Source organism: Pseudomonas paraversuta, from assembly GCF_904063065.1.
Lineage (GTDB): Bacteria > Pseudomonadota > Gammaproteobacteria > Pseudomonadales > Pseudomonadaceae > Aquipseudomonas > Aquipseudomonas paraversuta.
This window is the reverse complement of record NZ_CAJFCL010000003.1, coordinates 344,521-458,659: the sequence shown is the minus strand read 5'-3', so window position 1 is coordinate 458,659 and position 114,139 is coordinate 344,521. Positions and strand designations below refer to the sequence as shown.

Sequence of the window (114,139 nt, the reverse complement as noted above, 5' to 3'; positions counted from 1 at the left end):
TTCCCCGAGTTCTCCAGGGCTTTGACGGCCCGGGCTCCAGCCTGCTCCTGACCCGAGCGGGACAGGTCATTGGCCGCTTTCAACCAGCGCGCCTTGTCGACATTGGCCGGCAGTTGCTCGGGCGACAGAATCAGCACCGCCCAGCCTCCGGCATCTTTCCAGGCCGACTCAAACTTGTTGAAGTCCATCAGCCGTCGCCGCTCCATACCGGCACGCAACAGCACGGTGTGCTTGGTGCGGTTATAACCCACCAGCATTGCGTAGCGCGGTTCAGACCAGACTGTACCGTCGCTGAAGCGCAGCATCACCGGATAACCCGCAGCCACCTGGGCCAATAGCGCCGAAAGGGAGGTGTCCAATGGATACACCAGCAACCCGTACCCCGCCGCCAGTTGCTGCATGTTGTCTTGCAGGGATGCTTCGGCACCCGGCAGCTTCAATGGTTTGAGCAGCAGGCCCGGGGTAATTCTGATGCGCTGCTGGCCAAACATGCTGGCCAGCACCTGCGGACCACTTTGATTGGCATTGCCGCGAAAAAAAGGCACACCATTGAGTTCGACCCGTTCCGGCAGGCGACGAAGCTCAGGCGGCTCGACACTGGCACACCCCACCACCGCCAGCGCAAGTACCGCCAGCAACCACAGCCGCACCGATCTTGATCCCGTCACTGCCTGCATATTCCCTCGCCTTGAATGAGCACCGGCCCCGAGGCCCGACATGGCCGTCGATCATAGGATGCCATCAAGCGCAGGTATAGCCTTAAGCTCCAGCGAGATCACCGGGATAGAACAAATCAGTTGGTCCAGCACGACCTTTGGTCAATAGACTGCAACACTACCCGCGCTAGACTGTCAGTTGCTTAGTGTGTGTTTGTGCCCATTGTGGGCAAAGGAGGCACTGATGAGCCCGACATTGACCATTATCCTGCTAATCACCGGCTGGCTGGCCGTTGCCGCCGCAATGCTCTGGGGACTGATGCGCATCAGCCGTCATCATCACCCGCAGGTACAGCCCAAGCTGCAAGTCCCGCCTGAAAAACCCGTGACTGGCACTGCAAACGCCCACTAGGGCGGTTGACGCCTGGTTGTGATCGCGACAAAAGCCCTGCCACAAAAAAGGCCGTCCCCCTGCACAGGGTGGACGGCCTTTGAGTTACAGCTGCAGATTACTTCAGCAGAGCAGCCTGGCGTTTTTCCCGAACCCGCCGCGCCACAATGTTGAGGGTTTCCACCGTGGCGGAGAATGCCATCGCGGCATATACATAGCCCTTGGGTACATGAGCACCAAAGCCTTCAGCGATCAGGGTCATGCCGATCATGATCAGGAAGGCCAGCGCCAGCATCACCACGGTCGGGTTCTCATTGATGAACTTGGCCAGAGGCTCCGAAGCCAGCAACATCACCAGCACCGCCACCACTACGGCAATCACCATGATCGGCAAGTGCTCGGTCATGCCCACCGCAGTAATGATGCTGTCGATGGAGAACACCAGGTCCAGCATCAAGATTTGCCCGATAGCAGCCGCAAAGCCCAGCGCCACCTTGGACGAGACGCCGGTGGTTTTATCCTCGACCTCAGGACTCATGCTGTGGTGGATTTCACTGGTCGCCTTCCACACCAGGAACAGACCACCGGCAATCAGGATCATGTCTTTCCATGAGAAAGCCTGGCCCAGCACTTCAAACACGGGCGTCGTCAGCTGCACGATGTAAGCGATAGTGCCCAGCAGGCCCAGACGCAGGATCAACGCCATGCCAATCCCGATACGGCGCGCCTTGGTGCGATACGCCTCAGGCAGCTTGTTGGTCAAAATCGAGATAAAGATCAGGTTATCGATGCCCAGCACGATTTCCATCACGATCAACGTGGCCAGCGCGACCCAGGCTGCGGGGCTGGCAGCCAGTTGTAAAAGATATTCCATAGGTGTGTTCTGACTCTGGTTTAAGACAAGTTAAATCGCTTGGGACGACTCTTTGCGTTCTTGCTCAGGCTGTTCTTTTTCCACCTGAGAGCCGGTGGCTTCGCTGAGTGCCTGTTCTGCCGCCTTGTGGGTGTCATCAATCGCCTGCTTGGCCGTTTCAGCGGTTTTGCTCAACATTTGTTGCGCCGCTTTTTCCGCCTGATCACAACCGCCCAGCAGTAGCAGGCCTGCTGCTACCAATGCCAATGCACCTGCTTTCTTCATGTTCATCTCGCTTTCCTCTCTAAAACGGCGGCCCACTGCATGGCTCGCGAATAACGCGGGATTCTAGAGAGATAAATACTTCAGGAAAATTCGTATTTTTAAGGGCTATACTTCGATTTTTACGAAGTATTCAGCATGCTTAACTATCGCCAGCTCCATTACTTCTGGGTGGTCGCCAAAACCGGCAGCATTGTTCGAGCCTGCGAGCAATTGAACCTCACCCCGCAAACCATCAGCGGGCAAATAAGCCTGTTGGAAGACACCTACGGCTTGCCGTTATTTCGCCGGGTCGGCCGCCAGCTGGAACTGACAGAGACCGGGCGTCAGGTCCTGCCTTATGCCGAGCAGATTTTTCAGCTCGGCAACGACCTGCAAAGCATGCTGCGCATGGCCCCCAAGGAGCAGCAGATTCTGTTCCGGGTGGGTGTGGCCGATGTGGTGCCCAAGTCGATTGTTTATCGCCTGATCGCTCCCACCATGGAGCTGGACAAGCCGATCCGCATTACCTGCCGCGAAGACAAGCTCGACCGGCTACTGGCAGATCTGGCCATTCAACGTCTGGACCTGGTGATTTCCGACAGCCCGATGCCCTCCCACCTCGATATCAAAGGCTTGAGCCAAAAGCTGGGTGAATGCGGCATCAGTTTTTTTGCCACTGCCACCCTGGCCCGCAACTATGGGGAAAACTTCCCCCATTGCCTGAACGGCGCCCCACTGCTGATCCCCGGCCCTGAAACCGTGATCCGCAGCCGCTTGCTGCGCTGGCTGGCAGAACAGAAAATCCAGCCGCGAATCGTCGGTGAGTTCGATGACAGTGCCTTGATGCAGGCGTTTGGCCAGTCCGGCATCGGGGTATTTATCGCCCCCAGCGTGATCGCCCAGGAAGTGATGCGCCAATTCGATGTGGAGCTGATCGGCCAGACCGAGGCGGTCACCGAATCGTTTTACGCCATCACTGTCGAGCGCAAGAGCCGGCACCCTGGCATCGTTGCAATTACCGAGGGCGCTCGACGCGAGTTGTTCACCCCGGCCAGCGATTAAGCGCAGGCCGCGGCCCGTGGTTTTGCAGACATCAGCACCAGCGCGAGCACGATCGACAGCAGGATAAAACCGGCGGCAGCCAGGCCAAGGCTGCCCAGGCCGTAGCTGTCAATCACCCGGCCGCCGACCATCGCCCCCAAACCTATACCCAGGTTGCCCCCGGCAATATTCAACGACGCGGCAAACGCAGGGGCCTGGGGCGCAATCTTCATCAGCCGGACATGGCTGACCAAAAACAGCGCCGACTGGGTAATCCCCCAAATCGCCAGCGCCGCTGCCAGAGCCAGCGAAGAGTGAATACTCGGCACCAACGCCAGCAGCGCGCCGATCATAAAGGCGCTAAACACCATCGATGCGATGAGCGGATGGCGATCCACCATGCGCCCGCCCAACGAGTTGCCGATCAAGCCCACCGCGCCAAAGCCCATCAGGCACCAGCCAACCAGGGTGCCATCAAAGCCCGCCAGACGCTCCAGGATGTCGGCCAGATAGGTGTAGGCCGTAAACATGCCACTGAACACCAGCACCGACAGCACGATATGGCCAATCACCAGCGGGCTGCGCAACATGCCCAGCTGCGAGCGCAGGCTGGCGTTGGCCCTCACCACGTGGGTCGCCGGCAGGTACAGCCACAGCAGCAAGGCCTTGGCCAGTGCAACCACCGCGAGGATGGAGAACGCACTGCGCCAGCCCCATGCATCGGAGATCAGGGTGCCGACCGGGATCCCGAATACGGTTGCGCAGACAATCCCGAAACCGATTTTGGCAATCGCCCGCCCGGCGTACTCCGGCCCTACTATGTCTACCGCAGTTTCGCTGGCCAGGGCCCAAAACACCGGCAAGCCCAAAGCCGGCAATAACCGTGCAAAGCCCATCACCCAAATATTGGGGGCCAGCGCCGCGAGGGTATTGGCGAAGGCGAACATCAACAGGATCGTAATAAACAGCGGCTTGCGCTTGAAACGCGCAAAGAAAGCGGTCAAAAACGGCCCCAGGGCCGCGACCGTAAAGGCGAACAGGGTCACCAGCAAACCGGCCTGGGGCACGCTGACCTCAAGATCGCGGGCAATTGCGGGCAGCAGGCCGACAATGATGAACTCGGTGGTGAGCACGGTAAAACCGGCCGCAGACAGCAGCAGGATGGGCAACAGCATGGAGGGCTCCAGAAACGGCAACGCCAGCGAAAGCCGATTCAGGCCCGCCGGTTTGAAGAAAAGTGAGGATGGGCAATAGTAACAGAATGAGTAAACCCAAGAACACGGCGCTCCCCTGCAGAGAAGAGCAGGCGCGGGTGTGGCAGATTGCCTCTGAAGCGCGAAGCGCCTCCGGCACTATGCTAAAGTCCGCCCCCGCCAGGATTCTGCCGGACAGACCACTCGGCACGGGTGATTAACCTCAGCTGCCGACCCTGCTTTACTCAACAGGTTTTAACCCGCCGACCGACATCGATCTGCCTGCCCGTTTGTTGCAGATCGCTCCAACGTTGTTCAGTGCACGGCCCAAAACAACTAGAGATACCCTTATGACTGACGCTCCACCTACCCTGCTGCAAAAGCTCACACGCACCAGCCTGGTCACCCAGATCATGATTGGCCTGATTGCCGGTATTTTGCTGGCCTGGCTTGCGCCTGCTGCTGCACTTTCGGTGGCCTTTATCGGCAAGGTGTTCGTCAGCGCCTTGAAAGCCGTGGCGCCGATCCTGGTGTTTGTGCTGGTCATGGCATCCATTGCCAACCACAAGCACGGGCAAGAAACCCATATTCGCCCGATCCTGGTGCTTTACCTGTTCGGTACCTTTGCCGCCGCCGTCGTGGCCGTCATCGCCAGCATGCTGTTCCCCTCGAACCTGGTACTGGCGACGGAAAATGTCGCCATTGCCGCCCCGGGCGGGATCAGCGAAGTCATGCAAAGCCTGTTGCTGAGCGTGGTCGACAACCCGGTCAGCGCGCTGATGAACGCCAATTTCATCGGCATTCTGGCCTGGGCCATCGGCATGGGCGTTGCCATTCGCCATGCCGGTGACACCACCCGCACCGTACTCAGCGACCTGTCCAATGGCGTCACCCTGATCGTGCGCGTGGTCATCCGCTTTGCACCACTGGGGATTTTCGGCCTGGTGGCCTCGACGCTCGCCAGTTCAGGTTTCGGCGCCCTGCTGGGTTACCTGCACCTGCTGGCCGTGCTGATTGGCTGCATGCTGTTCGTGGCTCTGGTGATGAACCCGTTGATCGTGTTCTGGAAACTGCGCCGCAACCCGTACCCGCTGGTGTTCCTGTGCTTGCGCGAAAGCGGGATTACCGCGTTCTTCACCCGCAGTTCGGCGGCCAACATTCCCGTGAACATGGCACTGAGCGAGCGTCTGGGTCTGCATGAAGACACCTACTCGGTATCGATCCCCCTGGGCGCGACCATCAACATGGCAGGTGCCGCGATCACCATCACGGTCTTGAGCCTGGCCGCAGTTCACACCCTGGGCATTGCAGTCGACATTCCGACCGCGATTTTGCTGAGCCTGGTGGCAGCCATTTGTGCCTGTGGCGCATCGGGTGTGGCGGGAGGTTCGCTGTTGCTGATCCCTCTGGCATGCAGCCTGTTCGGCATCCCGAGCGAGATTGCCATGCAAGTGGTGGCCGTGGGCTTCATTATCGGCATCCTGCAGGACTCCGCCGAAACCGCGCTGAACTCGTCCACCGACGTACTCTTTACTGCGGCGGCCTGCATGGCCGAGGAAAAACCGGCGTCCTGATGACGCCGGCGATGTAAGCGCTGACGAGGTATCGCGGTTCGGGGGTTGCCCGATCGCAGCCTCGCTCCTCGTCAGCGACTACTGTATTGCGATCAGAACGCGCCCATGTAGTCGCGCTTGCCGACTTCAACGCCATTGTGGCGCAGGATCGCGTAAGCAGTGGTCACGTGGAAGAAGAACTGCGGCAGGCCGTAGGTCAGCAGGTAAGCCTGGCCGGTGAAGCGTTTTTCTTTCGGCGTGCCCTGACGGGTGATGATTTCGATGCCTTCCTTGCCGTCGATCTGCTCAGGCTTGATCCCGTCGACAAACGCCAGAACCTTGCTGATCAGCGCTTGCAGGTCAGCAAAGGTCACTTCGCTGTCGTCGTACTTCGGCAGTTCGATTTCAGCCAGACGGGCCGAAACACCCTTGGCGAAATCAACCGCGATTTGCACCTGACGCACCAGCGGGAACATGTCCGGCGCCAGACGCGCTTGCAGGAAAACACTTGGATCGATGTTCTTGGCCGTGGCGTGCGCCTCAGCCTTGGTCAGCACACCGCTGAGGGCGTTGAGCATTTGTTTGAACACGGGAATGGAAGCAGCGTACAGAGAGATAGTCATGAAAGTCTCGACAGTCTGTGGGCGGGAACGGGATGTGGGGCGATTATAGACACGCCTGTAGTCTTCGGGTGTATCAAGATCAACCATCACCCATTCACTGCACGTCTCTAGCGCAATGACTTGCTCGCGATACTGGCGTAAAAGCGGGCGGGCACCTTCATCACCGCCACACTCTCTTAGCTGCGGCAGACACTCGCTGGCCCACAGGACCGGGTTGCCGCGCTTGCCCTGGTAACTGGCCTGACACCCCATGACCCCGGGATTCCCGTGCAGGGCATCGACCAGTTGATCAATGACCCCGGCCGTGACGCCGGGCATGTCTGCCAGACAAAAAATCACCGCCTGCCGGTCACTGACCGCACTGGCACCGGCGCGCACCGAAGAGCCGATGCCTTCCCGGTAATCCTTATTAAGCACAAACTCGACCGGCAGACCGGACAAGGCCTGACGAACATTCCCGGCTTCATGCCCGATGACCACCAGCACTTTCCCACAGCGCGATGCCAGCGCGGCCTGCACCACATGCCTGACCATCGCCTGGCCGGCAACCGGCAGCAGTAACTTGTTGCTGGCCCCCATGCGTCGACTCAGCCCCGCTGCCAGTACCACCGCCACGACCCCGGCCGGCTCACTGGCGACGGGCATCTCTTGCCTCCGGCGAGCGCACCGACAGCGCTGCGTGTTGTGCATCTGCCGGGTCATGGATCCTGGCCTTGCGCAGCCTCAACATCCCGCCTTCGCGCTGATTAAGGCAGGCCGTGATTTCACTGACGATGGCCAGGGCGACGCTTTGCGGGGTATCGCCGCCCAGATCCAGCCCCATGGGATAGTGCAGCTCAGCACGGGCTGCAGTTGCACCGCCGCCCATTTCGTCAAGCAGGCGCTCGGTGCGCTCTTTGGGCCCCAGTTGCCCGATATAGGCCGGGGCGCAGGCCAGAACACTCTGGAGCCAAAAACGGTCCTGACGGTAACTGTGGGTCATGATCACCACCGCCGCCCCATCAACCAGGGTGCGCAACGCGAACGGCTGGTCAATCGACGCCACCAGCACCTCCCTGGCCCCCGCAAAGCGTTCGGCCCGGGCAAAATTCGCCCGCCCGTCCACCACATGCACCTGCCAGTTCAGTTGCACGGCAAACCGCACCAGAGGCTGGGCGTCGTTACCTGCGCCGAACACCACCAGCCGCCGCTGCGCAGGGATGTATTCCAGCAGCACTTCAACGGCCTGCGCCCCGCTTGCATAAATCATCCGCGACGATTTCTTGCGCTCGAGGGTGGCGAGTAAATCGGCCTGGACCCGGCTTTCAAGCACGTCACAGCAAAACCCCTGGCTGCTTCGCGACAACGCCGTCAGCCCCAGCCGCGCCCCCATTCTCGCCCCGCTGCCGGCCCCTGCCGCCAGCACGGTTGCCAGCGCGGCCGGCTCACCGGTGGCTCGCACGCCTTGCAGGACATCGGTCAGCAGCGACGGGGCGCCTGCTTCAAGCCGCTCCAGCAGCACATGCACCGTGCCGTTGCAGCCAAGACCAAAGGTCAGCGCGGCCCCCTCTTCATCGCTGTCATCCTCGTCGTGGGCCGCGGTGCTGTAGCGACGAATCACCGGCAGCCCGGACTCGGTCAGCCACCAGGCCTTGCGCACCAGCTCCTGCTCCAGGCAGCCGCCACTGACCGTACCCACCGCCTGCCCGTCCCGCGGTATCAGCATCCTGGCGCCCGGGCGCCGATAAGCCGAGCCTTCAACCTTGACCACGGTGGCCAGTACCACGGCGACATTGTTACTGTCGGCCTGGTCCAGAGCATCGAGCAAACCATACAAGTCAGACATGAGCGCCGCTCCCAACCTTATCCAGTTAATTGCCGTACCATCGACTGCAGTTTTTCGTCAGTTTTTTCTTCAGCCGCCGCGCAACACGTCATCGTGGAGGACAACAGCGTGAACAAAAAAACCGGTGTCCGGGCTCATCAGGCCGACCAGACAAAGGCGCGCATTCTCAAGGCCGCCGTGACCGTATTCGCCCGCGACGGCTATGCCGGCGGGCGCATCGAACAGATATCCAAAGAAGCCGAGTCCAACGACCGGATGATTTATTACTACTTTTCCAGCAAGGAAAATCTGTTCGTCCAGGTTCTGGAACACACCTACGAAGCCTTCAACCTGGCCGAAAGTACCTGCCGCCCGGACCTGTCCAGCCCCGTGGCAGCATTGCGCGAACAAGTGGCGTTTTTCTGGAACTACTACGTGAAACACCCGGAATTCGTCGCCATCCTCACCATTGAAAACCTGCATAAAGGCAAGCACGCCCGCCAGTCGCGCGAGCTCGGGCGCCTGTCGGCCACCACCGTGGGCGTGATCAGGCCAATCATCGAAGCCGGTCAGCGCATGGGCATTTTTCGCCTCGATGTGGAGATCAACCATGTCTATTTGATGATCGCTTCGCTGTGCTACTTCTATAACTCCAACCAACACACCCTCACCTCGTTCCTGGGTCAGGACCTCGCCGATAAAGGCCAGCAACAGGACTGGCTGGCCTTTATCAGCGATCTGGTCATACGCGGGGTCATGACCCTGCCCGGCGCCGCGAACGGTCAATGAGACCCGGGATTGGCCCGTATCTGCGCCACCTTCTGTTCCAGTGACTGCCATGCAGGCTCGGACGGGGCGAAACGCTGGCGCAGATAGGCCGTCAACTCGCTGATCTGGCGGTTCGACAGACTGTCCTTGAAGCCGGGCATATAGCCGAGGTCCGCCGTCGCCGGGACGGGAATGCCTTGCAGGATCACTTTCAACAGGTTGTCGGGCAAGGCGCTGTGCAGGTTGCTGTTGCTCGCCAATGACGGGCTGACGCCAAACAGTTTCGGGCCCAGGCCATCGGCGTGGCAGCCCTGGCACGCACCCTCGAACACCCGCTGACCGTTACTCAAGGCCAGCGTACTGACCTGGGGGGCCGCCGGGCCGGGTTCGGGTTGCGCCAGGGCATCGCCACTGAGTGAGGCCAGGTACACCGCCATGGCGCGCCGGTCGCTGTCGGGCAGCTTCGCCAGCTCGGTGACCACTGGCCCCATGGGCCCGGCCGCCACGCCATGGGCGTCGGTGTAGCCGGTGCTCAGGTAGCTGAACAGCTGATCTTCGGTCCAGGGAGTCGGGGCTTTGGACAGGCCATTGAGCGCCGGGGCTTCCCAGCCATCGACCATGCCGCCTGCCAGAAAGGCGCTGCCGCCCTTCTGCGCGCCCATCAGGTTGCGCGGCGAATGACAGGCCGCGCAGTGGCCCAGCCCGTTGACCAGATAAGAACCGCGGTTCCATTGTGCACTGCGTTGCGGCTGCGCCTTGACCTCCCCTGAACGCAGAAAGATCGCGTTCCAGCCCGCCATCAGCGGGCGCAGGTTGAAAGGGAACTGCATGGCATTGCTTGTGGCCGGCTGGCTGACCGGCGCCTGCGACATCAGATAGGCATACAGAGCCTGCATGTCGGCATCATCGATATTGCGAAAAGAGGTATAGGGAAAGGCCGGATACAGATGCTTGCCGTCCCGGCTGATGCCTTCGCGCATGGCCCGCTCGAACGCTGTGTAAGACCACTTGCCGATGCCCGTCTCGGGGTCGGGGGTGATATTGGTGCTGTGCAGGGTGCCGAACGGCGTTTGCATCGCCAGCCCCCCGGCGTTGGTCACGCCACCCGGTGCGGTATGGCACACCGCACAATCCCCCACCGCCGCCAGCAGGCGTCCCCGCTCCAACGTGGCCGCCGACCAGGTGCCCGCCACGGGCGGTGTAATGGGAGCGATTTCTGCACGCCAGGGCAATGCAGTGGCGGCCATGCCGGCCAGGGCGCCGATACCGGCAATCAGGGGGGCAAACCACCACTTGGAGCGCTTGCCTTTGACTGGCTGCGGATCGGCGCCGGCAGCGGCTTCGTCCTGGGAAAGCTTGAGTGCAGCCAATACCCGTTCGGGGGTAATCGGCAGCTCGCGAAAGCGGATCCCGGTGGCGTCATAAATGGCATTGGCGATCGCCGCCGCACTCGGCACCCCCGCTGATTCCCCGGCGCCCATGGGCGGTTCGTGCTGACGGGGCATCATCAGCACGTCGATTTTCGGCACCTGCTTGAAGGTCAAAATCGGATAGGCGCCCCACTCCTTGCTGCTGACGGTCGACTCTTCGAACGTGACCCGCTCTTTGAGCACACGGCTGGTGGCCTGGATCACATTGCCGTGGATCTGATGCCGGACACCCGCCGGGTTGACCATCATCCCGGCGTCATGCCCGATGACGACCCGCGTCACCGAGACTTCACCGCTGAGCCTGTCGACCGCCACATCGGCGACCCATGCCGCCCACGCCGCTCCGAACCCGGGGAACTTGCTGTGGATATACCGCGCATAGGCGAAACCGCGGCCACGCAAAATATTGTCCTGTTCAGGGGTTTGCATGGGCTCGGTGCGGGCCACCCACCCGGCTCTCGCGGCCGTGGCCCTGACCAGTTCGGCAGCGCGCTCATCGTGCAGATAGCGCAGGCGGTATTCGACCGGATCGACCTTGGCGGCAAACGCCAGTTCATCGATATAGGACTCGTGGGCAAACGTGTTGGGCAGTGCGGAAACCCCGCGCATCCACGACGCCCGCACGATGGGCGCCATGTCGTTGATGGTCACCCGCAGGTGCTCGAAATCGTACGGCGGGATGGAGGTGCGGTCGCCCATCTCGAACATTGCCGCCACCGGCTCGACGCGGCCCGTCAGCAGCAAGGCCAGAGTGGGCGCACCATTGGAGGGGTAGCTGGTCTGAAAGTCATAACCGGCGACCCCGCCATCGGCATTGATGCCGCCATCCACTTCCATCAATTGCGCCGAGCCCTTGGGCTCCCACACATGTTCCTGCTCCCGGGTCAGCTGCACCCGCACCGGCAAGCCCACCGCCCGGGACAACAACAGGGCATCGGCACACACGTCATCGGCGCAGTTACGCCCGTAACAACCCGCTGCCTCCATGCGAATGATCTCAATCCGCTCTTCCGGGTACTCCAGCAGCCATGCCAGATCCGCCCGCAACAGGTGCGGGTTTTGCGTGCCCGACCACACCCGTATCTGGTGTTCCTGATAATCCGCCAGGCCACAGGACGGGCCGATGGAGCCGTGGATCTGGTAAGGCCACAAATAGGTGCGGGGCATGCGTTCGCTGGCCTGGTCCAACGCCTGCTGAACGTTGCCCTTGTCCAGCACCACACGCCGGACCCGGGGGTTGTCACGGATGGCCTGCGCCACATCATCCATGTCCGGCAGTTTTTGCGTCCAGGCTTTCCAGCTGACTTTCAGCGCTTGCGCCGCCTTCACGGCCTGCTCTTCACGCTTGGCAACCACGCCGATAAAATCACCGATCACCACCACTTTGACGATGCCCGGAATGTGCGCAATGGACGACTCGTCCACGTGCAGCAGGCTTGTGCCGACAAACTCGCCACTGTCGAGCCCGGCATAGGGCGGGCGAATCACGCGGCCATGCAGCATATCGGGCAGGCGCATATCATGCACATAGGTCAGCTCGCCGCTGGCCTTGGCCGGGATGTCCACCCGGGCCGAGGCCTTGCCTACCAGCCGGTAGTCTTCCACGGGTTTGAGCGGCGCATCGCCGGAAATGCCAAGCACATGGCGCTCCCCGGCCACCAGTTCGGCAAATGTCAGCTGGCGAGCGTCCGCACTGGTTATCACCCCGCTGTCCATCACTAATGACTGCGGCTCGACACCCAGACGCCGGGCTGCAAGATCCAGCAAAAAACGTCGCGCTTCGGCTGCCGCATTGCGCAAAGGGATGGCAGTGATCTGGATCGTGGCGCTGGCAATGGTCGCCCCCTGATTTGGCGCGCTGTCGGTATCGCCCAGCACCATGCATACCTGCTCCAGGGCCAGGTCCAGCTCTTCGGCCACGATCTGCGCCAGCGACGTGCGGATGCCGGTACCCAGGTCCACATGGCCGTTGAAGCCATAGACCTGCCCGTCATCGTTTACCGCAATGAACAGCCCCAGCTCCCTGGGCTTGAGTACAGGAACACCGCCTTTGGCCACGGGACCTGAAGGCGGCTGAATCTGATCAACCACCAGCAAGACGCCAGACTTGGCCAACAACTGATCACGGGTGAGCGTGGTAAGGGTCATAGTCATCAATCCGTTCAGGGCATTTGACGGGCGGCAAGCATGACCGCGCGAATGATTTCGAGATGGGTGCCGCAGCGACAGAGGTTGGCTGACAGTTCGTTTCGAACTTGCGCTTCGCTGGGGTGGGGAATGCGATCAAGCAGCGCCTTGGCGGTCATGATCATGCCGTTCATGCAGTAGCCGCATTGCGCAGCCTGCTCATCGATAAAGGCCTGCTGCACCAGGTGCGGCTGCGCCCGGCTGCCGAGGCCTTCAAGGGTGGTAATGGTGCGCCCCTCGGCACCGGACAACGGGAAGACACAGGTGCGAGCAGCCACCCCGTCAATGATCACCGTGCAGGCACCGCACTCCCCCAGACCACAGCCATATTTAGGGCCGTTGAGCTGCAAGTCATTGCGCAGGATCAGCAACAGCGGGGTATCGGCCATGGCACTGACCACGACAGGCTGGCCGTTGACGTGCAGTGTTACCGTTCTGACAGGCGCAAGGGTGTGATCGCTCATTCAAGGCTTCCCCAAGTAACATCGTCCGCACTGTTGGAGGCGGATCTTATTAAGTGTTTACTTCATGAAACAGGCGTAACAAAGGCCTGCACAGGCAGACCCTGATTCACTCCGGTTTTGATGAAGTAAACACTTCATACAAGCCAGAGCAAGAACGATGCCACAAGGTTGGGGAAAGCTTATTCGCTGCCTTCATCCACCATTTTGCGCAGCAAATACAGGAGTGCGACCCGCTCTGCCGGGTTGAGTTTGCTCATGGTCAGCTCGCTCACTTGCAGTGCATGGGGCTCGGTCTCGCGCACTAATTGCTCACCCGCCGGGGTGAGGCTGACGATGACTTTGCGCTTGTCCTGCACGGCGGGCTTGAGGGTGATCAGGTCGCGGGCCTGAAGACGCTCGACTATGCCGCGAATGGTTGCCTGATCGACTGCGGTGGCCTTGATCAGCTCACTCAAGGAGCTGGGCCCGTGATCCCGAACGGCACACAGGGTGATGAACTGCACCGCAGTCAACTGCGAGTTGCCGACATTTTGCTGAAAAATCGCCATGTTGCGCTGATAGGCCTTGCGCAACAAATGGCCTGGCTGTTCGCAGAAATCATAAGCGGCCTGACGGCCTGGTTTTTTGTCTTTCGTATCCGGCACAACGGCCTCTTTCAATTCAAGGGTGAGAGGTCATGACCTTAACCTGTGGGGCCATGATCGGGGTAATGCTCAATCTGTGTCGCAACGCCCATGCAGGAGCCGGCTCCCACAACACCGGCCCCTGACCCGGGCGGGCCTGGTTTAGCGGGCCAGTACCACACCGCCGGCAACCACCGCCTGATCATCAAGATAGATATCGCAATGTCGCAACGGGATATCCAGATGGCACGGGGTCTTGCGCGTGCCACCGACTTCGGTATTGGGCCCGGTGGAAAACAGGAAGTTACCCTCGAATGCCCGCGCATCCATGCACATTCCGTCGTTCTTGTCGTGCAGGCCCATCGCCGTCCATTGGGCGCGCGGCTGCAAACCCCAACCGATATGGGAAATGCCGTACACCTCCGGGTCGTTGAAATACTTCAGGTAGTCGCGCAAATACTCGGCTTCGAACCCGCCATGAATCGAGGTAATGAAACCCTTGTCGATTTCCAGGGTGATGCGCTCTCGCGAATAGTTCTTGAACGGCAAGATGATATCGCCGACATCGATTACCAGCACGCCTTCGGCGGTTTCTTCATTCGGCCAGGAGAACAGGAAGCCGCTGGGCCAATGGTCCCAACGCCCCGGCTCATCGGCAAAACCATACTCGGTCACGGCCGGGTACTGCCCCAGCAACGCCTTGAAATCACTCCCTGCCCTGGATCTGACATGCATGGAGCGCGCTTGCTCCAGCAGTTTTCCGGCCGCCATCACCCGCTCCTTGTCGGCCAGGGTCGGCAGCATCCGCGCCAGCACTTCCGGGGGTTCAACCGCCAACAGAATCCGGGTTCCGGTCTTGAGGATCTGCTCCTGCTCCGGCGAATGCAGCAGCATCATGGTATCGACCACCAGATCCGCCGCCTCCAGCGCCCGTTGCGCCGCAATGTTGCCCGTGAGCGCGGTGTCCCCGCAGTAAGCCGTCATGTCATTACCCATGGCCGTCGGGTGATTGAACGAGGGCAATTCCACGGCGTAGACCTTGGCCCCAAGACGCTGGGCGGCGTCCATGGCGGCCCGCACCGTACGCGGATCGGAATAGTGGCTTTTGAGCACTGCGACACTCTGGGTCGCGTCCACTCGGGACAGTTGCAACACGTGCTCAAACATTTGCGTCAACTCGCAGTCGCTCACCGGCATTTACTCATCCTCTCTATCGAATCGCTGCAGGGGGCAAACGCCGAACTGCCCGTCGTACCAAATCAGGCAGAGCGTTTCAGCCGCTCAACTAAAGCGTACACACTATTTAATAACTGATGAACATTATTTTCCGAAAAGCCAAAAAAACCACACAACAGTTAGAGCCCAACAATTAGTGGCTTTCAAGGCTGAAAACAGCCCTCAGGCAAATTATTTATTTTTCTGAGGGGCTATACAGCTTGAAAATTAATAGCGTATACACTGTAAATGTCTGGCCGAGGCCCATGGTCCCGGCAACCGCTCCCGCTCTAGAAAAAGGAAGCCTTGCATGCCCGTAAAACAAAAAATCGCCATCGTCGGCGCAGGTCTTGGAGGCGCCGCAGCGGCCACGCTGCTGCAAAAAGCCGGGTTCCAGGTCGATATTTATGAACAGGCCCCCGCGTTTTCCCGCATTGGCGCGGGTATTCACATGGGGCCGAATATCATGAAAATTTTCCGCCGCATGGGCATCGAACAGAAGTTGAGCGACATGGGCTCGCACCCCGATTTCTGGTTCAGCCGGGACGGTGCCAGCGGCGACTACCTGTCGCGTATCCCGCTGGGCGAGTTTGCCCGCAAAGAATACGGCGCCGCCTATATCACGGTGCATCGCGGCGATTTGCATGCGCTGCAAATGTCGACCATCGCGCCGGGCACCACCCACTTCAATAAATGCCTGACCCGCCTTGAAGAAACCGATTCGCTGGTACGCCTGCACTTCAGCGACGGCACCAGCACCGAAGCCGACATCGTGATTGGTGCCGATGGCATCAATTCAAAAATCCGCGAAGAATTGCTCGGCGCAGAAAAACCGCTCTACAGCGGCTGGGTTGCCCATCGCGCGCTGATCCGCAGCGAAACCCTGGGCAAATACAACCTCGACTTCGAGAACTGTGTGAAGTGGTGGAGCCACGACCGCCACATGATGGTCTATCACACCACCGCCAAGCGCGACGAGTACTACTACGTCACCGGGGTTCCCCATGAGGCGTGGGACTTCCAGGGCAATTTCGTCGACAGCAGCCGCGAAGAGATGTACCAGGCTTTCGAGGGCTACAACCCCACCGTTCAGGCGCTGATTGAGTCCAGTGAAAGCGTGACCAAGTGGCCGCTGCTCAATCGCAATCCACTGCCGCTGTGGAGCCGCGGACGCCTGGTGTTGCTGGGCGATGCCTGCCATCCCATGAAGCCGCACATGGCCCAGGGTGCCGGCATGGCCATCGAAGATGCCGCCATGTTGACCCGTTGCCTGCAGGAAACCGGCCTGGGTGACTACCGCACCGCGTTCAAACTGTACGAAGCCAACCGCAAGGATCGCGCCTCGCGGGTCCAGGCCGTGTCCAACGCCAACACCTGGCTGCGCACCCAGGAAGATCCGGCCTGGGTCTACGGCTACGACCTGTACAGCCACTCCCTTGAGTCGGAAGTACCGGCATGAGCACATTCATAGAGGGCGGCCATGTCCAGGCCAATGGCATTCGCCAGCATTACCTGCGCTACGGCGGCCAGCACGACTCGGTAAAACCGGTGTTGCTGCTGATCCCGGGCATCACCAGCCCGGCCATTACCTGGGGCTTTGTCGCCGAACGCCTTGGCGCCGATTACGACACCTATGTACTTGATGTACGGGGGCGCGGCCTGTCTTCCACCGGCCCCGAACTGGATTACAGCGCCGATACCTGCGCGGACGACATCAGCGCTTTCGCCCGGGCCATGGGCTTTGATGGCTATCACCTGGCCGGCCACTCCATGGGCGCACGCTTTGCCGTACGCAGTGCCGCACGCAATCCGGGCGCAGTGAAAAGCCTGGTGCTGATCGATCCTCCGGTATCCGGCCCGGGTCGACGCGAGTACCCCAGCAAACTGGCGTGGTACGTGGACTCGATCCGCCAGGCCGAACAAGGCATGGACGCCGAGGCCATGCGCGCCTTCTGCCCCACCTGGAGCCTGGAGCAACTGCAATTGCGCGCCGAATGGCTGCACACCTGTTATGAGCCCGCCATCGTTCGCGCCTTCAACGATTTCCATGACGTGGACTTCCATCAAGACCTGCCAAAACTCACCGTGCCCGCGCTGCTGATGGTCGCCGGGCGTGGCGCAGTGATACAGGCCGCCGACGAAGCGCAAATCCTCGAGCTGCAGCCACGGATCCAGATAGCCCGGGTGCCGAACGCCGGGCACATGATCCCCTGGGATGACCTTGAAGGTTTTCTCAGCGCATGCCGCGACTTCCTCGCCCGCCACTGATCCGCATTCTGCGCAACGCTTTTAAGGAGACACTCTGTGATCAAGCCTTACCGCATCGGCCAGATTGTGCCGAGCTCCAACACCACCATGGAAACCGAGATTCCGGCGATGCTCACCGCACGCCAATTGATCCGCCCCGAACGCTTCACCTTCCACTCCAGCCGCATGCGCATGAAACAGGTGCGCAAGGAAGAACTGGCAGCAATGGACGGCGAATCCGACCGCTGCGCCATCGAACTGTCCGACGCCAAAGTCGACGTACTGGGCTACGCCTGCCTGGTGGCGATCATGGCCATGGGCCTGGGCTACCATCGCAAATCCGAGGCGCGCCTGACCCGGGCCACGGCCGATAACGACGCCACTGCACCGGTCATTACCAGCGCCGGCGCACTGATCGACGGCCTCAAGGTGATGGGCGCCAAAAAAATCGCCATCGTGGCGCCGTACATGAAGCCGCTGACACAGCTGGTGGTGGATTACATTCGCGAGGAAGGGTTTGAAGTGGTGGACTGGCGCGCCCTGGAAATCCCCGACAATCTGCAAGTAGCCCTGCATGATCCAGCCAGGTTACCGGCCATTGTCAGCAGCATGAACCTTGAAGGCGTGGACGTGATCGTGCTATCTGCCTGCGTGCAAATGCAATCCTTGCCCGTGGTGCCCCAGGTTGAAGCGCAAACCGGAATCCCGGTACTGACTGCCGCCATTGCCACCACTTACGCCATGCTCAAGGCCCTCGATCTGGAACCCATAGTGCCGGGCGCCGGCGCGCTGCTTTCGGGCGCTTATAAATAGGAGCAAAGTCATGAGCCAGGAACAAAGTGCCGACGCCAACTATCAGGGCGTATGGGGCCAGCGCATCGGTTTTGGCAACAAGCCGGCCTTGCTGATGGTGGATTTCATGCAGGGTTATACCCGCGAGGGCGCCCCCCTGTTCGCCCCGGGCGTGGTCAGCGCTGTCGCCGAGAGTGCCGGGCTGCTGGCCTGCGCCCGTGACCACGGAGTTTTGGTGGTGCATACCAATATCCGCTACCACCCGGGGCATTTTGCCGACGGCGGGATCTGGCTTAAAAAAGCCCCGGTGATGAAAGACATGGTCGAGGGCAACCCGCTGGCCGCCTTCTGCGAAGCGGTCACACCGAATGCGGATGAAGTGGTGATCAGCAAGCAATATGCCAGTTCGTTTTTCGGCACCAGCCTGGCATCGCTGTTGCACGCCCAGGGTATCGACACCCTGGTCCTCGCAGGCTGCTCCACCAGTGGCTGCATCCGCGCAACAGCAGTGGATGCCGTGCAACACGGCTTTCGCACCATCGTTGTGCGCGAGTGTGTCGGTGACCGGCACAGCGCGCCGCATGAAGCCAACCTGTTCGATATCGACAGTAAATATGGCGATGTGGTGAGCAAACGGGAGGCCATGGAGCAATTCGCCAAAAGCGTTTGAGTAACATCCGGCAGACAGGGAAATCCGCCATAGAACCGGGCCGCAGAGCACCGGTCGCCACAACTGGGCAAGGCCTCACTCCGAGCATCGAGGAGGGCCGGCCCAGTCTTCTGACACTGCCTTTGGAAGCCGCTTTACGAGCCTACCAAAGCACTGATCGCGGCTACACAAAAACAAACATAAGTCACCGCCAGGAGACACACATGCCCTCTGCAAATGCTGGAACAACCCTTGCGACCCCTGTGGCAGATCCCGTCAAGGCGCTCTATCACAAGATCACCTGGAAACTGATCCCCTTTCTTTGCTTCTGTTATCTGGCGTCCTATCTGGACCGGATCAACATCGGCTTCGCCAAGCTGCAAATGCTGCAAGACCTGCATTTCAGCGAGACCGCATTCGGCCTTGGCGCGGGCCTGTTTTTCGTCGGTTATATCCTGTTCGAGGTGCCGAGCAACCTGGCGCTGGAGAAGGTCGGGGCCAAGGTCTGGATTGCCCGGATCATGATTACCTGGGGCCTGCTGTCGGCCTGCACCATGCTGGTCACCACCCCGACCCAGTTCTACTTTGTACGCTTTCTGCTGGGTGCGGCCGAAGCCGGGTTTCTGCCGGGCGTGCTGTACTACCTGACCACCTGGTTTCCGACCTATCGGCGCGGGCGCATCATTGCCCTGTTCATGATCGGCATGCCGCTTTCCAGCGTGATCGGCGGGCCGCTGTCGGGCTGGATCATGGGCGCCTTCGACAACACCGCCGGCCTGCGCGGCTGGCAATGGCTGTTTATCGTCGAAGCCGTACCCAGCGTGCTGCTCGGCATCCTGACGTTCTGGGTACTGCCGGATAACCATCACAAAGCCAAATGGCTGAACGACGAAGAAAAAGCCTTGCTCGAAGGCGAACTGCGCCTGGATGACGTCGAGGGCAAAAACAGCAAGCACAGCTTCCGTGACGGCTTTTTCAACCTCAAGGTCTGGATGCTCGGGGGCATCGACTTTTCCATCCTGCTCAGCGCCTACGCCATGGCGTTCTGGATGCCGACCTTCATTCGCAACGCCGGGGTGGCCGACAACTTTCATATCGGTGTGCTGACCGCACTGCCCAGTGCCGCCGCCCTGGTTGGCATGCTGATGATCGGTGCCAGTTCGGACCGTCGTCGCGAACGGCGCTGGCATATCATCGTGCCCTTTTTGATTGGTGCGGCAGCCATGGCCGCCACCACCTTCTTTAACCACAACGTGTTTGCCACGGTTTTGCTGTTCGCCATTGCTTCGGCCGCCATCATCGGGGCCGTACCGGTGTTCTTCAGTTTGCCGGCGACCTTTCTCAAGGGCCGGGCCGCCGCTACCGGGTTCGCCCTGGCCTGCTCGCTGGCCAATATTGCCGGGCTGGTGAGTAATTCGCTGATGGGCATTGCCATCGACGTCACCGGCAGCGGTGCCGGCGCACTGTGGTTCTTTGCCGGCTGTCTGCTACTGAGCAGCCTGCTGGTGATTGCGCTGCCGGCCAAACTGGTCAACCGCTAACCGCCCTCCCCGCAGGTACTGCCCGGGCCAGCCCCCTGCGGGGCCAATCAAGACAGTCGCTCTAACGGGCAAAAGACTCCACAATGGCCGCTGGCTAAAAATGGAGAAGAGAAATGGAATCCCCAGCGAGTCAGTCCACAGAAAACCCGCAGATCGAATCTGACACCGGACCTCGTCTCAACAGCATCGAGATCCGCATTCTCGGCTCCCTGATCGAGAAACAGGCCACCCACCCTGAAACTTATCCACTGACCCTCAACGCCCTGCTGCTGGCCTGCAATCAGAAAACCAGCCGCGAGCCGGTGATGAGCCTGACCCAGGGCCAGGTCGGACAAAGCCTGCGCGCACTGGAAGGTCGCGGCTTTACCCGGCTGGTGATGGGCAGCCGTGCCGACCGCTGGGAACACAAGGTCGACAAGGCGCTGGAGCTGGTTCCGGCCCAGGTGATCCTGCTGGGGCTGCTGTTTTTGCGGGGCCCGCAAACCCTCAATGAGCTGCTGACCCGCAGCTCACGCATGCACGATTTCGAAGACACCGAACAAGTGCAACACCAGCTGGAGCGCCTGATCGCCCGTGATCTGGCGCTGCTGGTGCCGCGCCAGTCCGGCCAGCGCGAAGACCGCTACATGCACGCTCTGGGCGACCCGGCCGATATCGAAACAATCATCTCGGCCCGCCAGCAACCTGCCGAGCGCAGCAGCGCCAGTGCCGGCGTATCACTGGAACGCTTTGAAGCCCTTGAGGCGCGAATCGCCGCGCTCGAAGCACGTCTGGCGGAACTCGAGTAAATCCGTAGAGCGGGCGAAATAACGCGCCCGCTCCTTCACTCAGCTACGGGCAAAAGCCACCGCGGCCTTGAACTGCTCGGCTGTGGGCCGCACGCCGGTGTACAGCACAAACTGCTCCAGGGCCTGGATCGCAATGACCTCAAGGCCGGTAATCACCCGCTTGCCCTGAGCCCGAGCGCAAAGGATCAATGGCGTTTCAGCCGGAATGGCCACCACATCGAAGATGATTTCTGCCTGCGCAATTGCATCTTCTGCAAACGCCAGATCATTCGCCTCGGCGCCCCCCGTCATGCCCACGGGCGTGGTATTGATCAGCATCTGCGGCCTGCTCCCCCCCAGCTCCGGCTGCCAGGCATAACCCAGGGTTTTGGCCAGCCCCGCCCCCGTCGCCTCATTGCGGGCCACGATCAGACCATTGCGATAACCACCATCACGCAAGGCCGATGCCACGGCCTTGGCCATGCCACCGCTGCCGCGCAGGGCGAATGTGGTTTGCTGCGGGACTTTATGATCGCGCAGCAATTGGGCTATGGCGATGTAGTCGGTGTTGTAGGCCTTCAAGTGGCCATCGGTATTGACGATGGTGTTGATCGACGCAATGGCCCGGGCCGAGGCATCCAGCTCATCGACCAGCGCAATGCAGGCCTCCTTGAAGGGCATGGACACGCCGCAGCCGCGAATGCCCAGGGCCCGGATACCGGTCACCGCCCCTGCCAGATCCTTGCTGCTGAACGCCTTGTAGTAAAAGTTCAGGCCCAGCTGCTCGTATAGATGATTATGAAAACGCAGTCCGAAGTTCCCCGGCCGGCCCGACAGCGATATGCACAGTCGGGTGTCTTTATCCGGATTCATTTGCATGCTCATCTCCTTGCAGATTGCTTTCAGATCGACGGCACAAGCCGCGTGGGTAGTTTTGTTGGATCATATTGCTGCTGCCCGGGCTGAAACGTCTCAGCGCCGGGCAAACCTTACACAATATTTACCGAAGCGCTCCGCAGTTTTTTCAAAAAAGGCGGTCATAGAGTTATCCCCGCAATGTTTACGTGGCCCAGTGGCCAAAGTCGGGACTGAAACCAGAGGAATCGTCATGATGCGTACCATCCCCAAAGTAGCTTTGCTTATCGGCGCTTTGGCTGTCGCAGGCCAAGCCAGCGCCCATGGCGGTTGGGATGCCGGATCAGCCGTTGTCGGTGCAGTGGTCGGCGCTACCGTTGCAGGCTCGGTCATGGCTGCACAACAACCACGTCCGGTGTATATCCAGCAACCGGTCTATGCGCAGCCGCAGCCGGTGTATGTCCAGCCGCAACCGATCTATTACCAGCCACGGCCGGTCTATGTCCCGGCGCCACAACCGGTCTATTACCAGGGCTACTATGGTCGCCCGCACCCGGTGTATTACGGCCCGCCCCGCGGCTACTACGGCCCGCCGCGCTGGTAAGCAGCGGGTTCACCGGCAGGCTTGTGAAGCTGGCGCCAGGTCTGATTAGATGTCATGGGTGTCGCGGCTGAGACAGCCTCATGCTGCGGGTTGCGGCATGATGGTCAACAGTCCGCTGCACCCGGACAGCCAACAAGAGCACTTTATAAAAACAAGGACGACCTGTATGCCTACACAAAACCCGCACCGCACCGCAGGCCTGTGCACTTCAAGCAAGGTCTATAACACCCTCACCGAGCTCAAGCAGCTCGAAGGCCACCGCACTGCGAAACTCATGTCGCTGCTGGCCCAGCACCTTGTAAGCGAAGGGCTCATCAGCGATCAGCAAGTGATGCAGATGCTCGACCAGGTGGTTGATTAGCCCCTGACCTCACTGGCATCAATGGCCACTATCACGCGCAATGATTATTTGCGCACCGGCACAGACCTTAAGCTAGCAACATTGTTTGCAGAGAGGTTTGTATGTCAAAAGTTCATGTCATGTCTGTCATCGGTAGCGCAGTACCGGCCCGGCTTCGAGCCGACGGCCTTCTGGCCTGCTGGTACCTGGTCAGTGACGGCGTTGCCGTCAGCGGTCCCTTCACTACGCGAGCTGCGGCCCAGATCAAAGCCACCAGCGAAACAGATAAAACAGCCCCATGCTTAACGCAACACTGAGCAGAACGTTGCGACTCCAGAGCATCAGCCCTATCGCACACAGGCCGGCCAGCAGGTACGGATTGCCCGGCCCCAGGTCGAGGCCGTGATCTTTGACAAAAATGATCGGCCCGCAAATAGCTGTGAGCATCCCCGGCACCGCAAACCCGAGAAACTCCTTTACCCGCCGGTTCAGGCGAATCGGCAACCGCGGCTCCAGAAACAGGTAGCGGTTGAAAAACAGAATCAGGGTCATCCCCGCGATAATCATCCAGATCATGCGAAGTACTCCCCCAGCCGCTTGCACAGATAACCTGCAGCCATGCCCGCCAGCCCCGCCAATACAATCGCCGACTCCCACTGCCAGTGACTGAACAGCACCACGCTCAGCAGTGAGACCGCGACACAGATCACCGTCGGCACATTACGCACCACGGGTGTAATCAGGGCGATAAAAGTCGCGGCAATCGAGAACTCCAGCCCCAGTTGATCCAGCCCCGGAATGCTCTTGCCCAGTATTACCCCAAGCAGGGTAAAGAGGTTCCAGCCCAGGTACATGCACAGCCCGACACCCAATGCGTACCAGCGACTGAAGGTCTTCTGGTCATAGGGGCTGACCAGGGCGAAAAATTCGTCGGTCAGCAGGAACCCGAGCCCGAACCGCCACCTGACCGGCAGTGGCGACACCAGCGGGCGCAGATGCATCGCGTACAGCAAATGCTGCGAGGTCAGGAGCAAGGTGGTCAGCAGGATTGAAATCACACTGGCGCCACCCTTGATCATGCCAATGGCCACCAACTGGGCCGCCCCGGCAAAAACAAACACCGACAGACCCTGACTCTGCAGCGGGGTCAATTGCGCATCAATTGCCGTCGAACCCGCCAGCAACCCCCAGGGCGCACACGCCAGGGTCAATGGAAGACAAGCAATCGCACCGCGGGTGAACGCGACGCGTGGAAGGGTCGTAGGCATCAAAAAACATCCCGGCAATAAGCAGTGGCAAAGGGTCGCAGCAGGGTGTTCCAAAGTATTGAACAATCTTGCTCTTTCGCCGGTCGCAACCTGTAGACGGCTCCAGGGTGCGTTTGACGAAAGGCAGTTCCTGGTCTTTAGTCAGCCGGCACAGACACGCCCGACACCCTGCGTCATCCCCATTTCCAGCCACCACGAGGAACCATCATGAAAGACCTGAAATCCGCCAAGGAAAGCAGAAAGGCCGATCTGCGGACACCTTCGGCGCTGAGCGATGAAGCCTGCATCAACATTGCGGCAGAAGTGAATGCCCTGCTGGCCGATACCTTTGCCATTTACATGAAAACCAAGAACTTCCACTGGCATATGTCAGGCCCGCACTTCCGTGACTTCCATCTGCTGCTGGACGAGCAGTCCGATCAGATTTTTGCCACCACCGACGCCATTGCCGAGCGCGTGCGCAAGCTGGGTCGCACCACTATCCGCTCGGTGGGTCACATCAAAAAACTCCAGCGCCTGCTGGACAACGACGCCGACTTCGTGACCCCGAGCGACATGCTGGCCGAGTTGCGCGAAGACAATATCCAGCTCGCCGCCTACATGCGCGAGACCCACGAAATGTGTTCTGAACTGGGTGACGTGGCGACCACCAGCCTGCTGGAAAACTGGATCGACGAGGCCGAACGCCGCGTCTGGTTCCTGTTTGAATCGTCGCGCACCAAGTAAGCCCGCACCGGCTAACAAAGCATGAAATATGTTTCACATTTCTGACTGGCAGCGAGCTGTATATTCGCCCTGCTCATTCAATGAACCCTTCGCCCGCACCCTCCCCCGCGGGCTTTTTTTTGCCGGTCAAACCCCTTGTTTGAACACCAGCGCTTTCAAACCGCACTCTGCATCGGCGTCCGGAAACTCAGGCGGGTTCTCCAGGCGCTGTATGAAACGCAAACTCGGCGCATCAAGGGTCACGCCGTCGATCAGGAAGTCAGAGCCGAAAGCCGGATCGTTCATGCACGCCAGCACCGTGCCGTTCTCAGTGAGCAACTCCGGCAGGCGCCGAACCACCCGCTGGTAATCCTTGGTCAGCAAAAAACTGCCCTTCTGGAAGGAAGGCGGATCAATGATCACCAAATCATAAGGGCCCATGCTTTTCACCTTGCCCCAGGACTTGAACAGCTCATGACCAAGGAAGCTCACCTTGCTCATGTCATGGGCATTGAGACGGTGATTGTCGCGACCACGGCTCAATGCCGCACGGGACATATCGAGGTTGACCACATGCCGGGCGCCGCCTTCGATGGCGGCGACCGAGAAGCCGCAGGTGTAGGCAAACAGATTCAGGACCCGCTTGCCCTCGGCATTGGCCCGTACCCAGTCTCGGCCGTAGCGCATATCAAGGAACAGGCCGTTGTTCTGCTTGCGGCCCAGGTCGACGCGGTAGCGCAAGCCACCTTCGGTCAGCGTCCACTCATCAATCGCTTCGCCGACCAGCCATTCGCTGTCACTGTTGAGTGTGTAGCGGTGCTGCATCACCAGCGTGTGCGCCCCGCTGGCTTGCCATACCGTCGATTGCGAGAGGTTCAGCAGCAGGTGCTTCAATGCCTCTAGCTGCGCCGGCTCAGGCTCTTTGAACAGCGAAACCAGGAGCACGCCCTGCAGCCAGTCCACAGTCAATTGCTCAAGTCCCGGCCAGCACCGTCCGCGCCCATGGAACAAACGCCGGGTTTCGTCGGGCGCAGTCTCCAGGGCAGTCAATAGGTGCAGGTGCAGGGTGCTTAACGCTTCAGGAGTCATCGGGCCGGCCGGTCAATTTCAAGGGCCGGCATTTTACACAATTGCCGGTCTCTTAAGTGTCCCGGGCCAAAGCAAGCGCCGGCCGGCCCCACTCGCGTTCAGCCAGCGCACAGCTTTGAGCTGCTACCCTCGCCCGCGGCAGCCGACCGGATCGACAAGTTGCCCGGGCAGAGAAAGTCTACAAATAACGATTTACCTGAAATACATGCTCCAAGTCCCTGCGAAATCAGGCATTTCAACGATTATTGATCCATACTCACGAAATGTAACGATACGTTTCAAATAACCGTTACAGATCGGCACTTCCCAACCATCCTTGAGTCATTCTGCGTGAAAATTCATCTTTCGATTCTGAGCCTATTTTTAGTTCTTACAGGCACCGCCGCCCCTTCGATCGCCGCAGCGAACGAAGCCACTTCGGCTCCAAGGGATACGTCACAACTGCACATCGCTTCAGGCAGCGCGATGCTGGTCGACCTGCAGACCAACAAAATCATTTACTCCAGCAACCCTGATGTCATTGTCCCCATTGCGTCGGTCAGCAAGCTGATGACCGCCATGGTGGTACTCGACGCCAAGCAGTCGATGGATGAATACATCTCGGTCAACATCAGCGACACCCCGGAAATGAAAGGCGTGTTCTCCCGGGTCAAGCTGGGCAGCGAACTGTCGCGCCATGAAATGATGCTGATCACCCTGATGTCTTCGGAAAACCGTGCCGCCGCCAGCCTGGCGCACCATTATCCGGGCGGTTATGTGGCGTTTATCGCGGCGATGAATGCCAAGGCCAAAAGCCTGGGCATGATGAGCACCCATTACGTCGAGCCCACCGGCCTCTCGGTGCGCAACGTGTCCACTGCCCGGGACCTGAGCAAGTTGCTGGCCGCAGCGCGGCATTACCCGATGCTGACCCAGTTGAGCACCACCAAAGAAAAGACCGTGGCGTTCCGCAAACCCAACTACACCCTGGGTTTTCACAACACCGACCATCTGGTCAATAAAGACAAATGGAACATCAAGCTGACCAAAACCGGTTTCACCAATCAGGCCGGACACTGCCTGGTACTGGTCACGGAAATGGGTAATCGCCCGGTTTCGCTGGTGATTCTCGATGCCTTCGGCAAATACACCCACTTTGCCGATGCCGGCCGTATTCGCAACTGGGTAGAAACCGGCAAGAGCGGCAGCGTGCCTGATATAGCCCTGCGCTACAAAGCCGAGAAAAATCTCAAGCACTACCAGGGCACAGCGAATCAGGCCGCAAAGTAATGCGTGACAACCAGGCCCGTCTCCCCGGGCCCGGTTCAGGATTTATTCAATGTTTGCTGACCCAGGTACAGGGTCCGATGGGCATCGAGCCGCAAACTTGCGACAGAGCCGTGATATTCAGGACTGTATACCCGGCCCCGACTGGAGCTGAGTGACAACCAAAGCAGGCACCTGCCCCGGGGAGAGGGTCGGAACAAATGCCTGCGTACCACTCTTCAAGGGCGCCCAAAGCAAGAGACCCCGCCTTAAAGACGGGGTCCCGGGCTGGCGCTTGCTCAAATCAGTTGTTCAGAGCAGCCTGCCGATCCCCGTTGATAGGGATGCGTTTGGCTTTCGCCTCTTCGGGCACGACCCGCTGCAGGTCGATGCTGAGCAAACCATTGTTCAGGTTTGCGCCCTTGATCTCGATATGGTCATCGAGACGGAAGGACAGCTTGAAAGCCCTTTGGGCGATGCCCTGATGCAAGAAGGTAACGCCTTCTTCGCTGGTGCTTTCACGTTTGCTGCCGCTCACGGTCAGCACACCTTTCTCTACTTGCAGGTCCAGATCATCTTGCTGGAACCCCGCCGTTGCCACCACGATGCGATAGCTGTCTTCACCACGTTTTTCAACGTTGTAAGGTGGGTACCCGCCACTGGAATCATTGCGTAATGCGGTTTCAAACAAATCACTAAAACGGTCAAAGCCGACAGAATTACGGAACAGAGGCGCCATGGAAAGTGCAGTGCTCATAATTTCATCCTCCTGATTTCAGCGAGATTGGTTTACGCGACCCGCTTTCGGCATCGCGTACCCCATAGATAGGGACCGCCAAACGCATTTCAAGGGTTTTTTTTGAATTTTTTTTTGCCGTGTCAGACTGCGTCCGAAGGCGGGTTATTGACCAGATGCCTGACCTTTTCACAATCGGTTTCGCGGCGCATGGCATTGAACAGCACCATGGCTTCGGGGTAATTGCGGGTCAGCATGGCCAGCCATTGCTTGAGCCGCCCAGGGGCGGAACGCGGGGTCAACTGAGCCTCGGCCTGGGCCCAAAAGTCGCGAATCATGGGCTGCAGGTCGGCCCAGGTCATTTCGACCACCTCTTCACCGGCTTTTGCAGCAGCAATTTGCCGGGCCAGGTCGGGACGCGATACCAGTCCGCGACCGAGCATGATGTCCTCGGCCCCGCTGATTTCGCGGCAGCGGCGCCAGTCTTCAACCGACCAGATATCGCCATTGGCAAACACCGGCACCTTGACCGCGTCTTGCACCTGGGCAATGTATTCCCAGTGCGCTGGCGGCTTGTAGCCATCCATCTTGGTCCGGGCATGCACCACGATCTGGCTGGCGCCCCCTTCGGCCAGGGCAATCGCGCACTCATTGGCACTGTCAGGCGTATCGAAGCCCAGCCGCATCTTGGCCGTGACCGGGATATGCGCTGGCACCGTGCGCCGCACCTGCAACAAAATCGCATGCAGCAATTCGGGCTCTTTGAGCAACACTGCCCCGCCCCGGGACTTGTTCACGGTTTTGGCCGGGCAGCCGAAATTGAGGTCAATCACCCCTGACCCCAACTCACAGGCCAATGCCGCGTTATCCGCCAGACAGGCCGGATCAGAACCCAAAAGCTGCACACGCAGCGGCACGCCGGCGCGGGTTTTGGCGCCGTGCTGGAGTTCGGGGGCGAACTTGTGAAAGTACGCCTCTGGCAATACACGTTCGGTGACCCGGATAAATTCGGTGACGCACCAATCAATACCGCCGGTGCGGGTCAGGACATCACGCAGGATGTTGTCGACCAACCCCTCCATCGGCGCCAAAGCAATTTGCATGGGTGACTCTCATAAAAAACGTGCGGCAGTTTACGGGGTTCCGGGGCCAACGGGTATCAGGCTGTCGCCCTTGTCAGGCCGTTACGACCGCCGGGCCATAACCTTCCAGAAACTCGGGCGGCAGGCGCTTGGCCTTGCCGGTAGACAGTTCGATGCAGACAAAGGTGGTTTGTGCGCGCAGCAGGGTTACGCCGTCGCAAGGGCGCACCAGCTGAAAGTGCCGGGTCATGCGCAGTCGCTTGTCACAATCGACAATCCAGGTTGCCAGTTGCAACTCGTCACCTTCATAGGCGCTGGCCAGATAATCGATCTCATGGCGGGCCACGGCCATTGCCCGATCGAGGCGACGATAGGCACTCAGGTCCAGCCCCAGACGCTGCGAATGCCGCCAGGCACAGCGTTCCAGCCACACCACATAGGCAGCGTTATTGGCATGGCCAAACCCGTCAATATCGTCGGCCTGCACTTGCAGATCAATGATGAATGGCGTTGCCAGATCCCAACTCATGCCGTTTCTCCATACGCGAATGAAGGCCGCAGTGTAACGCACCCGGTCAGCACGAAGGCGCGGGCGGATACAGACGAAGGGAAAAGGTCGGAGTTTTGCCAAATCGCAGACAAACAAAAGGGCCATTCAATAACCGAATGACCCTTATAAATCCCGCAGAGCGGGTAATCGTGGCGTCCCCTAGGGGACTCGAACCCCTGTTACCGCCGTGAAAGGGCGGTGTCCTAGGCCACTAGACGAAGGGGACACAAACCCTTCTAACAGTGATCACTGCTGAGCAGTGATCGATTCAAGGCCGGTGTGGCCAGACCTTGAACTGTAAATTGGTGGAGCTAAACGGGATCGAACCGTTGACCTCCTGCATGCCATGCAGGCGCTCTCCCAGCTGAGCTATAGCCCCGATTTATCGCCTGGCGGCGGAGCAACACTTGCGTGATGCTTCTGTAAAACTGGCGTCCCCTAGGGGACTCGAACCCCTGTTACCGCCGTGAAAGGGCGGTGTCCTAGGCCACTAGACGAAGGGGACACAAACCTTCTAACACTGATCAGCGCTGAGTGCTGATCGATTCAATGCCGGTGTGGCCAGGCATTGAACTGTAAATTTGGTGGAGCTAAACGGGATCGAACCGTTGACCTCCTGCATGCCATGCAGGCGCTCTCCCAGCTGAGCTATAGCCCCAGACAGTCACTGTTACGTGTTGCTGTGTGGACGGGGCGCATATTAAGACTGGATGGGTAGGCTGTCAAACTTATTTTCAAACTTTTTTAAAAAAATTTGCCGTGAGAACAACCACTTACCCTTCTACCCCCGAAAACACGGCTCCTGAGAGTAAAACTTGTAGTCGCTGCCCCAGGCTGCGGTGGGTCAGCAGGACCACCACAGCACCGGAGGCTGCTGCGCAACCCGTCGCAGCCTGCGGCAGCCACTACAGATAACCCAGGATCAGCCAATCGCGTTAAACAGCTTTTCCCACTCTTTGTTTTCTTTCTTCGACACGCCGCCCAGCAGATCCAGCGCCTGGCGCAGACGGAAACGGGTCAGGTCCGGTCCAAGGATCTCCATGGCATCCAGTACCGACACCGAGCTGGCCTGGCCAGTGATCGAAGCGAACATCAGCGGCATCGCATCGCGCAGCTTCAGCCCCAGAGACTCGACCACCGCTTGAATACAGCCGGTAATCGGGTCTTTTTCCCACTGACGCAGGCTTTCGAGCTTCCACAGAATCAATTGCATCAACTGGCGCACTTGTTCGTTGGACAGCTTCTTGTGCTCAAACAGCTTGGCATCCAGCTGCAGGCCACCGCCGAAGAAGAACCCGGCCAATGGTGCGATCTGGCTGAAGGTTTCAACACGACCCTGCACCAGCGGCGCGATCTTCATCATGTACTCAGGATTCAGCGCCCATTGCTGAACACGGCTGGCAAACTCTTCCAGCGGCAGATCGCGCAACCACTGACCGTTGAGCCAGGACAGCTTCTCGACATCGAAGATCGGCCCGCCCAGCGAGACCCGGGACAGATCGAAGTTATCGACCATTTCCTGCAGCGAAAACTTCTCGCGCTCGTCCGGCATCGACCAGCCCATACGGCCCAGATAGTTGAGCATCGCTTCAGGCATGAAACCCATGCGCTCGTAGAACGTCACCGAAGTCGGGTTCTTGCGCTTGGACAGCTTGCTCTTGTCCGGGTTACGCAGCAGCGGCATGTAGCACAACTGCGGTTGCTCCCAGCCAAAGTACTCGTACAGCAGGATCAGCTTGGGAGCCGACGGCAGCCATTCTTCACCACGCAGCACGTGGGTGATGCCCATCAGGTGGTCATCCACCACGTTGGCCAGGAAGTACGTCGGCAGACCGTCGGTCTTCATCAGTACTTGCATGTCCATGCGATCCCACGGGATCTCGACGTCACCGCGCAGCAGGTCCGGAACCACGCATACACCTTCGGTCGGCACCTTCATGCGGATTACATGGGGTTCGCCGGCAGCCAGGCGGCTGGCCACTTCTTCTTTGGACAACAGCAACGCACGACCGTCGTAGCGCGGGGTTTCACCCTTGGCCATTTGCTCGGCGCGCATCTGGTCCAGTTCTTCGCTGGTGCAGAAGCACGGAAATGCGTGCCCCATGTCCACCAGCTGCTGGGTGTACTTCTGGTAGATCTCGCTGCGCTCGCTCTGCCGGTAAGGACCGTGGGGGCCGCCAACATCCGGGCCTTCGCTCCAGGTGATACCCAGCCAGCGCAAGGCGTCGTAGATCTGCTGCTCGGACTCGCGGGTCGAACGCAACTGGTCGGTATCTTCGATCCGCAGGATGAACTCGCCGCCATGCTGCTTGGCAAAGCAGTAGTTGAACAAAGCGATGTAAGCGGTGCCGACGTGGGGGTCGCCGGTAGGCGATGGCGCAATGCGCGTGCGAACGGTGGTCATGGGCGGTCTCGAAGTAGAGATAAAACAAAGGGCGAATGGTAACAGGCCGACCCTGCCCGGCTCCAGCGCGGGACTGACCGGTGACGCCACAGGGCGGAAAAAAGCGCGAATAGAGCCTTTGTATCGAATTGATACGGGGAAACCCCACCGGCAGGGGTGCTAATCTCGGCCCATCCTCGATCCCCCTGACTGGAGACGCCCAATGTCCCGAGTAGTACTGGTGCTGGTTGAAACGGTTAACGATTACCTGCCATTGCTCGAAAGCGAAGGTTTTGAGCTGATCCTTGCCCCCACCCCCCTCAGCCGCGCCGAAGCCATTGCCAGCCATGGGGCACGCATCGACGCAGTGCTGACCCGCGGCCCCCTGGGCTTGTCTGGCAAAGAGATGGCCGCCCTGCCCTTGCTCAAGATCATCTGCGTGATCGGCGCCGGCTATGAGCAAGTGGACTTGCAGGCTGCCAGTAACCGGGGAATCACCGTGACCAACGGCGCCGGGGCCAACGCCTCGTCGGTGGCCGACCATGCCATGGCGATCCTGCTGTCACTGGTACGCGGCATCCCCCAGGCCGATGCCGGCATCCGTCGTGGCGAATGGAACAAACTGCGCTTGCCGTCCCTCGCCGGCAAGCGCATGGGCATCCTGGGGCTGGGCGCCGTAGGGCAAGCCATCGCCAGACGTGCCGCCAACGGTTTTGACATGAGTGTCAGCTACCACAACCGCCAGCCCCGCCCCGACACACCCTACACCTGGTGCGCCAGCCTGACCGAACTGGCCGGCGCCGTGGACTTCCTGATAGTGGCCACTCCGGGCGGCAGCGACACTCGGCATCTGGTCAACGGCCCGGTGCTCGATGCCCTGGGACCCGACGGCTACCTGATCAATATTTCCCGCGCCAGTGTCGTAGACACCGATGCCCTGATCGCTGCGCTGAGCAGCGGCCAAATTGCCGGGGCCGGGCTCGATGTATTCGATCACGAACCCCAGGTCCCGGATGCGTTCAAGACCTTGGGCAATGTGGTGATGACCCCGCACATGGGCGGTCAATCGCCAGAAGCGGCTAAAGGCACGGTGCAGATGGTCGTTAACAACCTGGTGGCATTTTTTTCCGGGCAACCGGTACTGACGCCCGTGGGCTTGCCCGCGCCTCTTTGACCATGACAGCGGAGCCCGCGCTTGAAATTCAGCCTGCCGAAAATCGCCACTGCGCCCTTCTGCCCTCCCGAGGTCAGCGGCAGCGTTCCCGTGGATGCCAGGGCGCCATTCTGGAAACGCGCATTGCGCTTTGCCGGCCCCGGGCTGCTGATCAGCATTGGCTACATGGACCCGGGCAACTGGGCCACCGCCATCGAGGCGGGCTCGCGTTACGGCTACAACTTGCTGTTCGTGGTCCTGCTGGCCAGCCTTGCAGGCATGGCGGTGCAGTGCCTGTGTTCACGGCTGGGCATCGCCACCGGCCGCGACCTGGCGCAACTGTGCCGCGAACGCTATAGCAAGCGCTCGGCACGGGCCCAGTGGGTACTGGCAGAAATTTCAATCATCGCCACCGATCTGGCCGAAGTGCTCGGCTGTGCACTGGCCTTCCATTTACTGCTGGGCTGTTCGATGACCTTCGGCATCGCCATCACCGCCTTCGACACCCTGTTGATCCTGGCCCTGCAAGGCAAAGGCTTCCGCCGCCTGGAAGCGATCATGCTGGCATTGGTGCTGACCATAGGCATGTGCTTTTTTGTCGAACTGCTGCTGATCAAACCTTACTGGCCGGACGTTTTCGAAGGTTTCAAACCGTCCCTGTCAGCGATCAGCGAGGCGGCACCGCTGTACATTGCGATCGGCATCATTGGCGCCACCGTCATGCCGCACAACCTGTACCTGCACAGCTCCATCGTGCAGACCCGCCTGACGGGCACCGATTACGCCAGCAAACTGGACGCCGTGCGCCTGTCGCGCATCGACACCATCGGCTCACTGGCCCTGGCGCTGCTGGTCAACGCCGCGATTCTGATCCTGGCCGCAGCGGCCTTTCACCAAACCGGCCACAGCGACGTGGTCGAGATCCAGGACGCCTACCGCATGCTCGACCCGCTGGTGGGCGGCGCCATGGCCAGTGTCCTGTTCGGCGTGGCACTGCTGGCCTCCGGGCAAAGCTCGACCTTCACCGGCACCATCGCCGGCCAGGTCATCATGGAAGGGTATCTGGACTTGCGGATTCCCTGCTGGCAGCGCCGTTTGATCACCCGTGGCCTGGCACTGATCCCGGCATTTCTCGGGGTCTGGCTGATGGGGGACGACGCCGTTGGCAAACTGCTGATCCTCAGCCAGGTGGTACTCAGCCTGCAATTGCCGTTTGCCCTGTACCCGCTGATCCGCATGACCGGCGACGAGAAACTCATGGGGCCGTTCACCAACCGCCTGCCGACCCGGCTGCTGGCCTGGTTCCTGTTTGCCGTGATCAGTTGCGCCAATATCTGGCTGATCGCGCAGCTCAGCTTCGGGGCTTGAGCAGCCCTCCTGCATCGCTGGCCAGTCTGCGATGCAGGCCACTCGATATCAGCCTTTAAATTGAGCGCAACACGGGTCGTTCTATCTAATGACTCCTGTTTATTTAGGCGCTGCCATGTCCGTTGCCACCACGCTGGTGCAATCCCTGCGTAAACGACTCAGTAAACCCGCCGGTTACCAGCTGTTCGATATCCGGCTCAAGTACAGCATTGCCTTGAGCCCTTCGCTCAAGCGCTTTGTGTTCAGCGGCAGCGATGTGGGGTTGATGCGCACGCTGGGGCCGGATCAACGGGTCAAGCTGTTTTTCCCGAGCGCCAATGGCACGCCCCCCAACCTGCCCAGACATGGCGACTGGCAAGCCGCACGGCGCCAAGCGAGTGCGCAGTGCGCTACACCAATGCGCACCTACACCATTCGCAATCTGCGCCCGGAAACCTGCGAGCTGGACATCGACTTCGTCCTGCACGGCGAAACCGGTCCCGCCTCGCGCTGGGCCACCCATGCAACACCCGGCGACCGCCTGCAAATCGTTGCTCCCAATGGAGCCTATGCCGCCGACCCCGGCGGTTATGAATGGCAGCCCCCAGAAGGCGTGCGCCAAGTGCTGTTGATCGGCGACGAAACCGCCTTGCCGGCGATTGCCGGAATTCTCGAACAACTCGCCCTGAACCCGGACCCGCCCAAGGTGCAAGCCTTTATCGAGGTTCCCCAGGAGTCGGACTGCCAGCCCCTGTTGTGCGGCCCAAAGGCCAAAATCCACTGGCTGCCCCGCGCCAGCCTCGGCAAGCAGCACGGCGACGGCATGACCCTGGCTGCCCGCGAACTGGCCAGTTTGCCGCTGATCAGAACAAAACCCGGGGGCGAACTCGAAGAGCCCGACCTGACCACCCAGCTCCTGTGGGAACGGGCCAGCGCCAAACAGAGCGAGTTCTATGCCTGGGTCGCCGGTGAATCGGCAGCAGTGATGACGATCCGGCGGTTTTTCATAAATGAATGCGGGCTGGATCGCAAAAGCCTGACCTTGATGGGGTACTGGAAACTCGGACGCTCCCTGGAGTAACCCCCAAACACCTGTAGGAGCGAGCTTGCTCGCGAGCTCTTCAGTGGCATTTACACGGCTCGCTGCTACAGGAAGAGGCCGGAGAAATAATTTATTACAACTCGGGGTTCGGGTTTTCCGCGGCTCATCCGTCCTACATGGATAAGCAATCGCTTCTCAATAGCGATCAAGTACCCGCCCAGCTGCGAGTTAGTCGTTTCCCATGTCCAAAAAATCCCGTTCAAAGCTCTGGTTCCTGGTCCACAGTTGGCTAACCCTGCCCATCTGGTTTTTTGTCCTGATTGTCTGTGTCACCGGCACCCTGGCCGTAGTCAGCCAGGAGATAGTGTGGCTGGCCACCCCTGAAGCCCGCGCCAGCCAACCGTCAGATGATGCGCCACTGCTCACTTACGAGCAGGTACTGAGCGCGATTCACCAGGCCGAACCGAAACTGGCAGTGCAGTCCATCAGCCGTCCCGATGAATCGCATTTCGCACTGGTGGCCGACGTGGTCTACCCGGACGGGCGCTCGCCTTCGTTGTACATCAACCCGTACACCGGCGCCATCCAGGGCGAAAGCCCGAGTTTCAACTTCAAACAATTCACCCGGGCCCTGCACGGCTGGTGGCTGGTGCCCTTTACCAATGGCTACAGCTGGGGCTGGTACCTGGTGTCGTTTCTCGGCCTGCCATTGCTGGCATCGCTGGTGACCGGGCTGGTGGTCTACAAGAAGTTCTGGAAAGGTTTTTTCAAACCCAATCTGCGCTTCAAACATGGGGCACGGATTTTCTGGGGCGACTTCCATCGCCTGTGCGGCGTCTGGTCGATCTGGTTTATTGCAGTGATTTCCATCACCGGCCTGTGGTTCCTGATTCAGGCCTTTCTGTTTGATAACCAGATCTCCATCTCCACGGAAGGCATCCCCCCCGTGGTGGCGCGCCAGGATGTGCCGATCATGGCCAATGGTCAGCCCGCACCGCAGATCAGCCTCGACCAGGCAGTGAAGATTGCCGCCGAAAAAATTCCCGGCTTCGAAGCCAGCTTTGTCAGCTTGCCGGGCAATGCCTACGGCCATATTGAAGTGGGCGGCCCGGGCTGGTATCCGCTGCTGTTCCAGACCGCCGAAATCAACCCGTACAACGGCGCGATTGAAGGCTCGCGGATGATCGCCGACCGCTCCGGCCTGGAGCTGGTAACCGAGTCGATGCGGCCGCTGCACACCGGCGACTTCGGCGGCCTGTGGGTCAAGCTGATCTGGTTCTTCTTCGGCCTGGTGCTGAGCATGATGGTGTTGAGCGGCCTGCTGATCTGGACCAAACGGACCGCACTGGCCACCGCCAACGCCCTTAAACGCAGCCATAAATCCCCGCGCCCGGCAGCAAGCCTGGCCGCCAGCCCCCATAAAAAACAACCCGCAGAGGCCAATGCATGAGCAAGACAGTGACTGCACAGCCCCCTTCCACCCTGAGCCGGCTGTGGCACAAATGGCGCTTTCACATAAACATCCTGCTGCTGTTGGTGCCGCTGGGATTTATGCCCAAATACTTTGCCGATGCGTCGCTGTTCCGGGGTGACAGCGGCCTGGGCGAGCGTGACGTGGGCACGGTGCAGGTAGGGCCGTGGAGCCTGCAACTGGCTGAACTGCGCAATGAAGGCCCGCGCCCCGATGGCCCGGCAGGCTACATGAAGAGCTTTAACGCGGCGCTGAGCGACAGCTCCATCGATCAGGTCAAGGCTGCTTACCTGCGCATTGGCAAGCCGCGCAGCCTGCGGGCCGCCGGGGTGATTTTCTTCGGTACGCCGTATCGCATGGGCGCCACGCTGCCGATCCCCGAGCGGACCAGGGCCGACGCCGAGCTGTGGATCACCCTTGAAGGGTGGGACGGCTCGATGCATCAGGCATCCATTCCCCTGAGTCAGGCTTCCCCGGCAACCATCGCCTGGCTGGCCCAACGAGGTGCTAAACAATGAATTCGCGACTGTTCATACGCCCGGCCATGACAGCCGGGCTCCTGGCTTTGCTGGGCCTCAGCGGCCAGGCCCTGGCCCACAACCCGATGTGCGAGTGCAAGAGCGTCGAAGACGGGCAAATCCGCTGTACCGGCGGGTTTTCCGATGGCAGCGGCGCGCCGGGAGTGACCCTGGATGTGATCGGCTACGACGAGACCATCCTGGTACCGGGCAAGCTGGGGCCGGACTCGAGCATGACCTTCAAGCGCCCGGATGCCGAGTTTTACGTGCTGTTCGACGCGGGACCCGGGCACATCGTTGAAATCGATCAAGCCGATATCGAGACCCCATGACTACTCAAGTCGTACGCCCCGAAGGGGCCGGGCATGAAACCCTGTATGTGTTGCTCTTGTGCCTGCTGATTCTGGTCGTGGCCGGCTCAGTGGTGGCCTGGCGTCATGAATCCCTGGAAGTGACTGCAGTGGCCGCCCACCAGCTGGATGCACGGCGGGATCTGAACGCCGCCGAACAGGGCATCTACGCCGACCTGCGAGTGACCCTGGACGAGATTCTGCTGCTCAGTGAAGAGTCCGGCGCCCTGGCACAACCCGAGCAACTGGGCGCAGAAGGCTTTGCGCCCTTTGCCATCGATGCCAGCTCCGTCAGCCGGGGCAGCCACGCCTGGCAATTGCTGGGGGATAAAGCCTATCTGGGCATCAGTCCCGACCCTGGGGTGGCGGGCTCGTTTTTGCTGCGTATAGGCACCGATCCGGATGTGTGGCTAAACCGCAAGCCCGGCGCCAGCGCCCCGACCGACTTCAGCGATGCCGCCCTGAACCGCAGCGGCTGGCAGCAAGTGATCGCGCAGTTCGATGCCGGGGTTACTCGCCAGCATCGGCACTGAACCCACCGTTTTACCTGAGGCTTGTCATGTCCATTGCATCTGTTTTGCGCCGCCGCAGCCTGCTGCTGGCCGGCCTGTTGGCCTTTTGCATTACCCCCCTGGCAGCTGCCGACGCCCCGCTGGCCAAACCGCTGCGCATCGGCATCACCCTGCATCCCTACTACAGCTACGTGGCCAATATCGTCGGCGACAAGGCCGAAGTGGTGCCGCTGATTCCCGCCGGTTTCAACCCCCATGCCTATGAGCCCCGGGCCGAAGACATCAAACGCATCGGCACACTGGATGTGATTGTGCTCAATGGCGTGGGGCATGACGACTTCGCCGACCGCATGATTGCAGCCAGCGAAAAACCCCAGATCGCGGTCATCGAAGCCAACCAGAATGTGCCGCTGCTGGCCGCCACCGGCAACGCTGCGCGAGGCGCAGGCAAGGTGGTCAACCCCCACACCTTCCTCTCGATCAGCGCCTCGATTGCTCAGGTCAATAACATCGCCCGCGAACTGGGCAAGCTCGACCCGGCCAACGCCAAAACCTACACCGCCAATGCCCGCGCCTACGGCAAACGCCTGCGCCAGATGCGCGCTGACGCACTGGCCAAGCTGACCGAGGCACCCAACGCTGACTTGCGGGTGGCCACGGTGCACGCCGCCTATGACTACCTGCTGCGCGAATTCGGCCTTGAAGTCACCGCCGTGGTCGAACCGGCGCACGGCATCGAGCCAAGCCCCAGCCAGCTGAAGAAAACCATCGATCAACTGCGGGATCTGGATGTGAAAGTGATCTTCTCCGAGATGGATTTCCCGTCCAGCTATGTCGACACCATTCAACGCGAGTCCGGGGTCAGGCTGTACCCGCTGTCGCATATTTCCTATGGCGACTACAGCGCCGACAAGTACGAAAAAGAAATGACCGGTAACCTCGACACCGTGGTCAGGGCCATCCAGGAGGCCGGAGCATGAGTGCCGCCGAACACCTGAGTGTTACCGCCAGCGGGCCCGGAATCGAGTTTGATCAAGTGTCCCTGACCCTGGGGCGCACCCTGATCCTCGACCACGTCAGCTTCAGCATTCGCCCCGCCAGCGTGCATGCACTGGTCGGCCCCAACGGCGGCGGCAAAAGCTCGCTGATCAAAACCCTGCTCGGGCAAATGCCGCACCAGGGCCGCCTGGGCCTGAACTGGCCCGGTGAGCCGGGGCTGATCGGCTACGTGCCCCAGGCACTGGAGTTTGATCGCGGCTTGCCGATGACCGTCGACGACTTTATGGCTGCCATGTGCCAGCGGCGCCCGGCCTTTATGGGACTGTCGCCCAAGGTCGCTCCGGCCATTGGCGAGGCACTGGAGCGAGTGGGCATGCAGGACAAGCGCAAGCGGCGCATGGGCGCGTTGTCCGGTGGTGAGCGCCAGCGCGTGTTGTTGGCCCAGGGGCTGATTCCGGCCCCGCAACTGCTGGTTCTGGATGAACCGATGTCGGCCCTGGATGAAGCCGGGGCCCGGGTCTTTGAACGCTTGCTGGCGCACTGGCGCGCCAGCGGGGTGACGGTACTGTGGATCGAGCATGACCTGGCGGCCGTCAAGCGTCTGGCCGATCGCGTCACCGGGCTTAATCGCCAGGTGCTGTTCGATGGCCCGCCGGAACAAACCCTCAGCCCGGAGCGCTTGCTGAGCCTGTTTTCGACCCATCCGGCAACCCGCGGGAGCACCCTTTGATGAGCTACGAAGCATTCCGTGTGATGGTTCAGGGCTGGGCTTCGGCCGGGTATCTGCCAGAGGTTCTGGCCTACGGTTTTGTGGTCAACGCCGTGCTTGCCGGGTTGCTGATCGGCCCGGTGCTGGGCGGCCTCGGTACGCTGGTGGTGGTCAAGCGTTTCGCCTTTTTCTCCGAAGCCGTAGGCCATGCTGCGCTGACGGGGGTGGCCATCGGCATATTGCTCGGCGAACCCTATACCGGCCCTTATGGCAGCCTGTTCGGCTATTGCCTGCTGTTCGGCATTTCACTCAATTACCTGCGCAACCGCACCGGCCTGGCCCCCGACACGCTGATCGGGGTGTTCCTCTCGGTGTCCCTGGCACTGGGTGCCAGCCTGCTGCTGATTCTGGCGGGCAAGATCAACGTGCACATCCTCGAAAACGTGTTGTTTGGCTCGGTATTGACGGTCAACGGCAACGATCTGCTGGTGCTGGCCATAGTCGGCGCGCTGGTTCTTGGCCTGAGTCTGACGCTGTACAACCGCATCATGCTCGCCAGTTTCAACCCGCAACTGGCTGCCGTGCGCGGGGTGGCGGTCAAGACCCTGGACTATCTGTTCGTGATTCTGGTGACCCTGATTACCGTCGCAGCGGTCAAGGTGATCGGGGCCATTCTGGTGGGCGCCCTGCTGGTGATTCCGGCGGCGGCGGCACGCTTGCTCAGCCAGTCACTGAAAGGCTTTTTCTGGATTTCGGTGTTGATCGCAACCCTCAGTACCTTGTGCGGCATCTTGCTGCCCATCGTGTTCGACCTGCCCATTCCGTCCGGCGCCGCGATCATTCTGGTGGCCGGTATTGCTTTCGCCCTGGCAGCCATCGCCCGTGGCGTGGTACCCAGCCTGAAAGGGAATATTGGATAAATGTCTAGCCTACGCAAACTGACTCTGGCACTGGCCATCACCGGCCTGCTCAGCACCCCGCTGCAGGCGGCCGACACGAGCGGCGCGCCGCTGCGAATCCTCGCCAGCCTGCCGATTACCTACGGGCTGGGCCAACTGCTGGTCAAGGACAGCGACATCGCCCTGGAACGGGCGGCGGCGGCCAACTTGCCCGGCAGTCGCCAAAGCGCTTACTTCAGCGGTCGCGGCGCATCGGCCCTGCACCAGCTGGCGCTCAATGCCGATGCGGTGATCGGTCTGCGCTCGGTGTGGAGCGACGACCCGCTCTACCCCATGGCGCGGCGCAGCAATATCCGCATCGTTGAGGTCGACGCCGCCCGCCCGGTGGACGGCAGCCTGCCAGGCATCGCCCTGCAGCCGGGCAATCACCCCGACGGGCTGAACAGTCAGCCCTGGCTGGCCAGTAACAATATGGGACGAATGGCTGACGTTATCGCGGCAGACCTGGTGCGCCTGGCGCCGTCCGCCAAAGGGCAAATTGAAGCCAATCTGGCGAGCCTCAAACAGCGTCTGCTCAAACTCAGCGCCGATAGCGAAGCCAGACTGGCCGGGGCCGACAACTTGAGCGTGGTGAGCTTGTCGGACCGCCTGGAGTACTTGATTGGCGGGCTCAACCTGGAGCGTGTCGAGGTACACCACAAAGGCGATGAGCCATGGACGCCCGAGGCACTCAAGGCCTTGAGCCAGACCCTTGAGGACAATGACGTAGCCCTGGTACTGGACCACCGCCCGGCGTCCGCAGCGTTGCAGGCTGCGGTGACCGAAGGCGGCAGTGAACTGGTGGTGGTCAGCGCCGATGGCGCCGATCCGGTGGCGGAACTGCAAGGCAACATCGACGCAATTGTGAAAGTACTGACAACGACTGCAGACTAGCGGTCCTGGGTCAGCATCTTGTTGCGCCGTACAGAGCGGTAGGCCAGGCCCAGTACCACAAACCATACCGGTACCATATACAGCGCCTGCCGGGTGTCGTCCTCAAGGGCCAGCAGTACCAGGATGAAGACAAAGAAGGTCAGGCAAACCCAGATCATCAACTTGCCGCCCGGCATTTTGTAGCGCGATGCCTGGTGCAGGTGATCGCTTTTTTTGCGATATGCCAGGTAGGACAGCAGGATCATGGTCCAGACAAACATGAACAGGGTCGCCGAGACGGTGGTGATCAAGGTGAACGCGTCCATCAGGTTCGGCACCAGATAGATCACCAGCGCACCCGCCAGCAAACAGATGCAGGAAAAGATCAGACCGTTGGAGGGCACTGCCCGTCGGGAAAGATTTTTAAACTTGCTCGGCGCTTCGCCCTCCAGCGCCAGGCCGAACAGCATGCGACTGGTGGAGAACACCCCGCTGTTGGCCGATGAAGCCGCAGAGGTCAGTACCACAAAGTTGATGATGCCCGCGGCTGCAGGCAGGCCGGCGAGCATGAAGAGTTCGACGAAGGGGCTTTTGTTGGCGACCACATCGCGCCAGGGGGTAACGGCCAGGATCGCAATCAGCGCGAACACATAAAACATGATGATGCGCAGCGGAATTGAGTTGATCGCCCGTGGCAGGTTGCGTTCAGGGTTCTTGGTTTCGGCGGCAGTTGTACCCACCAGCTCGATACCGACAAAAGCAAAGACTGCAATCTGAAACCCGGCGAAAAAGCCCATCAGGCCATGGGGGAACATGCCGCCGTCATTCCACAGGTTGGCCACCGAGGCGGTGTTGCCGGTCGGCGACTGGAAAGCGGTAACCACCATGTACAGGCCGGTGCAGACCAGCGCGCAAATGGCCACGATCTTGATCATGGCAAACCAGAACTCCAGTTCACCGAACATTTTCACCGTGATCAAATTCAACGACAGCAGCAGCGCCACGCAAGCGATGGCCGGCAACCACAGCGGGATGTCCGGGAACCAGAACTGGGTATAGCCGGAAATCGCAATCACATCGGCAATGCCTGTCACGATCCAGCAAAACCAGTAAGTCCAGCCGGTGAAATAGCCGGCCCTGGGGCCCAGCAGGTCGGCCGAAAAATCAATGAAGGACTTGTAATTGAGGTTGGATAACAGCAGTTCGCCCATGGCGCGCATGACGAAAAACAGCATGAAGCCGATGATCATATAAACAAAAATGATCGAGGGGCCGGCCAGGCTGATGGTTTTACCCGAGCCCATGAACAGGCCGGTGCCGATGGCACCGCCAATGGCGATCAGTTGGATATGACGATTGGACAGACTGCGTTTGAGTTCAGGCTCCTCCCCGTCCGGTCGGTGATTCAGCGTTGAATCCTTCATTGTTTTTCTACCTTGAGTTCTTGGTCTTTTACGGGGTCCGCAAACCGGATAAACACGGTGTTTATCGGCCTGAAAGAAGGGCTGAGAGCATGCTTTGGCAGCGTCTTAAACACTGCACAAGCGCCTGTTAAAGCGCTGTCCCGGGCGTTTATTGGAGGGAGGGATCGTTCCAGAAAAATCGCTGAGCGACAAGATTCAGATCAATAAAACCCTTGAAAAAAAGCCAGCCCCTTACCCTGTGGGAGCTGGCTTGCCAGTGATGGGGTCACCGGCACGTTCAGATAGTCCGAGGTGCCCATATCGCTGGCAAGCCGGCTCACATAGTCAGCTCAAGGGATTTTCAACGGCATCCGCAGGTCAACCCGCAACCCGTCCGGTCGACTGTCGAAGTTCAGGTCGCCGCCACACCGCTCGACGATCGCCTGCACAATGGCCAGCCCCAGGCCACAGCCGTTGCTGTTGCCATTGCGCCAGAAGCGCTGGGTCATGTGTTGCAGGGTTTCCGCGGGGATGCCCGGCCCGTGGTCGCGCACCACAAAATGCACCGAGCGGCCCTCAACCCGCAGTTGCAGTTCGACCTGGGTATCTGCCGGGGTGTGACGCAGGGCGTTGTCCAACAGGTTGCGCAATGCGGCAATGGCCAGTACCGAAGGCACCTCCAGTGCCGTGCCCGGCAACCCTTCTGGCAGTTGCAGGTCAATGCGCTCGGCCGCCCCGCTCGCGGCATCGTGGATGGCCAGGCGTGCCACCTGCTCGGCCGAACACAGCACACCGTCATCGAACGACAAACTGCCCTCCACCCGCGCCAGCAGCAGCAATTGTTCAAGGGTTCGATGCAAGCGGTCAGTGGCGGCCTCAGCGTGGGCCAGGGACTTGTCACGCGCGGCGCCTTCGGTCATGCGCGCCACTTGCAGATGGGTCTTGATCGCCGTCAGCGGGCTGCGCAGTTCATGGGCAGCATCCCCCGTGAGGCGACGCTCGCGCTCAATGGCTTTGGCGATGCGCGACAACAGCTGGTTCTGGGAGTCGAGCAGCGGTTTAAGTTCACTGGGCAGCGGTTCGATCTGCAAGGGCTGCAACGAATCGGCATCGCGGCGCATCAAGGCTTCACGCATGCGCTTGAGAGGCGCCAGTCCCTGACCGATACCCAGCCACAACAACAGCAGACAAACCATCAACGCCATGCCCACCGGCACCGAGGCCGCAAGCAATACCGAGAGGTTCAGCGCTTCGCGTTCGACCTGACGGTCAGCGGTGGTGATGCGTACATCGCCGCGGTCCAGGGTGAAAGTGCGCCACACGGCACCATCGATGACCTGATCATGGAAACCGGCCGCCTCGGACTGCATTGGCTGGTCCGGATTGTTGTGGCTGCGGGCCAGAATCTCGCCGCGCAGGGAGCTGACCTGACAGGCCATGCCACCCGGGATGGTCAGTTGTTCAGCGCTGAAATGGGTGCCCTCGCCTTTGACCGGTAATTGCGGCAGCTGCTCCAGCAACCCCGCCACCATCCGCGCCGATGCCACCAGCCGCTGATCAAGGGAGAACATCATTTGTTGACGCAGGTCGCTGAGCATCCAGGCGGCGGCCAGGGCCCAGACCAGCACGAACGCCGAGCCGATGGTCAGGCTCAAACGCAGTCGCATACTCATCATGGCTGCCCGACACCATCGGCCGGGCCCAGGCGATAGCCCAGGCCACGGACGGTTTCGACAATGCCATTGCCCAGCTTTCGGCGCAGGTGATGGATATGTACGTTCAGGGCATTGCTCTCCAGTTCGTCGCCAAAGCCATAAATGCTGTCCTTGAGCTGCTCGCTGGACAGCACCCGACCACGGTTGTGCAGCAAGGCTTGCAACAGCGCCTGCTCCCGACGTGACAAGTCCACCGGCTGACCGGCAAGCAGGGTCACGCGGCTGCTGGGGTCATAGCTCAGCTGACCATGCTCGATCAGATTGACGCTGCGCCCGGCCACCCGGCGCAACAGGGTGTGCAAACGGGCCGCGAGCTCGCGCAGATCAAAGGGCTTGAGCAGGTAATCATCGGCTCCGGCCTGCAGGCCATCGACCCGGTCAGTCACCGAGTCCCGTGCGGTGAGCACCAGTACCGGCAGCTCGAAGCCTTGCTGACGCAGCTGTTGCAACAGCTTGAGGCCGTCTTCATCCGGCAGGCCGAGGTCGAGCACCATCACATCGAACTCCGCCACTTTGAGCATGGCCCTGGCCGCTGCTGCGGTGCCTACGTGCTCCACCGTCAGGCCCTGAGCCGTGAGCCCGGCCACAATGCCGCTGGCGATCAGTTCGTCATCTTCGCAAACCAGTACATGCATGCTGATACCCGCGTAAATGTGGCCGATTAAAAGGCGACAGGATTAAGGCCCGATTATGCCGTTAAAGGGCCGATGGCGGGCCAACTGACTGTACAACGTTTAATAATCAGTTAATGGGTTGCCAGCACTGTAGCGCCACTTGTGATTGCTTAAGGTTTTAAAGATGCGTTTGTTGATGACTTTGTTGCTGGTGTGTTTCGCCGGTCTGGCTCAAGCCAAGGGCACGGACGATCCTTTCGCACAGCCCGACTTCCTGCCTGCCAATAAAGCCTTCGAGTTCAGCTCTGAAGCCATGCCGTCCGGCGAAACCCGCCTGCACTGGAAGGTCGCCGACACCTATTACCTGTATCAAAAGCGCTTGAAGTTTGACGGCCTGGACGAATCGCACAAGCCTGCGCTGCCACAAGGGCAGGAACACAGCGACGAGTTTTTTGGCGAGACCCAGGTCTATCGCGACAGCCTTGAATTACTGATTCCGGCAGGTGCCAGCGGCCAGGTCAAAGTCAGCTGGCAAGGCTGTGCCGATGCCGGCCTGTGCTACCCGCCGCAGAGCCAGACAGTGGACCTGGGCGGCACTGCACCGGTTGCAGCGCAAGGCCAGGCTCAGGACCAGTCCCTGGCCGCCAGCTTGCAACAGAGCTCGCTGGGCTGGAGCTTGCTGCTGTTCTTCGGTTTGGGCCTGTTGCTGGCCTTTACCCCGTGCTCGCTGCCGATGCTGCCGATTCTGGCCGGACTGGTGGTGGGCAGCGGCGCCAGCGCCGGACGCGGCTTTGCAGTGGCAGGCAGTTACGTCATCAGCATGGCGCTGGTATATGCCGGGCTGGGCGTGCTGGCCGCACTGCTGGGCGCCAACTTGCAATCACTGCTGCAACAACCCTGGTTACTGGGCAGCTTTGCCGCCCTGTTCGTGGTGCTGTCGCTGCCAATGTTTGGCTTCTTCGAACTGCAATTGCCCGCAGCGCTGCGTGACCGGCTGGAAACCGCCGGCCGCGGGCGTAAAGGCGGGAGCCTGCTGGGTGCGGGCATTCTTGGCGCGCTGTCCGGCTTGCTGGTCGGCCCGTGCATGACCGCCCCGCTGGCCGGCGCCCTGCTGTATATCGCGCAAAGCGGCAATGCCGTGCAAGGTGGCCTGGTGCTGTTTGTGATGGGGCTCGGCATCGGCGTTCCACTGTTGCTGCTGGTCACCGTCGGCAGCCGCTTCCTGCCCAAGCCTGGGGCCTGGATGAACCTGATGAAAGGCCTGTTCGGCTTCCTGTTCCTGGGCACGGCCCTGCTGCTGGTCCGCCCGGTGCTCGACGAATCCCTGTGGGTCGGCTTGTGGGGCGTGTTGCTGGTTCTGGTGGCGTGCAGCCTGTGGCAACAGGCGCAGACCTTCCTGCGCGCCAGAATGCTGTTCAGCCCGCTCAGTCTGCTGGCCGGTCTGTGGGGCAGCCTGTTACTGGTGGGAGCAGCCGGTGGCGGTTCCGATCTGTGGCAACCGTTGCAGGTGTATACCGCCAAAACAGTCGCCGGCAGCAGCGCCACGACTGCCCATGATGCCTTCATCACCATCAAGGACCCCGCCAGCCTCGAGCGCGAACTGGCCAGTGCCAAGGAACAAGGGCAATGGGTGTTGTTCGATTACTACGCCGACTGGTGTGTGTCCTGCAAGGTCATGGAAAAACAGGTCTTTGCCAAGCCTCAGGTGATGCAGGCGCTAGAGGGCGTGCGCCTGTTGCGTCTTGATGTGACCGCCGATAATGTCGCCAGCCGCGAATTGCTCAGCCGCTATCAAGTCCCCGGGCCTCCCAGCTTCATCTGGATCGGCCCCGACGGTGCAGAGCGACGTGGGCAACGCATCACCGGCGAAGTCAACGCCGAGACCTTTTTGAATAACTGGAATGCCACTCGGGAACTCCTCTAAATGCTCACTCTGACCATTGGTTCATTTGCCCTGGCCATCAACCACTTACTGCTGATACTGGCGCTCGCCCTGGCGACGCTGGTGGGTTGGCGGGTGGCCAAACGCGGTGGCGAAAACCCTGAGTCAGTGTTGTTCAGCCTGTTCTTGCTGGGTTTGCTGGTGGCCCGCATCGGCTTTGTGATCAGCTACTGGCGCTACTTCCAGAAGGACCTGCTGCAGATTCTCGACCTGCGCGACGGTGGTTTTGTGTTGTGGCCGGGGTTATTGGCGGTGGTGATCGGCGCAGTGATCTGGGGCTGGCGCCGCCAGGGGCTGCGGCGCCCTCTGGGCTGGGGGCTGGGTACTGGCCTGGCGTTCTGGCTGCTGGCCACGTTCTCGTCCAGCCTCTACGAACAAGGCACACGCATGCCCGAACTGGTGTTGCGCAATGCCAGTGGCGAATCGGTGCAACTGAGCAGTTATCAGGGCGGCCCGCTGGTCATCAACCTGTGGGCCACCTGGTGTCCGCCTTGCCGCCGGGAAATGCCGGTGCTGCAAAACGCTCAGCATCAACACCAGGACGTGACCTTCCTGTTCGTCAATCAGGGCGAGAGCATGCAGAGCGTCAGCACCTTCCTTGAAACCCAAGGTCTGAACCTCAGCAACGTGCTGTTCGACAGCGGCGGCCAACTGGCACAAAAAGTGGGTTCGATGGCCCTGCCCACTACCCTGTTCTACAGTCCTGAAGGCCGCCTGCTGGGCAGTCATCTGGGCGAGCTGTCCGAAGCCAGCCTGGCCCGTGCGCTGGAAAGCTTCGATCAGAACAATTCAATGTCGGCCCACCAGGCCGACCCTGCTAGGAATCTGCAAAAATGTTTAACCGCAAACTGCTAAACCTGAGCATAACCACCCTGCTGGGCGCCGCCCTGCTGCAATCGTCGCTGGTGCACGCTGAAGAGTGGCCGGCGCCGATCAAGAAGATTGAAGCCAAAGGTGCAAAAATCATTGGCAGTTTCGATGCGCCCAGCGGCATGCGTGGCTATGCCGCCCAGTACCAGAACCGTGGCATGGCCCTGTATCTGACCCCGGATGGCAAAAACGTGCTGGTGGGCAATCTGTATGACGCTGATGGCAAGGACCTGAGCCTGGCACCGCTGCAAAAGCTGGTGTACGAGCCGATGGCCAAGCAGGTCTGGGCCAATATGGAAAAGAGCAACTGGATTGCCGACGGCAAGAAAGATGCACCGCGCATCGTTTACCTGTTCAGCGACCCGAACTGCCCGTACTGCAACATGTTCTGGGAACAGGCCCGTCCATGGGTAGAGTCGGGCAAGGTACAGCTGCGCCATATCATGGTCGGCATCATCCGCGAAGACAGCCCGGCAAAATCTGCTGCGTTGCTGGCCGCCAAAGACCCGCAGCAGGCCCTGCACGAACATGAGCAAGCCGGCAAGGCCAGCAAGCTCAAGCCCCTGACCAAGATCCCGGCTGACGTTCAAGCCAAGCTGGATGCCAATGCACAGTTGATGACTGACCTCGATGTGTCGGCCACCCCGGCGATTTTCTACCTCGACGAACAAGGCAACCTGCAACAACAGCAAGGCGCACCGTCACCGGACAAACTGGTGAAAATCCTCGGTCCCAAATAACCCCGCAATGCCTGCAGGAGCAAGCTCGCTCCTGCAGATTTGCCTTGAGAACGGTTGTGCCGGACAGATCATGGGACCGGCCAATAGTGGCGTTTTAGAGGCACCGCCGGGCGATGTGAACAACCTCTCAATCCTCCATCTCAAGCGCCATTAATTCTCTTTCTCAATTGACAATAATTATCATTCAGCCTAATTTGTTGCGAGCTGTGTAGGACGCTTACCGAGCCCTGCACTCATTCACTCGCAACAGGTGATCTCCATGACGGAACAAGTGTCCACAAGCAGGTGCGACTCACCCCTACTCCAAGCCTTCGTTGATAACCGGCTGATCCTGGTCAAAATCGCAGCTCGTATCACCGGCTGCCGATCCAGGGCTGAAGATGTGGTGCAGGACGCTTTCTTCCGCTTGCAGTCTGCGCCGCAGATCACTTCATCATTCAAGGCGCAACTGAGTTACTTGTTCCAGATCGTGCGCAACCTGGCAATTGACCACTACCGCAAGCAGGCGCTCGAACAGAAGTATTCGGGAACTGAAGAGGAAGGTTTGAATGTGGTCATTCACGGCGCGTCTCCAGAAACCTCGCACATCAATTTTTCGACGCTGGAGCACATCGCGGTCGCCCTGACCGAACTGCCGAGCCGCACCCGTTATGCCTTCGAGATGTATCGCCTGCACGGCGTGCAGCAAAAAGATATCGCCAAGGAATTGGGAGTATCACCGACCCTGGTGAACTTCATGATTCGGGATGCGCTGGTGCATTGCCGAAAAGTGTCGGGAACCCAGCCGGATATCTTTGCCAGACACTGAGAACCCCCACCTGCAGGAACTCGCTCCGGCAAATACCCGGCGCCCCTAGGGTACGGCCTGGGCCCCGGGTATTTGCGCGGGTACCTGGGCAATTTTATAAGGCGCGAAGATCGAGGCAAACTGGCCGTTGTCACGCAGCGCCTGCAGCATCTTCGCCAACTGCGCACCCTGGATCGGCGCCCGGGGACTCAATAATGCGTAGTGATGGTAGATATAGTCGACCCGGTCGGACACCAGCACCGTTGGTTCAATCTGCGGATTCTTGTTCAGCAGGTCGATGAGATGGGAACGGGTAATCAGCGCGATATCTGCCCGCCCGCGCAGGACCATCTGTAAATTGCTGGCGTGGGAGTAAGTCAGGCTGGCGTGGAATTTTTCAGTCAGGGCCTTGGGCGAAGTATTGAATCCGGCAAAGGCATAGTGATAGCCGTTAAAGAGCGCGAGCCGCTTGTTGGCCAGGTCGCCAAAATAGGTTTGCCCACGGCCTGGCTGGCGCTTGGCGACAAACACTTCGACATCTTCCAGCCCCATGTCTACCGGATTATGCGCAATGGTATTCCAGCCCCAGGTCGGGTTTTCGAATAGCACCATGTCCATGCGCCCCTGCTCGAACTCACGGTAGCGCCGAGCATTGGAGGTAGGGACGATGACGAAGTGGTAGTCCCCCTGCAATTGATTCAGGGCGTCGAGCAGTTGCGGCAACAGGCCGGTATCGACGCCGATTTCCGGGCGCACGGTATAGGGCGGAAAATGGGCCGCCCCCACTCTGACTTCCTGGACAGCCCAGGCGGGTGTCAGAAAAAATGTGCCCAAGGACAGCACTGCACAATGGACCATCCACACTGGCAAACACTTCAAAGCCATGCACCCCTGGTCGAGCCCATCACTGGAACTTATTGATCTGCGCACAACCTGACATCATGCGTGCGCGTAATTTAAGGGTGCACAGGTTATCAAGCAAGAGCCGGACCGGCCCACTACAAATTTGCGCTGCTTTAGCTACGCTCCCCTTCTCAACGCCGATGCTGTTTAAGGAAGCTGCACATGCCTCACTGGCTGGTTATTGACCTGGAAGCGACTACCGATGATGGCGGCTGGCCGATAGAAGAAATGGAAGTCATTGAAATCGGCGCCAGTGTAGTCACTCGAGCCGGGCGGGAGGTGGACCACTTCCAGCGCTTTATCCGCCCGCAACGGCGTCCGCTGCTGACCCCTTTTTGCCGTCATCTGACCCGTATCACCCAGGCCAATATTGATGCCGGGGCTCCGCTGCCGCAGGTCTGGGAGCAGTTCGAGCGCTGGCTCGGCCAGCACCTGCCCAAACTTGAAGGCTGGGCCAGCTGGGGTGACTACGACCGCAAGCAGCTGGAGCAGGAATGGCAGCAGAAAAAACTCGACAGCGCGCTGGCTCGTTTGCCACACATGAACCTCAAGCAGCAATTTGCCCAGGCCCGCCAGCTAAAGAGTGCGCCGGGGCTTAACAGTGCCCTGCAACTGGCAGGCATGCAGTTCAACGGGCAGCAGCATCGGGCACTGGAAGATGCCCGTAACACTGCCCGCCTGTTGCCGCTGATCCTCAAGGTTTAGCGGCCATAAAATGGCGTGACGGGATAAAACGGCTTCTGCATACTGGCCAGCCCTTTTTAGCCCATTCCGAGGAATCGCCATGTTTAAAGTCAACGAATACTTCGACGGTACCGTCAAGTCGATTGCCTTCGCACAAGCCGAAGGCAAAGCCACCATTGGCGTCATGGCCCCGGGTGAATACGAGTTCGGCACCGCCGAGCGCGAAATCATGCACGTGGTATCGGGCGAGTTGAGCGTCAAGCTGCCAGGCAGCGAGCAGTGGCAGACTTTCGCCACCGGCAGCCAGTTCAACGTACCGGCCAACAGCAAGTTCCAGCTCAAGGTCGTGGTTGAGACTGCTTACCTGTGTGAATACCGCTAAAAATCTGTAGGAGCGAGCTTGCTCGCGAGCTGTTTAAAGAGCTCGCGAGCAAGCTCGCTCCTACACGTCATTGCGTGCCCATATCCACATTGAACTGCAACGCCGCCAGCCGCGCATACAGCGGGTTGCTGGCGATCAATTGCGCGTGGGTACCTATCGCCACCAGCTTGCCCTGATCCATCACCGCAATCCGGTCGGCATTTTGTACGGTGGCCAGGCGGTGGGCGATGACTAGCGTGGTGCGGCCTTGCATCAGGCTCGGCAGGGCTTGCTGGATCAAGTGCTCACTTTGCGCATCGAGGGCACTGGTGGCCTCATCCAGTAGCAGAATCGGCGCATCCACCAGCAGCGCCCGGGCAATGGCCAACCGTTGACGCTGCCCGCCAGACAAGCCCAGACCGCCATCTCCCAGATGGGTTTTATAACCCTCGGGCATTTGCTGTATGAAATCGTGGGCATGGGCAATCCGTGCCGCGGCTTCGACCTGGGCGTCGGTAGCCAGGGCATTGCCATAGCGGATGTTGTCTTCAATGGTGCCGAAAAACAGGGCCGGGGTTTGCGCCACCAGTGCAAAGCAACGGCGCAGGTCGTGGGGGTCCAGCCGGGTAATGGGCAAACCTTCGAGCAGGACCTGGCCCGCCTGGGGATCGTAAAAACGCAGCAGCAAATCGAACAACGTAGACTTGCCTGCCCCCGATGGCCCCACCAGAGCCAGGGTTTCGCCCGCATTGATCGTTAGGCTCAGCCCTTCAATGGCATAGCTTTCAGGCCGTGACGGATAAGAAAAGTACAGGTTCTCAAGCTGCAAATTACCGGCCACCCGCCGGGGCAATACCAGCAAATCGCTGCTCGGCGCCATGATCAGGCTTTTCGATTGCAGCAGTTCGGCAATTCGCTCAGCTGCTCCCGCAGCCTGTTGCAGCTCGCCGATCACCTCGCTCAGGGTGCCAAAGGCACTGCCGACGATCAGGCTGTAAAACACGAATGCCGCCAGCTCGCCGCCGGTAATGCGCCCCGCGATCACGTCCATGCCACCGACCCACAGCATCACGCCGACCGCCCCCAGCACCAGCAGGATCACCAGGGTAATCAGCCATGAGCGCTGCAGGATGCGTTTGCGGGCGGTGGCAAATGCATTTTCGACGGTGCTGGCAAAGCGCTGTTGATCCTGCTGTTGGTGGTTGTAAGCCTGGACCGTTTTGATCTGGCCCAGGGCTTCGGCCACATAGCTGCCGACATCGGCGATACGATCCTGGCTCTGGCGCGACAAGGTACGCACGCGGCGACCAAAGAACAGGATCGGCACCAGTACCAGTGGCAGCGCGACCACCACGATGCTGGTGAGTTTGGGATTGGTGATAAACAGCAGGATCACACCACCGATCACCATCAGGCTGTTGCGCAGGAACAGGGACAAGGACGACCCGATCACCGATTGCAACAGCGTGGTGTCGGTGGTCAGCCGCGACTGGATTTCCGAACTGCGATTGTTCTCATAAAAGCCCGGATGCAGGCCGATCAGGTGGTTGAACACCTGTCGCCGGATATCAGCCACCACCCGTTCGCCAATCCAGGACACCAGATAGAAGCGCACAAATGTACCCACCGACAAAGCCAGCACCAGCAGCAGAAAATAACCGATGGACTGGTTGAGCAAGTGTGGCGACTGGGTCATGAAGCCTTTGTCGACCAGCAGACGAATGCCCTGCCCCATCGAAAGGGTGACACCCGCAGTGACGATCAGGGCCAGCAAGGCACCCACCGCCTGCCAACGATAAGGCGCTACAAAATGGGCGGCCAAGCGAATGGCCCGGCGTTGACGCGAAGAAAGCATGGAAGGCATCCAGAAGAAAGCGTGAAACAGCCTACAACGAAGTCAGCTGCGCAGAGCTAAACCTTTCTCAATCGTTTTGAATATGACCTGAGACAACAAGCCATAGGCATTATCGTTCTAAAGTGAGGGTGGAAGTTTCAGGATATTTCTGTTGGACTGGGTCCGTCGCCAAGCCATGTCACAGCTTGGTCACTAAACGGACCTAAAGTAGCGAGACACCCTGATGAGGAGACAGGCCATGGATTTGCAACACAATGCTCAAGCGGTTCCAGTGATTCGTACGCAAGCCAAGCAATCACTGGGGTGCGCCATTATCGATGAAAATGGCCAGGAAATTTCGATCACTGAAGAGATGATTCAGGACGCCTGCCACGAACTGGAGCTGCGTCTGGTCAAACCTGTGCACAAAGACTGATCCTCGGCAGGAGCGCGGCTTGCCCGCGATGCAGGCGACAGGGTTTAACCGGGTCCCATGCGTCGCGCGGCCCACTCCTGCAACAGCGCTCAGAACATACAACGGCCCCGCTGAAAGGGCCGTTTTTTTGTGCCCGGTGCTTAAACCAACACCCCGCCCAGCGCCTTGACCAATTGCTTCAAGGCCACCGACTCGCCCTCGACATGCACCTCCAGGCCTTCTATCTCACGACGTACCGGATAGTTTTTGCGTAATCCGTCAAACGCCAGCTTCTGCTCTTCGACGCTGCCGATCAGGCTGCGGCGAAAGTCCGCATCATCGCGACGCGGGTCATAGACACCCCGACACAGCATGGCCAGGGCCCAGCCCGGATCAGTATTGGCACTCAGTGCGACCCTCGCCAGCCAGGGTGCCGGCAACAAGTCTGACAGGCTGACCACAGCCGGCTGCCCGAGGAAGTCGCACAGTGCCTGATAGATCTGCGCCGTGCCCCGCTGCTTGCCATCCAGGCTGTAGCCGGCGATATGAGGCGTCGCCAGCACACACATGTCCGCCAGTTGCAGATCCACCTCAGGCTCGTGCTCCCACACATCGAGCACTGCCTGCAGGTCATCGCGCCGGGTCAGGACTTCGCGCAGCGCCTTATTGTCGAGCACCGGACCGCGACTGGCGTTGATCAGCCAGGTCCCCGGCTTGAGCCGGTCCAGGCGCTGGCGGTCAAGCAAATGCCGGGTCGGAAAGCTGCCGCTGGTGCTTAACGGAGTATGCAAACTGAGCACATCGCAGTGCTCGATGATGTGTTCAAGGCTGACGTAGTCGCCACCTTCAGCCGCCTGGCGCGGTGGATCGCAGACCAGTACCTTGAGGCCCAGTGCCCGCAACACATCGACCAGACGCCCGCCCACCTGCCCGGCGCCAATAACCCCGTAGGTGCGCTGAATAAGATCGACACCTTCGATTTCGGCCAGGGTCAGCAGGCTGCCGAGCACGTAGTCCACCACGCCGCGGGCATTGCAGCCCGGGGCACTGGACCACGCAATACCTGCCTGTTCAAAGTAATCGAGATCAAAATGGTCGGTGCCAATGGTGCAGGTACCGACAAAACGTACCGCACTGCCTTCCAGCAAGTCGCGATCGACCCTGGTCACCGAGCGCACCAGCAACACATCCGCAGCATGCACGTCTGCACGCGTGATCTGGCGTCCCGGCAGACGGCGTATTTCACCGAAGCCGGCAAAGAACTCTTCGATCAGCGGAATATTTTCGTCAGCAACAATCAACATGGCAGGCTCCTTTGGCGGAGTGGCAGTGTAGGCGTTGTAGTCATCAATGGGCCAGCAAGCTGTGCCAAGCACTTTCAATCGCGCTTACAAAGCCCCTACAACTCAAGGTTTGCCGAGCTCCGGGGCAGGCGTACAATCGCCGGCTTTGCGCGTTAAACACTGTGGATGCACGCTTGTGAACTCTGTCACTGATAACACCCCTGCCGCCCCTGTCAGCCGCCCGGCCCGGGTTCGCACGGAAGTGCGGGCGCTATTGGCGCTGGCGTTTCCGATCATCATTTCCCAAGTGGCCACCACGGCCATGGGCTTTGTCGATGCCGTCATGGCCGGACGCGTCGGGCCTCGGGACCTGGCGGCCGTGGCCCTGGGCAATTCGATCTGGATACCGGTGTTTCTGTTGATGTCGGGCATCCTGCTGGCCACCACGCCCAAGGTTGCCCAGCGCTTTGGCGCCAACAATCACCGGGAGATCGGCCCGATCGTGCGCCAGGCCCTGTGGCTGGCGCTGATTACCGGGCTGTGTGCGACATTTATCCTGCTGGGTGCAGAGCCGCTGTTACATCTGATGAAAGTCGCCCCGGACCTGATTGAACCCTGCATGGGCTATTTGCACGGGATCGCCAGCGGCATGCCGGCGGTGGGGCTGTATTGCGTGCTGCGTAACTTCAGTGATGGCCTGGGCCGTACGCGGCCAAGCATGGTGCTGGGGTTGTGTGCCCTGGCGCTGAACATCCCGATCAACTACGTGTTCATTTATGGGCACTTTGGGGTCCCGGCCATGGGTGGCGTGGGCTGTGGCTGGGCGACGGCCATTGTAATGTGGTTTATGGCCCTGGGCATGGTGGCCTGGACCTGGCGTGGTGCGATCTACCAGTCGAGCCGGGTATACAGCCGTTTTGAATGGCCGCAATGGGCAATCATCAAGCGCTTGCTGAGTGTGGGGCTACCGATCGGCATTGCGGTATTTGCCGAGTCGAGCATTTTTGCGGTGATTGCCCTGTTGATCGGCAGCTTGGGGGCAACGGTGGTGGCAGGCCATCAAATCGCTCTGAACTTCAGCTCGCTGGTGTTTATGATCCCCTACTCCCTGGGCATGGCAATCACCGTCCGCGTAGGCCAGGCACTGGGGCGCCAGCAACCGCGCGAAGCACGTTTCGTCGCCGGGGTCGGTATGGGCACTGCGCTGGTATGGGCGGGCATCTCTGCCAGTCTGATCCTGTTGTTGCGCGAGCAGATTGCCACCGTCTACACGGCCGATCCGCTGGTGATCGAGGTGGCGACCATGCTGTTGATGTTTGCCGCCCTGTATCAGTTTTCGGATGTGATTCAGGTGACTGCGGCGGGCGCATTGCGCGGCTATCAGGACACGCGGGTGACGATGATCCTGACCCTGTTCGCGTATTGGGGGATTGGTTTGCCGGTGGGCTATGCGCTGGGCCTGACCGACTGGTTCGGCCCGGCCAATGGCCCCAGCGGGCTGTGGCAGGGCCTGATTGTGGGCCTGACCTGCGCGGCGCTGATGCTCAGCGTACGCCTGACCCGCAGCGCCAAAGAGCGGATTCGCATGGCATAGACCCACACTGCAGGAGCGAGCAAGCTCGCTCCTGCAGGATCTTGCTCAGTCCTGCTTCTTGCGAATCCAGTACAGGTACTTGCCCGCCTCTTCCTGCTGCCCTACCAGTTCGTGGTCGAGAAACACGCAGAACTTGGGGATGTCGCGCCGGGTCGAGGGATCGGTGGCGATGACTTTCAGCAAACCGCCCGGTACCAGGTCACGAATGTGCTGGTGCAGCATCATCACCGGTTCCGGACAGTTAAGGCCGGTAGCGTCCAGAGTGCCGTCAACCGGCAAATCAGCAAAACTCATCAGTTACTCCTGAATCAACGGGATTTGGTTTTTTTCACGTCCAGTCGACGCAAATGGCAGGTCACTTCTTCGCGGTCGTGGTACAGCTGCTTACAGCCGATTTCGACCTGGATACCGCGTTCCTTGAAACCTTCAGCAATGCGATCAAGCAAACGCCGCACTTCGGCATAACGCTGTTTCATCGGCAATTTCAAGTTGACCACCGCTTCGCGGCAATGACCTTCGCCGATCCACTCTTCGAGCATCGCCGCATTACGCGCAGGCTTTTCCACGATGTCGCAGACCATCCAGTCCACCGGCTGCCTGGGCTTGAAGGTGAACCCATCGGCCATCAAGTGCTGCACCAGTCCGGTGTCCATCAGGCTTTCTGCCATCGGGCCGTTGTCGATGGCGGTGACGATCATGCCGCGATTGACCAGCTGCCAGGTCCAGCCGCCGGGCGCTGCGCCAAGGTCAACCCCGGTCATGTCACTGTGCAGGCGCTCATCCCACTGGTCGCGGGGGATGAAGTGGTGCCAGGCTTCTTCCAGCTTGAGGGTCGAACGGCTAGGCGCTTCACGGGGAAATTTCAACCGCGGGATGCCCATGGGCCACATGGCACAGTTGTTCGACTCGGCCAGACCAAGGAACAGTTCGCGTCCACTTTTAACGGTCAACAGCAGCCGCGGCTTCTGCTCATCGTCCTCCACCAGCTTGCCGGCCTTGATCAGGGCTTTGCGCAGGTGAGCATCGAACTTCTTGCAGAAGTTGGACAGCTCTTTGCCGTCATTGGTATCGACCATTTCCAGCCACAGGCTGCCACAGACCGGAAAGTCGGCCATGTGCCCGAGAATCACGCTGATGCGGTCGGTTTCCGGCAGTTCGATAAAACCGCCCCGGGCCCATTGACGCGGGAAAATCAGTTCGGCAAAACGCAAACCGCGCATCAGGCGTTCGGCGCCGCCTTCTTCGGTACAGACAAATTCGGCACAGGCACTGCTCGGCTTGGCCTTGGCATAACCAGAGACATTGAGGCGGGCAGCATGCTCGGCGATTTCGGAGCAGACTTCTCCCTCAAAACCGGGCCGGCAGTGCATAAAAACGGTGTTCATTGAATTACTCCTGGGCAGCAGGCGGGAATTGGCCGGCTGCGCATCCTTGATTTGGAGCAAGGACTGTCACGAAAAGGCCAGCATGATAACTGAGTTCGGAACCTTGAACCCTTATAGACAGTCCAGTTATTAGCCAGATCAATGATTCAGGGCTACGTTAGAAGCTCTGTTCGTTCCACACGATCCGTACCGTGCGGATCAAAAGGAGTCATTTCATGTCCTCCCTTGATAGCCTGAACACCCTCGCCACACTAAAAGTCGACGATAAGACTTATCACTATTTCAGCCTGCCGCTTGCCGCCAAGTCACTGGGGGATTTAAGCCAGCTGCCCATGTCGCTCAAAGTGCTGCTGGAGAACCTGCTGCGCTGGGAAGACGGCAAGACCGTCACCGAACCGGATCTCAAGGCACTGGCCGCCTGGCTCAAGGCGCGGCGCAGCGACCGGGAAATCCAGTACCGTCCGGCCCGGGTGTTGATGCAGGACTTTACCGGCGTGCCGGCGGTGGTCGACCTGGCCGCCATGCGTGCGGCGATGGCCAGGGCCGGAGGCGATCCACAGCGAATCAATCCGCTGTCCCCGGTAGACCTGGTGATTGACCACTCGGTAATGGTCGACAAATTTGCCAGCCCCAGTGCCTTTGAACAAAACGTTGATATTGAGATGGAGCGCAACGGCGAACGTTATGCGTTCCTGCGCTGGGGCCAAGATGCCTTCGACAATTTCAGCGTGGTACCGCCCGGCACCGGGATTTGCCATCAGGTGAACCTGGAGTACCTGGGACGGACAGTCTGGACCAAGGACGAAGACGGCCGCACTTATGCGTTCCCGGACACCCTGGTCGGTACCGACTCCCACACCACCATGATCAATGGCCTGGGTGTACTGGGCTGGGGCGTGGGCGGGATTGAAGCCGAAGCCGCGATGCTCGGCCAGCCGGTTTCGATGCTGATCCCGGAAGTGGTGGGTTTCAAACTCAGCGGCAAACTCAAAGAAGGCATCACCGCCACCGACCTGGTGCTGACGGTGACGCAAATGCTGCGCAGCAAGGGGGTTGTCGGCAAGTTCGTCGAGTTTTTCGGCGATGGACTGGCGGATCTGCCCCTGGCTGACCGCGCCACCATTGCCAACATGGCACCGGAATATGGCGCCACCTGCGGGTTTTTCCCGGTCGATCAAATCACCCTGGACTATCTACGCCTGTCCGGGCGCCCCGAGGCCGCCGTGAAACTGGTCGAGGCCTACTGCAAAGCCCAGGGACTGTGGCGCTTGCCGGGCCAGGAGCCGGTCTTCAGCGAAACCCTGGCACTCGACATGGGTAGCGTCGAAGCCAGCCTGGCCGGGCCAAAGCGCCCCCAAGACCGGGTTTCGCTGCCCAATGTCAGCCAGGCTTTTGACGAGTTTATGAGCCTGCAATTCAAACCCGCCAATAAAGAAGAAGGCCGCCTTGAAAGTGAAGGCGGTGGTGGCGTGGCCGTGGGCAATGCCGACTTGATCGGTGAGGTGGACTACAGCGTTGAAGGTCAGACCTATCGCCTGAAAAACGGCGCGGTGGTGATCGCGGCCATTACCTCCTGCACCAACACCTCCAACCCGAGTGTGATGATGGCTGCCGGGCTGGTGGCCAAAAAAGCCGTTGAAAAAGGCCTGAAAAGCCAGCCGTGGGTGAAAACTTCCCTGGCGCCCGGCTCCAAGGTGGTGACTGACTACTACAAGGCCGCAGGCCTGACCCAGTACCTCGACCAGTTGGGCTTCGCCCTGGTGGGCTACGGCTGCACTACCTGCATCGGCAACTCCGGGCCGTTGCCCGAGCCGATCGAAAAAGCCATCACCCAGTCTGACCTGACCGTGGCTTCGGTGTTGTCGGGCAACCGCAACTTTGAAGGACGCGTGCACCCTCTGGTGAAAACCAACTGGCTGGCCTCGCCACCGCTGGTGGTCGCCTACGCCCTGGCCGGCAGCGTGCGTATTGATATCAGCACTCAACCGCTGGGCACCGGTAAAGACGGCAAACCGGTATACCTGCGCGATATCTGGCCGAGCCAGAAAGAAATCGCCGATGCCGTGGCACAGGTGACTACCGCCATGTTCCACAAGGAATACGCCGAGGTGTTTGCCGGTGACGAACAATGGCAGGCCATTGAGGTGCCACAGGCCGCAACCTATGTCTGGCAGAAAGATTCGACTTACATCCAGCATCCCCCTTTCTTCGATGACATCGACGGCCCGCTACCGGTGATCAAGGACGTCAAGGGTGCTCGGGTGCTGGCGTTGCTTGGCGACTCGGTCACCACCGACCACATCTCCCCTGCCGGCAATATCAAGGCGGATAGCCCGGCCGGACGCTATCTGCGCGAGAAAGGCGTCGAACCGCGGGACTTCAACTCCTATGGTTCGCGGCGCGGTAACCATGAAGTGATGATGCGCGGCACCTTTGCCAACATCCGCATTCGCAACGAAATGCTCGGCGGCGAAGAAGGTGGCAATACGATCTTCATCCCGAGCGGCGAAAAACTGCCGATCTATGATGCGGCGATGCGCTATCAGGCAGCGGGGACACCACTGGTGGTGATTGCCGGCCAGGAATACGGCACCGGCTCCAGTCGCGACTGGGCGGCCAAAGGCACCAACCTGCTGGGGGTCAAAGCGGTGATTGCCGAGAGTTTTGAACGCATCCACCGCTCGAACCTGGTGGGCATGGGCGTGCTGCCGCTGCAATTCAAACTGGACCAGAATCGCAAGAACCTGAAACTCACCGGCAAGGAAACCCTGGATATCCTGGGGCTGACGGATGCCGAACTGCAGCCAAGGATGAACCTGACGCTGGTCATCACCCGCGAGGATGGTCAACAGGAAAAAATCGAAGTGCTGTGCCGCATCGACACCCTGAATGAGGTGGAATACTTCAAGGCAGGCGGGATCCTGCACTATGTATTGCGCCAGTTGATTGCCTCCTGAAACGGTCTGGCTACCTCTGGCCGGTCCCGTAGAAAAGCTCGCTCCTGCAGGTGGGGTTGTGTCAGTGAGATCGTATACCGCGACATAGGTTAACCTTGTGCAGGAGCGAGCTTGTCTCGCGATGTATCCTCAGCGCCCCGATCTGCATTCGGGGCGTTTTTTTAACAATTACAAGGATTTTCATGATTGCTCTGCCATGGCCTTATCTGGCATTTCTGAGCCTGGGCTACTGCCTGGCCCTGAGTTACGGCCAATTGACCGCCCAGGCCCTTATCCCGTTGTTTGCCTTGATCCTGGCCGGGCTTGCAGCCCGTCAGCAGCGCCAGCAATGGCTGCGTTATGCCGGTCACGGGCTGTTTGTATTGCTCGCCCTGGCGCTGGCCCTGCACTGGTTACCCGGTTTCCATAATGGCCGCGCCATCAACCCTGAGCGGCTGACACCGGACGCCGTGCCCTTCTCGCTGTACCTCAATCTGGACAAGCCGCTGATCGGCTTCTGGCTATTGCTGGTGTGCCCCTGGATTGCGCCACGCTTCGGCTGGCGGGTTTCGTTTGCCGCCACGTTGATGGCCCTGACCCTGGTGGCGATTGCGGCTCTGGGCGGCGCCATGCTGCTGGGCATGATCACCTGGGCCCCCAAATGGCCAGCCTCTGGCTGGATATGGGTGCTGAACAATTTACTGCTGGTGACCCTGGTGGAAGAAGCCCTGTTTCGCGGCTACATCCAGGGCGGCTTGAGTCGCTGGTTCAAACAACTGCCCCATGGCCAGACTCTGGCCCTGGTCATGGCTGCGCTGCTGTTCGGTCTGGCGCACATGGCCGCTGGCTGGCATTGGGTGCTGCTGTCGGGGATTGCCGGCCTTGGTTATGGCCTGGCCTGGCGCTTCGGCGGGCTGGGTGCGGCAATCGCCACTCACTTCGGGCTGAACCTGCTGCACTTCGTGTTTTTTACCTACCCGATGCGGGCTATCTAGCACACAACGGCTACCGGGGCGTTTCGCCGCACCCGGCAGCCGAAATATAAATTAAACAAATCCCTGGCCATGCCGACAGCCTGTCAAAGTCTTGCGGATAGATATGACATGCGGAATAACCAGCCCATCACCCAACGCGAACGTACGTTCCCCGCTCAGCAACGGTTGATTTCCACCACCGATGCCAAAGGTGTAATCACCTATTGCAACGACGACTTTGTCGAGATCAGCGGGTTTTTGCGTGAAGATCTGATCCGCGCACCACACAACCTCGTGCGCCATCCGGATGTTCCCTCTGCCGTCTTTGAACACATGTGGAGCACCTTGAAAAAAGGCGCGCCGTGGATGGGCATCGTGAAAAATCGTTGCCGCAACGGTGACCATTACTGGGTCAACGCCTACGTGACCCCGGTATTCGAGAATGAGCGCGTGGTGGGCTATGAGTCGGTTCGGGTCAAGCCGAGCGCCGAACAGATCCGCCGTGCCGAAGCCCTGTATTCGCGCCTTAATCGCGGCAAGTCGGCGGTGCCACAGCGCGATAAATGGATCCCCGTGCTGCAGGACTGGCTGCCGTTCATTCTGGTCAGCCAACTGAGTTTCATGATTGGTGCCCTGCTCAATTCCAGTTGGGGCTTTGCCCTGGCGGCCCTGTTGTCGATTCCGCTGGGGTTACTGGGGCTGAGCTGGCAACAGCGCGGGATCAAGCGCTTGCTGCGCCTGGCCGAACAAACCACGTCGGACCCGCTGATTGCGCAGATGTACACCGACAGCCGCGGCCCGCAAGCGCGCCTGGAAATGTCGATTCTGAGTCAGGAAGCACGACTGAAGACCTGCCTGACCCGCCTGCAGGACACCGCCGAGCATTTGAGCGGGCAAGCCCGTCAATCCGATGAGCTGGCACACAAAAGCTCCAAGGGGCTGGAGCGCCAGCGGGTGGAGACCGAACAAGTGGCTACCGCGGTCAATCAGATGGCAGCCACCACCCAGGAAGTTGCCAGCCACGTACAGCGCACGGCTGACGCCACTCAAGAAGCCAATCGCCTGACCAGCCGCGGTCGCGACATTGCCGGTGAAACCCGCGAAGCCATTGAACGCCTGTCCATCGTGGTCGGCGAAACCGGCGCGACAGTCACTCAGCTGGCCAAGGACAGCGATGAAATCGGCGGCGTGGTTGACGTGATCAAAGGCATTGCCGACCAGACCAACCTGCTGGCCTTGAACGCGGCCATCGAAGCCGCACGTGCCGGTGAAATGGGCCGCGGCTTTGCCGTAGTGGCTGACGAAGTGCGCCAACTGGCACAACGCACCAGCCTGTCGACCGGACAGATTCATGGCCTGATCGCCAAGTTGCAGCAGACTGCGGCCACTGCCGTACAGACCATGAATGCCGGGCATCGCCAGGCTGAAGAAGGCGTGGCCCGGGTACTGGAAGCCGACAAGGCCCTGGTGGGCATCAGTGAAGCGGTGGCCAATATCACCGACATGACCACCCAGATCGCGGCAGCCACCGAGGAACAAAGTGCAGTGGCGGAAGAAATCAGCCGCAACATCAGCACCATTGCCGACCTCGCTGACCAGACCTCAGAGCAGGCCCAGCATTCGGCGCGCTTGAGCGAAGAGCTGACCCAGACGGTAAACACCCAGTATTCGCTGGTGGAGCGGTTCAACCGTTAAGCACTGCCCCCCCTTTAACCTGTAGGAGCGAGCTTGCTCGCGAGCTCTTCGCTGGCATATTGAACAGCTCGCTCCTACAGGGCATCACCGGCCTGGAGCCATTGGGCGATTTTGTCGGCCGCGGCGTCCAGATGCTGTTCATGGCTAAACCCCGATGCCTTGAGCGGCTTCAAGTCGTGATCCCCCGCCACTAACCAGTGCAGTTCAATGCCCGGCGCCAGGGTGTAAGCATCGACGGCTTGCCGGTTGCCCAGGGCATCACGTTCGCCCTGCACGATCAGGGTGGCTGTCTGTAGCCCGGCCAAGTGCGCCACCCGGGGTTTTTCCGGTTTGCCGGAGGCGTAAAACGGGTAACCCAGACAGACCAGAGCAGCAACCCCCAGCTCATCAGCCACCAGACTGGCCATGCGCCCGCCCATGGACTTGCCGCCAATCGCAATTTGCCCGGCGACATGCTGTCGCACCCCGGCATACACCTCGCGCCAGCATTCGAGCAATTTGACCTGTTGGTTTGGCGGCCTTTTGCCACCATCGAGCCGGCGTTGCACCATGTACGGGAACTCGAAGCGCAATACGTTCACCCCTCGTGCCGCAAGGCGTTCAGCCATACCGGTCATCCAGGCACTGTCCATCGGCGCACCGGCACCATGGGCCAGGATCAGGGTCTGCGGTTGCGGGTTTTTCACCTCGCCGGTGGCCGGACTCCATAACCAGCCCTGCTCCTGCACGCATTGCGCCCATTGATCCCTGTCAATACCGGCCTTGCCTGCTACGCCCATGCTTGCCTCGCTTTTAGTCTGCCTATAACTCCAGGCGTACCTTTGTATGCGCCTGAACCGTGGATGGGGAACCATGAACACTTCTACAAGTACTGCCTACAACTACAAGGTGGTCCGCCAATTTGCCATTATGACGGTGGTTTGGGGCATCGTCGGTATGGGGCTCGGCGTTTTTCTCGCCGCGCAGCTGGTCTGGCCGGAACTCAACTTCAATTTGCCCTGGACCAGTTTCGGGCGCTTGCGCCCATTGCACACCAACGCGGTGATCTTCGCCTTCGGCGGTTGTGCACTGTTTGCCTCGTCCTTTTACGCAGTGCAACGTACCTGCCAGGCAACACTGTTCGCGCCGAAGATCGCCATGTTTACCTTTTGGGGTTGGCAACTGGTGATTTTGCTGGCTGCCATCAGCTTGCCGCTGGGCTACACCAGCTCCAAGGAATACGCCGAGCTTGAGTGGCCGATCGATATCCTGATCACCATCGTCTGGGTCGCTTATGCCATCGTGTTCTTCGGCACGATCATGAAGCGCAAGACCAAACACATTTACGTGGGCAACTGGTTCTTCGGCGCATTTATCGTGACCGTGGCCATCTTGCACATCGTCAACAACCTGGAAATCCCGGTCAGCTTCACCAAGTCCTACTCGCTGTACGGTGGTGCGACTGACGCCATGGTGCAGTGGTGGTACGGCCATAACGCTGTGGGCTTTTTCCTGACGGCCGGCTTTTTGGGGATGATGTACTACTTCGTGCCGAAACAGGCCGAACGTCCCATCTATTCCTATCGCCTGTCGATCGTGCACTTCTGGGCCCTGATCACCCTTTACATCTGGGCCGGCCCGCACCACTTGCACTACACCGCACTGCCGGACTGGGCCCAGTCACTGGGCATGGTGATGTCCCTGATTCTGCTGGCGCCAAGCTGGGGCGGCATGATCAACGGCATGATGACCCTGTCGGGCGCTTGGCATAAATTGCGCAGCGACCCGATCCTGCGTTTCCTCGTGGTGTCCCTGGCGTTCTACGGCATGTCGACCTTCGAAGGACCGATGATGGCGATCAAGACCGTCAACGCCCTCTCCCACTACACCGACTGGACCATCGGCCACGTACACGCCGGGGCATTGGGCTGGGTGGCGATGATTTCCATCGGCGCGCTGTATCACATGATCCCGAAAATTTTCGGTCGCCCGCAGATGTACAGCATGGGCCTGATTAACGCGCACTTCTGGCTAGCCACTATCGGCACAGTGCTTTACATCGCCTCGATGTGGGTCAACGGCATCGCCCAGGGCCTGATGTGGCGCGCAGTCAACGAAGACGGCACGCTGACCTACTCCTTCGTCGAAACCCTGGTGGCCAGCCATCCGGGCTATGTCGTGCGCCTGATCGGCGGCGCGATTTTCTTCAGCGGCATGTTGCTGATGGCATACAACACTTGGCGCACCGTGCGTAACGCCGAGCCCGCTGAAGTCGTAGCCGCCGCGCAGATGGCCTGAGGAGTTCGCCATGAAACACGAAATCGTTGAAAAAAATATCGGCCTGATGCTGTTGCTGATGATTCTCTGTGTGAGTGTCGGCGGCCTGACGCAAATCGTCCCGCTGTTCTTTGAGGATGTCACCAATACCCCGGTCGAAGGCATGAAGCCTTATACCGCGCTGCAACTGGAAGGTCGTGACATCTACATTCGCGAAGGCTGCGTGCAATGTCACTCGCAGATGATTCGTCCGTTCCGGGCCGAGACCGAGCGCTATGGCCATTACTCGGTCGCCGGTGAAAGTGTCTGGGATCACCCGTTCCTGTGGGGTTCCAAGCGTACCGGGCCGGATCTGGCGCGGGTCGGCGCCCGCTACTCGGATGACTGGCACCGCGCGCATCTGTACAACCCGCGCAACGTCGTACCCGAGTCGAAAATGCCCGCCTACCCGTGGCTGGTCTCCGAACCGGTGGATGACAGCCATACCCAGAAGAAACTCGAAGTGATGCGCACCCTGGGCGTGCCTTACACCGACGAAGACATCGCCAATGCCAGACAGTCGGTACAGGGCAAGACCGAAATGGACGCGCTGGTGGCCTACCTGCAAGTGCTCGGCACTGCCATCAAGAGCAAGAGGTGAGCCATGTTTGACATGAGTAGTGGAATGATCCGCGGCCTGGGCACTGTGGTGGTGGCGGTGGCGTTTATCGGCCTGGCGCTGTGGGTATTCAGCCCGCGGCGCAAGTCGGAGTTCGAAGACGCGACCCTGCTGCCATTCAAAGACGATCCAGAGGCGATCAAACACGTCGAGCAAGAACAAGCGTCTAGGAGTAATAAGCAATGACCACCTTCTGGAGTGTTTATATCTGCGTGCTGACCATTGGCACGCTGATCGGCCTGACCTGGCTGTTGATCAGTACCCGCAAGGGGGAAAGAAAAAGCGAAACCGTCGAGACCATGGGCCACAGTTTTGACGGCATCGAGGAGTACGACAACCCGCTGCCACAATGGTGGTTCATGTTGTTCGTCGGCACGCTGGTGTTTGGTGTGGGCTATTTGATCCTTTACCCGGGCCTTGGCAACTGGAAAGGCCTGCTGCCGGGTTACGAGGATGGCTGGACCGGTGTGAACGAGTGGCAAAAGGAGATGGACAAGGCAGACGCCAGATTTGGCCCCATTTTCGCCAAATACGCCGCCATGCCGGTTGAGCAAGTGGCCCAGGATCCCCAGGCACTGAAAATGGGCGGTCGTCTGTTTGCCTCCAATTGCTCGGTGTGCCACGGCTCTGATGCCAAGGGCGCCTTCGGCTTCCCCAACCTGGCCGACAACACCTGGCGCTGGGGCGGCGATGCCGACACCATTAAAACCACGATCATGGGCGGACGCATCGCTGCAATGCCGGCCTGGGGCCCGGTACTGGGTGACGAGGGCGTGAAGAACCTTGCCGCCTATGTGCGCCACGATCTGGCCGGCCTGCCTTTGCCCCAGGGCACGACCGTGGATCTGGTGGCTGGCAAGCAAGCCTTCGAAACCACCTGCGTGGCGTGCCACGGTGCCAACGGCAAAGGCATGCTACTGATGGGCGCGCCGGATCTGACGGCGCCAGCGGGTTTTATTTACGGCACCAGCCTGGCGCAATTGCAGCAAACCATTCGCCATGGCCGCCAGGGCCACATGCCGGCACAGAACGAGTTGCTGGGTAACGACAAGGTGCAATTGCTGGCTGCGTATGTGTTCAGCTTGTCCCATGGTAATCAAGAGGAAAAAACAGCCGAATAATTACCAGACATTTCCTGCCGCATCATTTTGGTGCGGCAGTTCCCGCCTAAAAGCGCGACCAAGTGTCGCACCTCTTTTTAGTCCGCCGTTGCTCTCCCGCCATTCAGGACTAAGCTCAAATTCTCAGTGATCCCGGGGTCACCGGTTTCACGTCAAGTGAATTTAATCGGTAAGTTGAAGGGTGCAGTTACAGGCCACACTGGTGGGTTTACAACGGCTATCGTTGATTGCGATCTTCGCCATCAAGTTGCCATGACTGCCCCCCTCCCGGTTTTGCCCTGCCCGGCCCTTTCATTTTTGCCTTCCACGGGGTGTTTTGTTGGCGGTCGACTTGACCCTACTGCACGCATGGAAAGGCCGCAGAATAAGCGTTGGAACGCATTGACCGAGGTCAAGCCGCGTTGCAATACCCCTACGTTTTATACATACTTGCGACCGATTTTTACTCCTAATAAAACACCAAAACCGTGGAACCTTAGAATGAGCACAGCAATCAGTCCGACTGCTTATAACTATAAGGTAGTCCGCCAGTTCGCCATCATGACGGTGGTCTGGGGGATCCTTGGCATGGGGCTCGGGGTTTTTATCGCGTCACAGCTTGTGTGGCCTGAATTAAACCTTGGTCTTGAGTGGACAACCTTTGGCCGTCTGCGTCCCCTGCATACCAATCTTGTGATTTTTGCCTTCGGTGGCTGTGCATTGTTTGGTACCTCGTACTACGTCGTGCAGCGCACCTGCCAGACACGCCTGATCTCCGACGCCCTGGCTGCCTTCACCTTCTGGGGCTGGCAGGCGGTCATTATCGGCGCGATCATCACGTTGCCGCTGGGCTACACCACTACCAAGGAATACGCAGAGCTGGAATGGCCCCTGGCTATCCTGCTGGCCATCGTCTGGGTGGTCTACGGTATTGTGTTCTTCGGCACCATTACCAAGCGCAAAACCAAGCACATCTATGTAGGTAACTGGTTCTACGGTGCATTCATTGTCGTCACGGCAATGCTGCACATCGTCAACCACGCGTCCCTGCCGGTGAGCTTCTTCAAGTCCTACTCGGCTTACGCCGGTGCGACTGACGCCATGATCCAGTGGTGGTACGGCCACAACGCTGTAGGTTTCTTCCTGACTACCGGCTTCCTGGGCATGATGTACTACTTCGTGCCGAAGCAGGCCGAGCGTCCGATCTACTCGTATCGTCTGTCGATCGTGCATTTCTGGGCCCTAATCACCCTCTACATCTGGGCCGGCCCGCACCACTTGCACTACACCGCTCTGCCGGACTGGGCCCAGTCGCTGGGCATGGCAATGTCGATCATCCTGCTGGCTCCAAGCTGGGGCGGCATGATCAACGGCATGATGACCCTGTCGGGCGCCTGGCATAAATTGCGCACCGACCCGATCCTGCGCTTCCTCGTGGTGTCCCTGGCCTTCTACGGCATGTCGACCTTCGAGGGCCCGATGATGGCAATCAAGACCGTCAACTCGCTGTCGCACTACACCGACTGGACCATCGGCCACGTACACGCCGGGGCACTGGGCTGGGTAGCGATGATTTCGATCGGTGCCATGTACCACATGATCCCGCGCATCTATGGCCAGAAGCAGATGTACAGCACCAGCCTGATCAACACGCACTTCTGGCTGGCGACTATCGGTACCGTGCTCTACATCGCTTCGATGTGGGTCAACGGCATTACCCAGGGCCTGATGTGGCGCGCAATCAACGACGATGGCACCCTGACCTACTCGTTCGTGGAAGCACTGCAAGCCAGCCATCCTGGCTTTATCGTTCGCGCCATCGGCGGGGCTATCTTCGCCAGCGGCATGCTGTTCATGGCCTACAACGTGTTCCGTACCGTACGCGCCTCGAACCCGGTAGAAGCTGAAGCAGCGAGCAAAATCGCTGTAGTTGGAGCCCACTGATGAAGCACGAAACAATCGAGAAGAATATTGGCCTGATGGCCTTCTTCATGGTCATCGCCGTGAGCATCGGTGGTCTGACCCAAATCGTTCCGCTGTTCTTCCAGGACGTGACCAATACCCCGGTTGAAGGCATGAAGCCGCGTACCGCTCTTGAGCTGGAAGGTCGCGACATCTACATCGCCAACGGCTGTGTGCAATGTCACTCGCAGATGATCCGCCCGTTCCGCGCAGAAACAGAGCGTTATGGCCACTACTCGGTAGCCGGCGAAAGCGTCTGGGATCACCCGTTCCTGTGGGGCTCCAAGCGTACCGGGCCGGACCTGGCCCGGGTTGGCGGTCGTTACTCCGATGACTGGCAGCGTGCACACCTGTACAACCCGCGCAACGTGGTCCCCGAGTCGATCATGCCTGCCTATCCGTTCCTCGTAGAACGCAAGCTGGACGGCAAGGACACGGCGAAAAAAATGGAAGTCTTGCGCGTGCTCGGCGTTCCTTACACCGACGAAGATATCGCCGGGGCCAAGGATGCAGTGAAAGGCAAAACCGAAATGGACGCGCTGGTGGCCTATCTCCAGGGCCTGGGCACCATCATCAAAAGCAAACGGTGATCTAGATGGATATCGGGATGATTCGTGGCCTGGGCACTGTCGTCGTGATGGTGGCTTTTATCGGTTTGGCATTGTGGGTTTTCAGTCCGCGACGCAAGTCGGAGTTTGATGACGCAACCTTATTGCCGTTCAAGGATGATCCCGAAGCCATCAAGCACGTAGAGCAAGAGCAAGCTTCTAGGAGTAACAAAGAATGACTACGTTCTGGAGTCTGTACGTCACAGTCCTCAGTCTGGGTACCATCTTCGCCTTGACCTGGTTGTTGCTGGCCACCCGCAAGGGCCAACGCAGCGAGCAGACTGACGAGACAGTTGGGCACTCTTACGACGGGATTGAAGAGTACGACAACCCGATGCCGAAATGGTGGTTCATGCTGTTCATCGGCACCATCATCTTCGCCCTCGGCTACCTGGTGCTGTACCCGGGCCTGGGTAACTGGAAAGGCCTGCTGCCGGGCTACGAGTACCTGGACACCAAAGAGAAGACCGCGTTTGCCAATGGCCAGACAGGCTGGACCGGTGTTCACGAGTGGGAAAAGGAAATGGCTAAATCGGACGCCAAATTTGGTCCGATCTTCGCCAAATTCGCCGCCATGCCCATTGAGGAAGTGGCCAAAGACCCGCAAGCACTGAAGATGGGTGGCCGCCTGTTTGCCTCCAACTGCTCGGTGTGCCACGGTTCCGACGCCAAAGGCGCCTATGGCTTCCCTAACCTGACCGACGCCGACTGGCGCTGGGGCGGTACACCGGCAGACATCAAGGCCACCATCATGGGCGGTCGCCACGCCATCATGCCGGGCTGGTCCGAAGTGATCGGCGAGCAAGGCGTCAGCGACGTGGCCGCCTATGTCCTGACCGGCCTGGACGGCCGCAAGCTGCCGGAAGGCGCGAAAGCCGACCCTGCCAAGGGCAAGGAACTGTTCGCGACCAACTGTGCGGTTTGCCACGGTCCGGAAGGCAAGGGCAACCCGTTGATGGGCGCACCGAACCTGACCCACCCGGGTGCATTCATCTACGGTTCGAGCTTCGCTCAATTGCAACAGACCATCCGTTACGGCCGTCAGGGCCAGATGCCTGCACAGGCCGACCTGCAAGGGAACGACAAGGTTCACCTGCTGGCGGCCTACGTTTACAGTCTGTCCCATGGCGATGACGCCAAGGCAGCCGAGTAAACCAGGGTTGTAACTGCTGCAGAAAACGGCCCCGCCAACCCACGTTGGCGGGGCCGTTTTATTACCGCCGTGCTTTCGCTGGACGCCACCATTGCCCGGTGCGCAATTGCCCTGCACTTGAACCGCGACCCCAAGTCAATTGATCCATGTCACGACTTGTTACATCTCCTATACCAAGTTGGTGCTTTCCGGAACGCGACCAAAGGTCGCACCCTTGAGCTAGAGTCACAGGCGTATCATTACGCCACTGCAACACCTTCTGACCGCGGTCGGCATGTACTGACCGAGGCATTTTCCACTGCCGTGGGACGCACTAATGAGCAATCAGATTCCTGTACACAACGTCACGCCGCCTGCCAAAAAACCTGGTGACAGCGTCGATTTGTATGCCTCCCGGGAAAAGATCTACACCCGGGCCTTTACTGGTATTTTCCGCAACCTGCGCATCGCCGGTGGCGCCGTGCTGTTCCTGCTGTATTTCGGTACGGTATGGCTCAACTGGGGTGGGCACCAGGCCGTCTGGTGGAACCTTCCCGAGCGTAAATTCTTTATTTTTGGCGCCACCTTCTGGCCACAGGATTTCATCCTGCTCTCCGGGCTGCTGATCGTCGCGGCCTTTGGCCTGTTCTTTATTACCGTGTATGCAGGTCGCGTGTGGTGTGGCTACACCTGCCCGCAAAGCGTCTGGACCTGGGTTTTCATGTGGTGCGAGAAGGTCACTGAAGGTGACCGCAACCAGCGCATCAAGCTCGACAAGGCGCCAATGAGCGCCAACAAGTTCCTGCGCAAATTCAGCAAGCACAGCCTGTGGCTGCTGATCGGTTTTGTCACCGGCATGACCTTTGTCGGTTACTTCTCGCCGATACGCGAACTGGTATTCGATTTCTTTACCGGCCAGGCTGATGGCTGGGCGTACTTCTGGGTCGGCTTTTTCACCCTCGCCACCTACGGCAACGCCGGCTGGCTGCGCGAGCAGGTGTGCATTTACATGTGCCCGTATGCGCGCTTCCAGAGCGTGATGTTCGACAAGGACACGCTGATCGTTTCGTACGACCCGCGGCGCGGCGAAGTCCGCGGCCCGCGCAAAAAAGACACTGATTACAAGGCCCAAGGCCTGGGTGACTGCATCGACTGCACCATGTGCGTGCAGGTGTGCCCGACCGGGATCGACATTCGTGACGGCCTGCAGATTGAATGCATCGGCTGCGCCGCCTGTATCGATGCCTGCGACAGCATCATGGACAAAATGAACTATCCTCGCGGCCTGATCAGCTACACCACCGAGCACAACCTGTCGGGCCAGAAAACCCACAAGTTGCGTCCGCGCCTGCTTGGCTATGCACTGGTGTTGCTGACCATGATGGGTCTGCTGGCAGCTGCGTTCTATACCCGTACCCTGGTGGGGTTCGACGTCAGCAAAGACCGCGTGCTCTACCGCGAAAACGCTGAAGGACGGATCGAAAACGTCTACAGCCTGAAGATCATGAACAAGGATCAGCAAGACCACACCTATGTGCTGGAGGCCACAGGCCTGCCGGACCTGAAGCTGCAAGGCAAACGCGAAATCAGGGTCGCCGCGGGCGATATCGTCAGCCTGCCGGTCGAGCTCTCGATTGCTCCGGAGCAGCTGCCGTCCAGCACCAACGAAGTGTTCTTCATCCTCAAGGATGCCGATCACAACGACATCAGCGTCAAAGCCAAGAGCCGCTTCATCGGCCCACAAATCAGATAAGAGAAGAGAACCTGCCATGCCCGCAGCAAACGCCTCCAGCCCTTGGTACAAGCATCTTTGGCCGTGGATCATCATTGCCATTCTCGCCTGCTCGGTGACGTTGACCCTGTCCATGGTGACCATTGCCGTGAACAACCCGGACAACCTGGTCAACGACAACTACTACGAGGCCGGCAAAGGCATTAACCGCGCACTTGACCGCGAACTGCTGGGCCAGACCCTGCAGCTCAAGGCCAAGCTGCGGCTGGACGAAATGACCGGCGAAGTGGTGCTGCTGCTTGATGGCAACAGCAAGCCGAAGGTACTGGAACTGAATCTGATCTCGCCGACCCAACCCGAGAAAGATCGCAAGATCAGCCTCAGCCAGAGCGAATCAGAGCCGGGCCGTTACATCGGCCAGCTGGATGACAAAATCGAAGGCCGGCGCTTTGTTGAGCTGCTGGGCGTTGAAGACGGCAAAACCTGGCGCCTGTTTGAAGAAGAGCTGGTGGGCCATGACAAAGACCTGCTGCTGGGCGACGAGCCGCTTCAGGGCGCTGAAGTGCACAAGACCAATTAACCCCATTGCGCGCCAGCCCGTTCCCGCACCTGCAGGAGCGGGCCGGAGCGCAATGTCGCAGTTCCGGCGACACCCTCTCGCGAAAGACCGCCATGACCTCTCCCGTTCCCTGCTATCACTGTGCCCTGCCCGTCCCGCCCGGCAGCCGCTTTACTGCCGTTGTTCTGGGCCAGACCCGCGAGTTCTGCTGCCCTGGTTGCCAGGCGGTGGCCGAGGCGATCGTGGCCGGCGGCCTGGAAAGCTATTACCAGCATCGCAGCGAAGCCTCTGCCAACCCCCAGGCATTACCCGTGCAACTGGTGGAAGAGCTGGCTCTGTATGACCGCGCCGATGTGCAAAAACCCTTTGTCCGGCATGAAGGCGAACAGGCCGAAACCACCCTGCTGATCGAAGGCATCAGTTGCGCCGCCTGTGGCTGGCTGATTGAAAAACATCTGCGGCGCCTGCCTGCCGTGAGCGAAGCCCGCCTCAATCTGTCCAACCACCGTTTGCATGTGCGCTGGGCTGACAGCCAGTTGCCGCTGAGTGAAATCCTCAGCGAACTGCGGCACATCGGTTATGCCGCGCACCCGTATCAGGCAGACAGGGCAACGGAACAACTGGCCAGTGAAAATCGCCTGGCTTTGCGCCAGCTGGGTGTCGCCGGACTGCTGTGGTTCCAGGCGATGATGGCGACCATGGCCACCTGGCCGGAATTCAACATTGATCTCAGCCCCGAGATGCACACCATCCTGCGCTGGGTTGCACTGTTTCTGACAACACCCATCGTGTTTTACAGCTGCACGCCTTTTTTCAAAGGCGCCATGCGTGATCTGCGCACCCGCCATCTGACCATGGATGTGTCGGTTTCGCTGGCCATCGGCGGCGCCTATATCGCCGGCATCTGGACAGCCATTACCGGAGTCGGCGAGCTGTATTTCGATGCGGTGGGCATGTTCGCCCTGTTTTTGCTGGCCGGGCGCTACCTGGAACGCCGCGCCCGGGAACGCACTGCCGCCGCCACCGCACAACTGGTCAACCTGCTGCCGGCGTCCTGCTTGCGATTGAGTGATGACGGCCAGAGCGAGCGCATTCTGCTGAGCGAACTCAAAGTCGGTGACAAGGTGCTGGTGCACCCCGGCGCGATTCTTCCGGCCGACGGCAAGATCCTGCAAGGCCAGTCCAGCATCGACGAGTCTCTGCTGACCGGCGAATACCTGCCACAGGCACGCCGGGCTGGTGATGCGGTCACCGCCGGCACCCTGAATGTCGAAGGCGCGCTGACCGTCGAGGTTCTGGCCCTGGGCCAGGACACGCGCCTGTCCGCCATCGTGCGTCTACTGGACCGGGCCCAGAGCGAAAAACCGCGCCTGGCCGAGATCGCTGACAAAGCGGCGCAGTGGTTCCTGCTGTTTTCGTTGCTCGCTGCCGTGGCAATTGGTCTGCTGTGGTGGCAACTCGATCCGTCACGGGCGTTCTGGATCGTCCTGGCGATGCTGGTAGCCACCTGCCCTTGCGCCCTGTCACTGGCGACCCCCACCGCGCTCACCGCGGCCACCGGCACTCTGCACAAGCTGGGCCTGTTACTGACCCGCGGCCATGTGCTCGAAGGGCTGAACCAGATCGACACGGTGATCTTCGACAAGACCGGGACCCTGACCGAAGGCCGGCTGACCTTGCGCGCGATTCGCCCCCTGGGCGAACTGGACAGCGATCAGTGTCTGGCCCTGGCGGCGGCCCTCGAGAACCGCTCGGAACACCCGATCGCCCGCGCGTTCGGCCGCGCTGCACAAGCCGCCGAACAGGTACACAGCACACCAGGCCGGGGCCTTGAAGGCCTGGTGGGTGACCGCCAGTTACGCATCGGCCAGCCGGACTTTGTCTGCGAACTGAGCCTCTGCCCGGTGCCGCCGATGCCGGATGAGCCCGGGCAATGGCTGTTGCTGGGTGATACCGCCGGCGCGCTGGCCTGGCTGGTGCTCGACGACCATCTGCGCGACGACGCCCCCGCGCTACTGGCGGCCTGCAAGGCGCGGGGCTGGCGCACGCTGCTGCTCTCGGGGGACAGCTCGCCGATGGTGGCCAGTGTGGCCGCCGAGCTGGGTATCGATGAGGCCCGGGGCGGCTTGCGCCCGGATGACAAACTGCAGGTCTTGCAGCAACTGCACGCCGAGGGCCGCAAGGTGTTGATGCTCGGTGACGGGGTCAACGATGTGCCGGTGCTGGCCGCTGCCGATATCAGCGTGGCCATGGGCTCGGCCACTGACCTGGCCAAAACCAGTGCCGATGCAGTATTGCTCTCCAATCGCCTGGATGCCCTGGTGCAAGCCTTCAGCCTGGCCCGCCGCACACGGCGGATAATCATCGAAAACCTGCTCTGGGCCGGCCTGTACAATGGTCTTATGCTGCCTTTTGCGGCACTGGGCTGGATCACGCCGATCTGGGCTGCCATCGGCATGTCGATCAGCTCGTTGACCGTGGTACTCAATGCCTTGCGCCTGACCCGCATGCCCCGACAGCACCATGCCCGGCCTGCGTCACAACCCCGTCCGCTGCCGATCTGAACCGGTCGCCTGGAGTATTTATGCCAGCGCTTTACATCATGATTCCCGCGGCCTTGCTGATTGTCGCAATCGCCATCTACATCTTCTTCTGGGCAGTGGACAGCGGCCAGTACGATGACCTCGACAGCCCGGCCCACAGCATCCTGTTTGACGACCAGGACCCGAAACATACAGCGGCCGTCGAAGAAGCCAGGCTGCATCACCCGGAGTCGGAGCAGGACACCGACAGCAAGGCCCCACCCCATGTTTGAGCTGGCGCCACTACTGGTTTCGGCCGTGATTCTGGGCCTGCTCGGGGGCGGCCACTGCCTGGGCATGTGCGGCGGCCTGATGGGGGCATTGACCCTGGCCATCCCCAAAGAGCAACGCAGCCGCCGCTTCAGGCTGCTACTGGCCTATAACCTGGGGCGGATCCTCAGTTACGCCGCAGCTGGTTTGCTGCTGGGGCTCGCCGGATGGGCGGTGGCCAACAGTCCGGCGGCGATGTACATGCGCATCCTCGCCGGGTTGCTGCTGATCTGCATGGGCTTGTACCTGGCCGGCTGGTGGAGCGGCCTGACCCGCATCGAAAGCCTGGGACGCGGCCTGTGGCGGCATATCCAGCCCGTTGCCAACCGCTTGCTGCCCGTATCGAGCCTGCCCCGGGCATTGCTGCTGGGCGCGCTGTGGGGCTGGCTGCCATGTGGCCTGGTCTACAGCACGCTGATCTGGTCGGCCAGCCAGGGCAGCGCGATCGACAGTGCACTGCTGATGCTGGCATTCGGGCTTGGTACCTGGCCCGTGCTGCTGGCGACCGGCCTGGCTGCCGAGCGTGTCACGGCACTGCTGCGCAAGCGCAGCGTACGCATGGCCGGGGGCTTGCTGGTGATCCTGTTCGGCATCTGGACCCTGCCCGGCCCCCATCAGCACTGGTTGATGGGGCACTAGCCATTCACTTGTGCGGGCGCTTGCCGGGGATACAGGCAACGCAGCCCAACTGCATGACCTCACCGATACCATCGCCAGCAAGCTGGCTCCCACAATAGCTGTGCACCCCCCAAGGACACTCTGTGGGTGCTGGATGACCTGATTGTGCAACCCCAAGGAACACACTGTGGGAGCTGGCTTGCCAGCGATATAGGCAACCCAGTTCAACTGGATGACCTCACCGATACCATCGCCAGCAAGCTGGCTCCCACAATAGCTGTGCAACCCCCAAGGATACTCTGTGGGTGCTGGATGACCTGACCTCCCACAGCAGCTGTGCAACCCCGAGAGACACTCTGTGGGAGCTGGCTTGCCGGCGATGCAGGCAACGCAGCCCAACTGCTTGACCTCACCGATACCATCGCCAGCAAGCTGGCTCCCACAATAGCTGTGCAACCCCCAAGGATACTCTGTGGGAGCTGGATGACCTGACCTCCCACAGCAGCTGTGCAACCCCAAGGAACACATTGTGGGAGCTGGCTTGCCAGCGATGCAGGCAACCCAGTTCAACTGGATGACCTGACCTTCCACAGCAACTGCGCAACCCCGAGAGACAATCTGTGGGAGCTGGCTTGCCAGCGATGCAGGCAACCCAGCTCAACTGGATGACCTCACCTCCCCCAGCAGCTGTGCAACCTCAAGGAACACACTGTGGGAGCTGGCTTGCCAGCGATGCAGGCAACGCAGTCCAACTGCATGACCTCACCGATACCATCGCCAGCAAGCTGGCTCCCACAATAGCTGTGCAACCCCCAAGGACACTCTGTGGGTGCTGGATGACCTGACCTCCCACAGCAGCTGTGCTACCCCAAGGAACACACTGTGGGAGCTGGCTTGCCGGCGATGCAGTACACGCCGCCATTGATACAAATCAAGGCCATCCAAATCCCGAGCCCCTAGACTCCAGCGCATTGCCAACCATCCCAGGGGAATGCCCGCATGCTCGACGCCATTCGTTGGGACTCAGATTTGATTCGCCGCTATGACCTGGCCGGCCCGCGCTATACCTCATATCCGACAGCCATGCAGTTCACTGATCAGGTCAGTACTTTCGATCTGCTGCACGCCTTGCGCGAAAGCCGCAAGGCGTCGCGGCCGTTGTCGCTGTATGTGCATGTGCCGTTCTGCGCCAATATTTGCTACTACTGCGCCTGCAATAAAGTGATTACTAAAGACCGTGGCCGGGCGCAGCCTTATTTGCAGCGACTGGAGCAGGAAATCCGCCAGGTCGCCTGCCACCTCGACCCCAGACAAACCGTCGAGCAACTGCACTTTGGCGGAGGAACGCCGACCTTTCTCAGCCACGCCGAATTGCGCCAATTGATGGCCAGCCTGCGCGAAAACTTCACCTTGCTGGACGACGACTCCGGCGATTACGGCATCGAAATCGACCCCCGGGAAGCCGACTGGTCGACCATGGGCCTGCTGCGCGAGCTGGGGTTCAATCGCGTCAGCATTGGCCTGCAAGATCTCGACCCCCAGGTACAGCGAGCGGTCAATCGCCTGCAAAGCCTGGAAGAAACCCGTGCCGTGATCGATGCTGCGCGCACCCTGCAGTTTCGCTCGATCAATATCGACCTGATCTACGGCCTGCCCAAGCAAACCCCCGATGCCTTCGCACAAACCATCAACGAAGTGATCAGCCTGCAGCCGGATCGTTTGTCGGTGTTCAATTACGCGCACTTGCCAGAGCGCTTCATGCCGCAACGGCGGATCAATACCAGCGATCTGCCCTCGCCTGCCGCCAAACTGGAAATGCTTGAGCGCACCATCGCCCAGCTGACAGCTGCCGGGTATCGCTATATCGGCATGGATCACTTCGCCCTGCCGGACGACGAACTGGCCATCGCCCAGGAAGAAGCCACCCTGCAACGCAACTTCCAGGGTTACACCACCCACGGTCATTGCGACCTGATCGGCCTCGGCGTATCAGCCATCAGCCAGATCGGCGAGCTGTACTGCCAGAATGACAGCGACATCACCCAGTATCAGCGCACCCTGGCCAGCGGCCAGCTCGCCACTGCCCGTGGCCTGCTGTGCAATCAGGATGACCGGATCCGGCGCGAGGTGATTCAACAAATCATCTGCAATTTGAACTTGCCGTTCGCCCACATAGAGCAAGTATTCAATATTGATTTTCGAGGCTACTTTGCCCAGCAGTGGCCTGCCCTGCAGAGAATGGCCGCCGATGGCCTGATCACCCTGGACCATGAGCAATTGACCGTACTGCCCGCCGGGCGGCTGTTGGTGCGCTCGGTGTGCATGGTGTTTGATGGCTACCTGGAACAGGCCAGTCGGCAGCGATTTTCCCGGGTGATATAGGGAGCGCTCGCAACCGGTGATAACGCCCGCTAGCTGGCCATCAGCGAAGAAGCCTTGAGCGCGTCCTCACCGCTCAAGTCTTTCATGGCTTTGACCAGGCTGGCATTGGCATTGAGCAATGCAGCACTCAAACCGGCAATTGCCGCCTGCAAGCCGGCGGCCTGAGCCTTGGCCTGCTCAGGATTCAAATTGCTGTTGGCCATGACTTGCTGCAGTTGAGCCTGCTTTTCAGCTATCTGCTTCTTAATCTCGCGAATCATCTTCAGAATTTTCTGAACCTGATCCGGCAAGCCGCTGCCTTCAATGTCGTCGTTCTGATCTTTCTGCGCTTTTGCCAACTTCATGGCCGCACCTGAAATCACCACTTTGACGCCCTCAGCGGGAGCTGCCACCTGGCCAAGGCCCGTGTCCTCGTCGGCCACTGCGACATTCTGTCTGTTTATCGCAGGCGTGTTTATGGTCAACATGCCACTCTGACTAAGGCCAACTCCACCCATCGATGACATCTGACCTGCTCCCTGTGCTTAAGCCGTTACCGGGCTATCGGCACGGCGGCAGGTTACTTGAGTGAAGTGCACTGAATTGGCGCACTGGCCTCAGCCCCCTCCCTGGGGTAACCTTGCATCTTATGTGTGTTTTCCTATAAGGATTTAAGAAATGTCCGAGCCAGTAAAAGTGCGCGCTCATAGCCAGGCTCACTGCAAGGATTGCAGTCTCGCGCCTTTATGTTTGCCACTTTCGTTAAACCTGGAAGACATGGATGCGTTAGAGGAAATCGTCAAACGCGGCCGCCCATTGAAAAAAGGCGAATTTCTGTTTCGTCAGGGCGACCCGTTCGTCTCGGTCTACGCAGTACGCTCCGGCGCCCTCAAGACATTCAGCTTGAGTGACAGCGGCGAAGAGCAACTCACCGGTTTCCACTTGCCCAGCGAGCTGGTCGGTTTGTCAGGCATGGACACCGAATCCTATCCGGTATCTGCCCAGGCACTGGAAACCACGCCGGTTTGCGAAATTCCCTTCGAGCGTCTGGACGAGCTTTCGGTACAGCTGCCGCAACTGCGTCGCCAGCTGATGCGCATCATGAGCCGGGAAATTCGTGACGATCAGCAGATGATGTTGCTGCTGTCGAAAAAGACCGCTGACGAACGTATCGCGACCTTTCTGGTCAACCTGTCTGCCCGTTTCCGCGCCCGTGGCTTTTCGGCCAACCAGTTCCGTCTGAGCATGTCGCGCAATGAAATTGGCAATTACCTGGGCCTGGCAGTTGAAACGGTTTCCCGGGTATTTACCCGCCTGCAAGAAAACCAGCTGATCACCGCTGATGGCAAGGAAGTTCACATTCTTGACCCCATCAAGCTGTGCGCCCTGGCCGGTGGCTCGCTGGAAGTCTGAATCCGTCATTCATCGGGCTATACTGGCGAGCTAACGCACGCCAGTATAGCCCGATATGATCCGCGACGACTTTTGCCTCAAATCCTTGATTCGCCCAGTAATTGACTTCCCCAAAGCAGGGGTGATTTTTCGCGATATCACGCCGCTGTATCAATCCCCCCGCGCCATGCGCGTGATTGCCGATACCTTTATCGAACGCTACGTCGAGGCTGATTTCAGCCACATCGGCGCCATGGATGCCCGCGGCTTTTTGATTGGCTCGGTACTGGCGCATCAACTCAACAAGCCGCTGATCCTGTTTCGCAAGCAGGGCAAATTGCCCGCCGACGTTTTAGCCGAAGGCTATCAGACCGAATATGGCGAAGCGTTTCTCGAGGTTCACGCCGACAGCCTATGTGAAGGCGACTCGCTGTTGATCGTCGATGATCTGATCGCTACGGGCGGGACCCTGATTGCCGCTGCCAATCTGGTGCGGCGCATGGGGGCACAGGTGTTTGAAGCCGCTGCGATTATTGATCTGCCACAACTGGGCGGGTCGAAACGCCTGCAGGAAATGGGCGTCCCGACCTTTTGCCTGACTGAATTTTCCCTGACAGAGTAAGGCCGTGTCGCCTGCTCGCCGGCAAGCTGATGCTTACAGAACGATCGGTCTGCGCCCGGAGAACGAGTGGGCCAGGGTTCCGCCGTCAACCAGTTCCAGCTCGCCACCCAGCGGTACACCGTGGGCGATGCGCGAAGCAATAAGGCCTTTGTTGCCGAGCAATTGCGCAATGTAATGTGCAGTAGCCTCGCCTTCGACCGTCGGGTTGGTGGCGAGGATCACCTCGGTGAAGGTGCCCTGTTCCGCGATGCGCGTCATCAGTTGCGGGATACCTATCGCCTCCGGCCCCAGGCCGTCCAGCGGCGACAAATGCCCTTTGAGCACAAAGTAACGACCGCGATAGCCGGTCTGCTCGACGGCATAGACATCCATCGGCCCCTCAACCACACAAAGCAGGGTGTCGTCTCGGCGCACATCGGCGCACTGCGGACACAAGTCATCCTCGGTCAGGGTCCGGCACAGACGGCAATGACCCACGCCCTCCATAGCCTGACTCAAGGCCAGCGCCAGACGCGAACCACCGCTGCGATCACGCTCAAGCAATTGCAGAGCCATGCGCTGTGCAGTCTTTTGACCTACGCCCGGCAAGGTGCGCAAGGCATCGATCAGTTGGCGAATCAGGGGACTAAAGCTCATAGGGAAAGGTCCGACAAAACAACGAGAGGCGGTTTATACCCGCGGTCCGGGCCAGCGTCAAATGCCAGCAATCCCGTGCACCCGGGCAGCCTGCACCATTAATCAAAAACAGCCAGGCAAAAAAATGCCAGGCCCGGGGGCCTGGCATTTTGTGCAGCGCCTTAGAACGGCAGCTTCATGCCTGGCGGCAGTTGCATGCCGGAGGTCACGCCGGACATTTTGTCCTGGCTATTGGCTTCGACCTTGCGCACGGCATCGTTGACTGCAGCCGCGAACAGGTCTTCCAGCACTTCACGGTCATCATCGCTGACACCTTCAAGCAGAGCCGGATCGATGCTCACACGCTTGATGTCATGACGACCGGTCATGACCACAGTCACCATGTCGCCACCGGCTTTACCAGTGACTTCAGCATTGGCCAGTTCTTCCTGCATTTTGGCCATTTTTTCCTGCATCTGCTGCGCCTGCTTCATCAGGCCGGCCATGCCACCTTTCATCATGGGAATCACCTCAAACGTTATTTGGACAATGCACCCGCGGCCAAGAAACCTCGGGCTGTAAGTTTTTCCTGGCGTTATGAAGCCTGAGCCTCAACAACGTCCACAGGTTGAATCGTATCGTCACGGACTGCCGCACCGAATTGTTCAATCATTTGCTGCACCAGCGGATCGGCATAGATGGATTCTTCTGCCAGGCGCTGGCGCTCTGCACGAAAGCGCGAGGCGGCCTGGGCCGGGGTTTCCTGCTCCGGCTTGATCAGCTCGATAGTCACTTTGAGTGTGCGCTGATGATACTGGTTCAACGCATCATTGAGCCGGCGCTGCTGAGTCGCGTTAAACAACGCGCTGTGAGCCGGGTCCAGATGCAGCAACCAGTCATCACCATCAACCGAGATCAATGTGCAGTTGGCGCCAATGCTCGCCGTCATGCCCGATACCGGTAATTTGGGGAACATATTCAGCCATTCAAGGGCCAGCCCGGTCGCAGGCTCGGCAGCAGGCAATGGCTCGGGCTCAGGTGCAGGCTCGCCCCCATGCTCGCTGGCCAGTTCGTCAAGGTAGCTATAGGCCGCCGAGTCCATGTCCGGCTCAATGTAATCTTCGTCCAGCGGCGGCTCGTCATCGCGATCCAGGCCCGACAGTGCCGAGTCCACTTGCTCCGGCGTTGGCTCAGGTACAGGCGCGTCTTCCCACTGCGGCGCGTCCGGCACCACGCTGTCAGGCGTAGGCAACGGCATCGGTGGCAACTCGGGTTGTTCGCCGAGCGTATCGAGCATCGCTTGGGGCGCCAGCGGCTCTTCGATCACGGCAACAGCAGGCTCGTTCCACGGCAAGTCCACTACCGGCACTGCTGGCGCCCTGGGGGCCGCCACAGGTGCAGGTGCCGGCTCGACCACAGGTTCAGGCCTGGGCACTTCAACCACCGCCACAGCGGCAGGTGCAGGTGCAGCAACTACTGGCGCAACAGCGGTCGGGCCAGCCACGGTTTGGGCGGAATCAACTGTGGCCTGGCTGATCCCCACTGGCTTTAGCGGCTGACTCGGCGAGTCTGTCGCGTCTGCCGGACGGAAGGCCAGCATCCGTAGCAGGACCATTTCAAAACCGCCACGGGGGTCTGGTGCCAGCGGCAAATCACGCCGGCCGATCAGGCCCATCTGGTAATAAAACTGTACGTCTTCGGCAGGCAATACCTTGGCCAGGGCCAGTACGCGATCACGGTCGCCGTGGCCGTTGTCGACCCCTTCGGGCAACGCCTGGGCAATGGCAACGCGATGGAAGACGTTGAGGATTTCGGACAGCACGCCGTTCCAGTCCGGGCCCTGCTCGGCCAGATGGCGCACAGCCTCCAGCAGTCCCCGGGCATCGCCTTCGATCAAGGCGTGCAGCAGGTCAAACACCTGGCCGTGGTCGAGAGTACCCAGCATGGTGCGCACATCAGCCGCCAGCACCTTGCCTTCACCGAAGGCAATGGCCTGGTCGGTCAGGCTCATCGCATCACGCATCGAGCCGTCCGCAGCCCGACCCAGCAACCACAGCGCGTCATCTTCAAAGGGTACGTTTTCGACACTCAGCACATGGCTCAAGTGCTCGACTACCCGCTCGGGGGTCATGTTTTTCAGGGAGAACTGCAGGCAACGGGAAAGGATTGTCGCCGGCAGTTTCTGCGGATCGGTGGTCGCCAGGATGAATTTGACGTAGGGCGGCGGCTCTTCAAGGGTTTTGAGCAACGCATTGAAGGAGTGGCTGGAGAGCATGTGCACTTCGTCGATCAGGTAGACCTTGAAGCGCCCGCGGCTTGGCGCGTACTGCACGTTATCGAGCAACTCGCGGGTGTCCTCGACCTTGGTCCGGCTCGCGGCATCGATTTCGATCAGATCGACAAAGCGCCCTTCGTCGATTTCGCGGCACACCGAACACGTTCCGCACGGGGTCGAGGTGATACCTGTCTCACAGTTCAGGCATTTGGCGATGATCCGCGCAATGGTGGTCTTGCCGACACCACGGGTACCGGTAAACAGGTAGGCGTGATGCAGGCGCTGACTGTCCAGGGCATTGATCAGAGCCTTGAGCACATGGGTCTGGCCGACCATTTCGCGGAACGAGCGCGGACGCCATTTACGTGCAAGAACCTGATAACTCATTGATAACCGTCGCGTCAGAAAAGCGGAAGGGGCTAATGCTAGCGGAGCAGGGGCAAAATTGCATCCGATGCGCACTTTAAACTGCTCATGCCGTACAGCCGCATGTTTTATGCCGCGCACAAAAAGACATCGACCGCGGAATAAACGCCGGGACGGGCTTGAACAAAAGAGAATGGAGAGATGCTGTGTATCGACTAAAAACCCTGCAAAACTGAGGATTTTTAAAATGGAGGCAACCCCACCAGCCACACCCCGGCACACAATGTTCCCGCTGTGGCTGCTTCCTTCCGGATCTGACCAGGTTAACGGGTAATCGTTGCGGAGGGACCGATAGGGTCACCATAACAACATCCGCTTAGCAGCGAACGGCGCCATTGTACCTGTCTGAGGAAAACTTACAACTGCTGCGGCAAGAATAAAAAAATGAGCGGGCTCAAGCACTTGGATTGGACCATACAGGGCGGGGACCGGGCAGCAGACTCTGCAGGAGCGAGCTTTTCAACAAGGCCGCGAAGAGCTCGCGAGCAAGCTCGCTCCTGCAGGGGGCTACCACTCTAGATCTGGATGCCCTGCTCACCCAGGAACGCCACAAAGGCTTCCTCATCCAGCACCTTGAGCCCCAGCTCATTGGCCTTGACCAGTTTCGAGCCCGCGCCGGGGCCCGCCACCACGCAATGGGTCTTGCCGGAGACCGAACCCGAAACCTTGGCTCCCAGGCTTTCGAGCTTGTCTTTGGCGACGTCGCGACTCATCAACTCCAGCGAGCCGGTCAGCACCCAGGTCTGCCCGGCCAGCGGCAAACCTTCCACGGTCTTTTTCTCGCTCTGCCAGTGCATGCCGAAGTCGCGCAACTGCGCCTCGACAGCCAGAGCCGCCCGGGCATTTTCTGGGTTGTCGAAAAATTCGCGCACCGCTTTGGCCTGTTTCTCAGGCAGCGCCTGACGCATATCGAGCCAGTCAGCGTTGATTACCCCCTCAAGGGTTACAAACTTTTCGGCCAGCTTTTGCGCACCACCCGGCCCAACCGAGGGGATATGCAGCTTGTCGATCAACCCGCCCAAGGTGGCACTGGCCGCGAACTCGGCCCCCAGATCTCCCTGGTCCTGCAATTCCAGGCCACGCTCAAGCAATTGCGCTATCACCTGTTGGTTATGGGCATCACCGAAGAAGCTGTGAATCTCGTGGGCCACTTCCAGCCCGACATCCGGCAAGTAGGTGAGTACTTGCGGCAAAGCACGCTGTACACGCTCCAGAGAGGCCAATGAGCGCGCCAGTACTTTGGCCGTCTCCTCTCCTACATCGGGAATTCCCAGAGCGTATATAAAACGCGCCAATGCCGGACGTTTGCTGTCAGCTATTGCCTGCAGCAAATTCTTGCTCGACAGCTCGGCAAACCCTTCAAGATCGACAATTTTTTCGAAGGTCAGGGTGTACAGATCGGCCGGCGAACTCACCAACCCCTCATCCACCAACTGCTCGACGCTTTTTTCGCCCAGGCCTTCAATATCCATGGCCCGACGCGAAACAAAGTGAATGATCGCCTGTTTGAGCTGGGCACCGCAGGCCAGTCGCCCGACACAGCGATACACCGCCCCTTCACTGATGGTTTCGCGCCCCTTGCTGCGCTTGATCAGTTGCGTGCGCTCTACGTGGGAACCGCACACCGGACAGCTCTCCGGGATCTGCACCGGGCGAGCGTTTTCAGGACGCCGCTCCAGCACCACTTGCACCACCTGCGGAATCACATCACCGGCACGGCGAATAATCACCGTGTCACCAATCATCAGCCCCAGACGCGCCACTTCATCCATGTTGTGCAGCGTGGCATTGGAGACCGTGACCCCCGCCACCTTGACCGGCTTTAAACGCGCCACCGGCGTGACCGCACCGGTACGACCGACCTGAAACTCCACATCCAGCAGCTCGGTCAGCTCTTCCATCGCCGGGAACTTGTGAGCAATAGCCCAGCGCGGCTCGCGGGCACGAAAGCCCAGCTCACGCTGCGATGCCAGGCTATTGACCTTGAACACCACACCATCGATCTCATAAGGCAGGGACGCGCGGCGCTCGCCAATATCACGGTAGTAGTCCAGGCATTCGCCAATGCCCCGGGCCAGTTTCAATTCATGACTGATCGGCATGCCCCATTGCTGCAACTGCTTGAGATTGCCGATATGGGTGTCTGAAAACTCCTCAGACACCTGGCCAAGGCCGTAGCAGCAAAACTCCAAAGGACGACTGGCGGTAATTTTCGAGTCCAGCTGCCGCAAACTGCCTGCTGCGGCGTTACGCGGGTTGGCAAAGGTTTTGCCGCCTGCGGCGAGCTGGGCCTCGTTAAGACGGTCAAAGCCGGCCTTGGACATAAAGACCTCGCCCCGCACCTCCAGGACTGCGGGCCAACCGCTGCCATGCAGCTTGAGCGGGATATTGCGCACCGTGCGCACGTTGACACTGATGTCTTCGCCCGTGGTGCCGTCTCCGCGAGTAGCACCGCGCACCAGATTGCCGTCCCGATACAGCAAGCTGACCGCCAGACCATCGAGCTTGGGCTCACAGCTGTATTCAACTTCGGCGCCGCCGCCAAACAGATCGCCCGCCGGCAAATCCAGACCTTCGCTGACGCGCCGGTCGAATTCACGCATGTCTGTTTCATCAAAGGCGTTGCCAAGACTCAGCATCGGCACTTCGTGGCGCACTTGAGTAAAAGCCGACAACGCCGCGCTGCCGACTCGCTGGGTCGGCGAGTCCGGGGTGATCAGCTCCGGATGCTCGGTCTCCAGCGCTTTGAGCTCGCGAAACAGACGATCGTACTCGGCGTCCGGAATGCTGGGCTCGTCGAGTACGTGATAGCGATAGTTGTGCTGATCCAGTTCAGCGCGCAGCTCTAGAATTCGGGTATTGGCGGCGGTCATGGGGTGTTCTCTCACAAAGCAAAAGAGCAGCCGAGGCTGCTCTTGCGTTAATCATTTTGCGTTTCTGCGGGAGCAAGCATGCCTGCCCCCACCTGTTTAGCGTTTCTGGGTCAGGGCGCGACGCTCGAACTCGACGATGCGCTGACGGTAATGCTCGATGGTCTGAGCCGTCAAAACACTGCGCTGGTCATCCTTAAGCTCACCGTTGAGCTCCTGGGACAACTTGCGTGCAGCGGCAACCATCACATCGAATGCCTGCTTGGGATGACGCGGGCCCGGCAAGCCGAGAAAGAAGCTCACGGCAGGGGTGCTGAACAGGTCAATATCATCCAGATCAAACACGCCCGGTTTCACGGCGTTGGCCATGGAGAACAACACTTCGCCATTACCGGCCATGCTTTCGTGGCGGTGGAAAATATCCATCTCACCAAAGCGCAAACCGCTTTCAAGGATGTTCTGCAGCAATGCAGGCCCTTTGAAGCCGGCAGGATCGCGACTGATCACACTGATGACCAGCACTTCTTCAGCGGCCTGTTGTGCTGCTGGCTCCTTCGCTTCAACCGCCGCCACACTTGGCGCTGAACGCCCACGTGGTTTGGCTTCCTGGGCGAAGTCATCATCGCGGGCGCTGATGCTCGGACCGTCTTCCAGATCCAGATTGAGGTTCAGGTCACCCTGGCTCGGCTCCCCGCCACGCTTGCTGCGCTTGGAACCCTTGTCCCGTGGCGACATGCTGACCGATGGCAGGTCGTGCTCGTCAAGCTGGGGCTCTTTATGGGCCGGCGTGTCCAGGACTCGCGAAGGACCCAGCAGCTCGGCGCTGGTCTCCTCGTCAGGGACGTTGGAAAAGCTGCGGTCAAGGCGAAACTTGAGTTTGCCCTTGCCACCGCGCATACGGCGCCAGCCATCAAAAAGAATACCGGCGATGACCACTATGCCGATGACTATCAGCCACTCGCGCAGACCGATTTCCATGTAATCCCGTGCCCCTAAAAAATGATTCTATGAAGAAGAGCCTAAAGCCCTTTAAAACGTGGCGCCAACTCTATGTTCTGAATGGCGTTTTACCCACGTACAAAAAATTAGACGCTAAATTAACACGACCAAAGATAACTTTACACCGTCTGTCGCATTGGGTTAATGCCCATATAGCCCACGACCCATCAGTCATGCCAGACAAATATTCAGGAATTCTCTTTCGAGAAGAAAAATCCCCCTACATGCTTATAGCTCAAGCATCGACCATTGCCATTGCCTCCTCGACATCAACCGCCACCAGACGAGAGCAGCCGGGCTCATGCATTGTCACCCCCATCAACTGATCGGCCATTTCCATGGCGATTTTGTTGTGGGTGATGTAAATGAATTGCACGGTCTGTGACATCTCTTTTACCAGGCGGGCATAGCGGCCCACGTTAGCGTCATCAAGCGGTGCGTCAACTTCATCAAGCATGCAAAACGGCGCAGGATTGAGTTTGAAAATGGCAAAAACCAGTGCCAGGGCAGTCAATGCTTTCTCGCCACCGGACAGCAAATGAATGGTGCTGTTCTTCTTGCCCGGTGGACGCGCCATGATAGTTACCCCTGTATCGAGTAAATCTTCGCCCGTCAGTTCCAAATAAGCGCTGCCACCACCGAAAACTTTTGGGAAAAGTGCCTGTAATCCACCATTTATCTGATCAAAGGTGTCTTTGAAGCGACTGCGCGTCTCTTTGTCGATCTTGCGAATAACGTTTTCCAGAGTATCCAGCGCCTCAACCAGGTCGGCATCCTGGGCATCCAGATAACGTTTGCGCTCGGACTGCTGCTGGTACTCATCGATGGCCGCGAGGTTGATGGCCCCCAGACGTTGAATCCGCGCTGCAATACGTTCCAGCTCTTCTTCAGCCTGCTGCTCATTGACCTCGGCATTCAGGGTTGCAAGCACCCCGTGCAGGTCATAGCCATCGGCCAGCAACTGATCCTGCAACGTGGTTCGACGCACTGTCAGCGCCTGCCACTCCATGCGCTGCTGTTCAAGCTGCCCGCGAATCAGCTGCGATTGCTGCTCGGCCTGATTGCGGCGCTTTTCAGCGTCGCGCAATTCACGGTCAGCATCCTCAAGGGCGGTCTGGGCAATTTTGAGCTCCTGATCCACGGTCAGGCGCTTGTCGAGCAACTCTTCAAGCTTGAGGCGCAATTCTTCGAGGGGAGCCTCGCCCTCCTCCAGATTAAGACTGAGCTGCTCACGCTTTTCCGCCAGACGCTCGGACTGCAGCTCCAGCCGCTCAAGGGCCTGACGCGTTGAGTCGTGCTGCGCCTTGAGCGAGCCCAGACGCACCGCCAGCTGGTGAGCGTGATCCTTGTGCTGACGCGCTTCCTGGCGCACCCGGTCCAGGCGCTCGCGCAGACTGTCGCGCTGGGCCAACAGCAGCTCACGCCGCTCAGTGTCGGTGGCCATGGCATCCAGCGCATCCTGAAGCTGCAGGCGGGACTCGCCAACCTGCTCATGCTCCAGGGCTCGCTGCTCTCCCAGCTCGACCAGCTCTTCATCCAGGCGACGCCGGCGCAAGGTCAATTGCTCGACCTTGGCTTTGCTGGCAGATAGCAGGGCCTTGATCTCACCTTGCTGACGGGCTTCGTCCTGCAGACGACGACGCACCTGCTCGCGGGAGTCTTCCTGGGTCAACTGTTGCTCGCGCAAACGCTGTAGCTGTTCTTCAAGGCTGGCCAGTGCGGCTTCACGCTCTTCGCGCTCAGCACCCAAATGCTGAATTTCCTGCCCCCGGGCCAACACGCCGCTTTGCGCTTCGCTGGCACGCCGAACCCGCAAAAAGTTGCGCCCTACCCAATACCCGTCCCGGCTGATCAGGCTCTGGCCATCGGCCAATTGCACGCGCATGGCCAGCGCCTGCTCCAGGGTTTCCACCGCCCTGACCTGACCCAGCCATGGCGAGAGATCGAAGTCGGCCTCGACCTTGTCCAGCAAACTGCCGGCCAAACTACCGCCCTGGGTACCGGCACTGAACAGGCGCAGGTCGCCCTGGGCAAAACCGGCCAGGTCCAGTTGCGCAAAGTCATCCACCAGCACGGCCTGCAAGTCGGCGCCAAGAACCGTCTCGACCGCCAGCTCCCAGCCGGCTTCAACGCGCAGGCCTTCGGCCAGACGTGGGCGATCGGCGAGCTGCTGGTCTTGCAACCACTGCGCTGCACCGGTGCCCGGGTCCAGAGCTGCCTGCTGCAAGGCCTCAAGGGAGGCCAGGCGACCGTTGAGCCGCTGCAGCTCACCCTGTGCCTGCTGCTGATTCTGTGTCGCCTGCTGCAAATCGTGACGCACCTGCTCCAGCCGCTCGACCAGCAGCTCTTCACTGGCTTGCAGTTCTTCCTGGGTCAGCTCGCTGGTAGCCAGCTGCTCACTCAGCTCGAGAATCGCCGCATCTTCAGGATCGGCCGCCAGCAAGGCGCGCTCTTCTGCCAACCGGCGCTGACGCTCGGCCACGCGCTCCATGCTGGTTTCCAGCTGCTGGATACGCGCCTGCAAGACTTCGGACTGACGCTGGGGCTCTGCAGAGCGCTGGTTGAAATCATCCCACTGCTCTTGCCAGCCATGCATGGTGTGTTCGGATTCTTCCAGCGCGGCTGCCGCTTCTTCGGCCGCAGCGCTGGTCAGTTCCTGCTCTGGTGCGAGCATTTCAAGCTCTTCACCCAGCGTCGCCAACATCGTCCGGTCATGCCCCAGATGGGCCTCGGTTTCGAGACGGGAACGCTCGGCTTCGCGCAGGTCATCCTGCAACTGACGCAAACGCTGCTGACCGTGCTGAATGCTTTGCTCGACCCGGGCAATATCACCGCCGACCGAATAGAAGCGCCCTTGCACCAAATTAAAGCGTTCTGACAGATCATGGTGCCCGTCACGCAAGCGTTCGATGCTGGCATCGGCATTGCGCTGCTCGGCCACCAGGGCTTCGAAACTGACTTCCTGGTTGCCAATAACCGCTTCGCGCTGGCCCACTTGCTCGTTCAGTGCCTGCCAGCGCAAAGCTGACAGCTGAGCCTTGAGCTGACGCTCTTGGGCCTTGTATTCCTGATATTTCTCGGCTGCCTGGGCCTGGCGATGCAAGCGTTCAAGCTGACGCCCCAACTCTTCACGCAGGTCGGTCAGGCGGGCGAGGTTTTCGTGGGTACGGCGAATACGGTTTTCAGTCTCGCGGCGACGCTCCTTGTATTTGGAGATGCCTGCCGCCTCTTCGATAAAGTTACGCAGATCCTCAGGCTTGGACTCGATCAGTTTCGAGATCATGCCCTGCTCGATAATCGAATAACTGCGCGGCCCGAGACCGGTTCCCAGGAAAATATCGGTGATATCACGCCGACGGCACTTGGTACCGTTGAGGTAATAGGTGGTCTGACTGTCGCGGGTCACTTTACGACGGATGGAAATCTCGGCGTAGGCCGCGTATTCGCCCAGCAGCGTGCCGTCGGAGTTATCGAACACCAGTTCGATGCTGGCCTGACTCACCGGCTTGCGTGTGGTGGAACCGTTGAAGATGACATCCGTCATCGACTCGCCGCGCAGGTTTTTAGCCGAGCTTTCACCCATCACCCAGCGCACGGCATCGATGATGTTCGACTTGCCGCAGCCGTTAGGGCCTACAACGGCCGCCATATTGCTCGGGAAGTTAACGGTTGTCGGATCGACGAAGGACTTGAAGCCCGCGAGTTTGATGCAAGTGAGGCGCACGCTCAGGCAACCGTCAAGGCAGACAGCACCAGGTCACAACTGCGCTGGGCATAGCGGCTCAGAACCTCGCGAATCTGCGGCAAATCACGCGCCACTACGGCCTCGAGCAACTGCGCGAAGAGTTCCAGGTATTCGCTCATTTCAGCCTTGCGCTGATCCAGCGCCAGGTAATAGGCACGGCTCATGGCCGGATGCAGGTTTTCAACGGTTTCCTGCAAATACGGGTTGTCGGCAAACGGAAACGCCGCACGCATCACATTGAAACTGTCTTCGACAAATGCACTGATGTCCTGACGCTCGTAGCTGGCGACCAGACGCTGCTGAATCTGCAGGAAAGGCCCCAGATCAGCCTGTACCGCCCAGCGGCGGGCCACGGCGTTGCCCAGCAGAATGTACATCTCGCTCATCAGCGTGCACAGGCTCTGCACCTTGTGCGCAGTGAGCTCGGTGACATGGGCGCCGCGCCGCGGGAGGATGGCGATCAGGTGCCGGCGCTCGAGAATCAGCAACGCTTCGCGCACAGAACCGCGACTGACGTTAAGTGCCAGAGTCACTTTCTGCTCTTGAATGCGCTCCCCAGGCTTGAGCTCGCCCCGAATGATGCGTTCGGCGAGGTGGTGAGCGATTTGCTCGGCGAGGCTATCCGGCGCCTTGAACGTCATGTTTTACCTTCAAAATCTTCGATCAGTACAAGCGGCGCAGTGTAACTCACTTGCCCGGTGCTAGCGGAGTGCCGCAAACCCTGAATTTGGCACGAAATAAGCAAATAAATTCCCGTTATTTAAATCACCGGGACAGTCGAGCCTAATTTCTTGACCTGAGAGTCAGCTTTAGCTAGATTCAGTCCATCCCGCTCTATAACAATAATGATTTTGCGAGGCCTTCCGTGATCCAGTTCCTACTCAACCAGACGCTGCGCTGCGAGCATGCGCTGGACCCGAACATGACCGTGCTTGAATACTTGCGCGAGCACCTGCACAAACCCGGCACCAAGGAAGGGTGCGCCAGCGGCGACTGCGGTGCCTGCACTGTGGTGGTGGGTGAGTTGCATAGCGACGATACAGGCACCCGGAGCCTGCGCTATCGCAGTATCAATTCGTGCCTGACCTTTGTTTCGACCTTGCACGGTAAGCAACTGATCAGCGTTGAAGACCTCAAACACCAGGGCCAGCTGCACAGCGTGCAACGGGCAATGGTCGACTGCCATGGTTCACAGTGCGGTTTCTGCACCCCGGGCTTCGTGATGTCGCTGTTCGCCCTGCAAAAGAACAGCACCGGCCTCCATGATGGTCATCAGGCGCACGAAGCGCTGGCCGGCAACCTGTGTCGCTGTACCGGTTACCGCCCCATCCTGGCCGCCGCCGAGCAGGCCTGCAACGCAGAGCGGGGCGATCAGTTCGATGCGCAACAGAGCCAGACCATCGCTCAACTCGAAGCCATTGCCCCGACCCAGACCGCAGAACTGAACAGCGGCGACAAACGCTGCCTGCTGCCCTTGACCATCAGCGATCTGGCTCAGCTATATGAGTCGCACCCCCAGGCCCGCCTGCTGGCCGGAGGGACCGATCTGGCCCTGGAAGTCACCCAGTTTCATCGCCCGTTACCGGTCATGATCTATGTCGGCAACGTGGCCGAAATGAAACTGATCGAACGCTTTGAGGACCGCCTTGAAATCGGGGCTGCCGTTTCACTGACTGACGCCTACAGCACGCTCAAGGCTGAATACCCGGACTTCGGCGAACTGCTGCAACGCTTCGCGTCCTTGCAAATCCGCAATCAGGGCACCCTTGGCGGCAATATTGGCAACGCCTCGCCCATTGGTGACACGCCTCCACTACTGATCGCTCTCGGTGCACAGTTGGTGCTGTGCAAAGGGGAAGCCCGGCGCACCCTGGCGATTGAGGATTACTTCATCGACTACCGGGTGACGGCTCGTCAGGAAGGCGAGTTTATCGAGAAAATTGTCATCCCTCGCGCCAGCCAGAGTCATACCTTTCGCGCCTATAAAGTATCCAAGCGCCTGGATGACGACATCAGTGCCGTGTGCGCGGCCTTCAACCTGCATATCGACAACGGCCTGGTGGTTGAGGCACGGGTCGCCTATGGCGGGATGGCTGCCATCTCCAAACGGGCCAAAGCCTGTGAAGATGCCCTGCTCGGCGCCCCCTGGAACCCGTCGACCCTTGAGCGGGCCTGTGCGGCACTGGCTGAAGACTTCACCCCGCTGTCCGACTTTCGCGCCAGCAAGGAATACCGCCTGCTGAGCGCGCAAAACCTGCTGCGTAAATTTTTCATCGAGCAGCAAACGCCACACCTTGAGACGCGGGTAACAGCATATGTCTAATCATCACAAGATTGAGCCAACCCAGGCCGAGTTGACCGCCCTCTTCCGGCAAGACCTGAAGACCGGCGTTGGCCGCAGTGTCAAACATGACAGTGCCGAGAAGCACGTTTCGGGTGAAGCACAGTACATCGATGACCGACTTGAGTTTCCCAATCAGCTACATCTTTACGCGCGCTTGTCCGACCGGGCTCACGCCAGAATCATTCGCGTCGATACAGCGCCCTGCTATGGCTTTGACGGAGTGCGTCTGGCAATCACCCATGAGGATATTCCCGGCCTCAAGGACATTGGTCCGCTGCTGCCCGGCGACCCGCTGCTGGCCATCGACAAGGTGGAATTTGTTGGCCAGCCGGTACTGGTAGTGGCCGCAAAGGACCTGGATACCGCCCGCAAGGCCGCAATGGCGGCGATTATCGAGTATGAAGACCTGGAGCCGGTGCTCGATGTGGTGCAGGCCCTGCGCAACAAGCACTTCGTGCTCGAAAGCCACACCCATCAACGCGGCGACTCGAGCGGTGCACTGGCCCGGGCCACTCACCGCTTGCAGGGCAGCCTGCATATCGGCGGGCAAGAACACTTTTATCTCGAAACCCAGATCTCCTCGGTAATGCCTACCGAAGATGGCGGCATGATTGTTTACTGCTCGACGCAAAATCCGACCGAAGTACAGAAACTGGTCGCCGAAGTCCTTGATGTTTCGATGAACAAAATCGTCGTCGACATGCGGCGCATGGGCGGAGGCTTTGGCGGCAAGGAGACCCAGGCGGCCAGCCCCGCCTGCCTGTGCGCGGTAGTCGCGCGCCTGACCGGCCAGCCGAGCAAAATGCGTTTGCCACGGGTCGAAGACATGCTGATGACCGGCAAGCGTCATCCGTTCTATATCGAATACGACGTCGGCTTCGATGCCAGGGGCCAACTGCAAGGCATTCAGCTGGACCTGGCCGGTAACTGCGGGTGCTCGCCGGACCTGTCCAATTCCATCGTCGACCGCGCCATGTTCCATGCCGACAACGCCTATTACCTGGGCGACGCAACGATCAATGGCCATCGCTGCAAAACCAACACCGCTTCAAACACCGCCTATCGCGGTTTTGGCGGGCCCCAAGGGATGGTTGCCATCGAAGAGGTCATGGACCGTATCGCCCGCCACCTGGCCCTCGATCCGCTGGCCGTGCGCAAGGCCAACTACTACGGCAAGACTGAACGCAACGTGACCCACTATTACCAGACCGTGGAGCACAACCTGCTGGAGGAAATGACCGCAGATCTCGAGGCAAGCAGCCAGTATTACGAGCGACGCGAAGCGATCAAGGCGTTTAACGCCAGCAGTCCGGTGCTGAAAAAAGGCCTGGCACTTACCCCGGTTAAATTCGGTATTTCCTTTACCGCCAGTTTTCTCAACCAGGCCGGGGCACTGATCCATATCTACACTGACGGCAGCATCCACCTCAACCACGGTGGTACCGAGATGGGTCAGGGCTTGAACATCAAGGTGGCCCAGGTGGTGGCCGAGGTGTTTCAAGTGGAGATCAGTCGCGTGCAAATCACCGCGACCAACACTGACAAGGTGCCAAACACCTCGCCGACTGCCGCCTCCAGCGGTGCCGACCTGAATGGCAAGGCCGCGCAAAACGCTGCTGAAATCATCAAGCAACGGCTGATCGAGTTTGCAGCCGGCAAGTATCAGGTCGAGCCGCAGGATGTGATGTTTCACAATGGCCAGGTCCGCGTTGGCGAGCAGATCATCAGCTTTGAAACCCTGATCCAGCAGGCGTATTTCGGCCAGGTCTCACTGTCGAGCACCGGCTACTACAAAACACCAAAGATCTTTTATGACCGCACCCAGGCACGCGGAAGGCCGTTTTACTACTTTGCCTTTGGCGCCGCCTGCGCCGAAGTCATAGTCGACACCCTGACCGGCGAGTACAAGATGTTGCGCACAGACATCCTCCACGACGTGGGCGCCTCCCTGAACCCGGCCATTGATATTGGCCAGGTCGAAGGCGGCTACATCCAGGGCGCCGGCTGGCTGACCATGGAAGAACTGGTGTGGAATGCCAAAGGCAAACTCATGACCAGCGGCCCGGCCAGCTACAAGATTCCGGCCGTGGCGGACATGCCCCTGGACCTGCGGGTAACCCTGGTGGAGAACCGCAAGAACCCGGAAGACACGGTGTTCCACTCCAAGGCCGTAGGCGAGCCACCGTTCATGCTCGGCATCGCCGCCTGGTGTGCGATCAAGGATGCAGTCGCCAGCCTCGCCGATTATCGCTTGCAACCCGAGATCGACGCGCCGGCAACGCCGGAGCGGGTGTTGTGGGGGTGTGAGCAAATGCGTAAAGCAGCCCGGGGGAAACCGTATGAATAACTGGATCAGCGCCCTGGCCGACCTGCAGCAACAAGGCGAACCTTGCGTCCTGGTGACCATTATCGAGGAGCAAGGCTCGACCCCGCGCAATGCCGGCTCGAAGATGGTAATCAGTGCCGCGCAGACCTTCGACACCATCGGCGGCGGTCATCTGGAATACAAGGCGATGGAGATTGCCCGCCAGATGCTCGACAGCGGCAAGCACGACACCCATCTGCAGCGGTTCAGCCTGGGCGCCAGCCTGGGCCAATGTTGTGGCGGCGTAACCCTGTTGCTGTTCGAGCCCATGGGCCAGGTGCAGGCCCAGATCGCCGTCTTTGGCGCCGGCCATGTGGCGCGTGCACTGGTGCCGCTGCTTGCCGGCCTGCCGTGCCGGGTGCGCTGGATCGACTCGCGGGAACAGGAATTCCCGACGCAAATACCTGCAGGCGTGCGAAAAATCGTCACCGATGAACCCGTCGACGAGGTGGATGCGCTGCCAACAGGTTGCTACTGCATCGTCATGACGCATAATCACGCCCTGGACCTGGAACTCAGCGCCGCCTTGCTCAAACGTAACGACTTTACCTACTTCGGTTTGATTGGTTCCCAAACCAAGCGCGTGAAGTTCGAGCATCGCCTGCGCGACCGCGGTTTCAGCCCGCAACATTTGCAGCGCTTGCGCTGCCCGATGGGCTTGAGCGAAGTCAAAGGCAAACTGCCTGTGGAAATCGCCATATCCATCGCCGGCGAAATCATCGCCACCTATAACGCCCACTTTGGCCAGCACACGGCCAGTGGCAACACCGCGTCATCTGAACCCATTAAACAATTGCTGCCGTCTTCACGACGCAGCCATGCCACGCACCGAGAATTGTCATGACCTGTAAAGCCTATCGCGCCGCCATCCTGCACAGCATTGCCGACCCCGCCGAAGTCGGCATCGAAGCCTCCTATGAGTATTTCGAAGATGGCCTGCTGGTGGTCGAAAACGGCCTGATCAAAGCCGTCGGAGCAGCCAGCGAGCTGCTTGCGACACTGACCGCCGATACCGAGATCACGGAATACACCGATGCGCTGATCACGCCCGGTTTTATCGACACCCATATCCACTTCCCGCAAACCGGGATGATCGGTGCCTACGGCGAGCAGTTGCTCGACTGGCTCAACACCTACACTTTCCCGTGCGAAAACCAGTTTGCCGATAAAGCCCATGCCGACGAAGTGGCCGGCATTTTCCTCAAGGAACTGCTGCGCAACGGCACCACCACGGCCCTGGTATTTGGCAGCGTGCATCCGCAATCAGTGGATGCCCTGTTCGAAGCCGCCCAGGGTCTGGACCTGCGTTTGATTGCCGGCAAAGTGATGATGGACCGTAACGCGCCGGAGTATCTGACCGACACCGCCGAAACCGGCTACAGCGAAAGCAAGGCGCTGATCGAGCGCTGGCACGGCAAGGGCCGCCTGCATTACGCGGTGACCCCACGCTTCGCGCCGACCAGTACGCCAGAGCAATTAACCCTGGCGGGCAAGTTGTTGGGTGAATACCCGGATCTGTATCTGCACACCCATATCAGCGAGAACCTTCAAGAAATTGAGTGGGTAAAGTCGCTGTTCCCGGAGCGTAAAGGCTATCTGGACGTGTACGACCACTACCAACTGCTGGGAGAGCGCTCGGTATTTGCCCATGGCGTGCATTTGTGTGACGAGGAATGCGCCCGACTGGCTGAAACCGGCTCGGCAGTGGCTTTCTGCCCGACGTCCAACCTGTTCCTTGGCAGCGGCCTGTTCAACTTGCCGATGGCAGAGAAGCATAAACTCAATGTCGGGCTGGGCACGGATGTGGGGGCAGGCACTAGTTTCTCGCTGCTCAACACCCTGAACGAAGCCTACAAGGTCATGCAACTGCAGGGTGCACGCCTCGATCCGTTCAAGTCGTTGTATCTGGCCACCCTGGGCGGCGCGCGGGCCCTGCGTCTGGAAGACCGTATCGGCAACCTGCAAGCGGGCAGCGATGCGGACTTTGTGGTCCTGGACTACAACGCCACACCGTTGATGAGCTATCGCCTCAAGCAGTCGAAAAACATTGCCGAAACATTGTTTGTATTGATGACCCTGGGCGATGACCGCACCGTGCAACAGACCTATGCAGCGGGCAATCTGGTGCATCAGCGCTAAACCTGAATACACCGCTACCTTGTGGGAGCCGGCTTGCCGGCGATGACATCGCGAGCAGGCTCGCTCCTTCAGGAATCGATGGCGGGTTTACAGCTTGGCTGCAGGCCGGGGGCTTTTGCCCTTGGTTTGCAGCAAGTGCGAGAACACCGCATGCAAATCGTCCGAGGCGCTCTCTTCGTCAAGGTTGAGTTTGCTGTCGATGTGATCCATGTGGTGCATCATCAGGTCTACAGCCAGCCCGGCATCACGCGCTTCAATCGCATCGATCAATTGCATGTGCTCGTCGTAGGAGCAGTGCGAGCGGTTGCCGCTCTCGTATTGGGCAATAATCAGTGACGTTTGCGACACCAGGCTGCGCTGGAAGCTGATCAGGGGCGCATTTTTGGCAGCCTCTGCCAGTTTCAGGTGAAACTCGCCTGACAAGCGGATCCCGGCCCCGCGATCGCCCCGCGAAAAGCTGTCACGCTCGTCTTCCACCATTTTGCGCAACTGCGCCAGGTCTTCAGCGCAGGCATGCACCACAGCCAGTTCGGTGATGGCTTTTTCTACCAGCCGCCGGGCAAAAAACACCTGACGCGCTTCCTCAATACTGGGGCTGGCCACCACCGCACCACGGTTTGGCCGCAGCAATACGACCCCTTCGTGGGCCAGACGCGACAAGGCACGACGAATGATGGTACGGCTCACCCCAAAGATTTCACCCAGCGCTTCTTCACTCAGCTTGGTTCCAGGCGCCAGACGCTGTTCGAGAATCGCCTCGAAAATATGCGCGTAGACGATATCGTCCTGGGTTCCACTGCGGCCGGCCTTGCCTGCGCGGGATTGTTTCTTGAGAGGCTGCAACTGTTCGTTCATGGGCACTCGTGTGGGAAAGCGGCGGCGAATTAGACGTTACCTCTGTACGGTAACGGGCGTCGCTGGCAAAGAATTAATGCATAAAATCAGGGCGCATTGTACACAAGCCAGAGTGCCAGTACGACTGTACGGTCATTTGCGATCCCGGCTGTATCGCAATGACAGGTTAGCTTTGCGTTTAGGCTTGCGTGCTGTCAGAACTCTCTTCAAGAACAAGGAATTGCGCACCATGTCCGACGCCCCTCTGCCGCGGTTACATCCGCTGTCCGACACCTCGCCTTCAGCCGTGGTCGCAGGCTTTATCGCAATGATGACCGGCTACACCAGTTCCCTGGTGCTGATGTTTCAGGCCGGCCAGGCAGCAGGCCTGAGCAGCGGACAGATTTCCTCGTGGATATGGGCCTTGTCAATTGGCATGGCTGTTTGCAGCATAGGATTGTCATTGCGTTACCGCACCCCCATCACCATCGCCTGGTCTACGCCCGGGGCCGCGCTGCTGATCACCAGCCTCGGTGGCGTCAGCTATGGCGAGGCTATCGGCGCCTACATCACCTGTGCACTGCTGGTCATTATCTGCGGCATGACCGGCAGCTTCGAGCGCCTGGTCAAACGTATCCCCGGGTCACTGGCAGCGGCTTTACTGGCGGGCATCCTGTTCAAGATCGGTAGCGAGATCTTCGTCGCGGCCCAACATCGCACCGGGCTGGTGGTCGGGATGCTGGTCACTTACCTGATCGTCAAGCGCCTGTTGCCGCGCTATGCCGTGCTCGCGGCCCTGATGATCGGCACCTTGATCTCGGGCTTGCTTGGACTCCTGGATTTCAGCGGTTTCGCCCTGGAAGTCGCGGTCCCGGTATGGACTACACCCTCGTTCTCGATAGCCGCGACCATCAGTATCGGTATCCCGCTATTTGTGGTGGCCATGACCTCCCAGAACATGCCGGGCATCGCCGTGCTGCGGGCCGATGGTTACAACGTCCCCGCTTCGCCGCTGATCACCACCACCGGTGTCGCCTCGCTGCTGCTCGCACCCTTCGGTTCCCACGGGATTAACCTGGCCGCGATCAGTGCCGCCATATGCACAGGCCCCCATGCCCACGAAGACCCTAAAAAACGCTACACGGCGGCAATGTGGTGCGGCATTTTCTACGGTATTGCCGGGACCTTTGGTGCAACGCTGGCGGCACTGTTCGCAGCCTTCCCCAAAGAATTGGTACTGTCGATTGCAGCACTGGCCCTGTTCGGCTCCATCAGCAATGGCCTGACCATCGCCATGGCTGAATCGAAAGAACGCGAAGCCGCACTCATCACCTTTATGGTCACAGCGTCCGGAATGACCCTGTTCTCGATTGGCTCGGCCTTCTGGGGAATTGTCGCGGGCGTGTTGACCTTGATCATCCTGAACTGGAAAGCGCGCTGACCGGCAATGCAACTCTATAGGAGCCGGGCTCGCTGGCGATGCTGAGGTAAGGAACTCGCAAGCAAGCCCGACTCCTGCACAATTGGTTGGCGCTCGCTCAAATCGCCAACGCTCCGCCGTCCACGGCCAGGGCGTGGCCCGTGGTAAAGGCTGCACCGTCAGAGCATAAATACAGCACCGCACTGGCCACCTCTTGCACTGTGCCTATACGCCCCACGGGATGAATTGCCGCTGCATACTCAGCCTTTTTCGGATCTGCCTCATAGGCACGGCGAAACATGTCGGTATCAATAACCGCCGGGCATACCGCGTTCACCCGAACCCCCTTCTTGGCATATTCAATGGCCGCTGACTTGGTCAAACCAATCACTGCATGCTTGGATGCCGAGTAAATACTCATCTTCGGAGCCGCCCCCAGCCCCGCCACCGACGCGGTATTGACGATTGCACCGCCGCCCTGGGCCAGCAGCAGCGGCAACTGATACTTCATGCACAACCAGACACCTTTGACGTTAACCCCCATGATCGCGTCAAACTCATCCTGTGTACCCTCTGCCAGACGCCCCTGTTCAATCTCGATCCCGGCATTATTGAAGGCATAGTCCAGGCGGCCGTAAGTGCTGATGGTCTGCGCCATCAAGTGTTTTACCTCGGCTTCGAGGGTCACATTGCAGGGTACGAACACGGATGTGCCGCCCGCAGCCCTGATGAGCTCAACCGTGCCTTCACCGCTGGCAACATTCAGATCGGCCACTACGACTTTCAAACCCTCTGCGGCAAAGGCCAGCGCGGTTGCCCGGCCAATACCGGCCCCTGCCCCCGTGACAACCACCACCTGCCCGGAAAAGCTCATGCTCATTATTTTTGTCCTCGAAGGGGAAAAGCTGTGCAGAGTGTAGGCACGCACAGGCACACACACAGATCAGCCCCTTATTTATCGAAATGATAAATCCCTGCCCACCACAATCACTCAAGGTGATGAAAAAGCATTCGTGAGCCGAGATTCACTTGCTGGGCCAGGCAAGAAGGGCTATCAACAGTCTTTGTCTTTTAGCTGAGTGCAGACCATGACCGCCGAGACCAACCGCCAGTTTCTTCTCGCCAAACGCCCCGTCGGCGCCGCAACACGGGACACCTTCAGCTTTCAGCAAGTGCCTGTGGCCAAGCCGGGCGCAGGCCAGATAGTGGTCAGGAATCAATACCTGTCGCTCGACCCGGCCATGCGCGGCTGGATGAACGAAGGCAAATCCTATATTCCGCCGGTCGGTTTGGGTGAAGTGATGCGCGCCCTGGGTGTCGGTCAGGTGATTGCCTCCGAACATCCCGGTTTTGCAGTCGGTGACTATGTGAACGGTGCGCTGGGGGTGCAGGACTACTTCGTGGGCGAACCCCGGGGCTTCTACAAAGTCGATCCGAAACTCGCACCTTTGCCAGTGTATTTATCAGCACTGGGGATGACCGGGATGACCGCCTATTTCGCCTTGCTCGAAGTCGGCGCACCTAAAGCGGGTGACACCGTCGTGATTTCCGGCGCCGCCGGTGCGGTCGGCAGCATTGCCGGGCAAATCGCCAAACTCAAAGGCTGCCGCGTGGTGGGTATTGCCGGGGGCAAACAGAAATGCGAGTTACTGATTGAAGAGCTGGGCTTTGACGGGGCTATCGACTACAAGAGCGAAGACGTCATCGCAGGTCTTAAGCGCGAATGTCCTAAAGGGGTCGATGTGTTTTTCGACAACGTCGGCGGCGATATTCTCGATGCAGTACTTAGCCGCCTGAACTTTAAAGCCCGCGTAGTGATTTGTGGCGCCATCAGCCAGTACAACAACAAGGAAGCCGTAAAAGGGCCGGCCAATTATCTGTCACTACTGGTGAATCGCGCACGCATGGAAGGGTTTGTGGTGATGGACTATGCCGACCGCTATGCAGCAGCAGGGCAAGAAATGGCCGGATGGCTGGCCAAAGGCCAACTCAAAAGCAAGGAGCATATTGTTGAAGGGCTGGAAACATTTCCCGAAACCCTGATGAAACTGTTCAGCGGGGAAAACTTCGGCAAGTTGATCTTGAAGGTCTGACCCGGCACTTGATCATTGTGCCCCCCCTGAAGTGGCAACGGCCTGACCGCGAGAGCATCGCAGGCAAGCCGTTGTTACAGAATCAGTATTAATTAGCGCGCAGTCAGGCCAGCTCGGCGACCACCGCAGCCAGAGCTTTGGCCGGGTCCGCAGCCTGGCTGATCGGGCGGCCGATTACCAGATAGTCAGAGCCTGCATCCAGCGCCTGGCGCGGGGTCAGAATACGGCGCTGATCATCCTGGGCGCTGCCTGCAGGACGAATCCCCGGGGTCACCAGTTTTAGCGCTGGATGCGCAGCCTTGAGCGCTTGCGCTTCCAGTGCCGAGCAGACCAGGCCATCCATACCGGCCTTCTGGGCCAAGGCAGCCAGCCGCAGTACCTGCTCTTGAGGCTCGATGTCCAGGCCAATCCCGGCCAGGTCTTCGCGCTCCATGCTGGTCAGCACTGTCACACCAATCAGCAGCGGTTGCGGGCCGGTACGCTTGTCGAGCACTTCACGGCACGCGGCCATCATCCGCATCCCGCCCGAGCAGTGAACGTTCACCATCCACACGCCCATTTCGGCGGCAGCTTTAACCGCCATTGCTGTGGTATTGGGAATATCGTGGAATTTGAGATCCAGAAACACCTCAAAACCCTTGTCACGCAAAGTGCCGACAATTTCCGCAGCACAGCTGGTAAACAGCTCTTTGCCCACTTTCACCCGGCACAGCTTCGGGTCCAACTGATCAGCCAGTTTCAGTGCGGCGTCACGCGTTGGGAAATCCAGGGCGACGATAATAGGAGTCTGGCAGTCGGACATTAGCGGGTTCTCAGGCTGGTCGAAATCGGCGCGCATTGTAGCGGAACCAGCCGCTTACCGGCACCCGATGATCGCAATTTCACAATTTTAGTCATCTAAAGAGTTATAAGACCCGCAGCGGATTAACCGGCCTACAATGAAACCACTGCGTAGTCACAGACTCAAAAGGACAGACTGCAACCCGCTTTGCGAACGCCTTGCACAGCGGTTCACTCAACAAGGAGAACACTATGCCCTGGTATGCCTGGTTAATTCTGATCGTAGCTATCGGCGCCATCGTTGGCGCGCTGATGACTTTACGTGAAACCGCCAACAAAGTTGAACTGACCGATGAACAGCGTAAACGTGTAGCCGAACGTAACGCCGAGATGGATGAGAAAGAGTCGAAGGACCGCTGAGACAGTCTGACTATGTTTACCCAGCCCATGGGCTGGGTTGTCGACTATAAATATCTACATGCTCTGGAATGAAACACCTGTACATCTCCCTGGAGCCCAAGGCTATGATGCTTGATTGCATAAGAGACAGCAGCCATGCGGTACTCCCCAGGTCATAAAGCCCAAACCCACAAACGCATCATCAAAGAAGCATCCGGGCTCTTCCGGCGAGACGGGATTGGCGCCACGGGGCTGCAACCCCTCATGAAATCCCTGGGCCTCACCCACGGTGGCTTTTATGCACACTTTTCGTCGAAAAACGAACTGGTAGAAAAAGCCCTGCAGCATGCGGCTGATGAAGTGGACACCATCTGCGAACAACTATTCAGCCAGCCGCAGCCACTCAATGCATTCATCGACACTTACTTGTCCCAATGGCACGTCACTTCTCCCCATGAAGGCTGCCCGCTACCAACCATGTCCGCTGAAATGGCCCAACAAGGGCTTCCCAGCACCACCACGGACTACGTAATCAACGCCCGACTTGAACAGATTGAGGGCGCCCTTGAGGAGCCGGATGCTCAAGACCGGAGCATTGTGATACTTGCAACACTGGTTGGGGCTCTGGTCCTGTCTCGCGGAGCCCAAAGCGATGCACTCAGAGAGAAGATTCTTGCAGTAACGCGTAATGCATTGAAGCAATCAGACCAGCAGGCTTGAACACCAGACGTAAAAAGGCCAGTCAATGACTGGCCTTTTTACTTTCCACCGGCTGGCTTAGTTCACCGCGACCTTATCGCGATTCCTGTCATAAATGGCCTTGCCTATCCCGGTCACTTCCAGCAGTTCATCTGCCGAGGCGAAGTTCCCGTTGGCCTCACGGTAAGCCACTATGGCCCTGGCTTTGGCGGCCCCGACACCAGAGAGTTCACGCTGTAGTGTCGCCTCATCTGCAGTGTTGAGGTTGACCGTTACCAGCTGTGCTTCTGGCTCAGCGTGGGCACTTACAGTCGGCTTGGGTACCTCCGCCTGGGGCGCAGCATGAGCTACGCCGGAAATACCCACCATCAGGGCCAAAAACATCGAAGACAGAAAGCTAATACGCATAAGTGACACTCCTTTACATCGTTAAGTAGAAACAGCTTTCCTGAGCTGTACTCCAAACGTAGGTGATGGAAGCGGAGTGTCAAAAATCACTGCGTTGCAGAGTATGTAGTCATAACAACTCTGAGCGACGTTGTTGATGGATCCAGTCGACAATTTCGCCCTCGGGGGCATAACCACTGACCGTATCGCGCAATAGTTGCCGTACCAGCGGATAGTCGTCCTGATCCACCGCTTCAAGCAATTGTCTCAGCCGCTGCTTGAGTTCATCCCAGGGCAACATGTCTTCATTGGCACTCATGATCATCGGGTGCCGGGTCGCTACTACGTTGTCACCAATCAGCAACTCTTCGTAAAGCTTTTCGCCCGGGCGCAGGCCCGTGAATTCGATTTCGATGTCGCCATGCAGATTCTTCTCTGAGCGAACACTGAGGCCGGAAAGGTGAATCATTTTTTCGGCCAGCTCGACAATGCGCACAGGCTCGCCCATATCGAGCACAAACACATCACCGCCCTGCCCCATGGAACCGGCTTGAATCACCAGCTGTGCGGCCTCCGGGATAGTCATGAAGTAGCGGGTAATTTTGGGATGAGTCACAGTCAGTGGCCCGCCGGCTTTGATCTGTTTGTGAAACAGCGGAATGACCGATCCCGAAGAGCCCAGTACATTGCCAAAGCGAACCATGGTGAAGCGGGTTTTATTAACCCGCGAAACATTAGCTGCATCGCCAAACAGTACAGGCGCCACTTCCCGACTGAGCGCCTGAAGCGTCATCTCGGCCAGGCGCTTGGTGCTGCCCATCACATTGGTCGGACGTACAGCCTTGTCAGTAGAAATCAGCACAAAGTTCGCAACCCCGGACTGTAAAGCAGCCTGAGCCGTATTGAGCGTGCCAATAACGTTATTCAGTACGCCTTCAGCAATGTTGTGCTCAACCATTGGGACATGCTTGTACGCGGCAGCGTGATACACAGTATCGACACCCCAGGTCTTCATGACCTCCAGCAGTTTGTGCGCATTACGCACCGAGCCCAGAATCGGTAATACCCTCACCGACAGTGACTCACGAGTAACCCGTTGCTCAAGTTCGGAACAGATGCTGTAAAGATTGAATTCGCTGTGTTCAAACAGCAGCAACGTCGTTGGTCGAAGTGCCAGGATCTGCCGACACAGCTCTGAACCAATGGAGCCGCCCGCCCCCGTCACGAGTACGCACTGACCTTTAATGCAGTGCTCCAGCAACTCCCCCTGGGCAGGTACCGCATCACGCCCCAGCAAATCGGCAATATCCACTTCCTGGATATCGTCGACCTTGACCCGGCCGCTGGCCAGATCCATGAAACCTGGAACGCTGCGCACATGAAGCGGGAAGCCTTCAAGCAGACCCAGAATTTCCCGACGGCGACCGCGGGACGAAGAAGGGATTGCCAACAAGAGTTCTTGTGCACCTGTCCGATCAATCATCTGCTGCATGTTTTCAGGCTTGAACACCTGCAAACCGGAGATAACACGATCAGAGATGCTTTCATCATCATCGATGAAAGCTACAGGGCGCATGATTCTGCCCATGCGCAGGGCCGCGACCAGCTGATTACCCGCAGCGCCGGCACCGTAAATGGCAACACGGGGCAAGCCGTCGTCCCGGCTGGTAAAGGGAACGTGCTGAGCAGCAGAGAACCAGTCACCCAGGAAGTATTGCCGCATGGCCAGACGCAAACCGCCCAGCATGATCAGGCTCAGCCACCAGTAGTTGAAAACTATCGAGCGCGGCACAAGGTTTTCGGGATTGCTGTACCAATACATCACTACAGCCAGAACCAGCGATGACAGACTTACTGCTTTGACAATCGCTATCAGGGCATCGTTGCCGAAATAGCGCATCACGGCGCGGTACATACCGAACCGGACAAATAGAGGAATGGCTATCAGGGGCGCAAAAGCGAAAAGAGAAAGGTGCATCTCGAATGGAAAAAGCGCTTCCTCGATACCTAGCCGCACGACAAAAGCCAGCCACAGGGCAATCCAGACAAGAATCACATCTGTGGCCACTTGAATAACGCGTTTTTGCCGCCGTGACAGGTTGAGTAAGTACGTTCGAATTTTATCCATAAACCCTTGAACACCTATGCTGCACAAAAAAAACCATCAACACTCTACTGCTCAATGCTCCTGGCTACCCATCGCAAGGTTATATCTCACACCAGTGATGCTTCCTCAACAACTTCACTCAATACCTTACAGGTCAAACTGATTTCCTGTTCTGTGAGTGTTGGATGCACCAAAAACATCATGCTCGTCTCACCCAGCTCCTTCGCATTGGCAAGGCGTTGCTCAGGCCGCCAGCCCGTATTGTCAAAAGCCTTCTCAAGGTAAACCTCGGAACATGAACCGGAAAAAGCCGGCACGCCGCGAGAGACCATTTCATTGAGAATGCGATCCCGGGACCAGCCAGCCTTCAAGTCTTGAGGACGCACAAACACGTAGCATTTGTACGCAGCATGCACGTCATCGGCAGGTAGTACAGGAACCCGCAGTGCTGGCAATTGCCGAGCCGCATCCCAAATACGCATGGCATTGCTCAGGCGAGACGCTTGCCAGTCCTGCATGCGACGCAATTGAATACGTCCAATAACGGCTTGTACTTCGAGCATACGCCAGTTCGTACCAAAACTTTCATGCAGCCAACGGAAGCCAGGGGCATGGTCTCGCTCATAAACAGCTTCCCAACTCTTGCCGTGGTCTTTGTAAGCCCACATATCAGCCCACAGTTGTCGATCATTAGTGGTGACCATTCCACCTTCGCCGCCGGTGGTCATGATTTTATCCTGACAGAATGACCAGGCACCTACATGGCCGATAGAACCGACCGGCCTGCCTTTGTAATGAGCACCGTGGGCCTGGGCACAATCTTCAATCACCTTTAGCCCATGCTCATTGGCCAACGCCATGATCGGATCCATATCACATGGCCAGCCGGCTAAATGAACGCAGATCAGCGCTTTGGTACGCGGAGTCAAAACTGCACGGATGGTTTCAGCCGTAAAATTTTGCGAATCCAGGTCGACATCTGCGAAAACGGGTACCGCACCCGCATTGACGATGCTTGAAACCGAAGCCAGGAACGTACGAGAGGTAACTATCACCTCATCACCCGCTCCGATCCCGAGCGCTTTTAATGCCAGGTCAAGGGCTACAGTGCCGTTGGCAAGGGCAATTGCATATTCAGTACCTGACCAGGCCGCAAACTCTTTTTCAAAAGTCCGCGTTTCTTGACCGGTCCAGTAGTTGACCTTATTGGATAATATGACATCGCGGACAGCGTCAGCCTCTTCTACGGTGAAGGAAGGCCAAGGAGAAAAAGGTGTATTCAACACAATTCAGTACCCACGAATAAAAGTTAAAAAGCAGTCTGTGCATACCGGGAGTGCATTCATCTCCCCAAGCCGCTAGCAGGAATAACTGCAACGGCTCTTATTTCGTCAAGTGATTCAAAAACGCGGTACCAGCATCGATATTGATATTACAGCCGATATTTATAGACTGGTTTACGCTCGCACCAATACCGATCCAGCGCAAGCGGAGAACACGTACTGTCCCGGCAAGCCTCGCGCCGGGACTAACCTGAACACACTCGTCCAAAAAACAATCGTGATCGATACTGCAGGCGGGACTCAGGATAAAACCACAACCAGTCGCCGCGCCGGACTTGCCCCCCAGCAAAAGCCACAACACCTGTGCCAACAGTCGCGGTGCACTAAACCGTTTATAGCTGCGTATACCGCACTCTCCACAGCTTTACATTCTTGCACTGCCTATAGAAGCCATGCCGTGGCGGTGTTCACCACGGGAGACTCATACCAGAACAGACTCTCCGCTCCCGAGTATCAATGTGCAGCGTCAAACGGCAAAGCCTCAGCATCTTTTTCGCTGATTTTGTACCCCCCCAACTCAGGCCAGCGAATGCCCAATGCAGGGTCACTCCATAAAATTGAGCGCTCAGATTCTTTATGATAATAGTCAGTTGTCTTATACAAAAAATGTGTATCTTCTTCCAAGGCAACGAAACCATGAGCAAAGCCTTCAGGAATCCACAGCATAAGATTGTTAGTGCAACTCAGCTCAATCCCGAACCATTGCAAATAACTGGGTGAGTCTTTTCGGATGTCCACAACCACGTCATATACGGATCCCTTCACGACCCTCACCAGTTTTCCTTGCGCATGCGGTGACTCTTGGTAGTGGAGCCCTCTCAAGACGCCCTTGGAAGAGCATGAGTGATTATCTTGAACAAATGACTCAGGGCTGGGTATATTTAAGGACTGTAAACTTTCTGCAAATTGCTTATGGTTAAAAGTCTCCATAAACCAACCACGTGAGTCTTTATAAATAACAGGCTCTATAATGAGAACATCGGGGATTTCAGCGCGGGTTATTTTCATTTCTGATTACTTTCAAAAAAAAGTCTCAACAGATATTGGCCATAACCTGTCTTTTCAAGTTTTCGTCCTTGGGCCTCTAGTTTTTCTGGCGTGATCCATCCTTTATTGAACGCTATCTCTTCCAAACAAGCGACTTTCAATCCCTGTCGGTGTTCAATCGTATGCACGAAGTGGCTCGCTTCTAGCAAAGACTCATGCGTTCCTGTATCTAGCCAGGCAAAACCACGCCCCAGCAGTTCAACAGTTAAGCTTTGAGTCTCTAAATACGCTCGATTGACGTCTGTAATTTCAAGCTCGCCCCGTGAAGAGGGTTTTATTTTTTTTGCGATTTCGACGACGCGATTATCGTAAAAATACAAGCCCGTAACAGCATATTTGGATTTTGGTATTGCTGGCTTTTCTTCAATACTGATCGCGCAACCGGCAGCGTCGAATTCAACAACACCAAAACGCTCAGGATCGGAGACGTGGTAGCCGAAGACCGTTGCGCCTGTCGTGCGGGACATGGCCGAACGCAGATTGTCGGAAAAATATTGACCATAAAAAATGTTGTCGCCAAGGATCAGGCAGACTGGATCTTCACCGATGAACTCCTCGCCGATGATAAAAGCCTGCGCTAATCCATCGGGACTCGGCTGTTCAGCGTAGCTGAGTTCAATGCCGTATTGGCTGCCATCACCCAGCAATTTTTTAAAGCAAGGCAGGTCTTCCGGGGTAGAGATAATCAGGATTTCTCGCATGCCCGCCAACATCAAGACCGATAGAGGGTAGAAAATCATCGGCTTGTCATAGATAGGCAACATCTGTTTGGAGACGCCTAAAGTCAACGGGTGCAGGCGTGTACCTGAGCCGCCAGCGAGAATGATGCCTTTACGCTTAATGGTGGTCATGTTTCTGGCTCTTCCTTAACTATTCGGCTAAACCACCTTTGATGCCAACAGGTGATCGTTTGAATTTTATTTTGAAAAACACGCTACCGCCCCAGGATTCAACGTCGATTTCCTGAAAACGGGGTTTCTCATTACTCAGGCCATAGCCTGAGTTTTACTTAGCGATTGCCAATACTGGTCACTGGCAAACTGATCTGTTGCTGACGATTCATCAAATTGATAAGCAGAATGACTCTTTCTTCTCCGTCCATGGTCATGAATATGGACTCAATACCTGCGAAGCCCTGATCAAGAATGGTGACTTTTTCGCCCGGGCTGCACGCGGCGATCGCGTGCGTGCTCGCGCGTTCTTGCAGTTGGATAATAAGATTATGGCTAACGGCCAGAGGCCGGCCACCAAAAGCCACTATGCGAGCTACGCCACGCGTGGAACGCAAGGGTGCCCAGTTAGCGCCCTGGGGCATGTGTATAAACAGATAGCCTGGGAATAAGGACTCTCGAGTGGATTGCAATTGACCACGTACGAGGGTTTCGCGCCGGCAGGATGGGCGCGAGCAGTCATAACCCTGGCGCTGAAGGTTTTCTTCAGCCCGCTCGTCTTGTCTGGGTTTGCACTGCACCAAGTACCAGTCGCCTGGCTTGGATGTAATGGCCACGCAGGCTGCTGCGGGGCTTGTTATGGACATGGGCATTTCATTAATGGGTCTTCCGTTTACCATTGTATGGTGCAATCGCCAGTGCCTCGCATCTGGCTTGTTTCTTTTCCATAGCGGCCAAATAGAATCACCGCTGCGGGTTCACCCCGACTGCATCGGAACGTCGACGAATGAGTGATGAATTTGACACAGCGTCAACAGTTCCTTTGCCGATGCTCGTTATGCCACCATCTAGTCAAGCACCAACCCTATCTGCTCAGGCTATAGACCCCTACCTGAAACGCATTCATGTGAATTCTGTGGATGTGCACAGGCTCAATGATCGCCAAAATTTAGAACCCTGCGCGGATGATACAGTTCTCACCTCTCAATTCAACATCACCGCGTTGCGGACCTTGCTTTTGTATCTCCTGTACCCGGGATGCCTTAAGCGGGCAGACAGCCAAAAGGTACATTAGGCCTTTGGGGATACCTGTCTGGCCTTCAAGTAAATGACAGTACGACCACTGGCGCGCATTTCATACGCAAAAAAACAATCACTCGCTGGCCGGGATCTGCCAGATCCGCTCACCATTCGCCCAACGATTGTGATCTGCTGCTCTGATCTGCTGCTTGAATGGCAGGTATTGCGGCCTCATTCGTGTAAATGACCAGGAGCCGGCGTTATCCGATTTGTTTCCGATGAAGTTCAACCATCACGATCCGACACCAACAGTGCCAAATCGAGAATAACATTGCTGTTTGCAACACAGTTGCATATTCGGTGCCAGACCAGGCAGTAAATTATTTCAAAATTATTGGCAGTCTTTGCCGATCAAATAATTGCCCTTTTTGAACGATGACATCGCGTTTCGCGTCGGTTTCTTCAGTAGTAAAAGACGGCCAGGGGGAAAAACAAGAGAGTGTCAGCGCAACACATTACCCCTTAATTTCGATGAAGAAAGTAAGGGGCGTATTATTCGCCGGTTCGTCCGCCGCAATTATTTATGGCCACCCATGGTCAACACACCGCATGCCCGCTTAACGTGGCCTGGCCGGTACGCCAACGACTGTCTGCGAATCAGCTACATCACTGACTACCGCCGCACCTGCACCCACAATCACATGAGAACCGATCTGTGTGGACTGTCTGACACAGGCGCCGATACCGATCCAGCTCATGCTGCCAACCTGGACAGTGCCAGCAAGTCTGGCGCCCGGACTGACATGTACAGCATCACCAAGTACGCAGTCGTGATCAATACTGCATCCCGTATTAAGAATCGCACCTGATCCGACTTGCGCACCGGCATTCACCACTACGCCTGCGAAAACCACCGACCCCGTACCTATCGCAGCATAACGGCTGATTGTTGCGTCGGGGTGGATCAACGAAACCAACTGCGCCCCTGCCCCCGCCAGCTCCTTGAGCTTGGCGAGGCGTACCGCATTGTTTCCGATGGCCACAACGACACCATCGTAATCACGGGCATGGTTCAACAAAGTCGAAGTATCACCTGCAATACGCCAGGCGCCGTTCGTCTCACGACCAGACCAGTTGTCTTCAAAGAACTCGACAACTTCCCAGCCACAACACTCCGCCGTATCAGCAACGACCTTGCCATGGCCCCCGGCGCCGACAATGGCTAAGCGCTTCATTATTGCCCCCCCGTAAACTTCGACATGGTTACTTCACCATCGGCACTGATCCCCTCTCGGATGAGCACTTTTTTCAGCGTCAGGAAGACAATCTTCACATCCAGCCAGATACTCCGGTTGTCTACGTACCATACATCGAGTTTAAACTTATCTTCCCAGCTCAACGCATTACGTCCGTTGACTTGTGCCCAGCCGGTTACACCAGGACGAACTTCGTGCCGGCGGTACTGTTGCGCGTTGTAAAGCGGCAGGTATTCCATTAATAACGGACGCGGCCCAACCAAGCTCAT

At 59.1% G+C, this 114,139-nt stretch carries 107 protein-coding genes, 4 tRNA genes, 1 other RNA gene and 1 pseudogene (2 of these 113 running past the window's edge); 61 read left to right on the top strand and 52 right to left on the bottom strand.

The window, feature by feature from the left end; translation table 11 throughout:
* A protein-coding gene (locus tag JQ845_RS08155; protein WP_203008852.1) for a peptidase C39 family protein crosses the window boundary here: on the bottom strand, positions 1-677 show its 5' portion. It extends 4 nt beyond the left edge of the window; only the first 677 of its 681 coding nucleotides appear in the window; it begins with the start codon at positions 675-677; the stop codon falls past the left edge of the window.
* A gap of 223 nt (positions 678-900) precedes the next feature.
* Between JQ845_RS08155 and JQ845_RS08150 the strand changes: the two genes are divergently transcribed.
* Entirely contained in the window at positions 901-1,068 is a 168-nt protein-coding gene (locus JQ845_RS08150; protein ID WP_003447354.1) for a hypothetical protein, read from the top strand.
* A gap of 97 nt (positions 1,069-1,165) precedes the next feature.
* Here JQ845_RS08150 and JQ845_RS08145 read toward each other — a convergent pair whose 3' ends face one another.
* Positions 1,166-1,921 carry a TerC family protein gene (locus tag JQ845_RS08145; protein WP_003447353.1) on the bottom strand — a complete coding sequence of 252 codons (756 nt, stop codon included), beginning with the start codon at positions 1,919-1,921 and terminating at the stop codon, positions 1,166-1,168.
* Positions 1,922-1,951: 30 nt separating this feature from the next.
* Positions 1,952-2,191: a hypothetical protein gene (locus JQ845_RS08140; RefSeq protein WP_010656136.1), complete on the bottom strand. Its 240-nt coding sequence runs from the start codon at positions 2,189-2,191 to the stop codon at positions 1,952-1,954.
* Positions 2,192-2,320: 129 nt separating this feature from the next.
* Between JQ845_RS08140 and nhaR the strand changes: the two genes are divergently transcribed.
* Positions 2,321-3,226, top strand: coding sequence for a transcriptional activator NhaR (nhaR, locus tag JQ845_RS08135; protein WP_003447340.1), 906 nt, complete (start codon positions 2,321-2,323; stop codon positions 3,224-3,226).
* Here nhaR and JQ845_RS08130 read toward each other — a convergent pair.
* Entirely contained in the window at positions 3,223-4,380 is a 1,158-nt protein-coding gene (locus tag JQ845_RS08130; protein ID WP_203008851.1) for an MFS transporter, read from the bottom strand. The two genes, nhaR and JQ845_RS08130, sit on opposite strands and share 4 nt — an antisense overlap.
* Before the next feature lie 368 nt (positions 4,381-4,748).
* Here JQ845_RS08130 and sstT point away from each other — a divergent pair, with 368 nt between their 5' ends.
* On the top strand, positions 4,749-5,972 hold the full coding sequence (sstT, locus tag JQ845_RS08125) for a serine/threonine transporter SstT (protein ID WP_203008850.1): 1,224 nt from the start codon (positions 4,749-4,751) through the stop codon (positions 5,970-5,972).
* A gap of 92 nt (positions 5,973-6,064) precedes the next feature.
* Here the strand turns inward: sstT and JQ845_RS23055 are convergent, their stop codons facing one another.
* From JQ845_RS23055 to JQ845_RS08115, 3 genes and pseudogenes are all read right to left on the bottom strand, one after another.
* Positions 6,065-6,574 carry a DUF1993 domain-containing protein gene (locus tag JQ845_RS23055; RefSeq protein ID WP_235972512.1) on the bottom strand — a complete coding sequence of 170 codons (510 nt, stop codon included), beginning with the start codon at positions 6,572-6,574 and terminating at the stop codon, positions 6,065-6,067.
* A gap of 135 nt (positions 6,575-6,709) precedes the next feature.
* Positions 6,710-7,219: pseudogene (locus JQ845_RS23050) on the bottom strand (nucleotidyltransferase family protein); the annotation flags it as partial.
* Complete coding sequence (locus JQ845_RS08115; RefSeq protein ID WP_203008848.1) at positions 7,203-8,399, bottom strand: XdhC family protein; 1,197 nt, start codon at positions 8,397-8,399, stop codon at positions 7,203-7,205. The pseudogene JQ845_RS23050 and the gene JQ845_RS08115, both read right to left, overlap by 17 nt.
* Positions 8,400-8,507: 108 nt before the next feature.
* Here JQ845_RS08115 and JQ845_RS08110 point away from each other — a divergent pair, with 108 nt between their 5' ends.
* Positions 8,508-9,167, top strand: a complete 660-nt coding sequence (locus JQ845_RS08110) for a TetR/AcrR family transcriptional regulator (protein ID WP_003447335.1) — start codon at positions 8,508-8,510, stop codon at positions 9,165-9,167.
* On the opposite strand, the gene JQ845_RS08105 is transcribed toward JQ845_RS08110, so the two are convergent.
* The 4 genes from JQ845_RS08105 to JQ845_RS08090 all read right to left on the bottom strand — a co-directional run bounded on the left by JQ845_RS08105 (position 9,161) and on the right by JQ845_RS08090 (position 15,047).
* Complete coding sequence (locus tag JQ845_RS08105; protein ID WP_203008908.1) at positions 9,161-12,724, bottom strand: molybdopterin cofactor-binding domain-containing protein; 3,564 nt, start codon at positions 12,722-12,724, stop codon at positions 9,161-9,163. The two genes, JQ845_RS08110 and JQ845_RS08105, sit on opposite strands and share 7 nt — an antisense overlap.
* A gap of 14 nt (positions 12,725-12,738) precedes the next feature.
* The gene (locus JQ845_RS08100; protein ID WP_203008847.1) at positions 12,739-13,227 is read right to left on the bottom strand and encodes a (2Fe-2S)-binding protein; all 489 of its coding nucleotides are present in this window, start codon (positions 13,225-13,227) and stop codon (positions 12,739-12,741) included.
* Positions 13,228-13,406: 179 nt separating this feature from the next.
* Positions 13,407-13,871, bottom strand: a complete 465-nt coding sequence (locus JQ845_RS08095; protein WP_127195944.1) for a MarR family winged helix-turn-helix transcriptional regulator — start codon at positions 13,869-13,871, stop codon at positions 13,407-13,409.
* A 141-nt stretch (positions 13,872-14,012) separates the two neighbouring features.
* Entirely contained in the window at positions 14,013-15,047 is a 1,035-nt protein-coding gene (locus JQ845_RS08090) for a 2,5-dihydroxypyridine 5,6-dioxygenase (protein ID WP_003447329.1), read from the bottom strand.
* A 328-nt stretch (positions 15,048-15,375) separates the two neighbouring features.
* Here JQ845_RS08090 and JQ845_RS08085 point away from each other — a divergent pair, with 328 nt between their 5' ends.
* From JQ845_RS08085 to JQ845_RS08060, 6 genes are all read left to right on the top strand, one after another.
* The gene (locus tag JQ845_RS08085) at positions 15,376-16,524 is read left to right on the top strand and encodes an FAD-dependent monooxygenase (protein WP_010656143.1); all 1,149 of its coding nucleotides are present in this window, start codon (positions 15,376-15,378) and stop codon (positions 16,522-16,524) included.
* Positions 16,521-17,333, top strand: coding sequence for an alpha/beta fold hydrolase (locus JQ845_RS08080; RefSeq protein ID WP_203008846.1), 813 nt, complete (start codon positions 16,521-16,523; stop codon positions 17,331-17,333). Before JQ845_RS08085 ends, JQ845_RS08080 begins: the two co-directional genes overlap by 4 nt.
* Positions 17,334-17,369: 36 nt before the next feature.
* Complete coding sequence (locus JQ845_RS08075; protein ID WP_127195943.1) at positions 17,370-18,125, top strand: maleate cis-trans isomerase family protein; 756 nt, start codon at positions 17,370-17,372, stop codon at positions 18,123-18,125.
* Between the two features lie 10 nt (positions 18,126-18,135).
* Positions 18,136-18,774 carry an N-carbamoylsarcosine amidohydrolase gene (locus tag JQ845_RS08070; RefSeq protein WP_003447325.1) on the top strand — a complete coding sequence of 213 codons (639 nt, stop codon included), beginning with the start codon at positions 18,136-18,138 and terminating at the stop codon, positions 18,772-18,774.
* Between the two features lie 203 nt (positions 18,775-18,977).
* Positions 18,978-20,294: an MFS transporter gene (locus JQ845_RS08065; RefSeq protein WP_010656144.1), complete on the top strand. Its 1,317-nt coding sequence runs from the start codon at positions 18,978-18,980 to the stop codon at positions 20,292-20,294.
* 113 nt (positions 20,295-20,407) lie between these two features.
* Positions 20,408-21,082, top strand: a complete 675-nt coding sequence (locus JQ845_RS08060; protein ID WP_003447323.1) for a YceH family protein — start codon at positions 20,408-20,410, stop codon at positions 21,080-21,082.
* A 39-nt stretch (positions 21,083-21,121) separates the two neighbouring features.
* On the opposite strand, the gene JQ845_RS08055 is transcribed toward JQ845_RS08060, so the two are convergent.
* Positions 21,122-21,940: a shikimate 5-dehydrogenase gene (locus tag JQ845_RS08055; protein WP_203008845.1), complete on the bottom strand. Its 819-nt coding sequence runs from the start codon at positions 21,938-21,940 to the stop codon at positions 21,122-21,124.
* Positions 21,941-22,169: 229 nt separating this feature from the next.
* Between JQ845_RS08055 and JQ845_RS08050 the strand changes: the two genes are divergently transcribed.
* The 3 genes from JQ845_RS08050 to JQ845_RS23045 all read left to right on the top strand — a co-directional run bounded on the left by JQ845_RS08050 (position 22,170) and on the right by JQ845_RS23045 (position 23,177).
* The gene (locus JQ845_RS08050; RefSeq protein ID WP_010656145.1) at positions 22,170-22,520 is read left to right on the top strand and encodes a hypothetical protein; all 351 of its coding nucleotides are present in this window, start codon (positions 22,170-22,172) and stop codon (positions 22,518-22,520) included.
* Positions 22,521-22,686: 166 nt separating this feature from the next.
* Positions 22,687-22,881 carry a hypothetical protein gene (locus JQ845_RS08045; protein WP_003447320.1) on the top strand — a complete coding sequence of 65 codons (195 nt, stop codon included), beginning with the start codon at positions 22,687-22,689 and terminating at the stop codon, positions 22,879-22,881.
* A gap of 101 nt (positions 22,882-22,982) precedes the next feature.
* A complete protein-coding gene (locus tag JQ845_RS23045; protein WP_081481304.1) occupies positions 22,983-23,177 on the top strand; it encodes a hypothetical protein in 195 nt (64 codons plus the stop codon).
* Here JQ845_RS23045 and JQ845_RS08040 read toward each other — a convergent pair.
* Entirely contained in the window at positions 23,125-23,436 is a 312-nt protein-coding gene (locus JQ845_RS08040; protein WP_003447318.1) for an AzlD domain-containing protein, read from the bottom strand. The genes JQ845_RS23045 and JQ845_RS08040 overlap by 53 nt on opposite strands.
* On the bottom strand, positions 23,433-24,128 hold the full coding sequence (locus JQ845_RS08035; protein WP_127195940.1) for an AzlC family ABC transporter permease: 696 nt from the start codon (positions 24,126-24,128) through the stop codon (positions 23,433-23,435). The genes JQ845_RS08040 and JQ845_RS08035 overlap by 4 nt, the downstream gene beginning before the upstream one ends.
* 207 nt (positions 24,129-24,335) lie before the next feature.
* Between JQ845_RS08035 and JQ845_RS08030 the strand changes: the two genes are divergently transcribed.
* The gene (locus tag JQ845_RS08030; RefSeq protein ID WP_003447315.1) at positions 24,336-24,854 is read left to right on the top strand and encodes a Dps family protein; all 519 of its coding nucleotides are present in this window, start codon (positions 24,336-24,338) and stop codon (positions 24,852-24,854) included.
* A gap of 126 nt (positions 24,855-24,980) precedes the next feature.
* On the opposite strand, the gene JQ845_RS08025 is transcribed toward JQ845_RS08030, so the two are convergent.
* Complete coding sequence (locus tag JQ845_RS08025; protein ID WP_203008844.1) at positions 24,981-25,922, bottom strand: class I SAM-dependent methyltransferase; 942 nt, start codon at positions 25,920-25,922, stop codon at positions 24,981-24,983.
* 330 nt (positions 25,923-26,252) lie between these two features.
* On the opposite strand from JQ845_RS08025, the gene pbpG reads away from it, so the two are divergent.
* Positions 26,253-27,191: a D-alanyl-D-alanine endopeptidase gene (gene pbpG, locus JQ845_RS08020; RefSeq protein ID WP_029612469.1), complete on the top strand. Its 939-nt coding sequence runs from the start codon at positions 26,253-26,255 to the stop codon at positions 27,189-27,191.
* Positions 27,192-27,471: 280 nt separating this feature from the next.
* On the opposite strand, the gene JQ845_RS08015 is transcribed toward pbpG, so the two are convergent.
* The 8 genes from JQ845_RS08015 to gltX all read right to left on the bottom strand — a co-directional run bounded on the left by JQ845_RS08015 (position 27,472) and on the right by gltX (position 31,939).
* On the bottom strand, positions 27,472-27,924 hold the full coding sequence (locus JQ845_RS08015) for an Hsp20 family protein (RefSeq protein WP_003447312.1): 453 nt from the start codon (positions 27,922-27,924) through the stop codon (positions 27,472-27,474).
* A gap of 122 nt (positions 27,925-28,046) precedes the next feature.
* Positions 28,047-29,006, bottom strand: coding sequence for a tRNA dihydrouridine synthase (locus tag JQ845_RS08010; RefSeq protein WP_010656146.1), 960 nt, complete (start codon positions 29,004-29,006; stop codon positions 28,047-28,049).
* Positions 29,007-29,079: 73 nt separating this feature from the next.
* Positions 29,080-29,514 (bottom strand): acyl-CoA thioesterase, encoded by a 435-nt coding sequence (locus JQ845_RS08005; RefSeq protein ID WP_003447310.1) that lies wholly within the window; start codon positions 29,512-29,514, stop codon positions 29,080-29,082.
* Positions 29,515-29,685: 171 nt separating this feature from the next.
* Positions 29,686-29,761 (bottom strand) — tRNA-Glu (locus JQ845_RS08000).
* 77 nt (positions 29,762-29,838) lie between these two features.
* Positions 29,839-29,914, bottom strand: a tRNA-Ala gene (locus JQ845_RS07995).
* Positions 29,915-29,964: 50 nt separating this feature from the next.
* Positions 29,965-30,040, bottom strand: a tRNA-Glu gene (locus JQ845_RS07990).
* Positions 30,041-30,117: 77 nt separating this feature from the next.
* Positions 30,118-30,193, bottom strand: a tRNA-Ala gene (locus JQ845_RS07985).
* A 264-nt stretch (positions 30,194-30,457) separates the two neighbouring features.
* The gene (gene gltX, locus JQ845_RS07980) at positions 30,458-31,939 is read right to left on the bottom strand and encodes a glutamate--tRNA ligase (RefSeq protein WP_203008843.1); all 1,482 of its coding nucleotides are present in this window, start codon (positions 31,937-31,939) and stop codon (positions 30,458-30,460) included.
* A gap of 202 nt (positions 31,940-32,141) precedes the next feature.
* Between gltX and JQ845_RS07975 the strand changes: the two genes are divergently transcribed.
* The 11 genes from JQ845_RS07975 (at position 32,142) to JQ845_RS07925 (ending at position 41,851) form a co-directional block, all read left to right on the top strand.
* Entirely contained in the window at positions 32,142-33,092 is a 951-nt protein-coding gene (locus JQ845_RS07975; protein ID WP_203008842.1) for a 2-hydroxyacid dehydrogenase, read from the top strand.
* A 21-nt stretch (positions 33,093-33,113) separates the two neighbouring features.
* A complete protein-coding gene (locus tag JQ845_RS07970) occupies positions 33,114-34,439 on the top strand; it encodes an Nramp family divalent metal transporter (protein WP_203008841.1) in 1,326 nt (441 codons plus the stop codon).
* Between the two features lie 115 nt (positions 34,440-34,554).
* A complete protein-coding gene (locus JQ845_RS07965; protein ID WP_203008840.1) occupies positions 34,555-35,499 on the top strand; it encodes a siderophore-interacting protein in 945 nt (314 codons plus the stop codon).
* 202 nt (positions 35,500-35,701) lie between these two features.
* Positions 35,702-36,910, top strand: a complete 1,209-nt coding sequence (locus tag JQ845_RS07960; protein WP_160627169.1) for a PepSY-associated TM helix domain-containing protein — start codon at positions 35,702-35,704, stop codon at positions 36,908-36,910.
* Entirely contained in the window at positions 36,907-37,449 is a 543-nt protein-coding gene (locus JQ845_RS07955) for a thiamine pyrophosphate-binding protein (protein WP_202210467.1), read from the top strand. Before JQ845_RS07960 ends, JQ845_RS07955 begins: the two co-directional genes overlap by 4 nt.
* Before the next feature lie 26 nt (positions 37,450-37,475).
* A complete protein-coding gene (locus JQ845_RS07950; RefSeq protein ID WP_369826388.1) occupies positions 37,476-37,781 on the top strand; it encodes a hypothetical protein in 306 nt (101 codons plus the stop codon).
* Complete coding sequence (locus JQ845_RS07945; protein ID WP_203008839.1) at positions 37,778-38,332, top strand: DUF6162 family protein; 555 nt, start codon at positions 37,778-37,780, stop codon at positions 38,330-38,332. Before JQ845_RS07950 ends, JQ845_RS07945 begins: the two co-directional genes overlap by 4 nt.
* Before the next feature lie 26 nt (positions 38,333-38,358).
* Positions 38,359-39,291, top strand: coding sequence for a metal ABC transporter substrate-binding protein (locus JQ845_RS07940; protein WP_010656151.1), 933 nt, complete (start codon positions 38,359-38,361; stop codon positions 39,289-39,291).
* Entirely contained in the window at positions 39,288-40,040 is a 753-nt protein-coding gene (locus tag JQ845_RS07935; protein WP_203008838.1) for a metal ABC transporter ATP-binding protein, read from the top strand. Before JQ845_RS07940 ends, JQ845_RS07935 begins: the two co-directional genes overlap by 4 nt.
* The gene (locus JQ845_RS07930; RefSeq protein WP_003447279.1) at positions 40,040-40,939 is read left to right on the top strand and encodes a metal ABC transporter permease; all 900 of its coding nucleotides are present in this window, start codon (positions 40,040-40,042) and stop codon (positions 40,937-40,939) included. The genes JQ845_RS07935 and JQ845_RS07930 overlap by 1 nt, the downstream gene beginning before the upstream one ends.
* The gene (locus JQ845_RS07925; RefSeq protein WP_202210463.1) at positions 40,940-41,851 is read left to right on the top strand and encodes a metal ABC transporter solute-binding protein, Zn/Mn family; all 912 of its coding nucleotides are present in this window, start codon (positions 40,940-40,942) and stop codon (positions 41,849-41,851) included.
* Here JQ845_RS07925 and cycA read toward each other — a convergent pair.
* From cycA to JQ845_RS07910, 3 genes are all read right to left on the bottom strand, one after another.
* The gene (gene cycA, locus JQ845_RS07920) at positions 41,848-43,254 is read right to left on the bottom strand and encodes a D-serine/D-alanine/glycine transporter (RefSeq protein ID WP_203008837.1); all 1,407 of its coding nucleotides are present in this window, start codon (positions 43,252-43,254) and stop codon (positions 41,848-41,850) included. The genes JQ845_RS07925 and cycA overlap by 4 nt on opposite strands.
* 329 nt (positions 43,255-43,583) lie before the next feature.
* A complete protein-coding gene (locus JQ845_RS07915; protein ID WP_203008836.1) occupies positions 43,584-44,909 on the bottom strand; it encodes an ATP-binding protein in 1,326 nt (441 codons plus the stop codon).
* Positions 44,906-45,583: a response regulator gene (locus tag JQ845_RS07910; protein WP_003447260.1), complete on the bottom strand. Its 678-nt coding sequence runs from the start codon at positions 45,581-45,583 to the stop codon at positions 44,906-44,908. Before JQ845_RS07910 ends, JQ845_RS07915 begins: the two co-directional genes overlap by 4 nt.
* A 163-nt stretch (positions 45,584-45,746) precedes the next feature.
* Here JQ845_RS07910 and dsbD point away from each other — a divergent pair, with 163 nt between their 5' ends.
* From dsbD to JQ845_RS07890, 4 genes are all read left to right on the top strand, one after another.
* Positions 45,747-47,486 (top strand): protein-disulfide reductase DsbD, encoded by a 1,740-nt coding sequence (dsbD, locus tag JQ845_RS07905; RefSeq protein ID WP_203008835.1) that lies wholly within the window; start codon positions 45,747-45,749, stop codon positions 47,484-47,486.
* Positions 47,487-48,359, top strand: a complete 873-nt coding sequence (locus JQ845_RS07900; RefSeq protein WP_003447255.1) for a TlpA disulfide reductase family protein — start codon at positions 47,487-47,489, stop codon at positions 48,357-48,359.
* On the top strand, positions 48,338-49,114 hold the full coding sequence (dsbG, locus tag JQ845_RS07895; protein WP_003447252.1) for a thiol:disulfide interchange protein DsbG: 777 nt from the start codon (positions 48,338-48,340) through the stop codon (positions 49,112-49,114). Before JQ845_RS07900 ends, dsbG begins: the two co-directional genes overlap by 22 nt.
* A 259-nt stretch (positions 49,115-49,373) precedes the next feature.
* Complete coding sequence (locus tag JQ845_RS07890; RefSeq protein WP_003447249.1) at positions 49,374-49,922, top strand: RNA polymerase factor sigma-70; 549 nt, start codon at positions 49,374-49,376, stop codon at positions 49,920-49,922.
* 45 nt (positions 49,923-49,967) lie between these two features.
* On the opposite strand, the gene JQ845_RS07885 is transcribed toward JQ845_RS07890, so the two are convergent.
* A complete protein-coding gene (locus JQ845_RS07885; protein ID WP_369826376.1) occupies positions 49,968-50,786 on the bottom strand; it encodes a substrate-binding periplasmic protein in 819 nt (272 codons plus the stop codon).
* Positions 50,787-50,966: 180 nt separating this feature from the next.
* Here JQ845_RS07885 and JQ845_RS07880 point away from each other — a divergent pair, with 180 nt between their 5' ends.
* Positions 50,967-51,509 carry a 3'-5' exonuclease gene (locus JQ845_RS07880; RefSeq protein ID WP_003447245.1) on the top strand — a complete coding sequence of 181 codons (543 nt, stop codon included), beginning with the start codon at positions 50,967-50,969 and terminating at the stop codon, positions 51,507-51,509.
* A gap of 79 nt (positions 51,510-51,588) precedes the next feature.
* On the top strand, positions 51,589-51,870 hold the full coding sequence (gene ppnP / locus JQ845_RS07875; protein WP_010656155.1) for a pyrimidine/purine nucleoside phosphorylase: 282 nt from the start codon (positions 51,589-51,591) through the stop codon (positions 51,868-51,870).
* Positions 51,871-51,937: 67 nt separating this feature from the next.
* Here the strand turns inward: ppnP and JQ845_RS07870 are convergent, their stop codons facing one another.
* The gene (locus JQ845_RS07870; RefSeq protein ID WP_165439657.1) at positions 51,938-53,713 is read right to left on the bottom strand and encodes an ABC transporter transmembrane domain-containing protein; all 1,776 of its coding nucleotides are present in this window, start codon (positions 53,711-53,713) and stop codon (positions 51,938-51,940) included.
* A gap of 229 nt (positions 53,714-53,942) precedes the next feature.
* Here JQ845_RS07870 and JQ845_RS07865 point away from each other — a divergent pair, with 229 nt between their 5' ends.
* Positions 53,943-54,119, top strand: coding sequence for a PA1571 family protein (locus tag JQ845_RS07865; RefSeq protein ID WP_003447239.1), 177 nt, complete (start codon positions 53,943-53,945; stop codon positions 54,117-54,119).
* 140 nt (positions 54,120-54,259) lie between these two features.
* Here the strand turns inward: JQ845_RS07865 and pdxB are convergent, their stop codons facing one another.
* Entirely contained in the window at positions 54,260-55,402 is a 1,143-nt protein-coding gene (pdxB, locus tag JQ845_RS07860) for a 4-phosphoerythronate dehydrogenase PdxB (RefSeq protein WP_003447236.1), read from the bottom strand.
* A gap of 175 nt (positions 55,403-55,577) precedes the next feature.
* Between pdxB and JQ845_RS07855 the strand changes: the two genes are divergently transcribed.
* A complete protein-coding gene (locus JQ845_RS07855) occupies positions 55,578-56,975 on the top strand; it encodes an MATE family efflux transporter (RefSeq protein ID WP_003447235.1) in 1,398 nt (465 codons plus the stop codon).
* A gap of 45 nt (positions 56,976-57,020) precedes the next feature.
* Here the strand turns inward: JQ845_RS07855 and tusA are convergent, their stop codons facing one another.
* Both tusA and rlmM read right to left on the bottom strand, forming a co-directional pair.
* Complete coding sequence (tusA, locus tag JQ845_RS07850; protein ID WP_003447233.1) at positions 57,021-57,269, bottom strand: sulfurtransferase TusA; 249 nt, start codon at positions 57,267-57,269, stop codon at positions 57,021-57,023.
* A gap of 14 nt (positions 57,270-57,283) precedes the next feature.
* The gene (gene rlmM / locus JQ845_RS07845; protein ID WP_203008834.1) at positions 57,284-58,360 is read right to left on the bottom strand and encodes a 23S rRNA (cytidine(2498)-2'-O)-methyltransferase RlmM; all 1,077 of its coding nucleotides are present in this window, start codon (positions 58,358-58,360) and stop codon (positions 57,284-57,286) included.
* Positions 58,361-58,575: 215 nt separating this feature from the next.
* Here rlmM and acnA point away from each other — a divergent pair, with 215 nt between their 5' ends.
* The 3 genes from acnA (at position 58,576) to JQ845_RS07830 (ending at position 63,965) form a co-directional block, all read left to right on the top strand.
* Positions 58,576-61,317 carry an aconitate hydratase AcnA gene (gene acnA / locus JQ845_RS07840; protein ID WP_003447230.1) on the top strand — a complete coding sequence of 914 codons (2,742 nt, stop codon included), beginning with the start codon at positions 58,576-58,578 and terminating at the stop codon, positions 61,315-61,317.
* 182 nt (positions 61,318-61,499) lie between these two features.
* Positions 61,500-62,291: a CPBP family intramembrane glutamic endopeptidase gene (locus tag JQ845_RS07835; protein WP_003447228.1), complete on the top strand. Its 792-nt coding sequence runs from the start codon at positions 61,500-61,502 to the stop codon at positions 62,289-62,291.
* A 108-nt stretch (positions 62,292-62,399) separates the two neighbouring features.
* Positions 62,400-63,965 carry a methyl-accepting chemotaxis protein gene (locus tag JQ845_RS07830; protein WP_010656156.1) on the top strand — a complete coding sequence of 522 codons (1,566 nt, stop codon included), beginning with the start codon at positions 62,400-62,402 and terminating at the stop codon, positions 63,963-63,965.
* Positions 63,966-64,039: 74 nt separating this feature from the next.
* Here JQ845_RS07830 and JQ845_RS07825 read toward each other — a convergent pair whose 3' ends face one another.
* Positions 64,040-64,744, bottom strand: a complete 705-nt coding sequence (locus tag JQ845_RS07825) for an alpha/beta family hydrolase (protein WP_203008833.1) — start codon at positions 64,742-64,744, stop codon at positions 64,040-64,042.
* A gap of 73 nt (positions 64,745-64,817) precedes the next feature.
* Here JQ845_RS07825 and ccoN (JQ845_RS07820) point away from each other — a divergent pair, with 73 nt between their 5' ends.
* From ccoN (JQ845_RS07820) to hemN, 14 genes are all read left to right on the top strand, one after another.
* Complete coding sequence (gene ccoN, locus JQ845_RS07820; protein ID WP_003447222.1) at positions 64,818-66,242, top strand: cytochrome-c oxidase, cbb3-type subunit I; 1,425 nt, start codon at positions 64,818-64,820, stop codon at positions 66,240-66,242.
* A 10-nt stretch (positions 66,243-66,252) separates the two neighbouring features.
* Positions 66,253-66,861, top strand: coding sequence for a cytochrome-c oxidase, cbb3-type subunit II (gene ccoO / locus JQ845_RS07815; RefSeq protein ID WP_003447220.1), 609 nt, complete (start codon positions 66,253-66,255; stop codon positions 66,859-66,861).
* A gap of 12 nt (positions 66,862-66,873) precedes the next feature.
* Positions 66,874-67,065 carry a cbb3-type cytochrome oxidase subunit 3 gene (locus tag JQ845_RS07810; RefSeq protein ID WP_003447218.1) on the top strand — a complete coding sequence of 64 codons (192 nt, stop codon included), beginning with the start codon at positions 66,874-66,876 and terminating at the stop codon, positions 67,063-67,065.
* Positions 67,062-68,000: a cytochrome-c oxidase, cbb3-type subunit III gene (ccoP, locus tag JQ845_RS07805; RefSeq protein WP_203008832.1), complete on the top strand. Its 939-nt coding sequence runs from the start codon at positions 67,062-67,064 to the stop codon at positions 67,998-68,000. Before JQ845_RS07810 ends, ccoP (JQ845_RS07805) begins: the two co-directional genes overlap by 4 nt.
* A 480-nt stretch (positions 68,001-68,480) precedes the next feature.
* Positions 68,481-69,923 carry a cytochrome-c oxidase, cbb3-type subunit I gene (gene ccoN, locus JQ845_RS07800; RefSeq protein WP_003447214.1) on the top strand — a complete coding sequence of 481 codons (1,443 nt, stop codon included), beginning with the start codon at positions 68,481-68,483 and terminating at the stop codon, positions 69,921-69,923.
* Complete coding sequence (gene ccoO / locus JQ845_RS07795) at positions 69,923-70,531, top strand: cytochrome-c oxidase, cbb3-type subunit II (RefSeq protein ID WP_003447211.1); 609 nt, start codon at positions 69,923-69,925, stop codon at positions 70,529-70,531. Before ccoN (JQ845_RS07800) ends, ccoO (JQ845_RS07795) begins: the two co-directional genes overlap by 1 nt.
* A gap of 5 nt (positions 70,532-70,536) precedes the next feature.
* Positions 70,537-70,728, top strand: coding sequence for a CcoQ/FixQ family Cbb3-type cytochrome c oxidase assembly chaperone (locus tag JQ845_RS07790; protein WP_003447209.1), 192 nt, complete (start codon positions 70,537-70,539; stop codon positions 70,726-70,728).
* On the top strand, positions 70,725-71,702 hold the full coding sequence (ccoP, locus tag JQ845_RS07785; RefSeq protein ID WP_003447207.1) for a cytochrome-c oxidase, cbb3-type subunit III: 978 nt from the start codon (positions 70,725-70,727) through the stop codon (positions 71,700-71,702). The genes JQ845_RS07790 and ccoP (JQ845_RS07785) overlap by 4 nt, the downstream gene beginning before the upstream one ends.
* Before the next feature lie 316 nt (positions 71,703-72,018).
* Positions 72,019-73,434 (top strand): cytochrome c oxidase accessory protein CcoG, encoded by a 1,416-nt coding sequence (gene ccoG / locus JQ845_RS07780; RefSeq protein ID WP_010656158.1) that lies wholly within the window; start codon positions 72,019-72,021, stop codon positions 73,432-73,434.
* 16 nt (positions 73,435-73,450) lie between these two features.
* The gene (locus tag JQ845_RS07775) at positions 73,451-73,993 is read left to right on the top strand and encodes a FixH family protein (protein WP_003447203.1); all 543 of its coding nucleotides are present in this window, start codon (positions 73,451-73,453) and stop codon (positions 73,991-73,993) included.
* 92 nt (positions 73,994-74,085) lie between these two features.
* The gene (locus tag JQ845_RS07770; RefSeq protein WP_203008831.1) at positions 74,086-76,536 is read left to right on the top strand and encodes a heavy metal translocating P-type ATPase; all 2,451 of its coding nucleotides are present in this window, start codon (positions 74,086-74,088) and stop codon (positions 76,534-76,536) included.
* Positions 76,537-76,556: 20 nt separating this feature from the next.
* Positions 76,557-76,787, top strand: a complete 231-nt coding sequence (ccoS, locus tag JQ845_RS07765) for a cbb3-type cytochrome oxidase assembly protein CcoS (protein WP_003447199.1) — start codon at positions 76,557-76,559, stop codon at positions 76,785-76,787.
* The gene (locus tag JQ845_RS07760; RefSeq protein WP_003447197.1) at positions 76,780-77,463 is read left to right on the top strand and encodes a sulfite exporter TauE/SafE family protein; all 684 of its coding nucleotides are present in this window, start codon (positions 76,780-76,782) and stop codon (positions 77,461-77,463) included. Before ccoS ends, JQ845_RS07760 begins: the two co-directional genes overlap by 8 nt.
* Before the next feature lie 978 nt (positions 77,464-78,441).
* The gene (gene hemN, locus JQ845_RS07755; RefSeq protein ID WP_010656161.1) at positions 78,442-79,824 is read left to right on the top strand and encodes an oxygen-independent coproporphyrinogen III oxidase; all 1,383 of its coding nucleotides are present in this window, start codon (positions 78,442-78,444) and stop codon (positions 79,822-79,824) included.
* Between the two features lie 29 nt (positions 79,825-79,853).
* Here the strand turns inward: hemN and JQ845_RS07750 are convergent, their stop codons facing one another.
* A complete protein-coding gene (locus tag JQ845_RS07750; protein ID WP_232286848.1) occupies positions 79,854-80,168 on the bottom strand; it encodes a hypothetical protein in 315 nt (104 codons plus the stop codon).
* Between the two features lie 313 nt (positions 80,169-80,481).
* Here JQ845_RS07750 and fnr point away from each other — a divergent pair, with 313 nt between their 5' ends.
* A complete protein-coding gene (gene fnr, locus JQ845_RS07745) occupies positions 80,482-81,216 on the top strand; it encodes a fumarate/nitrate reduction transcriptional regulator Fnr (protein WP_003447190.1) in 735 nt (244 codons plus the stop codon).
* A 55-nt stretch (positions 81,217-81,271) separates the two neighbouring features.
* Positions 81,272-81,817, top strand: coding sequence for an adenine phosphoribosyltransferase (locus JQ845_RS07740; RefSeq protein WP_010656163.1), 546 nt, complete (start codon positions 81,272-81,274; stop codon positions 81,815-81,817).
* A 33-nt stretch (positions 81,818-81,850) separates the two neighbouring features.
* Here JQ845_RS07740 and recR read toward each other — a convergent pair whose 3' ends face one another.
* The 8 genes from recR to JQ845_RS07700 form a co-directional block, all read right to left on the bottom strand.
* Positions 81,851-82,453, bottom strand: a complete 603-nt coding sequence (gene recR, locus JQ845_RS07735) for a recombination mediator RecR (protein ID WP_003447185.1) — start codon at positions 82,451-82,453, stop codon at positions 81,851-81,853.
* A gap of 161 nt (positions 82,454-82,614) precedes the next feature.
* Complete coding sequence (locus tag JQ845_RS07730; RefSeq protein WP_003447184.1) at positions 82,615-82,953, bottom strand: YbaB/EbfC family nucleoid-associated protein; 339 nt, start codon at positions 82,951-82,953, stop codon at positions 82,615-82,617.
* Positions 82,954-83,027: 74 nt separating this feature from the next.
* Entirely contained in the window at positions 83,028-85,094 is a 2,067-nt protein-coding gene (gene dnaX / locus JQ845_RS07725; RefSeq protein ID WP_161718415.1) for a DNA polymerase III subunit gamma/tau, read from the bottom strand.
* Between the two features lie 236 nt (positions 85,095-85,330).
* Positions 85,331-85,427: signal recognition particle sRNA small type (ffs, locus tag JQ845_RS07720), an RNA gene on the bottom strand.
* Between the two features lie 221 nt (positions 85,428-85,648).
* Positions 85,649-88,006, bottom strand: a complete 2,358-nt coding sequence (gene ligA, locus JQ845_RS07715) for an NAD-dependent DNA ligase LigA (protein ID WP_203008830.1) — start codon at positions 88,004-88,006, stop codon at positions 85,649-85,651.
* A gap of 96 nt (positions 88,007-88,102) precedes the next feature.
* Positions 88,103-88,981, bottom strand: coding sequence for a cell division protein ZipA (gene zipA, locus JQ845_RS07710; protein WP_003447169.1), 879 nt, complete (start codon positions 88,979-88,981; stop codon positions 88,103-88,105).
* A 256-nt stretch (positions 88,982-89,237) separates the two neighbouring features.
* On the bottom strand, positions 89,238-92,726 hold the full coding sequence (smc, locus tag JQ845_RS07705) for a chromosome segregation protein SMC (RefSeq protein ID WP_203008829.1): 3,489 nt from the start codon (positions 92,724-92,726) through the stop codon (positions 89,238-89,240).
* A gap of 2 nt (positions 92,727-92,728) precedes the next feature.
* A complete protein-coding gene (locus tag JQ845_RS07700; protein WP_003447165.1) occupies positions 92,729-93,388 on the bottom strand; it encodes a GntR family transcriptional regulator in 660 nt (219 codons plus the stop codon).
* A gap of 224 nt (positions 93,389-93,612) precedes the next feature.
* On the opposite strand from JQ845_RS07700, the gene xdhA reads away from it, so the two are divergent.
* The 4 genes from xdhA to guaD are packed head-to-tail and all read left to right on the top strand — an operon-like array spanning position 93,613 to position 99,595.
* Positions 93,613-95,070, top strand: coding sequence for a xanthine dehydrogenase small subunit (gene xdhA, locus JQ845_RS07695; protein WP_127195922.1), 1,458 nt, complete (start codon positions 93,613-93,615; stop codon positions 95,068-95,070).
* A complete protein-coding gene (gene xdhB / locus JQ845_RS07690; protein ID WP_203008828.1) occupies positions 95,063-97,438 on the top strand; it encodes a xanthine dehydrogenase molybdopterin binding subunit in 2,376 nt (791 codons plus the stop codon). Before xdhA ends, xdhB begins: the two co-directional genes overlap by 8 nt.
* A complete protein-coding gene (gene xdhC / locus JQ845_RS07685; protein WP_003447161.1) occupies positions 97,431-98,300 on the top strand; it encodes a xanthine dehydrogenase accessory protein XdhC in 870 nt (289 codons plus the stop codon). Before xdhB ends, xdhC begins: the two co-directional genes overlap by 8 nt.
* Positions 98,297-99,595, top strand: a complete 1,299-nt coding sequence (guaD, locus tag JQ845_RS07680) for a guanine deaminase (RefSeq protein WP_003447159.1) — start codon at positions 98,297-98,299, stop codon at positions 99,593-99,595. Before xdhC ends, guaD begins: the two co-directional genes overlap by 4 nt.
* 87 nt (positions 99,596-99,682) lie before the next feature.
* Here the strand turns inward: guaD and JQ845_RS07675 are convergent, their stop codons facing one another.
* Positions 99,683-100,450, bottom strand: coding sequence for a GntR family transcriptional regulator (locus JQ845_RS07675; protein WP_203008827.1), 768 nt, complete (start codon positions 100,448-100,450; stop codon positions 99,683-99,685).
* Positions 100,451-100,679: 229 nt separating this feature from the next.
* Here JQ845_RS07675 and JQ845_RS07670 point away from each other — a divergent pair, with 229 nt between their 5' ends.
* Positions 100,680-101,870, top strand: coding sequence for a benzoate/H(+) symporter BenE family transporter (locus JQ845_RS07670; protein WP_003447155.1), 1,191 nt, complete (start codon positions 100,680-100,682; stop codon positions 101,868-101,870).
* A gap of 97 nt (positions 101,871-101,967) precedes the next feature.
* Here the strand turns inward: JQ845_RS07670 and JQ845_RS07665 are convergent, their stop codons facing one another.
* Positions 101,968-102,729, bottom strand: coding sequence for an SDR family oxidoreductase (locus JQ845_RS07665; RefSeq protein WP_003447153.1), 762 nt, complete (start codon positions 102,727-102,729; stop codon positions 101,968-101,970).
* A gap of 208 nt (positions 102,730-102,937) precedes the next feature.
* Between JQ845_RS07665 and JQ845_RS07660 the strand changes: the two genes are divergently transcribed.
* Complete coding sequence (locus JQ845_RS07660) at positions 102,938-103,942, top strand: NADP-dependent oxidoreductase (protein ID WP_003447151.1); 1,005 nt, start codon at positions 102,938-102,940, stop codon at positions 103,940-103,942.
* Between the two features lie 103 nt (positions 103,943-104,045).
* Here JQ845_RS07660 and pyrF read toward each other — a convergent pair whose 3' ends face one another.
* Entirely contained in the window at positions 104,046-104,744 is a 699-nt protein-coding gene (pyrF, locus tag JQ845_RS07655; RefSeq protein ID WP_003447150.1) for an orotidine-5'-phosphate decarboxylase, read from the bottom strand.
* 230 nt (positions 104,745-104,974) lie between these two features.
* On the opposite strand from pyrF, the gene JQ845_RS07650 reads away from it, so the two are divergent.
* Both JQ845_RS07650 and JQ845_RS07645 read left to right on the top strand, forming a co-directional pair.
* Entirely contained in the window at positions 104,975-105,142 is a 168-nt protein-coding gene (locus JQ845_RS07650; protein WP_003447148.1) for a DUF2897 family protein, read from the top strand.
* Positions 105,143-105,277: 135 nt separating this feature from the next.
* Complete coding sequence (locus tag JQ845_RS07645) at positions 105,278-105,841, top strand: TetR/AcrR family transcriptional regulator (protein ID WP_010656170.1); 564 nt, start codon at positions 105,278-105,280, stop codon at positions 105,839-105,841.
* Positions 105,842-105,898: 57 nt separating this feature from the next.
* Here the strand turns inward: JQ845_RS07645 and JQ845_RS07640 are convergent, their stop codons facing one another.
* The 8 genes from JQ845_RS07640 to JQ845_RS07605 form a co-directional block, all read right to left on the bottom strand.
* Positions 105,899-106,228, bottom strand: a complete 330-nt coding sequence (locus tag JQ845_RS07640; RefSeq protein ID WP_003447144.1) for a ComEA family DNA-binding protein — start codon at positions 106,226-106,228, stop codon at positions 105,899-105,901.
* A gap of 109 nt (positions 106,229-106,337) precedes the next feature.
* Complete coding sequence (locus JQ845_RS07635) at positions 106,338-108,335, bottom strand: polysaccharide biosynthesis protein (protein ID WP_010656171.1); 1,998 nt, start codon at positions 108,333-108,335, stop codon at positions 106,338-106,340.
* Positions 108,336-108,421: 86 nt separating this feature from the next.
* Entirely contained in the window at positions 108,422-109,600 is a 1,179-nt protein-coding gene (locus JQ845_RS07630) for a DegT/DnrJ/EryC1/StrS family aminotransferase (protein WP_003447140.1), read from the bottom strand.
* 510 nt (positions 109,601-110,110) lie between these two features.
* Positions 110,111-110,665 carry a dTDP-4-dehydrorhamnose 3,5-epimerase gene (rfbC, locus tag JQ845_RS07625; protein WP_003447137.1) on the bottom strand — a complete coding sequence of 185 codons (555 nt, stop codon included), beginning with the start codon at positions 110,663-110,665 and terminating at the stop codon, positions 110,111-110,113.
* Positions 110,662-111,555, bottom strand: a complete 894-nt coding sequence (gene rfbA, locus JQ845_RS07620) for a glucose-1-phosphate thymidylyltransferase RfbA (protein WP_003447135.1) — start codon at positions 111,553-111,555, stop codon at positions 110,662-110,664. Before rfbA ends, rfbC begins: the two co-directional genes overlap by 4 nt.
* 158 nt (positions 111,556-111,713) lie before the next feature.
* Entirely contained in the window at positions 111,714-112,241 is a 528-nt protein-coding gene (gene rfaH / locus JQ845_RS07615; protein ID WP_203008826.1) for a transcription/translation regulatory transformer protein RfaH, read from the bottom strand.
* A 990-nt stretch (positions 112,242-113,231) separates the two neighbouring features.
* On the bottom strand, positions 113,232-113,849 hold the full coding sequence (locus JQ845_RS07610) for an acetyltransferase (RefSeq protein WP_003447127.1): 618 nt from the start codon (positions 113,847-113,849) through the stop codon (positions 113,232-113,234).
* Positions 113,849-114,139: the final stretch of a sugar transferase gene (locus JQ845_RS07605; RefSeq protein WP_010656174.1), read on the bottom strand. Its footprint extends 303 nt past the window's final position; the window shows 291 of its 594 coding nt (coding positions 304-594); the start codon falls outside the window, past its right edge — the gene reads right to left on this strand; it ends in the stop codon at positions 113,849-113,851. Before JQ845_RS07605 ends, JQ845_RS07610 begins: the two co-directional genes overlap by 1 nt.

Bases quoted from the DNA above. Each gene is read 5' to 3' on its own strand.
- JQ845_RS08105 (WP_203008908.1), bottom strand. From the start codon at position 12,724: ATGACCCTTACCACGCTCACCCGTGATCAGTTGTTGGCCAAGTCTGGC.
- JQ845_RS07865 (WP_003447239.1), top strand. From the start codon at position 53,943: ATGGATTTGCAACACAATGCTCAAGCGGTTCCAGTGATTCGTACGCAA.
- JQ845_RS07830 (WP_010656156.1), top strand. From the start codon at position 62,400: ATGCGGAATAACCAGCCCATCACCCAACGCGAACGTACGTTCCCCGCT.
- ccoO (WP_003447220.1), top strand. From the start codon at position 66,253: ATGAAACACGAAATCGTTGAAAAAAATATCGGCCTGATGCTGTTGCTG.
- JQ845_RS08100 (WP_203008847.1), bottom strand. From the start codon at position 13,227: ATGAGCGATCACACCCTTGCGCCTGTCAGAACGGTAACACTGCACGTC.
- ccoN (WP_003447222.1), top strand. From the start codon at position 64,818: ATGAACACTTCTACAAGTACTGCCTACAACTACAAGGTGGTCCGCCAA.
- recR (WP_003447185.1), bottom strand. From the start codon at position 82,453: ATGAGCTTTAGTCCCCTGATTCGCCAACTGATCGATGCCTTGCGCACC.
- JQ845_RS07835 (WP_003447228.1), top strand. From the start codon at position 61,500: ATGATTGCTCTGCCATGGCCTTATCTGGCATTTCTGAGCCTGGGCTAC.
- JQ845_RS07945 (WP_203008839.1), top strand. From the start codon at position 37,778: ATGACTACTCAAGTCGTACGCCCCGAAGGGGCCGGGCATGAAACCCTG.
- JQ845_RS07640 (WP_003447144.1), bottom strand. From the start codon at position 106,228: ATGCGTATTAGCTTTCTGTCTTCGATGTTTTTGGCCCTGATGGTGGGT.
- pyrF (WP_003447150.1), bottom strand. From the start codon at position 104,744: ATGTCCGACTGCCAGACTCCTATTATCGTCGCCCTGGATTTCCCAACG.
- JQ845_RS07890 (WP_003447249.1), top strand. From the start codon at position 49,374: ATGACGGAACAAGTGTCCACAAGCAGGTGCGACTCACCCCTACTCCAA.
- JQ845_RS08035 (WP_127195940.1), bottom strand. From the start codon at position 24,128: ATGCCTACGACCCTTCCACGCGTCGCGTTCACCCGCGGTGCGATTGCT.
- JQ845_RS07670 (WP_003447155.1), top strand. From the start codon at position 100,680: ATGTCCGACGCCCCTCTGCCGCGGTTACATCCGCTGTCCGACACCTCG.
- JQ845_RS08145 (WP_003447353.1), bottom strand. From the start codon at position 1,921: ATGGAATATCTTTTACAACTGGCTGCCAGCCCCGCAGCCTGGGTCGCG.
- JQ845_RS08085 (WP_010656143.1), top strand. From the start codon at position 15,376: ATGCCCGTAAAACAAAAAATCGCCATCGTCGGCGCAGGTCTTGGAGGC.
- JQ845_RS08065 (WP_010656144.1), top strand. From the start codon at position 18,978: ATGCCCTCTGCAAATGCTGGAACAACCCTTGCGACCCCTGTGGCAGAT.
- ppnP (WP_010656155.1), top strand. From the start codon at position 51,589: ATGTTTAAAGTCAACGAATACTTCGACGGTACCGTCAAGTCGATTGCC.
- dsbD (WP_203008835.1), top strand. From the start codon at position 45,747: ATGCGTTTGTTGATGACTTTGTTGCTGGTGTGTTTCGCCGGTCTGGCT.
- JQ845_RS08040 (WP_003447318.1), bottom strand. From the start codon at position 23,436: ATGATCTGGATGATTATCGCGGGGATGACCCTGATTCTGTTTTTCAAC.
- JQ845_RS07975 (WP_203008842.1), top strand. From the start codon at position 32,142: ATGTCCCGAGTAGTACTGGTGCTGGTTGAAACGGTTAACGATTACCTG.
- ccoP (WP_203008832.1), top strand. From the start codon at position 67,062: ATGACCACCTTCTGGAGTGTTTATATCTGCGTGCTGACCATTGGCACG.
- gltX (WP_203008843.1), bottom strand. From the start codon at position 31,939: ATGACCACCGTTCGCACGCGCATTGCGCCATCGCCTACCGGCGACCCC.
- JQ845_RS07950 (WP_369826388.1), top strand. From the start codon at position 37,476: ATGACAGCCGGGCTCCTGGCTTTGCTGGGCCTCAGCGGCCAGGCCCTG.
- ccoP (WP_003447207.1), top strand. From the start codon at position 70,725: ATGACTACGTTCTGGAGTCTGTACGTCACAGTCCTCAGTCTGGGTACC.
- JQ845_RS08045 (WP_003447320.1), top strand. From the start codon at position 22,687: ATGCCTACACAAAACCCGCACCGCACCGCAGGCCTGTGCACTTCAAGC.
- rfbC (WP_003447137.1), bottom strand. From the start codon at position 110,665: ATGAAAATAACCCGCGCTGAAATCCCCGATGTTCTCATTATAGAGCCT.
- nhaR (WP_003447340.1), top strand. From the start codon at position 2,321: ATGCTTAACTATCGCCAGCTCCATTACTTCTGGGTGGTCGCCAAAACC.
- JQ845_RS07915 (WP_203008836.1), bottom strand. From the start codon at position 44,909: ATGATGAGTATGCGACTGCGTTTGAGCCTGACCATCGGCTCGGCGTTC.
- JQ845_RS07675 (WP_203008827.1), bottom strand. From the start codon at position 100,450: ATGAACGAACAGTTGCAGCCTCTCAAGAAACAATCCCGCGCAGGCAAG.
- JQ845_RS08090 (WP_003447329.1), bottom strand. From the start codon at position 15,047: ATGCCGGTGAGCGACTGCGAGTTGACGCAAATGTTTGAGCACGTGTTG.
- rfaH (WP_203008826.1), bottom strand. From the start codon at position 112,241: ATGTCCATAACAAGCCCCGCAGCAGCCTGCGTGGCCATTACATCCAAG.
- JQ845_RS08005 (WP_003447310.1), bottom strand. From the start codon at position 29,514: ATGAGTTGGGATCTGGCAACGCCATTCATCATTGATCTGCAAGTGCAG.
- cycA (WP_203008837.1), bottom strand. From the start codon at position 43,254: ATGAAGGATTCAACGCTGAATCACCGACCGGACGGGGAGGAGCCTGAA.
- JQ845_RS08070 (WP_003447325.1), top strand. From the start codon at position 18,136: ATGAGCCAGGAACAAAGTGCCGACGCCAACTATCAGGGCGTATGGGGC.
- xdhC (WP_003447161.1), top strand. From the start codon at position 97,431: ATGAATAACTGGATCAGCGCCCTGGCCGACCTGCAGCAACAAGGCGAA.
- dnaX (WP_161718415.1), bottom strand. From the start codon at position 85,094: ATGAGTTATCAGGTTCTTGCACGTAAATGGCGTCCGCGCTCGTTCCGC.
- JQ845_RS07900 (WP_003447255.1), top strand. From the start codon at position 47,487: ATGCTCACTCTGACCATTGGTTCATTTGCCCTGGCCATCAACCACTTA.
- ccoO (WP_003447211.1), top strand. From the start codon at position 69,923: ATGAAGCACGAAACAATCGAGAAGAATATTGGCCTGATGGCCTTCTTC.
- JQ845_RS08140 (WP_010656136.1), bottom strand. From the start codon at position 2,191: ATGAACATGAAGAAAGCAGGTGCATTGGCATTGGTAGCAGCAGGCCTG.
- JQ845_RS07825 (WP_203008833.1), bottom strand. From the start codon at position 64,744: ATGGGCGTAGCAGGCAAGGCCGGTATTGACAGGGATCAATGGGCGCAA.
- rfbA (WP_003447135.1), bottom strand. From the start codon at position 111,555: ATGACCACCATTAAGCGTAAAGGCATCATTCTCGCTGGCGGCTCAGGT.
- JQ845_RS07665 (WP_003447153.1), bottom strand. From the start codon at position 102,729: ATGAGCATGAGCTTTTCCGGGCAGGTGGTGGTTGTCACGGGGGCAGGG.
- JQ845_RS07635 (WP_010656171.1), bottom strand. From the start codon at position 108,335: ATGGATAAAATTCGAACGTACTTACTCAACCTGTCACGGCGGCAAAAA.
- sstT (WP_203008850.1), top strand. From the start codon at position 4,749: ATGACTGACGCTCCACCTACCCTGCTGCAAAAGCTCACACGCACCAGC.
- JQ845_RS08130 (WP_203008851.1), bottom strand. From the start codon at position 4,380: ATGCTGTTGCCCATCCTGCTGCTGTCTGCGGCCGGTTTTACCGTGCTC.
- JQ845_RS07610 (WP_003447127.1), bottom strand. From the start codon at position 113,849: ATGAAGCGCTTAGCCATTGTCGGCGCCGGGGGCCATGGCAAGGTCGTT.
- JQ845_RS08060 (WP_003447323.1), top strand. From the start codon at position 20,408: ATGGAATCCCCAGCGAGTCAGTCCACAGAAAACCCGCAGATCGAATCT.
- JQ845_RS07810 (WP_003447218.1), top strand. From the start codon at position 66,874: ATGAGTAGTGGAATGATCCGCGGCCTGGGCACTGTGGTGGTGGCGGTG.
- pdxB (WP_003447236.1), bottom strand. From the start codon at position 55,402: ATGTTGATTGTTGCTGACGAAAATATTCCGCTGATCGAAGAGTTCTTT.
- fnr (WP_003447190.1), top strand. From the start codon at position 80,482: ATGTCCGAGCCAGTAAAAGTGCGCGCTCATAGCCAGGCTCACTGCAAG.
- JQ845_RS07910 (WP_003447260.1), bottom strand. From the start codon at position 45,583: ATGCATGTACTGGTTTGCGAAGATGACGAACTGATCGCCAGCGGCATT.
- JQ845_RS07740 (WP_010656163.1), top strand. From the start codon at position 81,272: ATGATCCGCGACGACTTTTGCCTCAAATCCTTGATTCGCCCAGTAATT.
- JQ845_RS08115 (WP_203008848.1), bottom strand. From the start codon at position 8,399: ATGTCTGACTTGTATGGTTTGCTCGATGCTCTGGACCAGGCCGACAGT.
- JQ845_RS07955 (WP_202210467.1), top strand. From the start codon at position 36,907: ATGAGCAAGACAGTGACTGCACAGCCCCCTTCCACCCTGAGCCGGCTG.
- JQ845_RS07960 (WP_160627169.1), top strand. From the start codon at position 35,702: ATGTCCAAAAAATCCCGTTCAAAGCTCTGGTTCCTGGTCCACAGTTGG.
- JQ845_RS07930 (WP_003447279.1), top strand. From the start codon at position 40,040: ATGAGCTACGAAGCATTCCGTGTGATGGTTCAGGGCTGGGCTTCGGCC.
- JQ845_RS07965 (WP_203008840.1), top strand. From the start codon at position 34,555: ATGTCCGTTGCCACCACGCTGGTGCAATCCCTGCGTAAACGACTCAGT.
- zipA (WP_003447169.1), bottom strand. From the start codon at position 88,981: ATGGAAATCGGTCTGCGCGAGTGGCTGATAGTCATCGGCATAGTGGTC.
- JQ845_RS07775 (WP_003447203.1), top strand. From the start codon at position 73,451: ATGCCCGCAGCAAACGCCTCCAGCCCTTGGTACAAGCATCTTTGGCCG.
- ccoN (WP_003447214.1), top strand. From the start codon at position 68,481: ATGAGCACAGCAATCAGTCCGACTGCTTATAACTATAAGGTAGTCCGC.
- dsbG (WP_003447252.1), top strand. From the start codon at position 48,338: ATGTTTAACCGCAAACTGCTAAACCTGAGCATAACCACCCTGCTGGGC.
- ligA (WP_203008830.1), bottom strand. From the start codon at position 88,006: ATGACCGCCGCCAATACCCGAATTCTAGAGCTGCGCGCTGAACTGGAT.
- JQ845_RS07750 (WP_232286848.1), bottom strand. From the start codon at position 80,168: ATGAAGTTGGCAAAAGCGCAGAAAGATCAGAACGACGACATTGAAGGC.
- guaD (WP_003447159.1), top strand. From the start codon at position 98,297: ATGACCTGTAAAGCCTATCGCGCCGCCATCCTGCACAGCATTGCCGAC.
- rlmM (WP_203008834.1), bottom strand. From the start codon at position 58,360: ATGAACACCGTTTTTATGCACTGCCGGCCCGGTTTTGAGGGAGAAGTC.
- JQ845_RS07790 (WP_003447209.1), top strand. From the start codon at position 70,537: ATGGATATCGGGATGATTCGTGGCCTGGGCACTGTCGTCGTGATGGTG.
- JQ845_RS07940 (WP_010656151.1), top strand. From the start codon at position 38,359: ATGTCCATTGCATCTGTTTTGCGCCGCCGCAGCCTGCTGCTGGCCGGC.
- ccoG (WP_010656158.1), top strand. From the start codon at position 72,019: ATGAGCAATCAGATTCCTGTACACAACGTCACGCCGCCTGCCAAAAAA.
- xdhB (WP_203008828.1), top strand. From the start codon at position 95,063: ATGTCTAATCATCACAAGATTGAGCCAACCCAGGCCGAGTTGACCGCC.
- JQ845_RS23055 (WP_235972512.1), bottom strand. From the start codon at position 6,574: ATGACTATCTCTCTGTACGCTGCTTCCATTCCCGTGTTCAAACAAATG.
- JQ845_RS07645 (WP_010656170.1), top strand. From the start codon at position 105,278: ATGCGGTACTCCCCAGGTCATAAAGCCCAAACCCACAAACGCATCATC.
- JQ845_RS07700 (WP_003447165.1), bottom strand. From the start codon at position 93,388: ATGACGTTCAAGGCGCCGGATAGCCTCGCCGAGCAAATCGCTCACCAC.
- JQ845_RS08050 (WP_010656145.1), top strand. From the start codon at position 22,170: ATGATGCGTACCATCCCCAAAGTAGCTTTGCTTATCGGCGCTTTGGCT.
- JQ845_RS07770 (WP_203008831.1), top strand. From the start codon at position 74,086: ATGACCTCTCCCGTTCCCTGCTATCACTGTGCCCTGCCCGTCCCGCCC.
- hemN (WP_010656161.1), top strand. From the start codon at position 78,442: ATGCTCGACGCCATTCGTTGGGACTCAGATTTGATTCGCCGCTATGAC.
- JQ845_RS08025 (WP_203008844.1), bottom strand. From the start codon at position 25,922: ATGACTCCTGAAGCGTTAAGCACCCTGCACCTGCACCTATTGACTGCC.
- ccoS (WP_003447199.1), top strand. From the start codon at position 76,557: ATGCCAGCGCTTTACATCATGATTCCCGCGGCCTTGCTGATTGTCGCA.
- tusA (WP_003447233.1), bottom strand. From the start codon at position 57,269: ATGAGTTTTGCTGATTTGCCGGTTGACGGCACTCTGGACGCTACCGGC.
- JQ845_RS08015 (WP_003447312.1), bottom strand. From the start codon at position 27,924: ATGAGCACTGCACTTTCCATGGCGCCTCTGTTCCGTAATTCTGTCGGC.
- acnA (WP_003447230.1), top strand. From the start codon at position 58,576: ATGTCCTCCCTTGATAGCCTGAACACCCTCGCCACACTAAAAGTCGAC.
- JQ845_RS07925 (WP_202210463.1), top strand. From the start codon at position 40,940: ATGTCTAGCCTACGCAAACTGACTCTGGCACTGGCCATCACCGGCCTG.
- JQ845_RS07660 (WP_003447151.1), top strand. From the start codon at position 102,938: ATGACCGCCGAGACCAACCGCCAGTTTCTTCTCGCCAAACGCCCCGTC.
- JQ845_RS07730 (WP_003447184.1), bottom strand. From the start codon at position 82,953: ATGATGAAAGGTGGCATGGCCGGCCTGATGAAGCAGGCGCAGCAGATG.
- JQ845_RS08055 (WP_203008845.1), bottom strand. From the start codon at position 21,940: ATGCAAATGAATCCGGATAAAGACACCCGACTGTGCATATCGCTGTCG.
- JQ845_RS08010 (WP_010656146.1), bottom strand. From the start codon at position 29,006: ATGCAAATTGCTTTGGCGCCGATGGAGGGGTTGGTCGACAACATCCTG.
- JQ845_RS07760 (WP_003447197.1), top strand. From the start codon at position 76,780: ATGTTTGAGCTGGCGCCACTACTGGTTTCGGCCGTGATTCTGGGCCTG.
- JQ845_RS07935 (WP_203008838.1), top strand. From the start codon at position 39,288: ATGAGTGCCGCCGAACACCTGAGTGTTACCGCCAGCGGGCCCGGAATC.
- JQ845_RS07880 (WP_003447245.1), top strand. From the start codon at position 50,967: ATGCCTCACTGGCTGGTTATTGACCTGGAAGCGACTACCGATGATGGC.
- JQ845_RS08030 (WP_003447315.1), top strand. From the start codon at position 24,336: ATGAAAGACCTGAAATCCGCCAAGGAAAGCAGAAAGGCCGATCTGCGG.
- JQ845_RS23045 (WP_081481304.1), top strand. From the start codon at position 22,983: ATGTCAAAAGTTCATGTCATGTCTGTCATCGGTAGCGCAGTACCGGCC.
- JQ845_RS08080 (WP_203008846.1), top strand. From the start codon at position 16,521: ATGAGCACATTCATAGAGGGCGGCCATGTCCAGGCCAATGGCATTCGC.
- JQ845_RS07650 (WP_003447148.1), top strand. From the start codon at position 104,975: ATGCCCTGGTATGCCTGGTTAATTCTGATCGTAGCTATCGGCGCCATC.
- JQ845_RS07885 (WP_369826376.1), bottom strand. From the start codon at position 50,786: ATGGCTTTGAAGTGTTTGCCAGTGTGGATGGTCCATTGTGCAGTGCTG.
- JQ845_RS08150 (WP_003447354.1), top strand. From the start codon at position 901: ATGAGCCCGACATTGACCATTATCCTGCTAATCACCGGCTGGCTGGCC.
- JQ845_RS07870 (WP_165439657.1), bottom strand. From the start codon at position 53,713: ATGCCTTCCATGCTTTCTTCGCGTCAACGCCGGGCCATTCGCTTGGCC.